Origin of the sequence: Frankia sp. CpI1-P (assembly GCF_001421075.1) — a bacterium.
Lineage (GTDB): Bacteria > Actinomycetota > Actinomycetes > Frankiales > Frankiaceae > Frankia > Frankia torreyi.
Genome location: NZ_LJJX01000017.1, coordinates 1 through 115,343 on the forward strand (window position 1 = coordinate 1; position 115,343 = coordinate 115,343).

A 115,343-nucleotide genomic window follows, 5' to 3' on the forward strand; every position below is an offset into this window, starting at 1 on the left:
GGGCAGCGCGCCCGGCCAGGCAAAGGCGAGCTCGCGGCCACCGTCGACCAGGGTCGCCACGTCACCGCCCGCCTTCCCCCCGGCCGACAGCACGATCCCCGCCTTCGCGACCTTCGGCGTGACCTTCCCGTCCGCCAGCACCAGCGTCGCGTCGACGTCCACCCAACCGTCACCGCGGCGGACCCGACGGACACCCGAATACGAGTCGACCGTGACCGTCCCATCCGGGTTCACGAACGTCGACGTCGACTCCGTACGCTGACCCGTCACCTCGATCCGCCGCTTCTCCGCACGCGCCGCAAGCTGCGCCGAGACGAGATCCGGCCGCTCGGCCGGACCGGACGATGCGGGCTGTCGGGCGCCGCCGGACGGGGTCGTGGCGGCCTGCGCCGCATTCCGTCCGGCCGGGGTGAACTCCACGATCGTCACGGCCAGAACGGCAACCAGCAGCAAGCCAAGGAAACGGGTGAACGACACGCGAGGTCGCCCGAGGAAAGCGCGCTTCACNCCAACTCCGATCATGCCGGAAACGAAAGTGTCCGGAGGCGGTGGTGAGTGCGGTCACCGAGGGGAACGGGAACCGCACTGAGCACCGAAAATGACAGGTGCGCAGATCTCGGTACAGGAGCGATTCGGGCCATTGGTCTTCCGTTGTGTTGCGCAGGGTAATCGCCGACTCGCGGAGACCGCGGTGATCGACTGCTCGGCGTGATGGAGGAGGGCGCCGACGANCCTTCTGCACGCCCTTACCGCAACCGTCAGTGAGTGGCGACCGCACGATCGGCGCCCCACCGATATACGTTCCGCGACCTGGGTAACTTGGGTCACACAGTGGTGTGTTACTTGCCGGAAACGCACCGCCGCCCTCTGCCATCTGGTTATCGATCGATGGCCAGCGACGAGCTGCCACCCCGCACCACGCGAGCAGATCGACGCCCTCGGTAAGCGGTGGCGTTCACGCCGGGCGGTGCCGACCTTCGGGCTGAAACGCCGAGGTCAGAGACCTGATGGAGAGCGACCGAAGCGGTCATCCACGATCGCGCCGAATACGGACAGCAACCAAAGTCGATCACTCGATGCGAGTCGCGCACCATTGATCGTTAGGAGCAGCAGGGAACTTCCCGCTCCGACTGGCTGACAGATTGCCGGTCATATGCCAAAGTCCTATTCCGGATCCGAGCCTGGAACGACCCGGGTTCGGCATCGTCGATCATTGTCGGGGCTTCGGGCTGCCAGCCACGGATCGCTGCCGTGGAAACCATGTGGCCCGGGAAGGAAAGCCGAACGGGGCGTCTGTACACGGGCATCTTCCGGTGCTCGATTACGGTCCGGGAACGCGGTCCGGAAAGGCGGCGCGGTGGCCGTGCCGACCGAATCCGCGGTGTCGCGCGGGTCGCCGTCCGTACGGCTCCATCCACCTGTCCCACCGAGGGAGGCCATCGGTATGAGCCGTGCGCCCGAGCACCCTGGACGCCACCGCGCCGGCGCCGGCGCCACCGCGGCCGGCCGGCACCGCCCGACGCCGCCACCTCCGCATTCCGTGCGGCCCGCGGACGGGCACGCCGAGCCACGTCCCGATCCGCGATCCGACCGACAGGCCGACCTCCGACCTGGGCTGCGCTCCCCCGCGACCCCCAGACGCCACGCCCGACGGGACGGACCCGCCGCACCGGGCCGGCACGGCGGGCGGGGCCGGCAGGGCGAGCAGGGCGGGCGGGGCCGGTGGAGCGGGCGGGGCCAGCAGGACGGACAGGACCGCGGCCGTAACGAGGGCCCGGCGGGCCGGCGGTCCCGCACCGCCGGCATGCTCGCCGCCGCGCCGATGATCGGCCTGCTCGTCGCGCTGTGCCTCGTCCCCGGAGCGGCCCCCCGCGCCGCCGACGCCGCCCGCGCCGCCGCCCCGCCACCGGCCGCGCACCCGCCCACTCGGGACTACGACCTCGATCTTCCTCCGCTCCAGCCGGCCGTCCCGGACACCGGCACCACGACAACCGCCGGCCCGCCAACGCCGCCGACAGGGCTGACGCCGGTGGGGCCGGACGGCCAGCCGCTCGCGAGCATCACCACCAGTCCACCGGCCGCGACGCCGCCCTCGGCTGCCCGGACGCTGACGCTGACCGCCGCCGACCGGCGGATCCCCGCCCGGATGTTGACCGCCTACCGGAAGGCCGCGGCTCGCACCGCCGCCGATCAGCCGGGCTGTCACCTGCGCTGGCAACTGCTCGCCGGCATCGGCCGCATCGAGTCCGGCCACGGCGTCGGCCGCGCGATCACCGCCGAGGGCACCATCACCAGCCGCATCCTCGGCCCGGCACTGGACGGGCATGACGGCCGCGCCCTGGTCCGGGACACCGACGGCGGGCGGCTCGACGGCGACCGCCGCTACGATCGGGCCGTCGGGCCGATGCAGTTCATCCCCACCACCTGGGCGTGGGCGGGCCGCGACGGGTCGGGCGACGGCCAGGCCGACCCGAACAACGTCGACGACGCGACCCTCTCCGCCGCCGGCTACCTCTGCCGCCACGACCGCGACCTCGCCGATCCCGCCGCGCTGCGAGCCGCCGTCTACAGCTACAACCCGTCGTCGAGCTACCTGCGCGCCGTCCTCGCCTGGACCGCCGGTTACACCACCACGCCGGTCCTGCCCGGCGCCGACGCCGCGCCGCCGGCGACGCCCGCGGCGCAGCCAACTGCCACGCCCCCTGCCGCCGCCCCAGCACAGGCCAGCCCGCCCAGGCCGACCGCAACACCGTCGCCGTCCGCCACCGCCACCGCGCCGGCGCCGGTCGGGGCGACCAGCGCCGCCCCGACCGCGCTCCCGTCCGCCGTTCCCTCGGCCCCGGCCCGCTCACGTACCACATCCAGCGTCGCGCCGAGGCTGACGACCACGCCGTCCCCATCACCGCCGTCGACGGACGGCTCCCCGGCGACGCCCTCCGCGACCGTGCCGGCCTCGGTCGATGCCCCGGCCGCCTCGCCAAGCAATTCCCTGCTCGTCGTCCCTCTCACCCCGGCGGGCGACGCCCGATCAGCGGCCTCGCCGACCTCCNCTTCCTGATGCCGAACCGCGCGGGGCCCGCGGCCCGCCGCGCACCGCCGCGCCGCTCCCCGGCGACCCGAGCCGCCCGCGGTGCAGCGGAAGATCAGCAGNCTTCTCGGGGCAGGTTCCACACCGCGGCGACGGCGGGAGGCACCGAGGAGGCGCAGAGCTGCCCGCCCGTGTCGCCGGCCAGCTTCCATGATCCGCCCTTGGGGCGGGTGAACAGCCACGGACCGTCCTGGAAGGCGATGAGGGGGTCCCCGGCCGCCCCGTTGAGTTTCCTGCCCTTCGCCAGGGCGCTCGCCGACGGCTCGAAGTCGGCGACGGCCCAGTAGGTCCCGGGGCCGGTCTCCTGCGCGTAGTAGACGGAGCCCGCCGCGGTCGACGCGACATCCGACCGGGAGAGGGAGGCGCTGTCCGGCCCCTGATGCCCGGCGACCCACGCGGCGACGAGCTGCTCGCGCAGCGCAGCGTCCACCGGGAGGTTGCGCGCCCCGGCAGTGGCACCGGACGACGCACCGGCGGGCAGGACCGTCGCACCGGCTCCGGTCGCGGCGGCTGCGGTTCGCGCCGCGACGCCGGTAGCGGTCCCGGCGGTCTTGGCGGTCGCGGCGGCGGAGGCGCTCGCGGCGGCGGGGGCCGTCCCGGTCGTGGCCAGCGAGCCGGCCGGGGACACCGCGGACGACCCGGTGGAACCGCTCGCACCGCACCCGAAGAAGAACACACCGCACAGGACGGCGCCGGCCAGCGACAAGCCCCGGGCGAACCAGTGGGCTGCCCGGGGGTCCGACGATGACAGTCGCACGACGACCTGGCCTCTCTCGAGCCATCAGCGCGACAGGCATCTGCCGCGGGCGGGCTTCGGGAGACTATCGACACCATGGTCGAGGGGTGNCCTGGACCGGACAAACGTGACCTGACGCGGTTCCGGTTGCGGTGCGCCGTGTACGGCTCGAGGAGCCGGACCGTACGGAACGCACCGCAACTGCGGGCCACCGGTGTCGGGCCGCGACCACCGGCCGGCGAGGCCAGGGGTCGGGCGTCAGACGACGGGTGTCAGGCGACCGGCGTCAGGCGACGGGGCGCAGGACGTTGCGGTCGGTGTGGGCGACCGGGCCGCTGGCCACCCGCGCGTGGTCGATCGTGGTGGTCTCGTCGTAGGCGAAGCTGCCGTCGGGGTTGACGGTGAAGGTCACCTCGTAGGAGGTCGTGTTCGCCGCGCGGGCCAGGTACGGGTTGGACAGGATGCCGTACGTGGTGGAGCCGAGGTCCGCGCGCAGGGTGAAGCTGGTCGCGTCGGGCGCGACCACGCCGCCGGCGATCAGGGTCTGCCCGCGGGGCACCAGGAAGCTGCGCATGACGTGGCCGAGCTCGGCGTCCCACAGCCAGTAGCCAAGCTCGGTGTGGAAGGGGTTCTCCTCCCCGAACCGCCACGCGGCCATCTTGTAGTCGAGGCCGTAGAGGTGCTGCGTGCCGTTGTCCACCGGACCGAACGGCTTCAGGGTGACCCGCTCACGGTACGGGGTGGTGATCATCGAACCCTCGACGTTGCCGAAGGCGACGTCGACACCCTGGTCGCCCTCCCACTCGCCGGCCAGGGCCGCCAGCGGCCCCCACTCCGGACCAACCTTCTCCGTCAACGCCGAACCCTCCTAAGACTGAAACACGAGAACTGAACATCCCGCGGAACCGGCACAAATCGACCGGAACATCCAGACATTACGTGGCGAGCCCCCGTAGCTCGCCGGCTCTGACCCACCCGGGCCCCCACCGCCGTCCGGCTGGGCAGCGGACGGCGGCGGGGGTCAGGCGGTCGGTCAGGTCTGGCGGTCGGTCAGGTCTGCGAGGCGTCGCCGGTGCGGGGCGCGGCGGCGGCCTCGTGCTCGTAGGTCTCCCAGCGGGTGCGGATGTCGCGCTGGGCGAGATCCTCGAGCTCGGCGACCGCGTCGGGGGCGACCGCGCCGAGCCGGGTGAACCGGGACTCGGTGGCGGCGAACTCGGCGAAGGTCATCGACGGCGTCCGCGAGTCCAGGGAGAACGGCTGCTCGGCGCGCGGGTCGACCCGGTACAGCGGCCAGTAGCCCGACTTCACCGCCGCCTTCTGGTGCGACAGGCCGTCGGTCATGTCGATGCCGTGGGCGATGCAGTGGCTGTAGGCGACGATGAGCGACGGGCCGGGCCAGCTCGCCGCCTCGTTGAACGCCCGCACTGTGTGCTGGTCGTTGGCACCGAGCGCGATCTGCGCCACGTACACGTCGCCGTAGGCGGCGGCGATGAGCCCGAGGTCCTTCTTGCGGGTCCGCTTGCCACCGCCGGCGAACTTCGCCACCGCCCCGCGCGGTGTCGACTTCGACGCCTGCCCGCCGGTGTTGGAGTACACCTCGGTGTCCAGGACGAGCACGTTGACGTTGCGGCCGGAGGCCAGCACGTGGTCGAGGCCGCCGAAGCCGATGTCGTACGCCCACCCGTCGCCGCCGACGATCCACACGCTCTTGTCGACGAGGTTGTCGACGAGCGGGTCGAGCCGGGCGTCGTGCTCGGTGCCGGCGAGGCGCCGGCGCAGCTCGGCGACCCGGGCGCGCTGGGCGAGGATGCCGGCCTCGGTGCTCTGGTCGGCGCCCAGCAGCTCGTCGACGAGCGAGTCGCCGACGATCGGTGCGGCGGCCGCGAGCAGGCGACGCGCCTCCCGCGCCCGGCTGTCGAGCGCCAGGCGCATGCCGAGGCCGAACTCGGCGTTGTCCTCGAACAGGGAGTTCGACCAGGCCGGGCCGCGGCCGTCGGCGCCCGTCGTCCACGGCGTCGTCGGCAGGTTGCCGCCGAAGATCGACGAGCAGCCGGTGGCGTTCGCGACGAGGATGCGGTCACCGAACAGCTGGGTGAGCAGCTTCAGGTACGGCGACTCGCCGCAGCCGGAGCAGGCGCCGGAGAACTCGAACAGCGGCTGGCGCAACTGCGAGCCGCGGACGTTCTCCGCCGACACCCGCGTCGGGTCGATCGCCGGCAGCGTCTCGTGGAACGCCCAGCCGGCGCGCTCCTCGGCCAGCCGCGGCGCGGCGTCGACCATCTCCAGGGCCTTGTGCTCCCTGTTCTCCTTGCTCGTCGCCGGGCAGACCTTGGCGCACAGGCTGCAGCCGGTGCAGTCGTCCGGCGCCACCTGGATGGTCACCCGCAGCCCGGCCAGATCCTTGTCCTTCGGCTGGCGCGACTTGAACGTCGCGGGCGCGTCGGCGAGCAGCGCCGGGTCGAAGGCGGTCATCCGGATCGCGGCGTGCGGGCAGACGATCGTGCACTTGCCGCAGTTGATGCAGAGATCGGCGTCCCAGACGGGCAGCTCGTGGGCGATGGCGCGCTTCTCGTAGCGGGCCGTGCCGACCGGGAAGGTGCCGTCGACCGGCAGCGCGCTGACGGGCAGCAGGTTCCCCTCCCCCGCCATGATCCGGGCCGTGACCTCCTTGACGAACACCGGCGCGTCGCCGTCGAGGCGCCGGGCCGTGCGCTCCCCCACCGTCCGGCCGGTCAGGTCGACCTGGGCGAGGGCACCGAGGGAGGCGTCGACGGCGGCGAAGTTGCGCTGCAGCACCGCCTCGCCGCGCTTGCCCTGGGCGATGCGGATGGCGTTCTTGACCGCCGCGAGCGCCGTGTCGGCGGCCAGCAGCCCGGACAGGGTCAGAAAGCAGGTCTGCAGCACGGGGCTGACGATCCCGGGCAGGCCGGCGTCGCGGGCCACCCGGTCGGCGTCGACGACGAACAGGCGCGCGTCACGGTCGAGCAGGTGGCGCTGCGCGTTGGCCGGCAGGTGCTCCCACACCTGGTCCGCCGGGTACGGGCTGTTGATCAGCACGGTGGCGCCGGTGGCGGCGACGGCGAGGACGTCGACCCGTTCGAGCAGCGAGAACTGGTGGCAGCCGACGTACTGGGCGTCGTCGATGAGCCAGGGGGCGTCGACCGGACGCGGCGACAGGCGCAGGTGCGACACCGTCATCGAGCCCGACTTCTTGGAGTCGAACACGAAGTACGCCTGCGCGTGCAGCGGGGTGTGGTCGGCGGCGATGCCGGCGGTGGCGCGGGTGGCGCCGACGGTGCCGTCGCTGCCGAGCCCGTAGAACACCGCGCGCCGCACGTCGTCGGCCTCCGGGTGGCCGTGGTCGTCGACGTCGAGGGAGAGGTTCGTGACGTCGTCGTGGATGCCGACGGTGACCTCGCGGCGCGGCTGGGAGCGGGCCAGCTCGTCGAACACGGCCGCCGCCATCGCCGGGGTGAACTCCTTCGACGCCAGCCCGTAGCGGGCGCCGATGACCCGCGGCATGCTCTCGGGCCGCTCGGCGAGCGCGGCGAGCACGTCCAGGCGCAGCGGCTCACCGAGCGCGCCCGGCTCCTTCGTGCGGTCGAGGACCGCGATCGAGCGGACCGTCGCCGGCAGGCTGGCGAGGAACGCCGCGCCGTCGAAGGGCCGGTAGAGCCGGACCTGGACGAACCCGACCCGCTCGCCGCGCCCGACCAGCCGGTCGACGGCGTCGCGCACCGCGGAGNGGCCCGAGCCCATGACGACGACGACCCGCTCGGCCTCCGGGTGACCGTGGTACTCGAAGATCCGGTACGCCCGCCCGGTGGCGGCGGACACCCGGTCCATCGCCCGCTGCACGATCCCGGGGACGGCGGTGTAGTAGGCGTTGGCCGCCTCCCGGGCCTGGAAGAAGGTGTCGGGGTCCTGGGTGGTGCCGCGGATCACCGGGCTGTCCGGGGACAGGGCGCGCAGCCGGTGCGCCTCGATCTGCTCGGCGGACAGCAGCCCGGCGAGCGTGGCATCGTCGATCTCGGTGACCTCGTTGAGCTCGTGTGAGGTGCGGAAACCGTCGAAGAAGTGCAGGAACGGAATGCGGGATTCCAACGTGGCCGCGTGCGCGACCGCGGCCAGGTCGTGGGCCTCCTGGGGGGAAGAGGAGGCGAGCATGGCGAAGCCGGTCGAGCGCGCGGCCATCACGTCACTGTGATCACCGAAGATGGACAGCGCGTGCGTGGCGATGGTGCGGGCGGCGACGTGGAGGACCATCGGCGTGAGCTCACCGGCGATCTTGAACATGTTGGGCAGCATCAGCAGCAGGCCCTGCGAGGCCGTGAACGTGGTCGACAGGGCGCCGGCCTGCAACGCCCCGTGCACGGCACCGGCGGCGCCGCCCTCGCTCTGCAACTGGACCACCTCGGGGATCGCGCCCCAGAGGTTCGCCCGGCCCTTCGTCGCCCAGGCGTCGGCGAGCTCTCCCATCGCCGACGCCGGGGTGATCGGGTAGATGGCGATCACCTCACTTGCCCGGTAGGCCACCGAGGTGGCGGCCTCGTTACCATCGATCGTCTTCTGACCCATACACCCAGAGTCGGCGCGGGATGACGCAGCGGCGAGGGACTTCCTTCCCTTCCCGGAAGACGGAAGTTACCGGTAGAAGTCCCTGTTTGAGCGTCTTCGACGTGCCCTGTCGTCCGGTAGGCCTCCGCAGAGGTCCTGCCCAGGAGGCTTCGCCGGCCGGGACAGCGGCGGNCGCCCGACGCTGGGAGCCGGGGCGCGGGACGGCCCGCGGGCCCGGTCCACGGTTGCGGACCCTTCCGAACCGGCTGCCGATGGCACCACCGGCGGTACGGGCGGATCGGAGGTGCTCACCCGTTGGCGGGAGGGCGACAATGCGGACGGGGTGCACCGACGACGACCAGGACGCGACGACCAGGACGCGACGACCAGGACGCGACGACCAGGACGCGACGACAGGATGCGAGGCGACGTGAGCGAGCCAGAGTTCGGCGAGGCGGCCCAGGCGGGCTTCGGCGGCCCGACCCGGCCCGGCGAGCCGCGGCGGGAGTTCGCCGCGATCCACAGCCACGGCCTGGCGCGGGTCGCGGCGGCCACGCCGCTGGTGGTGACCGCGGACCCGGCGCGCAACGCCGAGGCGACGGTCGCGTTGGCGCGCCAGGCGGACGCGGACGGCGTCGACGTCGTCGTCTTCCCCGAACTCGGGCTGTCGTCGTACGCGCTCGACGACCTGCACCTGCAGGACGCGCTGCTCGACGCCGTCGAGCAGGCGGTCGACACGGTGTGCCGGGCCAGCCGCGAGCTCGGGCCGCTGCTGCTGGTCGGGGCGCCGCTGCGCCGGCGCGGGCGGCTCTACAACACGGCGCTGGCGATCTCGCGCGGGCGGATCCTCGGCGTGGTGCCCAAGACGTTCCTGCCGAACTACCGCGAGTACTACGAGAAGCGCTGGTTCGCCTCGGGCGCCGGCGTCACCGGCGAGGAGATCACCGTCGCGGGGCGGACGGTCCCGTTCGGCACGGATCTGATCTTCGAGGCGGCGGACCTGCCGGACCTCGTCGTCGGCGTGGAGATCTGCGAGGACTACTGGGCACCGATCCCGCCGTCGTCGTACGCGGCGATGGCCGGCGCGACGCTGCTGGCGAACCTGTCGGCGTCGAACATCGTCGTCGGGAAGGCCGCCGACCGGGCGCACCTGTCCGCCGCCCAGTCGGCGCGCGCGCTCGCCGCCTACGTCTACTCGGCGGCCGGGACCGGCGAGAGCACCACCGACCTGGCCTGGGACGGGCAGGGCACGATCCACGAGCTCGGGGATCTGCTCGCCGAGTCCGCGCGGTTCGCCGACACCCCGCAGCTCCTCGTCGCCGACGTCGACCTCGCCCGGGTGCGCCAGGAGCGGATGCGCACGGGAACGTTCAACGACAGCGCCGCGGCGGCCGGCCGGCCCGAGCAGCGGTTCCGCACGGTCCGCTTCGACCACCGCCCGCACCGCCGCGACGTCGGGCTGCGCCGCCACCAGCGGCGCTTCCCGTTCGTCCCCGACACGGCCGAGCGGCTCGACCTCGACTGCTACGAGGCGTTCAACATCCAGGTCCACGGCCTGGCCCGGCGGTTCCAGGCGACCGGCGGGGGCCGGATGGTCATCGGCATCTCCGGCGGCCTCGACTCGACGCACGCGCTGATCGTCGCGGCGAAGGCGTGCGACCGGCTCGGGGTGCCGCGCACGACCATCCTCGGCTACACCCTGCCGGGCTTCGCGACCTCGGACGAGACGAAGGCGAACGCGTGGGCGCTGATGCGCGCGCTCGGCGTCGAGGCGGCGGAGATCGACATCCGCCCCGCCGCCCGCCTGCTGCTCGCCGACCTGGGTCATCCCGCCGCCGAGGGCGCCGCCGACTACGACGTCACGTACGAGAACGTGCAGGCCGGGCTGCGCACCGACTACCTGTTCCGGCTGGCCAACCACCACGGCGGGTTCGTCGTCGGCACCGGGGACCTCAGCGAGCTGGCGCTCGGCTGGTGCACATACGGCGTCGGCGACCAGATGAGCCATTACGCCGTCAACGCCGGCGTGCCCAAGACCCTGATCCAGTACCTCATCCGGTGGGCGGTGAGCCACGACCAGTTCGACGAGGACACGGGCAAACTGCTGACCGCGGTCCTCGACACCGAGATCTCCCCCGAGCTGGTCCCCGCCGATGCCGAGACCGGCACGATGCAGAGCACGCAGGACCNCATCGGCCCCTACGAGCTGCACGACTTCTTCCTGTACCACCTCCTGCGCCACGGCCTGGCGCCGTCGAAGATCGCCTTCCTGGCCTGGCACGCCTGGCGCGACGCGCTGACCGACGGCTGGCCNGCCGGCTTCCCCGACGGCGAGCGGCACGCCTACGACGTGGCGACGATCGTGCGCTGGCTGCGGGAGTTCCTGGGCCGCTTCATGGCCTCGCAGTTCAAGCGTTCGGCGCTGCCCAACGGACCGAAGGTCTCCTTCGGCGGCACGCTGTCCCCGCGCGGCGACTGGCGGGCGCCGTCCGACGCCAGGGCCACCGCCTGGCTCGCCGAACTCGACCGTAACGGCCCGCAGCCCTAGCGCCGCCGCGCCGGTTGACCGGCATCGACCAGATCCTGCTGTCGGTGGCCATGCCACCGGTGCGGCAGTGTCACAGGTCGCGAAAGCCGTCGTTGAGGCATGCGAGAGATCGGTCGAGTGCGGCGGGGATGTCGACGACGTCGCTTTCCGCGCTGGCCAGGTGAACGCTCATGGTGATCCCGACGATCGCCCCGGCCAGCGTGCGTAGTTCCAGGTCGTCGGCCACCGGCCCGGTCCGCCCGCTGCGGCTGGCTCCGCTGCGGCTGGCGAGGAGCGCGACGAGGTCTGCCGTGGACNCGACGAGATGATCCAGGTGTGCGGCGCGTAGTTCCGGGACGATCATCATCAGCTCGGTGCGCCGGTACTGGTCGGCGAGCTCGGTCGGCGACAGTTGCGCGAAGCTCTCTCTCAGTGCGGCGCGAAACGCGTCGACGAGACCGGTTCCGTCGGGCTGGCCACGCAGGCCCTCGACGACGCTCGAGTCGAAGTAGTCCCACAGCACCACTTCCGACTTGGTGGCGAAGTAACGGAAGTAGGTGCGCTCTGACACTCCGGCCGCCTCNGCGATGTCCGCCACGGTGGTGTGGTCGTAGCCTTGCTGCCGGAACAACCGGAGAGCCTCGGTCTGAATGCGGCGCTTCGTGGCGGCCTTCTTGGTCGCGCGCCGTCCCGGCGCAGGCATGGGGGCCGAGCCGGCGACAGGGGCCGGGCTAGCTGGCATGAGCGTCCGCTGCGGTGTCGATGTCTGGCCTCCTCACGGTCTCCTTGGTACCACCGGCCTCGGCCCCGGGAAACAACAGGGCCGCGATCAGGCCGCCGACGGCGGCGATGCCGGCCGAGACGAGCAGCGCGTCGCTCAGACCGTGCGCGAAGGCGCTGTGAACATTGTGCAGAAGTTCGTCCGACCGCACGCGGCGAGCGGCCTCGGTGCCGTCGAACACGCCGCCGCGTGCCTTCTCCGCCAGCTCGGGGGGAAGACCGGTGAGCTGGAGGTGGGCACGATAGGCGGCGAGGGACACGCTACCCAGGATGGCCGACCCGAGCGGCCCGCCCACCTCCTGGAGGGCCTGCATCAGGGCCGAGGCGACACCGGAACGCTCGGGTGGGAGCTGGGCCAGCGCCGCGGACGCGGCCGTGGACAGGGTCAGTCCCAGTCCCAGTCCGGTCACCGCCATCCAGCCGGCGATGAACGCCCCGCCCGTGTCGACCGAGGTGAACGATCCGAGCAGCAGTCCCGCCGCCAGCACGACGAACCCGGCGCTGAGCACGCGCCGGCCGCCCAGGGCCCGCGCGGCGGGTTCGGCCACCGGCGCTCCGAGGACCAGGCCACCGATCAGGGGCAGTAGCCGCAGCCCCGAGCCGATGGCGTCGGTCCCGACCACGGCCTGGAAGTACTGAGGCATCGCGAACAGCACGCCGATCATGGCGAGCGAGGACACCGCGGCGAGCGCGATCCCCCAGGTGAATGCGCGACTGCGAAACAGGGTGGCGTCGACCAGCGGCTCGCCGCCGGGCTGGGCGGCCCGGCGCTGCTCGTAGCGTACGAAGCCGACGAGCAGCACCACCCCCGCCGCCATGGGCCCCAGCGCCGAGATCGAGATCCAGCCGTTCGATCCCGCATCGACGAATCCGTACACCAGGGCGACCAGCCCCGAACTGAAACCGACGATGCCGACCCAGTCGATCCGTGGACGATGGGGGGCACGCGATTCCGGCACCAGGACGACCCCGACGACCAGGGACAGCACGACGACCNGCACGTTGATCCAGAAAACCCAGCCCCACCAGAAGCGGGTGAGCAGCCAGCCGCCCAGCAGCGGTCCGGCCGGCAGCGCGAGGAAGTTGACGCCGGCCCAGATTCCGACCGCCCGCGGCCGTTCCCGCTCGGTGAACAACACCGTCACCGCCGACAGCGCCATGACGATCACGCCGGCGCCGGCCACGCCGCCCAGGGCCCGCGCCGCGATGAACACTGCGGCCGAGGTCGACTCGGCCGAGCAGATCGAGGCCGCACCGAACACTGCCAGCGAGGCGAGCATGACGCGCCTGCGGCCGTACCGGTCGCCCAGGACGCCGATGGGCAGCATGGCCGCGGCCAAGGCCAGCAGATAGGCCGAGGAGAACCACACCAGATCGGTCGCCGAGGCATGCAGCGCGGGCGCCAACGTCGGCAGCGCCACCGCCAGGACGGTCCCGTCCAGACCGACCGCGAACACCGCCNGAGCGATCCCGCCCAGCNCCCACCACGTGCGATCCCTCACGGATCCTCCCAAGCACGAAGTGTCAGTGGCTGCCAGATTAGAGATAATGGCAGTCACTGACAAGTTCTCGGGAAGCCGCCCACGTCACGAGGCAGAGTGAGGCCGCCGCCCGCGCAGACATGGGCACCGGCGGGTGCAGCGCAGGGGCGTTCAGGTGGATATGCGACGCGCCGGCTCGCCGATGAGCGCCGCCCCGGCCCCGACGCGCGTGGCGCGGTTCCGCGGAACACCAGCGGTCCGCGGACAGGGCCGTCGAGGTCGAGGTCAGCCTGCCGCGGGTTCCGCCGCTCTCTGGTCCGGCCTGACCGCCGGGTCCGGGTCCGGGTCCGGCGGATCCGCGGAGCGGGCGGGCGGGCGGCGGGCGAAGAGGATGGCGAGGCCGGCGGCGGCGGACAGGCCGGCGGCGGCCAGGTAGGCGACGGTGAACGGGGCGGCGCGCAGCGCGTCGCCGACGATCGCCGACAGCAGGCTCATCCCGATCACGGCGCCGATCTGATTGGCGGTCTGCTGCAGCGAGGTGGCCAGGCCGAAGCTGTCCGCGGGGGCGGCATTGCCGGTGATCACCAGCAGCGGCGGCTGGGCGTGCCCGAACGCCAGCCCGCTGACGATCAGACCGGCGATGACCACGGGGAGCTGGTGGGCCTGCGTGCCGAGGGCGAGCACGGCCAGGGCGATCGTGTAGACCCCGCCGGCCACGCCCGCGAGCAACCGCGGCGGGATCCACGCCCCCAGCCGGCTCGCCGACGGCGCCGCCAGCGCGATCGACAGGGTGCGGGTCATCGTCACCAGGGAGGTGGCCGCGACCGACAGCCCGAACACGCCCTCCAGCAGCAGCGGCGTGACCAGGAAGTTACCCATGTGGGCGGCGCCGAGCAGGAACGAGCTCGCCCCCGCGGCCCGGATGTCCCGCTCGACGAGCAGCACGGTCGGGATGACCGGCATGGCCGTGCGCCGCTCGACNACGACCAGCAGCCACAGCAGCAGCGGGACGGCCACGAGCAGGCCGATCACGATCGGCTGCAGCCCCCAGCCGGCGGCCCGGTTGACCCCGAAGGTCAGCGNGAACGTCGCCGCGCCGAGCACCAGCGCGCCGGTCTTGTCCAGCGTCAGGCTGCGGTCGCCGGCGTCGACCGGCAGCACCTTCACCGCGGCGATCAGCGGGACCAGGGCGATCCCGGCCTGCATGAGGAACAGCGGCCGCCACCCGATCGAGTCGATGACCAGGCCACCGATCGCGAGCCCGCTGACCGACGCCCCGGACAGCACCCCCGACGCCCAGGCCGACGGCCGCACCCGCTCGTGCGGCGGGAAGGCGTGGAACAGCATCGCGAACGACGCGGGGATCGTCGCGGCGCCGGCCACCTGCGCCGCCGCGCGGAAGGCGATGAGTGACACCGGGTCCCAGGCCACCGCGGTCGCCACCGAGAACACCACGGCGAGCACGGAGCCGACGAGGAACGTGCGCCGGTGCCCGCGGATGTCGCCGACCCGGCCGAGGATCGGCATCGCCACCGCCTGCGCGAGCAGCGAGCCGGTCACCGCCCAGGAGATGACGTCGACGCTGCTGTGCAGGTCGCCGGCCACCGTGCGGATCGACACGGACAGCACGGTCGCCGTGAACGTCGTCGCGAACATCCCCGCCAGGCAGGTCAGCAGGATGAGCTGCCGGTCCCGGCGCCCCGCCGGCCCGGAACCGCCCGTCAGCCCGGAACCGCCCGCCAGCCCGGAGCCGCCGGCGGGGACTGCGGGGGCGACGGGGGCGGCGCGGCCGGCTAAGGGCGCGTCCTCGGCGAGGTCCGCGGCCGGTTCGGCCGGCACGAATGACGGGGGCGACGGTGCGGCCCGCCCCGGGCCCTGGTCCTGCGCAACCACGCTGCTCCCCTCCAGGCCCGCGGGCCAAACCTGCCGATCGTCAACCGCGGTTGTGCCCGGACGCAACCAGTTGCCCGACGCCGGCGCCGGGACGACCACCCCAGCGGACGGCGCCGGTTCAGAGCTGGGTGCAGTTGGCGGTCGCGGAAGTGGGGTGCCGCAGGCTTTCCGCAGGCGTGGCGGACGCGACGGTCGTCACCGTGGCGTCCGTCGGGTCGAACCGGCGGATGAGCACCGGTGCGCTGCTCGAGTCGCCGTACCGGTCGAAGCTGATGTAGCCGTTCGCGCCGGCGAGGGCGAGATCGCCGCAGGTGCCGTTCAGGACCGCCTTGATGTTCGCGCGGAGCTGGCCGGGCGGCGGGGTGTTGAGCTCGGCGGCGCCGATGGCCCGGGCCAGGACCGACATCGCGTCGAAGGCGACGATCGTGTGCCCGGAGATGAGCCGCTGCGGGGTGTCGCGCACCCGCGCCGCCCACTGCCCGGGCACCGCGCTGCCTGCGCCGGCCTGCTCCAGGTAGGACGGCGGGATGTCGCCGGGCTGGGCGAGGCCGAAGTCGGCGAAGTAGAAGGTGTGGCCGCCCATGGCGCCCGCCGCGATCTCCCCCGGGTCGGTCTCCAGCTCCATCGCGTCGTCCCCGGAGATGATCGGCAGACGCGGGTCCACCCGGCCGCAGGCGGACCCGGTCAGCGCCTCCAGCAGGGTGTTCACGCTGGTGGTCCGGCCGGTGTAGATGATCAGGTTCGGCGGCTGCGGGCCGGCGCAGCGCGCGCTGAGGGTGTGGCCGAGCACGCCCAGCACGGTGGGGCCGCCGTCCGCGGCGCTGGCCGCCGCCGCCTGCTCGGCGTCGGGGAAGGGCACGTGGACGGCCGGCGCGGCGCGGGGCAACCGGCCCAGCTCGGTGCTGACGTCCTGGGCGAGGTTGTCGCTGTAGTGGTCGGCGTTGGCGCCCTTCGGGCCGTTGGCCACCCCGGCGGAGACGATCAACGGCCGGACCGGCTCGTCGCCGCGCCCCTCCCGCTTCATGATCTCGGGGATCGCCCGCGCGATGACGCCCGCCTCCCGGCGGTTGGTCGGCCCGACCCGGAAGTACCAGTCGAACGCGCGGCGGGTCTGCCCGGGCGGCCCGACGGGCCGGGTGAAGCCGTCGTCGGAGGCGGTGGACGACACGATGGGGAGATGGGTGGTTCCGCTGAGTGACGCCACCGCCTGGCGGGCGGCGGAGGTGCTCTGGAACAGGCCCAGGACTCCGGCGAGCCCGGGATCGGCGCGGGCCACCGCGTCGATGCGCCCGGCGACGGTGAGCGCCCCGTCCGAATGCCAGCCGACGTTGGCGACCAGCAGCCGGATCCGGGACCGGGAGCGCGCGCCCGGGGCGTCCGCGGCGGCGTTGATCGCCGCCTGCGCGAGCTGGGCCCCGAGCAGCTCGTTGAGTCCCCCCTGCCCGACGGTCGTCGGCGAGTCGGCCTGCCCGCCGCCCGGGCGGGAGTGCAGCCCGGTCAGCGGCGCCGCGACCACCACCGTGTACACCCCGCCCTTGCCGGCGAGCGCGGCGTTCTGCCGACCGATCGTGGTCANCAGCGCGACGAGATCCGGCGAGGTCGCGTCGAAGGTGTACGCACCGTCGCTGAACCCGATGCACTGCCCGTCGTGGGATCCCACCCAGGTCGCCGCGGCCGGCAGCGCCGTCACGGGGTCGGGCGCCTGACAGGTGCGCGACGATCCCGATCGGCCCAGCCCCGCGCCGAGGACGGCCCCGGCGGCGACGGCGCAGGCGAGGACCACCGCGGCAAGCACGTACGGCAACCGGCCCCGCGGGCGGAACCGGCGCCCCGCGTCGTCGACGTCGCCGTCGCCGTTATCAGCCTTGTCGGCGTCGGCTTTGGCGGGGTCGGCTTTGGCGGGGTCGGCTTTGGCGGGGTCGGCTTTGGCGGGGTCGGCTTTGGCGGGGTCGGCGGGGTCGGCGGGGTCGGCGGGGTCGGCGGGGTCGGCGGGGTCGGCCTTATCGGCTTCAGCGGTCGGGCGGGCCGAGCCGGTGGCAGTCTCGATGGTTGCGCCGGTAGCGCGCGTCAGGTCGGTCAGGCCCGGGGGCTCCGGGGGCTGCGGAGCGGTCCCGGAGGCGACCGCCGGCTTCCGGCCGCTCCCCTCGGTGAGAAGCGCGGCGTCGACCTCACCGTGCCGGATCAGCTGGGTCAATGCGAGCGTGACCTGGGCTTCCAGGTTGTCGGCGGTGCGGAAGGTACCGACGGTCACACCGGCGGAACGCAGCCGTTCCCGGAATGCCTCGACCAGCTCGAGATCACGATCGGTGAGACTGCGCGGAATGGGGGTGTCCTCGTGCAGCAGGAACAGCAGCCGGGGAATCCCGGTCTCGACCGCCGTGAGGAACTCCAGTTCCGTATAGGAGACGGGCGTGGGATGCGGCAGGCCCGCCGGCGGGCCGGGGAACCCCGCCGGGTCGCCCGCCGGCCGGCCGGTTGCGGGCTCGCCGGCCGCCGCGGTGCCGTCGCCGTGCAGTCCGCCGGCCACCAGCGAGCCGTATCGGAAGCCGATGACCCCGATGTACACGTCACACCCACGGACCTGCTCCTGACAAAAGGACGCGGGCACCTTGCTGACCGCGGTGAAATCCTCCATCGAGATGGCGATGTGCCCGCTACGGCGCACGGCGTCCGACGCCGCCCGCACGAAGGCCCGATCAGCCGGATACCTGTTCATGTCCGACGTGTGACTGACAAACACCCGCAGGCCGACGCGCACCCCATTCCCCCGTACGTCGTGGGAAGTACCTGACCGGACAGTACCTAATGGGCGCCCGCAACCCGCCGCACACGGACCAGGCCCGGCGAAGCCGGGCGGGGGCCCGGCGTCACGGTCGCGGGATGAGCCGGAATGCCGCCCTCCGCCCGCGTCCTGCAACGGCTCGGCCCGCGCCGCGAGGCGTACTTCGGCCGCAACGAACGCCTGCGCGGCGCGTGGACCGACGAGATCGTCTACGCCCTGCTCGCCGACGAGTGGGCCGCCCGCGGCTCGGCTACCCGGCGGTGAAGGCCATGATGTAGGTGGCCGGATGGGTGGCGCCCGACTGGTCGAGGACCGGGCCGCCGTCCCAGCGCAGCGGGACCGAGGTGAACGTGTCCGGCGGGGTGACCAGGACGCGTACGGGGAGGAACNCGCCGCTGTCGCCGGGTTCGGTGACCAGATATGTCAGGTTCGCCGAGGCGTGGGCGCCGGGTGGNAGGTCGATCTGGCCGGGTCGGACGAGCGGCGATCGNACGACGTCGTAGGTCGATCCGTCGCGGGCGACGAACTGCACGCCGGGGTATCCGGTGACGGTGCAGCGCCGCGGCGACCGGTTCGTCACGACCACCGGGCGCTGATGCTGCCCGCCGTCCGCGCCGTCCGCCGCACCGAGCGTGACGGTCAGATCCCCCGCCTCGCACCGCGGGACCGACGACGCACCACCCACCGCGGCCACCGTCGGCGACGAAGAGGTCGCCGAGGACGGCCGCCCCGTCGACGAAGGGACCGCCGACGAAGAGGCCGCCGACGCGGACGCCGGGAGCGGGCTCGTGTCGGTGGCCGCCGTGGAGCCACCACAGCTGGCGGCGNACAGGAGGGCGGCCAGCGAGATCGCCACCAGGCCAGGACGCCCACGGGGTCCAGCACGCATGTCACACCTCCACACTCGCCGGCCCGAGCCGCGCCGGCCCAAGCCTCGTCGACGACGGCCAGGTGATCATCGTCATGGACGCCGGCCGGCTCGTGTCCTCCGCCACCCACCGACGCACGCCAGCAGCAGGCCCACGCATCCGGCCGACCGCCATCCGGGGCGTAGGCTCGACGTCCCGTCATGAAGTCCACCGGTGTCCGAATCCCGCCGGAAAGCGACTATATCGACAGGTTCCTCCGATGGATCCTTCGGGATCACCACGTCGGGTACCAGCGGGCGGTTCCAGTCTCCGGCGATCCGCCGGCCACCCCACGGTGAAGGTCCGACCAAGAGCCGGGACGATTTGCATCGAAAATCGATATGGTTCGCCTGTGGACCCCTCGCGCACGGCCGGCCGGCTGGATCTGGATCTGGATCTGGATCTGGATCTGGATCTGGACGAGCTGACCACGGCGATCGAGGACTTCAACTCGATCTTCATTCGGCTGCCGGCGGTCCGCCGGCTCGCCTTCTCGACCCTGTCGGTGCTGCACACGCTGGCCCGCCGCGGGCCGCTGCGCCTGACCGACCTGACGGCGACGGAGCCGCTGGGGCAGCCGGCGCTGACCAGCCTCGTCGGGAAGTTGGAGCGCGACGGGCTGGTGTCCCGCCGCCGGGATCCGAACGACGGGCGCGCGGTCCTGCTGTCCCTCACCGAGCGGGGCCGGCAGATCGTCGACGCCCGTCACGCCGACCGGGTCGCGAACCTGGCGCGCCTGGTTGACCGGCTGGACGACCAGGAACGCGCCACGCTCACCGCGGCGGTGGGCGTCCTGACCCGACTGACCGGGATCGCGGCGTCCGACGAGGCCGCCGGCCCCGCCCAGCGACGCCGGCCGGAGCCGCAAGGCCCATGACATGCAGCAGGACGCCACCCGTGTCGACCGGATCGTTCCCGCTCGCGCAGACCCCGATCCACGTGTCCGACGAGGTCCTCGACGACCTGNGCCGCCGGCTGCGACGTCGGTGCGCTNGTGAGCGTCCCCGGATCGGCCACTACACCTGGGCTGCAGCTCCACCAGTGGGCGGACGTCAGGGATCGGAGTCGGCCTGGCCGTGTAACCGGGCCCCATGTGGTCCCGTCGCATGCGTGACGGTGCCCTCCGTGCTCGCCTCGCTCGGTCGCATGAGGATTCGCCCAGCTATGGACATCCGGACGCGAGAACGGTCGCGAGGGCCTCCTTGACCAGCATCGGGCTTGCTTCCATGGTGTGGAAGTCGGCGACGACGACACGATCCGGCTCGATGCCCTCGGCGGCGAGCACGTCGACGGTCTTCGCGATGCGAGGGCTGGCCACCGCCTGGTCGAACGCCTCCAGCGGGTGTTTGACCACCAGGGCCGCCTGCCGTGGCCCGCTCGCGACGAGGCAGGACGGCGCCGGTGTGGCGACCTCTCGCATGGCCGGTTGGGCCTTCAGCCAGCCGGCNAGCGCGCGTTCCGCGCGGTCGGGCCCCGGGGTGAGCAGGCCGTGGCGGAGCACGCCGAGAAGGTCGCGGGCGATCCGCCAGTCGAGGAGCGGGTGGTAGGCCATGTTCGTGTAGTCGCGCAGGCACTGATAGCAGGACGACATGCAGTCGTCCGCGTGGCCGGCGCGCTCCAGGACAGCCAGGTACCGCTGCACGGTGTCGAGGAATCGGCCGAGCTCGTCCGCCTCGCCCAGGTGGGAGCTGAAGCCCGCCCCGTTCTCCAGGGTGTCCGCGAGGAAGGCGTAGAAGGTCTGTTCGCCGCNGCGGGCCGCGGAGTGAATGCCGGCGATGATCTCCTGCGGTTGGATGTCGAGGTGCTCCGCAGCGGCGCTGCGCAGCAGGAACGCCAGCGAGTACCAGGCTGTCCGCAGACCATGGGTGAGGTCCGCCGCGACCCGCGGCGCCACTCTGCGCAGGTTGAGCCGCAGTCCCCCCGCCGGCGGCGTGGGCGTGTACGAGCCGAGGAAGAACAGATCGGTGTGCAGGACGGCACCGAGCGCCGCCCGAGTGACCTCCCCCCTGGGCACCCGGATCCGCGGGTCGTCGAGGTGGTCGACCACCGTGGTTTCCAGATATCCACCCCAGTCATGGCCCGCGCGGGCGAAGGTGAACATCCGTCCCAGGTTGTCGTTGACGATGTAACGATCTCCCTGGCCGGACAGGGCGACGAGGTTCTGCTGTGTCGTCTCCTCCCGCAGCCGGTCGAGGTCGCTGGTGACCCGGGCGACGATCCGGCGCGGCGACCACGTGAACGCGCCGTCGAAGTCGCGGGCCGCCCCGGCACGGAATCCCAGCGGCTGGCGGACCTGCACCACCCGGTAGCCGCCCCGGCCGCACGCCGGACAGAGGGCCACAGCGTCGATGTCCACCAGCTCGTCGACATGGTTGCAGTCCATGCACAGGCCGAGATGACGCTGCTGGACGAGTGGCTCCGGCAGCGGCGAGACTCCACGGTATGACGGTTGGAAGCTGGTCACGCCGACCACCGTGTGCACCCATCCGTCCCGGACGATCTCGCTGCCAGGGGCGAACTGGGACAGTGCGATCGACAGGTCACGATCGACGACGTCGTCGGGCGGCCACGGGAACGACCTCGTCGGCCTGGACAGGTGCAGCAGCCGGACCTGCGTGGGGAACCCGAACATCGGCAGCCAGCCGGATTCGGCGAGCCGCTGGCTCAGCGCCTCGTGGCCGACCACGCGCGCGGCCACCTCGTCGATCGCGTCGGGCAGCCGCCGGACGCCGTCGATCGCCTCGTCGACCGTCGTCGGGACAGCCGCGTGGGCCGACAGGGCGTGGAAGGCCGCCGCGACCGCGTCGGTGTTCGCCGCCAACCAGCGCCGGATGTGCCCGCTGCGTGACGCCCATTCGTCGATCGTGCCGTACTCTCCATGGACGTTCGGCTGCCGACCGTCCACCCGCAGATCGTCGGGGAGGTCGCGGAACGCCTCGCGGAGGATGGTCGCGCTCAGCGAGCGCTCGAAGATCTCCCGTTGGCCCATCGCCAGGTACGGCGCAGGTGTCGGATCGTTGGTGATCGCCGTCGGGTTCTGGAAGTAGTGCTCGTCGTGGCTGCGGCCGCGGCAGACGGTCAACGCGACGGCGACCGGCGAGCCACGCCGCCCGGCCCGTCCGACGCGCTGCTGATAGTTGTAACGGGTGGGCGGCATGTTCGCCATCGCGACGCTGGCCAGCGCCCCGATGTCCACGCCGGCCTCCATCGTCGTCGTGACGGACAGCAGATCGAGCCCCTCGGCCAGCGGGATCTCGTCATCGAGGAACACGTCCTGGAAGATCGCCTGGCGGCGCTGGCGTTCGGTGCGGCCGGTCTGGCCGGTCAACTCCGCGCAGGCCAACCGGAACCGGCCGCGCCCGGTCGACGCCTTCCACCCGTAGTAATCCTCGCCGGAGTCCCTGGGCGGGCTGCTCGCCTCCTGCAGCCCGGTTCGGCACTGCGTGCAGACGAGGCTGCCCGGATGCAGATGCTGGCGGCGGCAGCCCGGACAGGTCCAGGCCGCCTCGGCCGGGCGTCGCACCACGNCCTCCTTCGGATCGACGAGGTAGCCGCGGACCGCCTTGTCCCAGCCGTGTTCCGCTCGTGCCTCGACCTCGCCGGCGTCGAGGCCGTGTGCCTGGCCGACCGCGCGCCAGAAGGCCCGCAGCCGTCCAGGCGGGCGCGAGCCCTCGTCCCGGTATCCGACAAAGCGACGCAGCTCCGCGAGGATGCGGATGCTGGCGCGGGCGATCGCTGTGGGGTCGGTGGGATCGAGGGTGAGTCGGCGGGCTCCCGGCCGCATGTCCAGCCAGCCGAGGCCGAGCGACTCGAAGTCACGGCCCGCGCCGGAGAGCAGGTTCTCGATCACGTTTTCCAACAGGTCGGCCTCGGCGCCTTCCAGACCAGAGCGCTGCGAGTCGGTGAGCGTCCCGCGGACGGCGGGAACCGCTCCCGACCACTCGTAGAACTCGTGCCATTCGTCGTCGCCGTACTTCTGCCGGGACGGCTGCGNCCCAGCGGGATTCACCCCCATGCGGACAAGCCGCTGCTGGATTTTCGGAACCAGCGACCGCAACGTCGGAGGCTCGACGAGCTGGGACTCCACCGCCGCCGTCACCGACTCGTCGCCGCTGATCCACGCGAAGACCAGCGTCTGGAAGGTGACGCCGAAACGCTGGCTCAAGCGGTCGTAGGCCGCCTTGTTCTCCGGTGTCTTTGCGCCCTGGGTCCACCGGCGAGCNGCCTCGATGTCGACTGCGGCACCGTCGTCCTCCCCGAGGATCTCGACGAGGAGCAGCCGGACCAGGTCCTGGTAGTGGCGCAGCCCGACGCCCGCGGCCATCTTGGCGGCGTCCTGCCGGCTGTCCGAGAACAGCAGAACCTTGCGTTCCCGTTGGTCGAGCTGGCCGGCCAGCTCGGTGACGAGCACCTGGTTGATCTTCTCGAAGCCGGTGCGCATCAGTCGCAGCGGCGACCGGTAGCGCAGCGGGTCGGTGGGCGCGAGCGGACGCGCTCGAGACGCACCCTTCCTGTACATGATCTCCCAGTCGGCGCCGCAGGCGGGGCAGCGGGTGGGAAACGGCGGGATCGTGCCGCGGTCGACGCCCGTCCCTCGCTTCGCCGAGACATGGAAGCTCCAGCCGGTGAAGCCGTGCTCCCCGTTACTCAACCGGCCGGTGGTCGGGTCAAGCTCACTACGCCGGAAGGTGAAGGTCAGCTCGCCGCGCTTCCAGGAGGCGTCGTCGTCGGCCTGCTGCGGCTGCGTGGAGGGCCAGTAGACGATGTAGTTCGCCGCCGTGCGGTCGACGGCAGCCTGCTCTGGCAGCCGCGTGAGCTCGGGAACGTCCGGGAACAGCTCGCCACGGAAGGTGGCTCGCTCGGTCTCGGCCGCGACGGTGAACCCGCCGAGCATGACGTCTCCGCAGCTCTGGCAGAAGACGAGTTCGAGCACGCGACCGCCGCAGTGACACCGGTCCCGCGGTTGGGCGTAGAGCCGGCCGACGGTGCGTGCCCGCCCGCCGTTCGCAACGGGGGCCGCGTCGACCAGGCCAGCCGGGTCGTCCGGGTCGTCGACGGCGGAGCAGGCTGGGTCGGTGCATGCCCAGATGCCGCTGACATTGCGGAAGAACAGGTGCGCGCGGATCTTCGGCAGGGCGTCGGCCCCATCGGCGGCGCCAGCCGTGCGCAGTGTTCCGAGCAGGCCCCGTAGCGCCGTCTGGCGCTCCGGTACGGCCACAGCGGGAAACAGACGGGCGGCGAGATCGGATGCTGTGCGGGTCACCGACCCACCGTGGTCCGGGTCCTGCAACGCGGCGCGCAACGCGTCTGGGGCGCCGGTGCGTCCGAGCAACTGGGACGCGTCCGGCGGGGTGAGATCGGCCGGACCGGCGGCGGCGCCGAGCTCGGCGGCGGCGCCGCTGAGGTCGATGGTTCTCCGTGATGGGTTGATTACCCTTCCGGCGACGAAGTCGAAGCTGTCCGCGTCGACGGCGAAGAACTCGGAAAGGAAGCGGCGATCCCGTTGCGGGTCCAGGGAGGCCGATGCGGCGAGGATCCGCAGTTTCTCCGGCCGGCCGGCGATCCCCAGCCGATGTCGGAGGTTGCGCAGCAGGTAGGCGACCTCGGTGCCGGCGGTGCCACGGTAGAGGTGCAGCTCGTCGACGACCAGGGTGAAGCAGTTTTCGGGTTTCCGGGCGAGCCAGTCCCGGGTCGTGTCGAAGAAGTTCTGGTCCCGTGCCCGGCCCAGCATGATGTTGAGCATCGAGTAGTTGGTGATGAGGATGTCCGGCGGCGCCGCCGCCATGTCCCAGCGGGAACGCATCTCGGCCCCGTCGAGCCGGGGGACGAAGTGGCGGGCGTCACCGCCGGTGCGCCAGGCCTGCCGGGCGCGTCGCTCGGTGGCGCGCAGATATCCCCGCAGCTCGGAGAGCTGCCGATTCTCGCCGGGCTCGCCGGTGACGGGGGTGGCGCCGGTGTAGCGGCCGAAGAAGAGCCGGTGGCCGCCGCGGTGGCGGTCCAGCCAGCCGCGGGCCTCGTCGCTGTCGAGCGCCCGCCGCAGCCGCACCAGCTGGTCGTCGACGAGGGCGTTCATCGGGTAGAGCACGAGGGTGCGCACCGCCGCCGGGCGGCCGGTCTCGCCCTGTCGCTGAGCCTCGAACGGCCCCGACGTCCGCCACCAGGGCACCAGCGGCATCGAGCCGCCGGTCCAGGCCCGCGACTCGGCCAGCAGGCTCGCGATCACCGGCAGCAGGAAGGACTCCGTCTTCCCGGACCCGGTACCAGCGGTGATGACCATGTTCCGGCCCGGTTCAAGCCCGGCCGCCAGCGCCTGTTCCTGGTGGATGTAGAGGCTGCGGCCCGGCGGCAGCAGGCCGCAGGCGGCGAATTCGGCGAGTTCCGGCGGCGCGCCGACCCGACGGCCCGACTCCGCCGGAGAGCAGCCGGTCGTCACATATTCGGGCCGCAGCTCGATGAGCGGCTCGGTGTAGATGCCGCCGGGCCGGTCGAGCAGGGCCCGCCGCTCGCTCGCCAGCCGGTCGTCGGCCAGACCGAACGGCGTGTCGTAGTACCGCAGGTAGGCGCTGCGCAGCGCGTCGAACGTGCCGTAGACATCGAGCCCGGACCGNCCGCCGTTCATGCACACACCTTCAGAGTCGAGGACAGTGATGTCGCGATGCGATCGGCGACGTTGCGCGGCACACCGTCGTACATCACCTGGCCAGGTGTCCGGTCGAGGACGGGCGGAAGCCCTGTGCACAACACGGCGATCCGCCGGTGCGCGAGCGGCAGCGGCATCCCGCTGTCGACGGACAGCACTCCGACCGCGCCGTCGCCCTTCCCTTCCTCGAACTCCCAGCGCAGTGGTTGGCTCGTTTCGCCGCCCACGAGATACCTGCCTTCGGCCGGGGTGGTCCAGAACCACCGGTCGCCGCGGCAGAGGAGGTATTCCTTGGCTGTGCCGTAGGTCTCCCGCTGGTAGAGGCCGTCGCCGAGGTGACGGCGGTCGGCAGCCTGGAAGGTCATCGTCCGGCGGTTCCAACGGGCCATCGGCGGTCCCTGGCGCCCCGGTGGCTCCGCCGGCCTCCCCGGTTCCACCGCACGCAGGGTCGCGCTGCGCCGGACCGCCGCGTCGGGCTCAAGGGGCAGGCCGCCACGGGCCGCCGCCGCAGACAGCCGCTGGTCGTCCTCATAGACCAGCCACCAGGTGGACGGCATGGGAAGCTGGCCCCGGCTGTCGTTGCGGTGGACGACAACCCGTACGCCCGCCCCCATAGCGGCCTCGAGCTGCGCCTCGCGGACCACTCCCGTAAACAGGGCGACGCTCTCGCGACCGGGGAGTGTGGCCAGCCCCGAAGGCTGTGCCTCCCATTGGCGTTGACGCCAGTCGACCGCGAGAACACCCAGTTCGTTCATGGTCAGAACCAGCCGGCGCGCGCGGGTGAGGTCCGTCGGGTCGACCCGGTCGCCCGCGTACCAGGCGATGGTCCGGTACAGGGAGGCAAGCGACCCGCCTTGGCGATCTGCCAACCAGGCGAGAAGAACATCCGGATCGAACGTCACCGTGTCTTCCAGCCAACCTCGTGAGTGATCATGCTTCGATGGTTGAGGACGGCCTGCTGGTAGCGCCGCCAGGCCTGCTCGTGCGGCTGGCCGGCCTGGCTCGAGAGCACGAAGTGCGCCCATGCCTGCGCGTCGGCGGCCGTGAGGCGGCCGATGTTCGGGGAGTCGTCACGTAGCTGGCGGACGATCGTGCTCGATCCGGCCGCCGCCAGCCACACCGCCTCCCGCGGCGGGATGACTCGGTAGCTGAAGGCCCGCAGGGTGGTGCCCCGCCGCGTCCACCACCGGGGCGCGGCCGGTTCTCCGACGGGGGTCACGTGCCCGTCAACGTGGAGGAAGTACACCTTCGCTCCGTGCGGAACCGTCAGCGACCGGCCCGAGCCGGCGGGCAACCCCTCGATGTCGCCGGCGGTGGTCGGACACTGCGGCGGGTGCAGCGTGAACCGCCGGGTGAACCCGCCCGCTTGCACGGTGTAAGTGCCCTCGGCGAGACCGAGCGACCGGAGCCGGATGACTCGGCCGGTCGGCGGGGGGCGTAGGCGTCGCCCGTTGAGCAGGACCGGGGCCGCGGTGTCGAACCCCGCGGGCAGCGCAACGTCGGGGGGACCCTCGAGGAGGTAGCGAGACCCTCGCGCGCCCTCGCCACTCTCCCGGCCGATCCGCAGCCCGCCGACCAGTCGCAGCCGCGGCGAGGCCCGCACCGCCACACCGATCCCAAGCCGATCGAACACGGCGGTCGCCGCCGCAGCGTCGGTAAACAGCACGTCCCNCAGCACATGCCAACCCGGGAACGGGCCCTGCTCAGGGTCGACGTCGCCCACCGCGGCGCGCACCGCGTCCACCACGGCGCCGAGCCGATCGTCGCGCACGACGAACAGCAGCGGCTCGTCGGTGTCGACCGCGTCGCCGGCGACCCATGCGCCGGCCGCGTCGTCCTCGGCTGCGACCAGCAGGTCGCGAGGGCGTTGGGCGATACGCAGCCGGGTGCCGGTCGCCGTCAGGCCCCGTACCAGCGCCGTCTCCACCGCAGGCAGATCGCCGGTGAGGGTGTAGGAGGTCAAACCGGGCTCGGCGCGCACGGTGAGACTCCAACCGGCGCCGGTCAGCGCGTCGCCGTCGACACCGTCGACGATCGGTGCATGCCAGCCGGCCTCCCAGTTCCCCCAGTCGGCGTCGACGAATTTCGGTTGCAGGACCAGCCCGAGCCGTCCCGCCTCCATGGCCTGGCCGGGTACCTGGACCGGGATCGTCGGCCGGTGCGACGAGCCCGCCACCGCCGCGAGGATCCCGCCCAGAATCTCGTCCCGGTCCGATCGGGCGGTGGCGAGCGCTTCCTGCAGCGGAGGGGAGAGTCGCCCCGTGTCGAGTCCCTCCCAGCGACGCAGGGCCGAAACGAGTTCCGCCAGCGCCGCCGCCACCGCGGACCGCCCGAGCGGTGAACGGAAGAAACGCTCCAGTTCCGGCAGGTCACGTTCCCGGACGATGGCCTGGGACAGCGCAAGCACGATCCACGACTGGCTGCCTTTGCGGCGCCCGACGTCGGGAAAGGTGACGATGCCCCGCGCGCCGTCCTGCTCGCGCATCCACCCGCCGAGGATCTCCCAGTGAGCGGGGATCTGCTCATAGCTCATCCGCAGCCGCCGCAGGCTCTCCTGCTCGGTGCTGCGCGGCATGGGCAGACATTCGACGAGCCGCTGGTAGTAGTTGCTGGACCATACCCGGCCCTCGCGACGCATCAGGGTGCCGGCGAGCACGCAGACGGCGAGGAGCGGCAGGCAGGGCGGCGGCTGCACGCGCGTTCCCCGTTTCCAGGCCGACACGGTACGGAAGATGCCGTCGAAGATGTCGTACCGGTGATACCAGTCGAGCCGCGCCTGGACGGCTTCGACGAGATCCGGACCGTCCGGTCCGCGCAGCGCCTTCGCCTTGTCGTTGTCGACATAGAGGACGACCGGCCGGCCGGCCGCGCTCGGTCCGAAGAATTCCTCCGCAAGCCGGTCCTGCCACCACTGATACGGGTCCATCTACGGCCTCTTCCTCCCCCGGGACATCAGCCACGCACCGGCACCCGAAGCCGGGCAGGTGACATGCACCGCCGCGCAACGGCCGACCCCAACCAGTCCGACCATCACCTCTCATCATATTCCTCGTACGTTCCATTGCCGTTCATGCCTCGTCGGACAGCCCTGACCGGGCTCCCCGGTCACAGGTCCACGTTTCCGGCCGGCCGGCCCGGAACCCGATGCCGCGTCCCGCCGTCGTGAGACGCCGNCGTCGACAACCCACCCCGGCCATGCCCACCCAGACGGATCGTCTCCGCGGGGGTGCCGGTGGATCGTCTCCGCGGCGGCACGGAGCCCCGCCGCACCGACTGGTCTCATGGCATGTCCTCCGCCCCGACGCCGACGGCACACCCCCAGACCCCAGGTGCCGTGGCGCCGCACAGGTGCGCAGGTTTCCGCCTACACCGTTTCCGTGCGTCCCTTGTCGACGACGGATTCATCGGCGGAGAGTATCCGGCGGGAAGGAGCTCTCGACGGGAACGTGACCACCCGTCCCGATACTTTTTCAATCACCCGCCCAAGCGATCCCGCGAACTGGTCACCCAGATTCCCGGTCTCGTTGATGAGCCATCCCTGCGGGAACTCGACGAGATTCCGTGGACGGTCCGGGTCATCACTTTCGCGACCGAGAAGTGCGGAGGCTATCTCGCGAGCGCCCCGCAAACGATGGCAGCGGAGCCGGCCGGCCTAGCGTTGCCGGAGCCGACCCGTCTCACGCTCTGGCGCCGCGAGGCGGGGCCTGCGGCGGGTGGCCGGGGTGCGCAGGGACTCGTCGAACAGGACGCGACAATTGCGTCCCCGCCGCTTCGCCGCGTACATGGCGATGTCGGCGGCGTGCAGGATCGCGCGGGGGTCGGTCAACCCCGGGGCGGACACCGCCACGCCGATGCTCGAGGTGACCGGGGGGCCGTCCGACGGCGCGCGCACGGCGGCGGTTTCGACGATGCGGTCGGCGATCCCCAGCACGGACTCAGCCGAGGTGATCCCCTCGCACAGCACGGCGAACTCGTCGCCGGCGAGCCGGGCGACGGTGTCGCCGGGGCGCACGGCCCGCCGCAACCGCGTCGCCACCTCACGCAGCACCAGGTCGCCAGCCTGATGGCCGGCCAAATCGTTAACGGCCTTGAAGCCGTCGAGGTCGACGAAGAGCAGCCCGACCCGGTCCTGCCATCCGCCTGCCTCGGCCCGGGCGAGGGCCCGGCCAAGCCGGTCGAGGAACGACACTCGGTTCGGCAGGCCGGTGAGCCCGTCGCGCAGCGCGCGGCGGCGGGCGCGCGCCGCCCGCGCCGCCTCGAAGCCGCGCGCCGACACGACGGCGGTCGAGATCTGGCCGGCGACCAGGGCGACGAAGTCACGGTAGTCGCCGTCGAGCGCGAGCCGGTCGCTCAGGCCGGCCAGGAGCAGGCCGATCGGGTGGCCGTCGCGGCCGTTGGCGAACGGCACCGCCAGCGCTGACCTCGACGGCGCCGACCTCGCCAGCGCCGACCTCGACGGCGGCGAGCCCGATGACGGCAAGCCCGATGACGGTGTCACGCGCCGTGACAGCACTGTCGGAACGCGGATGCGTTGCCACGCTCGCTCGCGTCCTCGTCCTCGTGGCCGTTCGACCACTCCCCTCGCCGGCCGGTCCCGGTCGCTCGGCGGCCCAGGGCCGACCCTGCGGGCAGGCCGCGACCGCGTCACCGTCGGGCGGCCCTGACCTGTCACCGGCGACGCTCCTGTCCCGATCGCCCGCGCTCTCCCCGAGATTGCCGTCGCCCGCGGCGGCAAACCCCACCCCGATCCGCGTCGCGCCCGATTCACGTGGGGAGAACGGAGGGCCGGTCGGCGTCAGTTGCTGCCACCCGCCAGCTCGCCAGCGGTCCCCGCGAGACGCCGGGACGGCTCGTCGCGAGCAGCCGCAAGCTGCGCTTCCTCGGCCGCACCGGCGGCGGCAGGTACCGGGTCGACGATCCGGAGTACGTCGCCGCGGTGCTGTCCGGCGCGCTCAGGAAACGCGCTCAGGACAAAGGTGCCCGCATCTGAGCTTGTCGGGGCGTCAGCGCATCATCAGGGTGCCGCCGTCGACCGGGAAGATCTGGCCGGTCATGAAGCGGGCGCCGTCGCTGGCGAGGAAGGCGAGGACGGGGACGAAGTCGCGCTGGACGTCGCCGAGCTTCCCGCCGATCGGGATGCTGCGCGCCAGGTCGGCGTCGTGCGCGGCGAGCTGCTCGGCGGTCATCGAGGCGCGGGTCCGCTCGTACATCGGCGTCACGATCGCGGGGGCGACCGCGTTCACGGTGATGCCCTGCTTGGCCCACTCGACCGCCACGGTGCGGGTCCACGCGACGACGGCACCCTTGCTGGCGGCGTAGGCGGCCTTGTTCGGGTAGCCGAGCACGCCGGCGGCGGAGGCGAAGTTGATGATCTGGCCGCCGTGCTCGTGCAGGTGGGCGAACGCAGCCTGGTTGGTGAGCAGGGTGCCGGTGGCGTTGACCGCGAGGATCTTGTTCCAGTGGTCGAGGGAGAGCTCGGCGGCCGGTGCGGCGGGGGCGATGCCGGCGGCGTGGATGAGGACGTCCAGGCCGCCGAGGTGGGCGACCGCCTTCGCGAAGGCGGTGTCGACCGATTCGGGGTCCGTGACGTCGCAGGGGACGAAGCGGGCGCCGGCCTGCGCGGCGATCTGCTCGCCGGGATCGACGGTGATGTCGAGGGAGACGACCTGCGCGCCGAGACCGGGCAGCGTCTGCACGAGCCCCGCGCCCATCCCGCTGGCCCCGCCCGTGATCACTATGCGCCGCGCGTCAAGCCTGACCGCTGCCATGAAGCCGCCTCCCGCGTCCGTCCACACCGGTCGTCCGGTCAACGCGGCCGCCTGGTCCGACGCACAGCCCGGCCAGCGACACATCCCGGACGTTTCCTCTGGACGCTACTCCGCGCCTACCCGCACGCGGCGGATCAGCGGCCCTCGCGCCCGCCCGCGGCCAGGTGGGCGAAGTAGTGGGCGAACATCTTGGTGCCGCCGGCGGCCTGGGTCCAGTCGTAGTGCTCGTTCGGCGCGTGATAGCCGTGGCTGGGCAGGCTGAGGCCGAGCAGGATCACGGGGGCCTTCAGGTAGCGGTCCATGGTGAGCACGGCACCGATCGAGCCGCCNTCGCGGACGAACGCGGGGGTGACGCCGAAGGCGTACTCGACGGCCGCGCGGGCGGCGTCGGCGTGCGGGCCGGTGCGGGGGCCGAGGTAGGCGGGCAGGGCGGCCTCGAGCTCGACCTGGGCGTCCGGATGGCGGCGCTGGATGAAGTCGCGGACCAGCTCGAACACGGCATGGGGGTCCTGATGGGGAACGATGCGGGAGCTGAGCTTGACGCCGGCGCGCGGCGGGATCACGGTCTTCACTCCCGGGCCGGTGTAGCCGCCGGTGAAGCCGTGTACCTCGAACGTCGGCTCGCCCATGATCCGCGCCAGGACGGAGCGGACGTCGGTGGTGCGCAGCGAGGNCAGCCCGTGCATCGCCATGAAGGTGGCGACGTCGAAGCCGGACGCGACGAAGCTGTCGATCTCCTCGTCGGTCACCGGCGCGGCGGCGTCGGTGAAGCCGGGGATGAGCACGCGCCCGGTCACCGGGTCGAGGCACTCCGCCACGATCTGGGCGAGTTCGGCCAGCGGGTTGCGGGCCGGCCCGCCGGTGAGGCCGGAGTGGGTGTCGTTGGTGCCGGTCTCGATGGTCACCTCGAAGGTGACCAGGCCGCGCAGGCCGTAGTCGATGGCGGGCCGGCCGGCGGCGATCCAGACCGTGTCGGAGACGAGGACGGAGTCGGTGGCCAGCCGCGGCAGTTCCTGGCGGACGAAGGCCTCGAAATGGGGGCTGCCGATCTCCTCCTCCAGCTCCCAGACGAAGGCGATGTTGACCGGCAGCTCCTGGGCGATGGCGAACTGGGCGGCCTGCAGCGCGGTGAGCGCGGGGCCCTTGTCGTCGGTGCTGCCGCGACCGGCGTAGCGGTCCCCGGAGATGGTCAGGCGGAACGGCTCGGTGTCCCACTGCGCCGGGTCGGCGGGCTGGACGTCGAGATGGTTGTAGATCGTGACGGTGGGGCAGTCGGAACCGGCGATGTACTCGCCGTGGACGACGGGATTGCCGGACGTGGGCACGATCCGGGCGGCGAGGCCGGCGTCCGTCAGCAGCGTCGCGGCAAGGTCGGCCGTGCGCCCGATGTCGGGCTGGTGGGCGGGATCGGCGCTGACGCCGGCAATCCCGNCGAGGCGGGTGAGCCGATCCTCGAACTCGGGACGGCGGGCGGTGAGGTAGTCATCGAGCTGAGCGAGAGCGTCGGCCACGACGCGATCGTACGGACAGGTTCTGGCACGGGTTGATGGCCGCGGGCGGGGCACGGGAACAGGATGCGCATCGCCATCGTCGGAGCGTCCGGCAACATCGGTTTTCACCTGGTCCGCGAGCTGGCGGCCGACCGGCGGGTCGAGGAGGTCGTCGCGATCGCCCGCCGCCCGCCGCCCGGTTCCCCGTCCCGCGGTCGCCCGTCCCGCGGTCGCCCGTCCTCCGGTGTCCCGTCCTCCGGTGTCCAGCGGGGCAAGGTCCGCTGGCTGGCGCTCGACGTGGCGCGCCCCGGGGCCTTCGGCGAGCTGGAGAAGGCGTTCCGCGGCTGCGCGTCGGTCGTGCACCTGGCCTGGCTGATCCAACCTGAGCGGGCGACGGTCCGCACCGAGGCCACGAACGTCGCGGGGAGCGAACGGGTGTTCGCGGCGGCGCTGGCCACCGGGGTGCCGGCGCTGGTGTACGCCTCGTCGGTCGGCGCCTACCACCCCCGGGAGTCCCACCGGCCGGTCGACGAGAACTGGCCGATTACGGGGATCGAGACCTCCCCGTACAGCGTCCAGAAGGTCGCCGTGGAACACCTGTTGGACAGCCTCGAAGCCGATCATCCGGGGATCCGGGTGTCCCGCCTGCGCCCGGCGATCGTGCTGTCCGCCGCCGCGGCGCAGTCGCAGGCCCGGTACTTCCTCGGCCCGCTGGCGCCGCTCGGCCTGCTGCGCCTCCTCGGCGCCGGCGAGGGTCGGCTGCCGGTCGTCCCGGCCGTGCGCGGGCTGACGTTCCAGGTGGTGCACTCCCGCGACGCCGCCGCCGCCTTCGCGGCCGCCGCCACCAGCCCGGCGGCCCGCGGCGCCTACAACATCGCCGCGGACCCGCCGATCACGCCGGAGACGCTGCCCGACATGCTCGGCGGGCGCGGGATCCCCCTGCCGCCGGCGCTGCTGCGCGCCGCGGTCGGCGCCGCCTACCGGGCCCGGCTGGCGCCCGTGAGCCCCGGCTGGATCGACCTCGCCCGCGGCGTCCCGCTCATGGACACGGGGCGGGCCCGCCGGGAGCTCGGCTGGGTTCCCGCCGTGGCCACGAGCACGGTCCTGCGCGAATGGCTCGTCGGCGTCAGCACGGGCCGGGGCGACGAGACCCCGGTCCTGCGCGGCGCCGCCGGCTGGCTCGATCACGCCCGCGGCGCGCGGCGCGCCCTGTCCGGCCGCGGCGGAGGGCGGATCTGAGACCCGCCGACCACCGGTGCGGCTACTACCTGTTACTACCTGTGGCGCAGGGCGTCTACCTGTGGCGCAGGGCGTCGCGGGCCCGGTCGACCAGCGACGCGAACGGGCCGACCGCCCACTGGGCGAGGGGGGAGCCCACCGTGCTCGGGTGGGGGTGGGTCGGCGCCAGGCTCTCGACCGCGCGCAGTTGCCGGCCGAGCTTGCGCCGCTCGTCCTGGCTGGTGGCCGCCCGCACCGCCGGGAACTCCTCGAGCTCCTCGCGCTCGGCGTGATCCGACACCGCCTGCTCGAGCGCCGCGAGCTGGCGGTCGAAGTCCGGGCCGGTGACGTCGAGCTTCTCGAGGGCGGCCAGCACCTTCGCCGCCTGCTTCTCCTCGTGGTTGCGGGCCCGCACGACGTCGGGGCCGGCCGACCGGCGCGACACCGGCCGCAGCACCATCTCCTCGCCCGTCTCGTGCACGGCGAGCAGCGCCCGCAGCTCGCCGAACGCCCTCCTGCGGGGCTCGCCACGCTGCATACCGACCGCCGCGAACAGGTCGCGGATCCGCGCGTGCTGCGCGAGCAGAACTCCCACGATGTCGTCCTCGGGCAGCGTCGCCGCCTGTGCGCGCTCCCGCTCCGCCAGCTTGATCGCCATGCCAGGTCTCCGTCTCGCTTCGGGATGAGCCGACCGTTGTCGTCCGATGGGGACGCCTCCGGGATGAACCGGGACATCCGGCTGGTCGCCGGCCGGCGACCACCGCGGCCGGCCCGGCCGGGGCCGACGGGTCAGCGCTACCCGCTCCCGCGGGCACAACACGCCTGCGCCGACCGGCCCGTGGGCAGCGCGCCGCCGTCGCCGCCGGTCCTCGCCGGCCTCCCACCTCGGTCGTGTTGCGACGCGGTCGTCAGATTCGCTCGCTCTGACGTTGTCGNCCGCCCCTTGCGCTGCTCCTGAAAATGTGACGTACTTGTCAGAAGATCGGGACTTCTCCACGGAGCGGATCGGCCGTTGTCCCCTAGGAGGATCACATGCTGCCCGCCAACGCCCAGATCGTCTCGGTAGACGATCACGTGATCGAGCACCCACGCGTCTGGCTCGATCGCATGCCCGCGAAGTACCAGGACGTCTGCCCGCGCATCGAGCGCGCCGAGGACGGCAACGACTGGTGGATCTACGAGGGCCGCCGCGCCGGCAACTTCGCCCTCAACGCGGTCGCCGGCAAGAGCCCGAAGGACTACGGTCTGGACCCCCGCAGCTACGACGACATGTTACCGGGCTGCTACCGCATCGCCGATCGGCTGCGGGACATGGACGAGGAAGGTATCCACGCGCAGCTCTGCTTCCCGAACTTCGCCGGCTTCGCCGGCAGCGTGCTCGCCGCCTCGCAGGACCTGGCGCTCNCCACCGAGACCGTGCGCGCGTACAACGACTTCATCCTCGACGAGTGGTGCGCCGCCGCGCCCGACCGGCAGATCCCGCTGATGATGGTGCCCTACTGGGACGTCGAGGCCGCCGCCGCCGAGATCCGGCGGACCGCCGCCAAGGGCGCGCGCAGCATCACCTTCCCCGAGCTGCCCGACCGCCTCGGCCTGCCGTCCTGGCACACCACCCACTGGGACCCGGTGCTCACCGCCGCCAGTGAGACCGGCCTGCCGATCTGCCTGCACTTCGGCTCCGGCGGGTCGCCGCAGTNCTCCCCCGAGGCGGCCACGACCAACTTCACCGTCGCGATCTCGCTGTTCGGCCTGAACTCCATGTCGGCGACCTCCGAGCTGCTGCTCTCCCCCGTCTTCCACCGCTTCCCGCAGATCAAGATCGCGCTGTCCGAGGGTGGCATCGGCTGGATGCCGTACATGCTCGAGCGCATCGACTACGTGTGGGAGCNTCACCGCTGGTACAACGACGTCAACACCGAGGTGCGGCCCAGCGAGCTGTTCCGCGACCACATCTACGGGTGCTTCATCGTCGACGAGGCCGGCATCGAGGCGCGCCACCGCATCGGCGTCGACAACATCATGTTCGAGAGCGACTACCCGCACTCCGACAGCAACTGGCCGAACACCCGCAAGCTGCTCACCGAGGCGCTGATCAACGTCCCCGACGACGAGGCCCTGCGCATGGTCGAGACCAACGCGCGGACGCTCTACAACTTCCCCCGCACCACCTGAGATCCCCCCGCACCACCTGAGATCCCCCCGCACCTCCTGACGGTTCGCACATACCACTCCGAGGCGTGGGACCGGCCACTCCCCAGCCGGTTCGCCGGCCGGTCCCACGCAAAGGCCCTGGCCACGGTTCTGACGTCGGCGGCGTGAAGGACGTCCCACCGCGGCGGGCCGAGGGCCGGACGTATCCCGGATGTCTGTCCGCGCGGCGAGCGCCATCGGCTTGCGACTCCTCCCGTCGGCGACGGCAACGCGCGCGCCGCGCCCGGTGAACGCGCGCTGCCGGCCCGGCGGCCGATCCCTCCCGCGCGGTTCGCGGCACCAGGAGAAAAGGCGAACCGATGAGCCAGAAAATGTTCACCACGCAGGAGATCAGCGACTTCGTCGACGAGTTCCGGGCCAATGGCGGCCGACCCGCCGGAAAGTACACGGGGGCCACGCTGCTGCTGCTGATCAGTGGCGCGGAGGCCGACGGGACGCCGCATGTGAGCCCGCTGAACTTCTACGCCGACGCCGACCGGTACTTCGTCTACGCCGTGAACCCGGGCGTCGACGAGGACCCGCGCTGGCTGCACGACCTGCGCGCGAACCCGCAGGCGACCATCGAGGTCGAGGGCCGGACGCTGCAGGTCACGGCCACGGAGGTGCACGGCGCGAAGCGCGACGAGATGTACGCCCGCCAGGCCGCCCGCTACCCGCAGTTCACCGAACTGCAGGCGGCCGTGACCCGCCTCATCCCCGTCGTCGAGCTCCTGCCCACCGGCTCCTGATCATCTCGTCACGTCTCGAACACCGCGCGCCGGGGGCGTTCCCCCGGCCGCGGCCTCGCCGAACGTTGTGTTCCGCCGAACGTTGTGTTCCGCCGAACGTTGTGTTCCGCGCAACCGCACCACGCGTCCGGGCGGATCCCCGGCCTGCGTCGATCTCCACCAGACCCGACCTGCGCCGACCTGCGCCGTCACCACTGCCGGGGACACCCTGGCCGCGACAGCCGCCGGGACACAGAAGTTGAAAAATTCTGCAACTAGCGAGATGCTCATCTCGGGCGAGCCGGAGATGAGCCCCGCCCACCGAGACGGACGTGCGAGAGGGGCGGCGGGTGACGGGGCGGGTGCCGTTGTACCAGGCGAAGGCGGAGTTCTTTCGCATGCTGGGTCATCCGGTGCGCATCAGGGTTCTGGAGCTGTTGCAGGACGGGCCGATGCCCGTGCGGGACCTGCTGGCGGCGATCGAGGTGGAGTCGTCGAACCTGTCCCAGCAGCTCGCGGTGCTGCGCAGGTCGGGAATCGTCACGGCGACGCGGGAAGGTCCGACGGTGGTGTATGCGCTCGCCGGTGGGGACGTGGCCGAGCTGATGCGGGCGGCGCGCCGGATCCTGACGGAGATGGCGGCCGGACAGGCGGGGCTGCTGGCCGAGTTGCGGGAAGCCGAGGCGAGCGCGTCGTGAGAACGGGATGCGCCGGGGCACGGCGGCATGCGCCGATGTTCGCGGGCCGGGCGTGACGGTGTCGGGAGCCGCGGGGGCGGCGGGGGTGAACGCCGCGTTCAGCGTGATGATCTGGGTGCCGTCCGGGGCGCGGCCCGTCATCGACACGGTGATCGCCGCGGCGCCGGGGCCGGTGCTCTGCCATGCGGACGAGCCGGATCCGGGGGGCGGCCGCCGGGTCACGTTGGACGCGGACAGCGGGTCGACCCTGAGCTGGCTGATGCGGACGCTGCGGGAGCGACTCGGGGCGGATCTCCTGCGCGTGGAGGACCCGGTCTTCGTCGTCGCGTCGACGGGCAAGCTCACCCAGTCCCTGTNCNCNNCNNTGACCACNGGGCACGATCTCGCGCTCCTCGACGCGGACGCGGACCGGCGGGTGATCCGCCACCTGGCCACCCACCCGACCCACACCGACCTGTTCACCGGGCGACCCCGCCGGGTGGCGCTGCTCTCCGACGCCAGCGCCGTGCTGGACTTCGAGCCGCTCGCTGCCGAGGCGGCCCTGCCAGCGGTCGAATCCCAGGCGGCCCACCTGCACCGGGCGACCGGTCTCGACGTCATCCCGATGCCCATCGCCGCCCGGGACGCCGCGGACCTGGGCCTCGCGATCGGCATGCTCGCACCCGGATTCGCCGCCACGGTGCTGGTCCACACCCACGTCAGCCACATCGACGCCGTCCGCGCCGCGCTGCGCTCCGCCGCGGTGGTGCAGCCGACCCCCCATCTGCTGCTCGACACGGTGAACGACGGTCTCGCGGTGGCGGCCGCGGCGGCGGTCCTGACGCATCTGCGCGGGCGGGGCATCGCGCCGGAGCGGGCGCGGATCGCCCTGGTGGATCCGCGCCGGGGCGGGGATCTGGCCGGGCTGCTCGTCGGCACCGGCATCCACGACCTCACCCTGTACGACCCCGTCGCCTACGGCATCCAACCGCTACATGACCTGGCCGGCCGGCTCGATCTGATCGTGGATCTCCTCGGCCTGGCGTCGCCGCCCGAGCAGGCTCCGGTGCTGCGCACCCGGCCGGAGGCGCCCCCGCCGCTGGCCCGCGCCACGTCGGGTCCCCGGCCGCTGCACGCGCTTCCCGGGTTGCTGCGCGCGGCGCTGACGGCCCGTCGCCCGATCACGTTCTCGGCCCGGGTCGCCGCCGTGCACGCGCTGGTCGGTCAGACGCCGCCCGGCCGGCTGCTACCGCCGCTGGAGCACCCGCGGCTCACTCCCGCCGTCGCCGCGGCCGCCCTGCACGCCCTGTCCGTCTCCGAGTAGAAGGTCCTCCTCTTCACGGCTTCCCGGCGTCGGCTTCCCGGCGTCGAATTCTCTGCGTCGGAGTTCCGCGGCTTCCACGACTTTCGCGGCTTCATGTTATGAAGAATCTTTCAATTTCTCATCTCATCGACGAGGGAGGTGTCGATCCACGCCATGAGATCGACCGGATGGTCCGAACGCTCGATCACCCACGTGGCCCGCGGCCGCGCGGTCGGTCTGGCTCGGGGGGCGTCGCTGCGGCGGCTGTTGCCCGGGCGAGCCGAGGTGGCGCGCATGCGGCGCCGGCCCGGCCGGGACCTGCTCGCGGGGCTCACCGTCGCCGTCGTCGCGTTGCCCCTGGCACTGGGCTTCGGCGTCGCCTCCGGCCTGGGGGCGTCCGCCGGCCTGGCGACCGCCATCGTCGCGGGCGCCGTCGCCGCGATCTTCGGCGGGTCGAACCTCCAGGTGTCCGGTCCCACCGGGGCGATGACCGTCGTGCTGGTCCCGATCGCGCACCGGCACGGCCCTGCCGGGGTGCTGACCGTCGGGCTGCTGGCCGGGATCCTCCTGCTCGGGCTCGCGTTCCTGCGCGCCGGACGGGCCGTGCGCTACGTCCCGGTCCCGGTCGTGGAAGGTTTCACCGCCGGCATCGCCGCGGTGATCTTTCTTCAGCAGGTGCCGGCCGCCCTGGGGGTCCACGCGCGCGACGGGGACAAGGTGGCCCTGGTGGCCTGGGAGGCCGTGGTGGACTTCGCCCACCACCCGGACTGGACCGCGCTCGCGATCGCGGCCGGGGTCGCGGTGAGCATGCTCGCCGGCTCCCGGCGGTGGCCTACGATTCCGTTCTCGCTGCTCGCCGTGGCCGTCGCCACGATCGTGGTCGCGGTCGGCGGCGGGGAGGTCGCAACGCTCGGCGCGCTGCCCGCCACCCTGCCCCGTCCCTCCCTTGGGTTCCTCGATCTCACCGCGGTGCCGTCCCTGGCCTCCGCCGCCGTGGCGGTGGCCGCGCTGGCGGCGTTGGAGAGCCTGCTCTCGGCCAGCGTCGCCGACGCGATGACCGTCGGAGAGCGGCACGACCCGGACCGTGAACTGTTCGGCCAGGGCCTGGCCAACCTCGCCGTTGCGCTGTTCGGCGGGGTGCCCGCCACCGGAGCGATCGCCCGCACCGCCGTCAATGTCCGCTCGGGCGCGTCCTCCCGGCTCGCCGCCCTCACCCACGCCGTGACCCTTGCCGCGATCATGCTCGTCGCCGCGCCGGTCGTCGCGCGCATCCCCCTCGCCGCGCTCGCCGGGGTGCTCCTCGCGACCGCCCTGCGGATGGTCGAGATCTCCGCGGTGCGTGCCCTCGCCCGCGCCTCCCGCTCCGACGCCGCCGTGCTGGTCCTCACGGCCGGTGCGACCCTGGCCTTCGACCTCGTCGTCGCCGTCCTGCTCGGACTCGCCGCCGCCGGCGCCCTGGCCCTGCGGCAGATCGCCCGCAGCGCCCGCCTCGAGGAGGTGCCCCTCGACCCCGACGACCATCACGAGGCCGAGTACACGCTGCTCGCCGAGCACATCGTCGTCTACCGCATCGACGGGCCGATGGTCTTCACCGCCGCCCACCGTTTCCTGTCCGAACTCTCCGAGGTCGCCCCCATCAGGGTCCTCGTCCTGCGGCTCTCCCGCGTCAGCACGATCGACAGCACCGGCGCGACCGTTCTGCGCAACGTCATCGACCGGCTCGAACACCGCGGTATCACCGTCTACCTCTGCGGTCTTCGCCCGGAGCACACCGGCCCGCTGGCCGCCATCGGACTGCTCGACCGCCTGCACGGGCGGGGCCAGATGTTCGACTCCGCGCCCGCCGCGATCCGGGCCGCCCGCGACCACCTCCACGTCCTCGAGCTCGTGCCCACCAGCGAATCCTGATCATCTCGGGAGTCGTTGCGGACTCCGGCCGGGTGGCTAGAGGCTCGTGGCGAGCAGGACACAGCCGGCGAGGAACACGGCCGACGACAGCGCGTAGCGGGCGACGAACTGCCAGCTTCGGGCGGTGTGCCCCGACGCCGCGACGATCGAGCGCAGCTCGACGTACGGGCCAGGTGCGCGCAGGAACCAGCCGGTGACCAGCACCTCCTCGTCCACGAAGGCGTCCGCCCCGGTCAGCCCGAAGAAGGTCCGCGCGCCGGGGAACGGCTGGAGGTAGACGATCGGCACGAGGCCGCTGTCGTCGGCGAGGACGAAGTCCGGGGAGGCCACGTAGCCGCCCCGCCCGACGATCCGGCCCCGCAGACTGACGGGCACGGCGCCGACCGGTCCGGCGTCGAGGCGTTCGAGCAGGCTCGCGGCCTCGTCCACGGGCTCGGGCGCGCCCAGCGGGCTGCGCAGCGCCGCGCGGACGACCAGCAGCAGCCCGCCGGCGGCGACCAGCGCCGCGACCGTCCGCGGGCCGCCGACGTCCGGGTTGTGCTGGGAGAGGGTGAAGGCGGCGAACAGGCACGCCCAGCCGACCAGGTAGATGGGGAGTTCCACCAGGAACCGGCCGCGGGCCACGGCCCGCTCCCCCGGCCGCGCCGCCGCGGCCACGCGCACCGCCCCCCAGCGCGTCGGGGCGCCCGGCAGGCCGCTGCGCTCGAGGGCGGCGATGCGGTGCACGACGAGCGGATGGGTGGCGAACAGTTCCTGCCAGCGGGCCCACGGGCTGGTGTTCTCCCAGCGCATTGCCGCGGCGATGCGCTCGGGCGGCAGTCCCGGGCCGAGCAGCCCGGCGGCGGGCAGGCCGCCCGGACCGGCGATCCCCAGCGCGCCGGTCGACCGGAGCCGGGCCCCCCGACGGGCGAGGCGGCGGGCCTGGCGCTTCTCGTCGTCGGCGCGCAGCGCGGCGATCCGCGCGGCCCGCTCGCGGCCCACCTCGTCGATGCCGTAGGCGATGCGCACCAGCGCGGAGCACAGCGCGTCGCCATCGCCGGTGGCGCGGCAGGAGGCGTGGTCGGCGCCGAGCTCGCGCGCCCGGGCGAAACCGAGCAGCGCGAGCTGCGCGACGAGGTAGGCGGCGAAGGCCAGCAGCCGGTTGACGTCGTTGCCGCCCGACCCGTTCGCCGCGCGCCCGCCGGCCGTCGCGAAGTAAAGGACCATCGGGATGAGGCTGGCCACGGTCATCACGGCCACGTCCCGGTGCGCGACGTGGCCGAGTTCGTGCGCCACGACCGCCTCGACCTCGCGGTCGTCGAGACGGTCCAGCAGCCCGCGGGAGATCCACACCCGGCTGTCGCGGCGGGTGCGGCCGAAGGTGAAGGCGTTCGGATCGCCGTCGTCGACGATGCCGAGCCGGACCAGGGGCAGGCCCGCCGCCTGGCACTGCCGCGCGACGATCGCGGCCACCGGCTCGTCGCTGCGGTAACCGTCGGCCGTGCGGGCGAGCTCCGTTGCCGGAACGAGCCAGGCGATGACCCACGGCGCGACCAGATACTGGACGGCGACGACGCTCACCCCGCCCGCCACCGCCCAGCCGAAGGGCACCGGCGAAAGGGCCGCCACCAGCCAGCAGGCGAGGACCAGGACGCCGCCCAGAACGCAGAGCACGGCAAGCAGTCGGCGCCGAACATGACCTCGCACGAGAATGTCCCCGCCAATCCCCGAGAACGGCCGGACGGCCGAAACGGATCCCAATGCTAGAAGGCGGGAAGAACCGGGGCACCCCGTTTTGCCCATACCGAGCCGGCGGCGCGACGCGCGTCGCGCCGGTGGGTCGCGCCGGTGGGTCGCACCGGTGGGTCGCGCCCCTGCGCGACGACGAGGGGGTTGCTCTCACACGCTCCTCACACGCGCTGCGTGATGTTCTGCAGGCGGTACCCTCGTCGGCTCCGCCGCGGCAGACCAGCCCCTGTCCCCCACCCGGAAAGAGCACTCGATGCGGTCGAAGTCCCACCGCCGGATCCGTGGCCGTGAGCCCCTCGCGCCCAAGGTCCCCGAGATCACGGCCCTGTTCTGGGTCATCAAGATCCTCACCACCGGGATGGGTGAGGCCACCGCGGACTTCCTCGCCGGGGTGAACCTGGTGCTGGCGGCGGCGATCGGCCTGCTCGGTTTCGTCGCCGCGCTCTGGCTGCAGTTCCGGTCGCGGCGCTACCAGGCGCCGATCTACTGGTTCGCCGTGGTGATGCTGGCCGTCTTCGGCACCATGGCCGCCGACGGCCCGCCGCTCGGCCACGTCGGCACGACGATCTTCTATGCCATCGTCCTGGCCGCGGTGTTCTACCGGTGGCAGCGCAGCGAGGGGACGCTGTCCATCCACAGCATCGTCACCCGCCGCCGGGAGACCTACTACTGGTGCACCGTGCTCGCGACCTTCGCGCTCGGCACCGCCCTCGGGGACCTGACGGCGAGCACGCTGCACCTCGGTTTCCTGCCCTCCGGCATCATGTTCGCGGTGATCATCGCCCTGCCGGCGATCGCCTGGTGGCGGTTCGGGCTGTCCGAGGTCGCCGCGTTCTGGCTGGCCTACATCGTCACCCGCCCGCTCGGCGCCTCGTTCGCCGACTGGCTCGGCAAGCCGCACGACCGCACCGGGGTCGGCCTCGGCGACGGGGTCGTCAGCGCCATCGCCACCGTCCTGATCGTGGCTCTCGTCGCCTACGTCGCCGTCACCCGCCGCGACATCCAGCGCCATGAGGTCCCACCCGCGGTCATCCCGGAGCCCACCCGACCGGAGGTCCCGCAGGACCGCGCGCTGCAGCCACGGACCGACTGGTAGCACGGACCGACTCATAGCACGGACCGGCCGGTCGCGACGCCGGCCGGTCCGGGTGGCGCCGTCCGGATGCTCGGCCGAAGCGGGCACTTTCCGGCGTCTGTGACGGTCCGGCTTCATGCTCTTCACATCCGCGGCCCCTACCTTGGGTGCATGAACAGTCACTCGGAGCACGTTCTCGGATCCCGGCGCGGCGGAGAGTGCCGCGATGGGTCCTGAGGATCCGGCGCCGGCGGCGCCCGCTCCGGCGGACGGCNCCCCGCCCGCCGGGGTCCCGGGGCAGCGGCGCCGGCCGGGCGCCGCCGCCCGAGCCCTGCCCGCGGCCAGCAAGATCCCCCAGGTCACCCTGCTGTTCTGGATCACGAAGATCATCGCGACGACCCTGGGCGAGACCGGCGGCGATCTGCTGGCCCAGACCATGAAGGTCGGCTACGCCGCCAGTTCGATCATCTTCATCGCGTTGTTCCTCGCCAGCCTGACGGCCNAGGTCCGCGCCGACCGTCTGCATCCCGGGCTCTACTGGACGGTCATCCTGGCGACCAGCATGGCCGGGACCACCATGTCGGACTTCGCCAACCGCACCCTCGGCCTGGGCTATCCCCGCGGCGCGGCGATGCTGCTCGCNCTGCTCCTGCTGCTGTTCGCGGCCTGGTGGCGCTCCGGACACACCTTCGACATCACCCGGCNCGTTACCTTCCGGGGCGAACTGCTCTACTGGACCGCCATTCTGCTGTCGAACACGCTGGGAACCTCGCTGGGCGATTTCCTGTCCGACAGCTCGGGCCTCGGTTATGCCGGCGGAGCGGCGCTGATCTGGTCCCTGCTCGCGGTCATCGCGGTCGCCTGGTACAGCCGCCGCCTCCCGACCACGCTGCTGTTCTGGTCGGCCTTCGTGCTGACCCGCCCGATGGGCGCGACCCTGGGCGATCTGCTCACCAAGCCGACGGCCAAGGGCGGCCTCGCCTACGGCACCGCCGGCGCCTCGGCGATCCTGTTCGGCGCGCTCGTCCTGCTGGTCGTCCACGGATACCGCCGGCAGGCCCGCACCNCCGCGCGGTGAAACGGACCGCCCGCATTCCCGGCCGCCCGCCTGCCCAGCCGGGAATCGACGCTCACACGGCCTTCACATCGTCGTCCCGGCAGGGTGGGGGGCGGCGGGTCGGTGATCGGTCTCTCCCGCTGCCGTCGTGTCGCCGCCCGGGTGAGAGGGATCTGTCGTGTCCAGCGATATCGCGCTGAATATTCTCGATCCGTCATCGATCGTGTCCTCCGTCGGACTTCTCGGCCTGATGGTCGTCATCTTCGCGGAGACCGGTCTGTTCGTGGGATTCTTCCTGCCGGGTGATTCGCTGCTATTTCTCGCCGGGGCCTTCTGCGCCGGCGACGCGGCCGCGTCCGGGCCCCACCTGCACCTGCCCACGGTGCTGCTCGGCACCTGTGTCGCGGCGGTCGCGGGNGCGCAGACCGGCTATCTCGTCGGCCGGCGGGCCGGGCCGCGGCTGTTCGACCGGCCGAACTCCCGGTTCTTCCGGCAGGAATACGTCGAGCAGGCCCGCGGGGTGCTCGACAAGTACGGATTCGGCAAGGCCGTCCTGCTCGCCCGGTTCGTGCCGGTCGTCCGGACGTTCCTCAATCCGCTGGCCGGCGTCGTGCGGATGCCGGTGCGGGTGTTCACGACGTTCAACCTGATCGGCGGGCTGCTGTGGGCCGCCGGAGTGACGCTGCTCGGCTACGCGCTGGGCCAGACCATCCCCATCGAGCGCTACATGATTCCGGTGTCCCTGGTGATCGTGGTGCTGTCGGCCATACCGGTGCTGCGCGAGTACCGCGCCCACCGCCGGGCGCGCACCGGGCAGGCACCCGGGGGGGTCACATCATCCTCACACGACCAGTGATCTACCATGCTGCCGGTCAGGCTCCGCCCGCCCGCGGCAGCGAGCCCGGGCCAGTGCCGCATCCCAGACCTGTGCCGCCGTTCGAACCGGCGCCGCCTCCCGGACCCGCGCCGCATCCCGGGCCGAGCACCGCATCCCGGGCCGAGCACCGCACCGAGACCAACTAGGACAGCCATCACGTGAGCGCGATCAGCGTCGGACAGTCCATCATCCTCGGCGTCGTCGAGGGACTGACCGAGTTCCTCCCGATCTCCTCCACCGGCCACCTGAAGATCGCCGAGGGGCTGATGGACATCCAGGTGGACGACAAGGCGGTCGTCGGCTTCACCGCCGTCATCCAGGTCGGCGCGATCGCGGCCGTCCTCGTCTACTTCTTCGCCGACATCCGCCGCTTCGTCACCGCCTGGGGCCGTGGCCTGGCCAACCCGGCGGCGCGGGCGAACCACGACTACACGTTCACCTGGTGGGTCATCTACGCGACGATCCCCGTCGTCCTCGTCGGGCTGGCCGCCAAGCCCCTCATCGACGGACCGCTCGCCTCACTGTGGGTCGTCGCCGCCTCACTTCTCGCTGGCAGCGCGCTGATGTGGTTCGCCGACCAGTACGGCCGGCACAAGCGCGGCGAGGACGACATCTCGCTGCCCGACGCCATGATCGTCGGAACCTCGCAGATCCTCGCCCTGCTCTTCCCGGGCTTCTCCCGATCCGGTGCGACGATCTCCACCGGTCTCATCCGCGACCTCGACCGGGTCGCCGCCACCCGGCTGTCGTTCTTCCTGTCCATCCCGGCGCTGACCGGCGCCGGTCTGTACGAACTGAAGGACGCCGTCGGCGGCGGCGTCTCGGCCGCGCCGCTCGCGGTGGGCACGCTGGTCTCCTTCGTCGTCGCGTACGCCTCCATCGCGTGGCTGCTCAAGTACGTCGCCCGGCACAACTTCAACGCCTTCATCCTCTATCGCATCGCCGTCGCCGTCCTGCTCGCCGGCCTGCTCGCCGGGGGCGCGATCAACGCCTGACCATTTGCCGTCCCGGCTTCCTTCTGTCCCGGCTTCCTGCTTGTCCCGGCTTCCGGCCGGGCCGCCGAGGTGTGGCCGCGGGTACGATCGGGCACGTATTCCCGCGGTACACACATTGCTCCTGCTGCCGAGACGGGTGAGGCCACGTGGCCGAATCGGGCTCCAACACCGAGCGCATGCGTTCCTTCGTCGAGCTGGTGCAGNGTCAGGGCAGGNCGGACCTCGTCGAGGAATTCGTGCACACCGACTTCCGCAATCACACGGCGAGCCCGGGGCAGAGTCCCGACCGGGACGGTGTGCGCGTGGCCACCGAGGCCCTGCACGCGGCATTCTCGGACTTCCAGGTCGAACTCCTGCACTGCATCGGTGCGGGCGATGTCGTCTCCACCCACAAGGTGTTCCGTGGTCGGCACACCGGCGAGTGGTTTGGCGTTCCCGCCTCCGGCCGGCCGGTCGAGTTCGCCGTCATGGACCTCACCCGTTACCGGGACGGGCTCATGTTCGAGCACTGGGCCATCGCCGACGCGCTGACGCTGCTGCAACAGACCGGGGCTCTCGGCTAGCCACCTCCCTCGCCGGCACCTGCCGTCGTCGCCTTCTCCGCCGATCCGCCTTCTCCGCCCTATCCGCGCGCCCTCTCGACCGCGGCGGGGAGCCGGCGGATCGAAACCTCACCCCCGTTGACAGCTGGGCATGCCGCAACTTCGAGGGCTCGGCCGAGGGACGCCGTAATGGCCGTTCCGCCACCATTCCACCGGTCTCGACCGCGCCCACAGCCTCCTTTCTACACGACGTAGAAGGTGGGCCGCGCAACAAGTCACGCCGCACAGTCAACCCAAGGTGATTATCGCCACGATCCAAGTGTCGACCGGCGGTGGAAAATCGATCGCAGAGGCCGGCCACAGCGCGGATGCGGACTCCAGGAATGCACCGGAGTCCACCCAGAGCGAAGTAGGTGAGCGGAGACGGATCGTGACCACCGACGGCACCCGAACCGGGCCTGCCGGCGAGCCGGACCCTCTCGGGCCGGACCGCACGCTGCCACGGCGTCCTCCGTCTGACCCTGCCCGGTGTCCACCCGGACGCCGCCTGGCAGCAATCGCGGCGCAGGCCGTGACGCACCCCCGAGCCATGGCACGCCCCTGAGCCGTGGCGCCACCCCAAGCCGTGTCGCAGCCCCGGGACAGGACGCGGCACAGGAGCAGGACACGCCGGCGCGTCGCCAGGCCGCGTACTGCAGCGAGGCCGCCGCGAGGCCGACAGCGCGAGGCCCGGTAGCGCGACGCGGGAAGCCCGCGACGGCCCCCGCCGGGGCAGCGCCGGCCTGGGCAGCGCCGGCCTGGGCAGCGCCGGCCTGAGGCAGCGCCGGCCTGGGCAGGCAGCCATCCCCCTTCCACCACCGAGTCCCGAAGGTGGCCCATGACCGTCCTCGACGACAGCACCGCACCCGGCCTCGTCGGGCCCCCGCACTCCCACGGCCCGCGCCGTGACCCCGCGCCGTTACTGCCCGATCCCGAGCCGGTGCGCATCCTCGGCACACCGGCGGCCAAGACGTTCGACGCCGAGCTGCAGCGCGATCTGTACCGCCGGCTGGTCCTCGGCCGCCGCTTCAACCAGCAGGCCACCACGCTGACCCGGCAGGGTCGGCTCGCCGTGTACCCCGCGTCCACCGGCCAGGAGGCCTNCCAGATCACCGCGGCGATGGTGCTGCGGGAGGTGGACTGGCTGTTCCCGAGCTACCGCGACACCCTCGCGGTGGTGGCCCGGGGCGTGCGGCCGCTGGACGCGCTGACGCTGATGCGTGGGCACGCCCACAGCGGCTACGACCCGTACGAGCACCGGATCGCGCCGCTGTCGACGCCGCTGGCCACCCAGGCGCCCCACGCGGTGGGCCTGGCCCACGCCGCCCGCCTGCGCGCGGCGACGGATCCCGCCGCGGCCGAGGACCTGGTCGCGCTCGCCCTGGTCGGCGACGGCGGCACCAGCGAGGGCGACTTCCACGAGGCGCTGAACTTCGCCGGGGTGCTGGGCGCACCCGTGGTGTTCCTCGTCCAGAACAACGGCTACGCGATCTCCGTGCCGCTGGCCAGCCAGTCCGCGGCGCCGTCGCTCGCCCACAAGGCGGTGGGCTACGGCATCGCCGGCCGCCTGGTCGACGGCAACGACGCGCTGGCGATGCACAGCGTGCTGTCCGCGGCGGTCGAGCACGCCCGCTCGGGCCGCGGACCCGTGCTCGTCGAGGCGGTCACCTACCGGCTGGACGCGCACACCAACGCCGACGACGCGACCCGCTACCGCAGCGCGGCCGAGGTCGACGCCTGGCGGGCCCGCGACCCGTTGACGCTGCTGGAGGGGCATCTGCGCGCCGCGGGGCTGCTCGACGATGCGGGCGTGGCCGCCGCCGCGAAGGCAGCCGAGGTCCTCGCCGGCGAGATCCGCGCCCAGTTCGACAACCCGCCGGATCCCGACCCTGACTCCCTGTTCACCCACGTCTACGCGCGGCCGACGAGCCAGTTGCGCGAGCAGGCCGCCGAGCTCGCGGCACGCCTCGACGCGGACGCCGACGCCGCCCTCGCCGCCGCCACGGACGCCGAGGACGAGGCCCGATGAGCACGACGATGGTGGCGGCCCTCAACGCGGCGCTGCGTGACTCGCTGCGCGAGGACGCCAGCGTCCACGTCCTCGGCGAGGACGTCGGCACGCTCGGCGGTGTGTTCCGGGTCACCGACGGGCTGGCCGCCGAGTTCGGGGCGCAGCGCTGCCTGGACACCCCGCTGGCCGAGGCGGGCATCCTCGGTACCGCCGTCGGCATGGCGATGTACGGGCTGCGGCCGGTCGTGGAGATGCAGTTCGACGCCTTCGCCTACCCGGCGTTCGAGCAGGTCGTCTCGCACGTGGCGAAGATGCGCAACCGCACGGGCGGACGGATGGGCCTGCCGATCACGATCCGGGTGCCGTACGGCGGGGGCGTCGGCGGCGTGGAGCACCACAGCGACTCCAGCGAGGCGTACTACGCGCACACCCCCGGCCTGCACGTCGTCACCCCCGCCACCGTCGCCGACAGCTACGGGCTGCTGCGTTCGGCGATCGCCTCGGACGACCCCGTGGTCTTCCTGGAACCGAAGCGGCTCTACTGGTCGGCGGCGGACTTCTCGCCGGCCGAGGTCTCGACGGCCCAGGTGCCGCCGATCGGCCGGGCGATGGTGCGCCGGCCGGGTACCTCGGCGACCCTGCTGACCTACGGCCCGTCGCTGCCCGTCTGCCTGGAGGCGGCGCAGGCCGCCCGGGCGGAGGGCTGGGACCTCGCGGTCGTCGACCTGCGCTCGCTGGTGCCGTTCGACGACGAGACGGTCTGCGCGGCGGTGCGCGCGACCGGCCGCGCCGTCGTCGTCCACGAGGCGGCGGGCTTCGCCGGCGTCGGCGCGGAGATCGCCGCCCGGGTCACCGAGCGGTGTTTCCACCACCTCGCCGCCCCCGTGCTGCGGGTCACCGGCTACGACATCCCCTATCCCCCGCCCATGCTCGAAAAGCACCACCTGCCCAGCGTCGACCGCATCCTCGACGCCGTCGCCCGACTCCAGTGGGAGCAGTGAGCCCGTGGCCGCGGTACGCGCCTTCGCCCTTCCCGACCTCGGTGAGGGGCTGACCTCCGCCGAGGTGGTCCGTTGGTTCGTCGACGTCGGGGACGTCATCACCGTCGACCAGCCCGTCGCCGAGGTGGAGACCGCCAAGGCCGTCGTCGAGGTGCCCTGCCCCTACGCCGGCGTCGTCACCTCGCTGGCCGGCCCCGCCGGCACCGGCGTCCCCGTCGGCGCCGCGCTGATCACCGTGGCCGTCGACGAGCCGGCGACGGCCCCCGCGGCCCCAGGTTCCGCCGCCAGCTCCGGATCGGGGACCGGGTCCGGTTCGGGGTCGGGGACCGGGTCCGGTTCGGGGTCGGGGTCGGGGTCGGGGAACATCCTCGTCGGCTACGGCGTCAGCACCGAGCCGTCTCGGCCCCGCCGCCGACGGGTCGGCACCATCCCGACCCCGCGGCCGGCGATGCCCTCCGGGCCGTCCCGATCGTCCGGGCGGTCCGGGTCAGCCGGGTCTGCGGGATCGGCCGGGTCTGCGGGATCGGCCGGGTCTGCGGGATCGGCCGGGTCTGCGGGATCGGCCGGGTCTGCGGGATCGGCCGGGTCGGCGAGACTGGTCGGCTCGTCGGAGCCGTCGGGGTCGGCCGCGCGGACCGCGGTCGCGGTCGTGTCGCCGCTCGTGCGCCGCCTCGCCCGCGACCACGGCGTCGACCTGCAGGGGCTGGCCGGCACCGGCCCGGGCGGGTTGATCATGCGCCGCGACGTCGAGGCCGCCGTCGGGGACAGGCAGGCCCCCGCGCCGCACCCCGCCGAGTCCGATGCCACCGTCGTCCCCCTCGACGCGATCGGGCGGCGGGCCGCGGAGACGTTCACCCGCAGCCGGCGCGAGGTGCCCGACGCCACCTGCTGGGTCGACGCCGATGCCACCGGCCTGCTCGCCGCCCGCGACGCCCTCAACGCCGGCGGTGCCGAACCGAGGATCGGGCTGCTGGCGATCCTCGCCCGCGTCTGCGTCGCCGCGCTGCTGCGCGCGCCCGAGCTGAACTCCTCCGTCGTCACCGACACCGGCGGCCGCGCCACCGGCGTGCGCCGCCACGGCGGCGTCCACCTGGGGTTCGCCGCGCAGACCCCGCGCGGGCTGGCCGTGCCGGTGGTGCATCACGCCGAGGACATGTCCACGGCCCGGCTGGCCGCCGAGCTCACCCGGCTGACCGCGGCCGCCCGCGGGGGCCGGCTCACCCCGGGCGAGCTGACGGGTGGCACGTTCACGCTGAACAACTACGGCGTCTTCGGCGTCGACGGGTCCACGCCGATCATCGCTCACCCGCAGGTGGCGATGCTCGGGGTCGGCCGGATCGTCCCCCGGCCGTGGGCGGTGGACGGCGCGCTGGCCGTGCGCAGCGTCGTGCAGCTGTCGTTCACCTTCGACCACCGGGTGTGCGACGGCGCCACCGCCGGGGCGTTCCTGCGCTTCGTCGCCGACGCCGTCGAGGACCCCACCGCGCTGCTGCGCCACCTCTGAACCCCGTCCGCGCCACCCATCCTCGCAACCCCATCAGCACACGACCAGCCATGCAGCACACGACTCGCCACGCAGCACACGACCTTCCACGCAGCGCCCGACGACGGGCGCTGCCCGATCCGGTCCCAGGAGGTCTGACTTGCCTGCCCAGGCCCGCTACACCTACCTCGGCCCCGAGGGGACCTTCAGCGAGGCCGCGCTACAGACGCTGCCGGAGGCGGCGACCGGCGAGCTGGTTCCCTCCGCCTCCGTGACGGCGGCGCTGGACGCGGTACGCAGCGGCGACGCGGCCGGCGCGCTGGTGCCGATCGAGAACTCCGTCGAGGGCGCCGTGACCACCACGCTCGACGAGCTCGCCACCGGCAGCCCCCTGATGATCTATCGGGAGGTGCTGCTGCCGATCAGCTTCGCCCTGCTCGTGCGGCCGGGCACCACCCTGGAGGACGTCAAGACGGTCACCGGCCATCCGGTCGCCCAGGCCCAGGTGCGCCGCTGGCTCGCCGCGAACCTGCCGCACGCCGAGTGGGAGTCGGCCGCGTCCAACGCCGAGGGGGCGCGCCTGGTCCGCGACGGGCGCTTCGACTGCGCCTTCGCCGGGGAGTTCGCCGGCCGCCTCTACGGCCTGGAGGCGCTGGTGACGGACATCAACGACGCCGCCGACGCCACGACCCGCTTCGTCCTGGTCGGCCGCCCCGGCCGCATCGCCGCGCCGACCAGGGCGGACAAGACGTCCGCGGTGGCGTGGCTGACTGAGAACCACCCCGGCGCGCTGCTGGAGCTGCTCCAGGAGTGGGCCGTGCGCGGGGTCAACCTGATGCGGATCGAGTCCCGGCCCACCGGCGAGGGCCTCGGCCAGTACTGCTTCTCCCTCGACGCCGAGGGGCATGCCAGCGATCGCCGGGTCGGTGAGGCCCTGATGGGGCTGTACCGGATCTGCCCGAAGGTGCGCTTCCTCGGGTCGTATCCACGGGCCGACGGGGTGGCCGCGTCCGTACGCGCGCAGGTGTCGGACCGCGAGTTCGCCGCGGCAGCCGATTGGCTCTCCCGCTGCCTGGACGGCCGCGGCGACGAACGGGAGCCGTGACCGGCCGCGCAGGGGCGCCCGATACGGCCACCGCACCGGCCGGAAGGGGCCTGTCCGCACCGGTCCCACACCGCCGGGGCGGGCCGGCGCGCAGGACGCCCGGCGCCGTCGCGCAGGGCTCGCGCGCGGCTCGGCGCCGCCGGATCGGGCCGTGGGCCCATCGCCCGATCCGGCCACCCCGCGAGCCGGGTGGACCGGCGCGGCGGGCCGTCGCGGCGGTGTTCTTCCCGGGGTTCTTCCCGGACCACGGGACCGAATCCGCGGCGGCCGTAGTCTGCTTGTGAGCCGGACACGGAGCAGTTGCCGGTCCGGCCAGGCACGAGGAGACGTCACCGCGCGGTCGGGCGGGGCGCACGACCGGGAGCGAGGATGCGGTGAAGGTCGTGGCGATCGCCAGCTACAAGGGCGGGGTGGGCAAGACGACGCTCACCGCGAACATCGGCGCCGCCATCGCCCGGCTGGGCCGGCGGGTCCTGCTGATCGACCTGGACCCGCAGGCGAACCTCACCTTCTCCTTCTACCAGCCGGAGGTCTGGCGCACCGAGCTCGCCGAGCACCGCAGGACCGTCAAGGCGTGGTTCGAGTCGTGGCGGCCGGAGACCCTGCCGCCGCCGCTGGCCAGCTACGTGACGACCCCGCCGGTCGTCGCCGCCGCCGTCGCCGAGCGCGGCGGCACGCTGGACCTGCTTGCCTCGCACCTGTCCCTCGGCGACATCGAGATGAACCTCGCCGCCCACCTGGGCGGGGCGCAGGCGCACCGGTCCACCCGCCACTACTTCGACGTCTACCAGCGCCTCGCCACCGGGCTCGCCTCCCCCGGGATGGGCGGCTACGACCTGGTCCTCATCGACTGCCCGCCGCACTTCGGGGTGATGACCCGCGCCGCGATCGCCGCCTGCGACCACGTGCTCATCCCCGCCCGCCCGGACAACTTCTCCGCGCTCGGCATCGAGCACCTGCTGGGCAAGCTGCGCCGCTACGTCTGGGAGTACAACCGGGTCGCGGACCTGCAGTCCGGCGTGCATCCCGCGGCGAAACGCCTCGAGCCGCGCGTGCTCGGCGTCGTGCTCATGATGGTCCAGTACTACCGCGGGCAGCCGACCAGCTTCCTGCGGCCCCACATCCACCAGGCCGCCAGCCTCGGGGTCCCGGTGTTCGAGTCGATGGTCCGGTTGAGCACCCGCAGCTTCGCCGGNGCGGCCGAGACCGAGCTGCCCGCCGTGCTCAACCCGGACGCGCCCGGCGAGGTGGTCGGGGAGCTCGTCGACGTGGTCGAGGAGTTCCTGCGCCGCCTGGCCGCCGACGTCCGCTCGACCGCCTGAGCCCGGCCCCGGCGGCTCTGGCGGGTCAGGCGAGGGCGAGGGTGGTGAGGATGTCCGGGGAGAACGCCGCGGCGGACGGCGCCCAGGGGCCCGCGTGGACGGCACCGAGCGCGGCGCCGAGGTCCGGGCGCTCGCGCAGCAGCCTCGTCATCCGCCGGCGCTTCGCCGCCCGTTCGGGCAGGCCGAACGCGGACAGCAGATCGGTCAGCGCGGTGGCGAAGCGCAGCCGCGCCATCCGCTCGCCGCGTTCCTCGGCGTAGCCGCGCAGCGTCTGCGGGGTCCAGGTGGGGGTGTCGAGCAGGGCCTCGGCGAGCACCCGGGTGTCGCGCAGGGTGATGCTCAGCCCCTGGGCGGTGACCGGGTTGCTCCAGCCGGCGGCGTCGCCGAGCAGCGCGATCCCGGGCCGCAGCGGGTTGTCGGTCCAGGCGTCGGTCATGGGGAAGGTCGCGCACGGCCCGGCCGGGGTGGCCTCGGCGAGCGCGTCGGGGCACGGCAGCGCCGGCGAGCGGTACGCCGCCAGGAAACGCGCCACCCGCTCGGGCCCGTTGAACCGCTCGGGGTCGGTCGCGTGCCGGGCGATGTAGAGCCGGATCAGGTCGGCTCCGCGGGGCACGACGACGTACTGGTTGCGTCCGTCGACGCCGAGCGTCGTCTCGGCGCGGTCCCACGCGCCGCCGTCGTCGACGAGCAGCCCGGTGAGCATCACCCGCGGGGTGGTCACCGTGATCGGAATGCCGAGCGCCGTGCGGGTCGCGGAGTTCTTGCCGTCGGCGACGACGACCAGCCGGGCGCGCAGGGTGTGGTGCGCCCCGTCCAGCTCGTAGGTGACCGAGGGCGCCGGGCCCGGATCCACCGTGGAACGCCCGACCCCGCGCACGACGGTCGCGCCGGCCTTGACCGCGGCGGTGGCCAGCGCCTCACGCAGCTCCGGATGGCCCACGCCGATGATCCCCGGGGCTCCGGGCACGGCCGTGGACAGGTCCATCGCGGCGGCGCGNGCCCGTTCGACGGTCAGCATCTCGTCGTAGGGCACCATCCGGCTGATCACCGACGCACCCTCGGTGCCGAGCACCGTGTCGCCGAGGCCCAGTTCGACGGCCTCGCGGAACCCCCACGGTGCGATCGCCTCGCCGCGGATCTGGTCGCGGTAGACGCGCTCGCGCTCCAGCACCGTGACGCCCAGACCCGCCGTGGCGAGGCGGACGGCGAGCGCGCAGCCGCCCACCCCGCCCCCGATGACGACGACGTCGTTGTCCATGTCGGCCTCCCTCAAGGTCATGTCCGGGACGATTTACTATGGCATAATGACGGCGGGGACGGTCCAGGGATCTAGAGATCTAGAGACCCAGGGACCCAGGGACGGGAGGCGGCCGGTGGCACGCAGGCGCGGCGGGACGCAGCCGGCGCCGCTGACCCAGCGCGACGTGCTCGACGCCGCGCTGCGCGTGGTCGAGCGCGGCGGCCTCGACCGGCTGACCGTGCGCGCCGTCGCCGACGAGCTCGGCGTCACCCCGCCCGCGGTGCACTACCACCTGCGCGGCGGCGAGGACCTGGCCGACCGGGTCGTCGAGGCGGTCGCCGCCGACATCCGCATCGAGCTTGATCCGGCCGCGCCCTGGGTCGACCAGTACGTCGGGCTCGTCACCGCGATGGACGAGGCGTTCCGGCGCTACCCCGGCACGGGGATGCGAGCGCTGACGGCGTCGCGGCCCTCCGCCGCGGCGGGCCGGCTCACCGGCACGGCGCTGGCGATCCTGCGCGCCGCGGGCCTGGCGGAACCCGCGGCGGTCGAGCTGTTCACCGCCACCTACCTGCTGTTCACCGGTTGGCTCGCGGCCCGGGGTCTGATGGCGGCGGGCGGCACGCATCCGAGCCTGGCCGCCGCGGGCATGACCGGACCGGGCCTGGACGACCTCTCGACACTCGAACGCGCCCTGCGCCGGGTGCTGGCGACGGTGCCGGCGGCAGCGCCGCCCGTCGCCGACCGGATCGATCCGGCGGGCCCGGCGCGGCCCGCCCTCACGGAGGAGACACGACCATGAGCGACACCACCGTCATCGACGACTACTTCGCCGGCTGGAACAAGCAGGACACCGACGCGATCCTGGCCACCCTGACCCCGGACGTCGTGCTGGAGGACGTCCCGACCGGCCACGGCGCCACGGGGACCGACGAGGCCCGCGCGTTCATCGACAACGCGCTGAGCCAGACGGCGGGCACCACCTACGACGTCGTGACCACCCTGTCCGACGGGGCCACCTACGCCATCGAGTGGGTCATGCAGCCGGCGGGCATCCGCGGGTCCTCCTTCGGCTCGCTGCGCGAGGGCCGGATCGCCGTCAACCGCGACTACTGGAGCCTGCCCCGCAAGTCCGCCTGAGGGGCCCGGTCAGCCGAGCCGTGTCCGCCGAGCCGTGTCCGCCGAGCCGTGTCCGCCGAGCCGTGTCAGCCGACCACGGCGGGAGCCAGCGCCGCCGTGGTCAGGCGCCGCGGGCTGCCGCCGCCGTCGGCGGGCACGGTCCACAGGTCGCTGCCGTAGTCGCCGGGCAGGGCGTAGGCGAGGGTGCGGCCGTCGAGCCAGAGCGCCTGGTCGTCGACGTTGCGCCGCTCGGCCAGGGCGGTCTCGCGCATCGTTCGCAGGTCGAGGACGGTCAGCCGCCACGGCGCGTCGGCCGGCAGGCCCGCCACCCGCTTCTTGAACGCCAACCGGGTGCCGTCCGGGGACAGCGACGGGCATTCGACGTTCGACCGCAGGGTGGTGACCGTGCGCGCGGTGACATCGCCGCGCACCAGGTAGGTCTGCCCGCCGGTGGCGAGCGTGGCGTAGAAGTGCGTGTCGTCGGCGAACGTCACCCCCCAGAAGTTCGTGTCCGGGCTGCGGTAGGTCCGGCCGTCCCGGACGATCCGGTAGTCCTCCAGGCTNCCGTCCAGCCGCCAGGTGCGGGTGTCGAGGATGGAGGTCCGGGTGGAGAACGACGAGCTGTCCGCATAGGAGTCGCCGCCGACGAACACGGTCCAGGCCACCATGCGCCCGCTCGGGGAGACCCGGGACCGGGTGGGGATGCCGCCCAGCGGGAAGTCACGCCGATCGTGCAGGGCGGCGTCGAGGACCACCGCCCGGTAGCTCTCCCCCACCACGCCCGGCGCCCGACGCAGGCAGATGCCGGTGCCGCCGGCGGCGTGGAAGCGCAGGCAGCGCACGCCGGAGGCGGTGCGGGGCCCCGCCGGGTCCGCGGCCGGCACGGACACCAGCTCGTCGCGGTGCGGTCCCCAGCCCATCGTGCGGAACACCAGCCGCTCGCCGGCGGCCGCGCCGCCGCCCGCCGTGGCGGTGAGCGATATCTGGCCGGCCCGGACCGCGGGCCCGCCGGCCTGGTCGTCGGCCCGGCTCGCCGCCCGACCGGAGGCGTGCACCACCGCCGCGGTGGCGACGCCGGCCAGCACCACCACGACCGCGAGCAGTACGCCGAGGCGGACGCGGACACTCACGGGCATGGCTGCCTCCCCTGGTCGGGCGCGGACCGGGCGGGGCGCAGCGCGGCGGCGGCCACCGTGCAGGCCGCCAACGCCGCCGCGGCGACCGCCAGGGCGGTGTGGTCGCCCCAGGCCGTCCACGCGGCACCGAACATCAGCGAGCAGGCGAAGCGGGCGCCGGCCTGCCCCGTCTGGACCAGGGCCAGCCCGCTGGAACGCAGCCGCGCCGGGACCGACCCGGCCGCGGCGGCCATGAGCACCCCGTCGGTCGCCGCGTAGAAGGCGCCGTGCAGGACGAGCACGCCGATGGGCAGCGCCGCGCCCCGCACCGGGGCGAGCACCAGCCCGTACGCGATCAGCAGGCCGCCGTGCCCGGCGAGGAACACGGCCCAGCGGCCGAACCGGTCGGCGGCGCGCCCCAGCGGGATGGCCAGCAGCAGGAACGACGCCGACGTTCCCAGCGGCAGTAACGGGAACCACTCGACGGACAGATCCAGGTCGCGTTGCAGCATCAGGTAGAGGAACGAGTCGCTCACGGTCGCGAGCCCCAGCACGAGCGCGCACAGGGTGAGGCGACGCAGCTCGCGGCCGCCCAGCAGACCCATGGCGGCGCGCAGGGACACCGGCCCCGGCTCGGCTGGCCCCGGCTCGGCTGGCATGGAGTCGGCTGGCATGGGGTCGCCCGGCACGGCATCCTCCGGGGACAGCACCGCGGCCGGTGNGGGCCCGCGGCCGGGCACGAACAGCAACAGCACGACGACCCCGGTGGCCGCGATGCAGAAGCTGACCGTGAACACCGCGTCGAACCCGTCGGCGGCCGCGCGCATGACCACGAACGCGACGACCGGCCCGAGCAGGGCACCCGCGGTGTCCATCGCCCGGTGCACGCCGAAGGAGCGGCCCTGGGCCTCGGGCGGGGCGGCCAGCGAGATCATCGCGTCTCGCGGGGCGGTGCGCAGCCCCTTGCCGGTGCGGTCCACCGCGAGGACGGCGCTGATCCCCGCCACGCTGTGCGCGATCAGCAGAGCCGGCTTGCACAGCGCGGACAGCCCGTAGCCGAGGACCGCCATCGACTTGTAGCGCCGGCCGCGGTCGGCGAGGTGGCCGCCGACGAGCCGGACCAGCGCGCTGGCGCCGTTGTAGATGCCGTCGAGCAGGCCGAAGCCGAGCGGGGACAGCCCCAGCCCGGTCACCAGGTACAGCGGCAGCACGGCGGTGACCATCTCGGCGGAGACGTCGGTGATGAGGCTGACCGCGCCGAGGATCAGCACGGTGGCGGGCACGGCCCGCCGCGCGAGGTCCGACGGTGTCCGGGATGCCGGCGCCCGGGTCGCCGGCGGCGGGGCCGGCAGGCCCGGGGTGGTCCCCGGGCCTGCCGGTCTGGTGCGGGTGTCCGCGACGTACACGGGTCGCTAGCTCCAGATGCCGGTGATGTCCGATGCGCTCGACGCGTTGCCCGCGTGCGTCGTCAACCCGCTGAGGTCCTCCAGGGTGCGCAGCAGGTTGTAGTGGTTGTAGGTCGTCGACGTGCTGCTGCCCGCGGTGACGTGCTGCCCGTAGAACACCGTCGGGATCCGGTTGCCGCTGCTGTGGTCGTCCTCGTCGAAGGTGACCACGAGCAGGCTGTTGTGGGTGCTGGCCCACGTCGCGTACGCACTGAGTTTGTTCTGCAGCCAGGTGTCGCCCGTGGCGACCGAGCAGTCGTGCATGTCGTTGCACAGGTTCGGAACGACGAACGAGACCTTCGGCAGCGTCGTGTAGTCGGTCGGGAACTGCGTGAAGGTTTTCGCGGTGCTCGTCGGCACATTGCTGAAGGCGAACCACGGGTTGTGCTTACGCGCGTACTTCGTGGAGCTGTTCGTGCAGACCGTGGACCCCTGCGACGGCAGGCCCTCGTTATAGCTGCCGAAGGTCTTGCCGGCGGCGATCAGCTCGGAGCCGAGGTTGGCGGCGCTGCTGAATCCGGGGGTGTAGCAACTGTCGTCGGTCACGCCCTGCGTACCACCGGAGAACAGCGCCAGGTAGTTGGGCTGGCTGGGGTGGGTCAGGCCGTAGGACTGGGTGAGGTTCGCGCCGCCGCTCTTCAACGAGTTGATGTACGGCGCGCTCGAGGAGCCGATGACCTGCGAGTAGGCGTGGTTCTCGAACACCACCACGACGACGTGGTCGGGCGCCGGCAGGCCCGCGGCCTGCGCGGGCGCGGCGGCCCACAGGCCGAACAGGGCGGCCGCCAGACTGGCCGCGCCGAGGGAGCCCAGCGCCAGACGCGCACGCCGGACACGGGTGAGAACGGACAAGGTGAGACCTCCGGCAGTTACGAAGGAATCAGCGCGGGCCCTCGCTGAAGATCCACGTCAGGTTAGAGGTCCGACCGACCATGGTCAGTACTACGCAGAGGAAGACGAGCTAAACAGACGAGTGCGTTGCGACGCAGTCCCGTCACCCGCCCATAACCTGACCTCCGAGTCGGGTAGGCCGAGGTAGGCCGATCGATCCGAGAAAATATCTACGATTGATCTACAATCACAACGGATCATCGGCGCCGACTCGCACCACCGCCCGACCGTCCCGCCTACTTGGTCAGCATCGACGACCGGGCGGGCCGGGAGCGGTGGACCAGGATGTTGCCGCGGCCGGAGAGGGCGCGGATCTCGACGGTCTCGTCGGACGGCGCCGGGCGGTCGACGGCGGCGATCTCGCTGCGCACGGTGCNGTCGCCCGAACGGAGGTCGAGCAGGGCGGCCGTGCCCTCCCGCACGCCGATGTCGAGCCGGCCGGATCCGGTCACGACAGCGACCGTGCCCCGCACGACCTCGCCGAGGCGGATGTCGGCCGAGCCGGTCCTGGCGTCGACGCTCGCCAGCGCCCGGTCGATGCTGACGACTCCGGCGGCGGTGGCGACCCGCACGTCGTCCGCCGCCTCGCCGAGGGTGATCGCGCCGCTCGCCGCCTGGACCGCCACCGGGCCGTCGAGCTGCTGGATCCGGATCGCGCCGTTGGCGGTCATGACATCGGCGCACCCCCGGCACCGGCCCACGAAGACGTCCCCGTTGGCGGTGCGCAGCCGCAGGTCGCCGGTCTCGTCGAGGTCGACGCCGCCGCGAGCGACCTCGACCGTGCAGTCACCCAGGCGGCCCGTGGCCTGGACACCCGTCGCCGCGCGCGCGTCGACCCGCGAGCCCGTGGGCAGGTCGACCGTCACCTCGACCGCGTCGCCGGACCCGAACAGCGAACGCAGGCGCCTCTTCGGTGCCCGGATCGTCAGCCGGNCGGCGGCGTACTCGACGGTGGTCTCCCGGGCCGCCTGCACGTCGGCGTCGCTGGACGGCTCGACCGGGCGCACCTCCACGACCGTGTCGGCGCGATCGCTCGCCCGGATCAGCAGGCCGCCGACGCCCAGCTCGATGACGGCGAGGATCGGTTCGGGGGTGTCGAAACTCGGCATGATGCAGCTCCTTCGTCAGTGATCGACCCGGCCCCACGGCCGGCTAGCGGACCCACCCGCGGTACCGGCGCCCGTGCTGATCGGCTCCCCCCACGCTGGGACGTCCGGGCCCGGCGCCGGGGTCGAGCGCGGCGCCGACGGCGCGCACGAGCCAGGCGTTGACGGACAACCCCTCGCGGTCGGCCGCCTCGTCGATGCGCGGCTTGAGCTGCTCGGGGACGCGCAGCGTGATCCGCGACGTCCGCCCCTCGTCGCCCTCCGCCGAGCCCGGCCCAGCCCCGACCGGCCCAGCCCCGACCGGCCCAGCCCCGACCGGCCCAGTCCCGACCGGCCCAGTCCCGGCGGGCAGCATCCCGGTGGCCCGAGTGACGCCATCTATGACGTCATTCGCGGCCGGCAGGGGCGTCGGCGGCGGCGTCACGACGAAGTCGGCGTCGCGGCCACGCAGCCGCACATCGACCGACCCCGGCGCCAACTCGCGGCTGATCTCGTCCGCGGCCGCCGACAACGCCTCCAGCAGGGCGAGCCTGGTGGCCGCCTCCAACGGCCCCACGAGCCGCTCGGCCAGCGCAAGCGCGTCCGAGCCCCCCGCCTGCGCGGCGACCGCGAGCTCCCGACGCAGGTTCTCGACATACGGCGCAAGGTCCATGACGCCATTATGGCGTCATGTAGACGCCAAAGGCAAGCCTGACTGCCGCCACAAGGTGTGCGGCAGGGCCGCGACCCCGCCAGCGAGCCGCCCGGCCCCGCTCGAGCGTTGGCGGAGCGAACCTGGCCGGGAGTCGACTGGTCAGTCCCGCCCGGTTCCGGTTCCGCGGAACACCATGATCATCGGCGGGAGGCGGGATGCGGTTCCTTGGGGAGCACCTCGATCATCAGTCGGAGGCAGGTCGGGGGCGGGATCACGCGCCGGCCGGCAGCCGTTCGCGGGCCGGTCTGGCACCATCCTGATCCGCCCGGAGGGTACGTCGCCGTCACCGGACCGACTGCGGAGCCATCATCATGATCCATCCACCGGCACCGCACGTTAAAGATCAGTAGCGGAGTGGGGGCAGTTCAGCGGGNGTGGAGGCGGACCTGCAGGGCCTCGACGCCGCGGACGGCGAGGTGGGGGCGGTAGGTCGGCTCGGCGGTGATCTCCAGCCGGGCGACGCGGTCGAGCAGGGCGGTCAGCATGGTCTCGGCCTCCAGGCGGGCCAGCGGCGCGCCGAGGCAGTAGTGCAGGCCGTGGCCGAAGCCGAGGTGGCGGGCCGCGGGAGCGGACGGCGAGGCGTAGCGGGTGAGGTCGAACCGGTCGGGCTGCGGGAAGGCCGCGGGGTCGCGGTGGGCGGCNCCGGCGACGAGGATGATGCCGTCTCCGGCGCGGAACGTCTGCCCGGCGAGCTCCGTGTCGGCAAGCGCCGTGCGTCCCGTCCACTGGACGGGCGGGTCGTAGCGCAGCGTCTCCTCGATCGCCGCCGGCACGAGCGTCCGGTTCGCCCCCAGCGCCGCGTACTGGCCCGGGTCCCGGGCAAGTGCCAGCACGGCGTTCGCGACCAGGTTCACGGTCGTGTCGTAGCCGGCGACGAGCAGCAGGACACAGATCTCGAGCAGCTCGTCCGCGCCGAGCCGGTCGCCCTGTTCCTGCACGGCGATCAGGTCGCTGAGCAGGTCGTCCGCGGGTTCGTCGCGGCGGCGGGCGATGAGCTCGGTGAAGTAGTCGGCGAATGCCCGGGTGGCCTCGGTACGCTGGGCCCGCTCCACCGGGTCGAGGACCTGGTCGGGGTCGAGGCCCCGGGTCAGCGCCGACGCCCAGCCGCTGAAGACCTTCTCGTCGCGCGCCGGGACGCCGAGCAACGAGCAGATGACCCGCAGCGGCAGCGGCCGGGTGAACGCCTCGACGAGGTCGACCTCGCCGCGGTCGACGGCCGCGTCGAGCAGCTCACCCGACAGCGCCTCGGCCATAGGGCGGAACCGGGCGATCCTCGCCGGGGTGAACGCCCTGCTGACCAGGCGGCGCAGCCGGGTGTGCGTCGGCGGGTTCGCCCGCAGCATCGACCGCAGGCCCTCATCCTGATCCGTCACCGGACGAAACGCGCTGCTCTCCATCGGGACGTGGCCCCAGGCGGGATCCTGCAGGACGCCGACGCAGTCGGCGTGCCGGGTGAGTACGCCGAGCCGGGCCGGGGACAGCCAGTGGCAGCGGGCCGACTCCCGCAGCGTCCGGTAGAGCGGATAGGGATCGCTGCGCCACCGCGGATCGAAGATCTCGCGCGCGCCACCGACCCCCGCCACGCCACCGGTCTCCGCCATGCCACCGGTCTCCGCCATGCCACCGGTCTCCGCCATGCCACTGACCTCGGCCACGTCACCGACGCTAGGCCGCGGGGACAGGACTGCCGCACTCGATATCCGCTTCTTATCGACCGATGCGGAATTCCCGGCCTCAGCTGGCCCATGCACGGCCACAGCGGGTGGCGTCGGTGCGGTCGACGCTGGCCGTGACACCATTGCCGGGGCCGGATCGTGGGATCCGGGGGTGGTCGGCGCCGGATCGTCGGGGCCGGATCGGGGGATAGTGCAATGCCGGCATCTCGCCGCGCTCTGGTCACCGGCGTCGCCGGAATGACGCTCGGCGTCCTCGCCGGCTGTGGAACCGACCGTTCCGCGGCTGCCACGGGCGGACCCGACCCGGCCGGTACGGGCGGGCCCCACCCGGCCGGTCGGCGGATTCCCATGGAGGCGGGTCTCGCGGCGACGCCGGCCGGGGTGGGCCGCGCCGAGGTCGTCGCCCGTTACGGTGGGCTGCGGCCGCACGCCTGGGCCCCTGGACCTGCCCGGGACGATCACGCGGCTGCCCGTCGCCGACAGGGCGCTGGCACTCACCTTCGACGCGTGCGGCGGCCCCGGTGGCAGCGGTTACGACCAGGGCCTGATCACCACGCTGCGCCGGTACGGCGTCCCGGCGACCCTCTTCCTCAACTCCCGGTGGATCGACGCGAACCGGCCCGCCTTCGCCGACCTCGCCGCCGACCCGCTGTTCGAGATCGCCAACCACGGCACCCTGCATCGGCCGCTGTCGGTGTCGGGCCGGTCGGCCTACGGCATCCCCGGTACCCGCGACGCCGGCCAGGTCTACGACGAGGTGGCCGGCAATCATGCCAACCTCACCGGCCTGCTCGGCCGACCGCCCCGGCTCTTCCGGCCGGGTACGGCGTACAGCGACGACGTCGCCGCCCGCATCGTCGGTGACCTCGGCGAGACGATCGTCTCGTTCGCGGTGAACGGTGACGGTGGCGCCACGTACACCGCGGCCCAGGTCCGCGCCAGCCTGCTGGCAGCCCCGCCCGGCTCGATCGTGATCGGGCACATGAACCATCCCCGCCGCGGCACCGGACCCGGCGTGGCGGCGGCCCTGCCCCGCCTGCTCGGCGCCGGCTTCCGCTTCGTCCATCTTCCGGCCGACCTGAAAAGCGTGCGCGCCTGATACCCGCTCCTTATCGACCGATGAGAATTGCCCGGCCCGCGGCAAAGAGCCCTTGACCGGCACCAACCCCGGACCCACGATGACGCCGCCACCTGCATTTCTCCGCGCGCATACCCGTGTTCCCAGTACCGCAGTCCCAGGGCCGGGTGGCGCATACGAAGGAGCGGGATTCATGACCACAGCGGAGATCGACGGCGACCGGGTCGACGCCCACGACGTGTTCGACACCGCCCACCGGATCGATCCCTACTCTCGGTACCGCCGGCTGCGCGAGGCTGCCGTCCCGACACCCGTCCGCCTGGGCGATGCCGAGGTGACGCTGATGTCCAGGTTCTCGGACTGCGCCGCGGTGCTGCAGAGCCAGGCATGGGGGCACGGCAACGTCGACCGGCTCAGCCCCTTCTGGGACCAGCAGGCGAGCCTGCCCGGGTCGTTCATCCGGATGGACCCGCCGGACCACCGGCGGCTGCGCACGCTGGTCAACAAGGCGTTCAGCGCCCGGATGGTCGCCGACCTCGCACCGATGATCACCAGCCTGGTCGACACGCTGGTGGACCGGGCGCTCGCCGCCGGCGGGCTCGACGTGATCCGGGACCTGTCCGCGCCGCTCGCCCAGGCGATGGTGGGCCAGCGGCTGCTCGGGGTGCCCGCGTCCGACGCCGAGCTGCTGCGCTCCTGGGAACTGGCGATCGCCCGCGGCACCGACCCGGACGGTCTGCTGTCCGCCGAGGACATCGCCCGCCGCAACGACGCCGGGGCGAACGTCGTCGCCTACCTGCAGGACCTCGTCGCCCGGCGCAAGGCCGACCCGCAGGACGACCTGCTCAGCCGGCTCGTCGCGGTGGAGGAGTCCGGCGAGGTCCTCACCGCGGCCGAGGTCCTCGGCATCTGCGTGCTGCTGCTCGTCGCCGGGATGGAGACGTCGATCAACCTGGTCGGCAACGGCATCCTCGCCCTGCTCGCCCACCCCGACCAGCTCGCGCTGCTGCGCGCCCGGCCCGAGCTGGCCCCGTCGGCGGTGGAGGAGATCCTGCGCTACGACACGCCGACCCAGTTCACGATGCGGGTCGCGCTCACCGACACCACCGTCGGCGAGCGCCGGTTCCGCCGCGGGGACGGGGCGATCGTGCTGATGGGCTCGGCGGGCCGGGACACCGACGTGTTCGACGGCGGTGAGCGCCTCGACATCACCCGCTACGCCGAACCCGGNCGCTCGCCGCGGCACCTCGGCTTCAGCCTCGGCCTGCACTACTGCCTGGGTGCGCCGCTGGCCCGGCTGGAGGCGACGACCGCGATCCGCACGCTGGTCGAGCGGGCACCGGCGCTGTCGCTGGCCACCGACGAGCTGTCCTACCAGCCGAGCCTCATCCACCGCGGGCTGAGCTCGCTGCCCGTCGACCTCTCCCCCGCCGCCGCCTGAACCGGCGAAGGGCCGGCGCCGCCCTCGGTCTCACCGAGGCGATGGCGCCGGCCCATGCGGCCGACCGGTGAGCCCGCGGCGTGGAACCTGGGTGCCGTGGAACTCAGGCGGCGTGGAAGCGCGTGGGGAGTTCGGCCAGGCCGCGGATGAGCATGTTCGGCTTGTACGGCGGCGTGTCGGTGAGCAGCTCCATGTCGGCGACCCGGTCCAGCACCCCGGCGAGCAGCAGCTCCATCTCGAGCAGCGCCAGCGGCGCGCCGAGGCAGTAGTGGTGGCCGAGGCTGAACGACAGGTGCCGGGCGATCGGCCTGGTGGTGTGGAAACGGGTGACGTCGAGCCGCTCCGGGTCGTCGTACACCAGCGGGTCGCGGTTCGCGCAGGCGATGAGCGCGACGATCCCCTCGCCGGGGGCGAAGACCTCGTCGGCCACCACCAGCTCGCGCTTGGCGGCGCGGGTGTTCATGTGGATGGGCGAGTCGTAGNGCAGCAGCTCGTCGACGGCCGGCCCGATCAGCTCGGGGCGCTCGCGCAGCAGCGCGACCTGGTCGGGGTGGCGGATCAGGGCCATCATCCCGTTGCCGACGAGGTTCACCGTCGTCTCGTGGCCGGCGATGAGCAGCNTCACGCAGGTGCCGAGCAGCTCCTCCTCGGTGAGCCGGTCGCCCGCCTNCTCGACGGCGGCGAGCTGGGTGATCAGGTCGTCGCCCGTCGCCTCCCGGCGCCGGCGGGAGACCAGTGCGCGGAAGTACGACAGGAAGTCGGGGATGGCGGCGTTGCGCTCGGCGAGCGCCTCCGGCGTCATCAGCACGTCGGGGTCGAAGGCCCGGGCCAGCGCCTGCGACCAGACCTGCACCAGCGGGTGGTCCTCGGCGGGCACGCCGAGGATCTCGCAGACCACCGTCAGCGGCAGCGGGTAGGCGATGGTGGCGATGAGGTCGAACTCGCCGGCCCGCAGCGCGTTGTCGAGCAGCTCGTCGACGAGCGCGGCGATGCGGGGCCGCAGCGCCGCCACGGTTCGCGCGGTNAAGGCCTTGGTCACCAGGCCGCGCAGCCGGGTGTGGTCCGGCGGCTCCATCCACAGGAACGACGCCGGGAAGGCCTCGGCGGGGATGGTCGGGTGCAGCTGGTGGGGCTCGCGGTCGTGGCCCCACTCCTGGCTGCCCAGCACCGCCGCGCAGTCCGCGTAGCGGTTGGCGAGCTTCAGGCCGAACGGCCCGGTGTGCAGCGGTCCGGCGGCGCGCAGTTCGGTGTAGATGGAGTAGGGGTCGTGTCGGTTCGCGGGGTCGAACAGCTTCGCGAGCAGCCGGGCCCCCGTCTGCTCGGGGGACGACTCGTCCGGTCGGTCGAGGGCCTCGGACGACGCGGGGTGGACGGTGACCATGCTGTGCTCCTTCTATGACTGCTCGTGGTGGGGGACGGCCAGGCGGTCACGGATGGTGAGCGAGGCGGGCGCGATCGCCCGCGGGGCGCCCGGGGCGAGCACCCGGGCGGCCAGCGCCGGGCGCAGCAGCGCGGTGGGCGGTTCGGCGAGGTGGACGACGCGCATGAGGGTGCGGGCGACGGCGGGGTCGCGGTGCGCGCGGCGCTGTGCCCGGGCCGCGTAGCTCCCGGTGACCCGGCCCCGCAGGGTGCGTCGGCCCACCACCGCGGGGTAGCGCAGGTCCGACGAGGTCGCCATGTCCCAGGCGACGTCGAGGACGGGCCCGACCGCCCGGTAGAAGCGGCCCGGCAGCCCGCCGAGGCCCTCGCCCTCCCGCAGGCAGTCACGCAGGACGAGCGCCTGCTGGGCGGCGACCGTCATGCCCTGCGCGTAGAGCGGGTTGAAGCTGCACAGCGCGTCGCCGAGCACCACGATCCCGTCGGGGGGGCGGCGCACGGCCTCGAAGTGCCGCCGGACCGATTCCCGGAACCGGTACGGCACGGCGTCGGTCAGCGGGGTCGCCGCGCGGATGAGGTCGCTGATGTCGCCGACCGGCAACCGCCGGGCGAACGCGGCGAACCCGTCGTCGTCGGTCGGGGGATGCTCGCCGAGCAGGCCNGCGAGGGTGACGATCCAGCGGTCGCCCTCGATGGCGGCCGCGCCCCCACCACGCAGGCCCGGGGTGGTGGAGATGATGACGCTGAGGTCGCCGCCGAGGTGCTCGGGGCGACGCTCGTAGACCCGCGAGGCGTAGCCGAGATCCACCGTGACGCGCGACGTCGACGGTGCCGGGTGCCCGACGGCGGCGAGCCAGTCCAGACAGCGGGAGTTGCGCCCACTGGCGTCGATCACCAGGTCCGCGGCGAGCACCGTCGACGCGCCGTCGCCGCCGCCGGCACGGATCCGCACGCCGGTGACGGCCCCACCCGCCCCGACGCCGTCACCGACCAGGCCGATCACCGCGGTCCTCGGCAGCAGGCGGACGCCGGGCAGGGCCGCCGTGCGCCGGCGCAGCTCGCGTTCGAGCAGCGGCCGACTCGCGAGCACCGACGTCAGCCCGGTGGAGACCGGACCGACCCGGCGCCCCTGCAGGTACCAGCGCCCACCGACCAGCGCCTCGCTGGTCGGCGCCCCGGCGGCGACGAGCTGCGCGACCAGGCCGGGATGCAGCTCCTCGAGGATCTCGCGCCCGCGGTCCATCAGCGCGTGCAGGTGCCCGGCCTGCGGCACCCCACGGCGGGCGCCCAGAGCGGCGCTCTCCCCGTCGGCGGAGCCGGGCAGGTCGTCGCGGTCGAGGACGCTGACCCGGCCGAAGGACTCGCTCAGCACCCGCGCGGCGAGCAGGCCGGCGACCCCCGCTCCGAGCACGACGGCGTGCCCGGAGCGGGGCGTCGAGGCCGGTCGGTCAGATGTCAAGGGTCAGCCGCTCCGAGCGCGCCCGGGACACGCAGATCATCATGGTGGTGCCGGTGGCCTGCTCCTCCGCCGACAGCACGGAGTCCCTGTGGTCGACCTCGCCGTCGAGCACGGTCGTCTCGCAGCTCGCGCAGGTGCCCTCGCGGCACGAGGAGGGGACGTCGAGCCCGGCGCGGTCGAGCGCGTCGAGCACCGACTGGTCGGCGCGCACCCGCACCAGCCGCCCGGAGCCGGCCAGCAGCACGTCGAAGGCCCGCTGGTCGGCCTCGTCCGCGCCGTCCGTCGGGCGGGGACGGAACCGTTCGACGTGCAGGCTGCCGATACCGCGGGCGGCGAACGCCCGCTCGGTGGCCGCCAGCAGCGGCTCCGGCCCGCAGCAGTACAGCCGCGAGTCTGCGGCGAGCTCGGCGACGATGTCGTCGACGGGCAGCAGGCCTTCGGTGTCCTCGGGCAGCACGCGCACCCGGTCGGGGTGGCGGGCGAGCTCGGGCAGGAACGCCATCCGCCGCCGTGCCCGACCGCCGTAGTACAGCCGCCAGTCGGCGCCGCGGCGCTCCAGCTCGTGCAGCATCGGCAGCAGAGGCGTGATCCCGATGCCGCCGGCGACCAGCCGATAGGACCCGCCGGCCACCAGCGGGAAATTGTTTCGCGGGGCGCCCACCTCGATTTCCGTACCCTTCACGACCTGTTCATGGAAGTAGCGCGACCCGCCCCGACTTTTCTCCTCCAGGAGCACCGCGATTCGCCAGGACCGGGTATCGGACGGATCACCGCACAACGAGTACTGGCGGATCTCCCCACCNGGTACCCGAATATCCACGTGGGCGCCCGGAGCCCAGGTGTCGAGAGCCTCTCCTTGCGGGNCCACCAGCACGACGACCAGCACGTTCTCCGCTGCCAGAGTCGCCTCGTCCACCCGCAGGACCGTCCAGCGAGATACCGAACTCACCGGCAAACCGTCTCATGCCAGGCATCACGCGAACAGCGATCAATACAACGGCAATCACNCCATCGAAAACGTCGATGGCCGACGACCGAACGCGCAGGGCACGGCAACAATGGCCCCGCGCGAATGACCCCGCGCGAATGACCCCGCATGCAGCACGTTTTTACCGGTGGGAGCANCCGTGAGCGAGACAATCGTCAGGCCCTCCGAGGCATCGAGTCCGCCGGATCCCGTGCTGCTGGCGGAACGCACCGCGCGGTTCATCCGGGACGTCGTCGTCCCCGTCGAGCGCGAGATCGTCGTCGACGGCCGCCGGATGGACGACGCGCTGCGCCTGGAGCTGGTGGCGGCCGCCCGGGACGCCGGGGTGTTCGGCCCGCTGTCGCCCGTCGAGTACGGCGGCTTCGGCCTGGACTTCCGCGGGCAGGCGCACGTGCTCATCGCGGCGGGCGCGAGCCTCGTCGGGCCGCTGGCCCTGCACTGCTGGGCCCCGGACGACGGCAACATCCACCTGCTCGCCGACGCCACCACTCCGGCCCAGCGCGAGCGCTACCTGGCGCCGCTCGCCGCCGGCGAGGTGCGCTCGGCGATCGCGATGACCGAACCCGCCCCCGGCACCGGATCCGACCCGAGCATGCTGCGCACCGTCGCCACCCGGGTGCCCGGCGGCTGGTCGATCACGGGTGCCAAGCACCTCATCACCGGCGCGGACGGCGCCGCGTTCACGATCTGCGTCGCGCGCACCGACGCCGGCCCCACGATGTTCCTCGTCGACGCGGACAACCCAGGGATGCGGGTGGTGCGCCGGATGCCGACGCTGGACTTCACCAGCGCCCCGGGCGGCCACTGCGAGGTCGCCTTCGACGACTGCCGCGTCGACGACGCCGCCGTGCTCGGCGAGGTGGGGCTGGGTCTGGAGTACGCCCAGGCCCGGCTGGCCCNGTCCCGCCTGACGTTCTGCATGAACTGGCTGGGCCTGGCGGTCCGCGCGCACGTCCTGGCCGCCGAGCACGTGCTGGGACGCCATTCCTTCGGCGCCCCGATCGCCGAGCACGGCATGGCGCAGGCCCTCGTCGCCGACAACGAGATCGACATCGCCGCGGCCCGCGCGCTCGTCCACGCCACCGCCGCGACCCTGGACACTCAGGGGGCGACCAGCTCGGCGGCCCGCCACGACGCCGCCATCGCGAAGACCTTCGTGTCCGAGGCGGTGTGGCGGGTGCTGGACCGGGCGGTGCAGCTCTTCGGCGGCCTCGGCGTCTGCGAGGACCACCTCGTCGCCCGTTTCCTCGTCGAGGCGCGCGCCTTCCGTATCTACGAGGGTCCCTCCGAGGTGCTGCGGGCCTCGGTGGCACGGCGGGTGTTCCGCCGCCTCGGCTAGCCCCGCCGATCGTGGTGTTCCGCGGAACCGCGCGTCGCGTCTGGAGTCCTGGCCGCGGCCCGACTCTCATGATCGTGGTGTTCCGCGGAACCGCGCCAGGCGATCCATCTCCATCAGCGGCACATCCATCAGCGGCACGTCCATCAGCGGTAGGAGACCCAGGTGAGCAACCCGTCAGTTCTGAGCCCGGCAGCACCCGGTTTCGCGGTCTTCGCCCAGCCGGGCGCGGGCGTGGACTTCGAGCACATCCGGCGGATGGCGAACACGGTGGTGCCGTTCGGCGCGTTCGTCGGCGTCGAGGTGACGGAGGTCGACGCCGACCACGCGGTCGTGGAGATCCCCGACCGTCCCGAGCTGACCAACCAGTTCGGCACCGTGCACGCCGGCGCGCAGTTCCTCGCGGCGGACATCGCCGGGGCGTGCGCGTTCGTCGGGGCGACGGCCGGCCGGATCGCCGACGTGGAATGGCTCGTCGTGCGCGACAGCTGGTCGTCGTTCCGCCGACCCGCCCGGGGCCTGGTGCGCGCGGTGGGAACCGTCGACGAGCGCGCGGTGCGCCAGGTGCTCGCCGCCGGCCCCGGCGAGCGCGTCGACCTCGACGGCAAGGCGGTGCTGCACGACGCCGCCGGCACCCTGGTCGCCACCTTCCGCTTCGCCTACGTCGCCGANCTCGCCGCCCCGGCCGCCCCGGCCGCCCCGTGACCGGCCCGACGCCCGGGACGGCGCCCGGCTCCGCACCCGGCTCGGCACCGCCGCGCCGGTCGGAGTTCTCGGCGCTGGAGGCGCTGCGGGTCGACAGCGTCGGAGGCGTGTCGTTCGTGCTGCGGGTGCTCCCCCAGGCCGATCCGGGCGCGCCGGTCGTGCTGATCCTGCCCGCGATGGCGCTCAAGGCGAAGTTCTACCTGCCGATCGCGCGGGCGCTGCACGCGGCGGGGGTGTCGGTGGTGACGACGGACCTGCGCGCCCAGGGCGAGTCGACGCCCGGCCTGCACGACCAGCCGACCTTCGGCTACCGCGAGCTGATCGAGGTCGACCTGCCGCGGGTGCTGGCCGCCGTGCGGACCCGGTTCCCCGGGGCGCGGCCATACCTGTTCGGGCACAGCCTCGGCGGCCAGATCGCCCTGCTGCACGCCGCCGCCGAGCAACCCGCGGGGGGCGGGATCGCCGGCGTCTGCGTCATCGGCACGGGGACCGTGTACTGGAAGGCGTTCGGCTTCCGACGCTGGGCGGAGGCGCTGTACTCGATCCAGACGATCGGCCTGGTCGCGCGGGTGCGCGGCTACTGGCCGGGCGGCATGCTCATCGGCGGCGCCATGCCCGGCCGGGTGATGACGGACTGGGCGCGGCACTCCCGCACCAGCCGCTACCGGCCGCACGGGACGACCCGCGACTACGACCGCCTGCTCGCCGAGCTCGACCTGCCGGTGCTGGCCATCTCCCTCGACGACGACCGGCTGGGACCGAAGTCGAACGTCGACTTCCTCTGCCGCCGCATGCCCCGAGCCCGCATCGACCGGTGGCACATCACCGCCGCCGCCGGCGTCGCCCACCGCGACCACTTCGCCTGGACGAAGGACGCCGCCGTCATCGGCCCCGCGGTCGCGGCCTGGATCCGCGAGCGCCGCAGGCCCGCGTAGCCGGATTCCTCTCGGGCGATTGGAACCTCCAATCGGGGGCGGTCACCGACATATTCGTCGCGATCCGTTCACCAACGATTCACCGAGACCTGCTGAACTGNAGCTGCCCGTCGACACGGAATTAATCGACACGTACACGGACCGGGTGCCGGGAATTCATCGGCCAGGGGACAAACCGGTTCGGCACTGGTCCGGCCCCGGCGCGCGCAGGACATAACACAGCTGTTTGGCAGATGCCGCCGGATCGGAGGGGGGAACCAGTGAGCCGTATTACCGTCGAAAACGTCACGCGCCGCTATGGTGACGTGCGGGCGGTCGACGGGGTGAGCCTCGACGTCGCCCACGGCGACTTCCTGGTCCTGCTCGGCCCCAGCGGCTGCGGGAAGTCGACGCTGCTGCGCATGATCGCAGGTCTGGTTTCCCCCAGCGACGGCCGGGTGCTCGTGGACGGCAACGACGTCACCGAAGCCCCGGCCCGCGACCGCGACCTCGCGATGGTGTTCCAGAGCTACGCGCTTTACCCGCACCTGACCGTCGAACGCAACATCGGATTCCCGCTGCGCGCTCGTAAGCAGCGCAAGGCCGACATCCGCCGCCGCGTCGCCGAGGTCGCCGACATCCTCGACCTCGGCGCGCTGCTCGACCGCCGGCCGCGTGCGCTCTCCGGCGGCCAGCGCCAGCGGGTGGCGCTCGGCCGCGCCCTGGTCCGCGACCCCGGCGCCTTCCTGATGGACGAGCCGCTGTCGAACCTGGACGCCCAGTTGCGCACCGCGACCCGCACGGAGATCACCGAGCTGCACCGCCGGCTCGGGCGGACGTTCGTCTACGTCACCCACGACCAGGTCGAGGCGATGACGATGGCGACGTCGGTCGCCGTGCTCAACCGCGGCCGCCTGGAGCAGCTCGGGACGCCGACCGAGGTGTACGACACCCCGGCGTCGGCGTTCGTCGCCGGATTCCTGGGCTCCCCGCCGATGAACCTGCTCGACGCCGAGATCGTCAGCCGCGACGGCCGGCTGCACGCGGTCGCCGAGGGCGTGGACGTCCCCCTGGGCCTCGACCATCCCTCTCACGAGGGCGAGCAGGTGCGGCGACCCGCCATCCTCGGCGTCCGCCCCGAGCACCTGAGCCTGCGGCCGGCCGCAGACGCGGGCCCGGCGCCCGAGGCCGGCGGTGTCCCCAACGGCAGTGCCCCCAACGGCAGTGCCCCCAACGGCGGTGCCCCCAACGGCGGTGCCCCCGCGGCGACGCTGCGCGGCAGCGTGCGCAGCATCGAGAACCTCGGCAGCGAGGAGATCGCCCACTGCCGCGTCGGTGCGGCCGAGGTGGCCGTGCGGGCCCGCCGGCCGGCCGGCTTCACCGTCGGCGAGGCCGTCGTCCTCACCGTCCGCCCCGAGCACACCCACCTGTTCGACCGGGAGTCGGGACGCCGGCTCGTCTGGCAGCCGGACCGGGACCCTCAGGTCCCCGCCGCCCGCGTCCCCGTCGCCACCTGACACCCGCCACAGCTCACCCGCTCGCACTGTCACCTCGCCGAGGAGCAGCACGTGAAAAGACCGTTCGCCCGGAGATCGTTCTCCCTGGTGGCCCTGTCGGCCGCCACCGCACTGTCCGTCCTGNCCGCCTGCGGCTCGCCCGGGGGCGGTGGCGACGACGTGGCGCCGAAGGCCACCAGCAAGATCCCCGAGCTCGGCAAGGACCAGAAGGTCTCCATCGTCTTCGAGAGCTACAACTTCGGGCAGGCCGGGGCCTGGACCGACACCTTCAACGAGCTGATCGGCAAGTTCGAGAAGGCCCACCCGAACATCCACGTCACGGCGCAGAAGCCGCAGGGTTCCAGCCCGAACCCGGCCACCGACACGGTGTCGAGCCTGCAGAGCCAGATCGCCGCCGGCTCGCCGCCGGACGTCGTCCAGCTCGGCTTCAGCGACCTCGACTTCGCCATCCACTCGCTGAAGGTGAAGTCGCTGGACGACCTGGTCGGCAAGGACGCCGTCCAGGCGAACTTCGACGGCGCCAAGTTCCCGTACGCCAAGACCGCGCGGACCCTCGGTGACTGGGACGGCAAGACCTACGGCGTGCCGTTCGTCTTCTCCACTCCGGTGCTGTACTACAACGCCTCCATCTTCGCCGAGGCCGGTCTCGACCCGGCGAAGCCGCCGACGACGTGGGACGAGGCTCGTCAGGACGCCAAGACGATCGTCGACAAGACCAACCACGACGGCGTGTACCTCGACTGCCTCACGAAGATCGCCAAGGACTGGTGCTTCCAGAGCCTGGTCCGCTCCAACGGCGGACGGGTGATCTCCGAGAACCGCACCACCCTGACCTACTCGCAGCCCCCCGCCGTCCAGGCGGTCCAGATGGCCCAGAGCCTGGTCAAGGACGGCCTGACCCCCGTGCTCGGCCAGAAGGAGGCCTACACGAGCTTCGCCGCCGGCAACATCGGCATGTTCCTGGAGACCAGCTCCATCCAGGGCACGTTCGTGAAGGGCTCGAAGGGCAAGTGGGACCTGCGCGCCGCGGAGATGCCGAGCTTCGGGAAGAAGCCGACCATCCCGACGAACTCCGGCGCGTCGCTGTTCGTGCTGTCGAACGACCCGGCCAAGCAGCGCGCCGGCTGGGAGCTGATCAAGTTCCTGACCAGCGAGGACGCCTACAAGACGATCTCCACCAAGATCGGCTACCTGCCGCTGCGGACCGGCCTCGTCGACGACCCGAACGGGCTCGCCGCCTGGGCCAAGGCCAACCNGCTGGTCGTGCCGAACATCGCTCAGCTCGACCGGATGGAGCCGTGGATCTCGATTCCCGGCGTCAACTACATCCAGGTCCGTGACGGGATGATGGAGGCGGTCGAAAAGATCGTCTACCAGGGCGCGGACGCGCAGTCGACCCTGACCGCTGCCCAGAAGCAGGGCGCGGCACTGCTCCCGAAGGCGTAATCCGATGACCACGACCGGACCGGCCGAGNTGACCCTGATCCAGGTGAGCGACACGCACCTGCTGCCAGCCGGCGAGCTGATGCACGACCGCGTGGACACCTTCGCCCTGCTGGAGACGGTCGCCGCGACGGTGGCGTCCTCGACCGGTCCGGTCGCTGGGATCCTGCTCACCGGCGACCTCGCCGACGACGGCTCCCCCGCCTCCTACCGGCGGCTGCGGCAGATCGTCGACCCGCTGGCGGCCACGTTCGACGCGCCCGTCGTCTACGCGATGGGCAACCACGANGAGCGGCTGGCCTTCCGCGCCGAGCTGCTGAACGGCGCCGGCGTGCCCGTCGGCCTCGACGGACAGGCCGGCCAGTGGTCGGCCGACCATCCCTGCGACAGCGTCCACCTGGTCGACGGCCTGCGCCTGGTCGCCCTCGACTCCACCACGCCGGGCCGCCACGACGGCTGGCTCACCGACGCCCAGCTCGCCTGGCTGGCCGACGTGCTGGCCACCCCGGCGCCCCGCGGCACCCTGCTGATCGTGCACCACCCGCCGCTGCCGTCGCCGGTGCCGACCGTGCACCTGTTGCGGCTCGCCGCCGCCGAGCGGCTCGCCGACGTCGTCGCCGGCACCGACGTCCGGATGATCCTCAGCGGGCACGCCCATCACGCCGGCGCCGGCGCGCTCGCCGGCATCCCCGTCTGGGTCAGCCCCGCCCTCGCCTACGACACCGACCCGCTGCCGCCCGACGGCCGGCTGCGGGGCCTGCTCGGCGGCGGCTTCAGCCGGATCGACCTGATCGACGGCCAGTTCGTCGCCACCGCGATCCCGCTGTCTCCCGCCGGCCAGGTCTACGACAACGACCGGGCCGAGAGGCTGGAGTTCATCCGCAACCTCACCCCGCAGACCACCCCGGGATGAGCGGGATGTTCGTCGAGGTCGCTCCCCCCACGCTGCCGGCGCCGATCGTGGCGCCGGCAGCCGCCGGGGGTCGGGGCCGGACCGCCCGGCGCCTGGCCCGCCGCCTCGGCCGCGGCGTCGTGCCCTACCTGTACCTCGTCCCGGCGTTGGGCATGCTCATCGTCTGGATCTACCGTCCGCTGGTGGAGACGGCGAACTACTCGTTCTACTCGTGGAACCTGTCGCCGACGCAGNCCGCGACCCCGGTCGGCTGGCACAACTACCACCGGCTGTTCACCCTGCCCGAGCTGGGCGGGTCGGTCTGGCGGACCCTGCTGATGATCATCGGTCTGCTGCCGTTCACCATCGTCATCCCCGTCGTGGTGGGGCTGCTCTCCCGCGAGGTGCGTGGCCGGGCGCGCAGCATCTACCAGGCGCTGATCTTCCTGCCGTTCCTGGTCGCGCCGGTGGCGAGCGCCGCGGTCTGGCAGTGGCTGCTCAGCCCCCGCACCGGAGCGGTGAACCGGGCGACGGGCTCGTCGGTGAACTGGTTCCACGAGCGATGGCCCGCCCTGATCGCCATCACCGGCATCACCGGCTGGCACGTCCTCGGGTTCGCCGTGGTCGTGGTCGCCGCTGGCCTGGCCTCGATCAACGGGGACTACGCGGAAGCCGCCTCCGTCGACGGGGCGTCGCGCTGGCAGATCACCCGCTGGCTGACGCTGCCGCTGCTGTCGCCGACGCTGGTGTTCCTGGTGTTGGCCACAGCGCTGCTGTTCGCGCCGCAGTGGACGTTCCCGCTGATCGACACGCTCACCCAGGGCGGTCCGGTCGACGCCACCACCAACGTCTACTACCTGCTCTGGGAGTACGGCATCCAGAGCTTCGACGCCGGCCTCGCCTCGGCGGCCGGAGTGGTGTTCTTCCTCGGGTTCGGGCTGGTGGCGGCGGTGCTGCTGTGGATTTCCGAGCGCGTCACCATCCACGACGACTGAGAGGGCGCCCCGATGACCAACTTCGACGCCCCGGAGACGCCGGGGGGTCGGTCGAGGACGCGCGTCGTCGTCGGCCACCTCACGCTGGCCCTGCTGGGCCTGGCCTGCGTGTTCCCGATCTACTGGCTGTATGCGACGTCGCTGCGGCGACCGAACGACGTCTACGAGGTCAGCCCGCTGCNGTGGCCGCTGTCCGTCGACAGCTACCGCACGGCGATCGACGAGGTCGACGTCCTGCGGCTGCTGCTCAACACCACCGTCGTCGCGGTGCTCACGGCGCTCGGGCAGCTCCTGACCAGCCTGCTCGCCGCGTATGCCTTCGCCGCCTGGAACTTTCCGCTCAAGCGGGTGCTCTACCTGGCCTTCGTCGGTAGCTGGCTGGTGCCGTTCCAGGTCGCCATGCTGCCGAACTACGTGCTGCTGCACCAGCTCGGGCTGCTGAACACCCTGTCCGGGGTGATCGTCCCGAACATCGTCTCCGGGCTCGGCGTGCTGCTNCTGCGCCAGCACCTCGACAGCTTCCCCAAGGAGCTGCTGGAGGCGGCGCGGATGGACGGCCGGTCGTCCTGGTCGACGCNGTGGATGGTGGTCGTGCCGAACCTGCGCGCGGCCCTGGCGGCGCTGGGCATCCTGCTGCTCGTCAACGCCTGGAACGAGTACTTCTGGCCGGCGCTGGTCCTGCAGCGGCACAACGATGTGCTGCAGCTCGGCATCCGCAGCTTCATGAGCGCCACCGAGGGCGACGACTGGGGCCCGCTGACCGCGACCGCCGGCCTGGCCTGCCTGCCGATCTTCATTATCTACCTGCTGCTCCAACGCCACGTCGTGAGCGGCTTCGTCCGCTCCGGCCTGCGCTGAAGACCCGTGCCGCGCGCGGGCGGGAACCCGACTCCCACCCGCGCGCGGCACGTCCCCTCGCCTACGCCGGCGAGGCATGATCGCGCCTGTGGTTGATCTGCTTCTGGTCCGTCACGCCGACTCGGTCGCCCCGACTCCCGATGGCCCCGACGAGTATCGGCGGCCTCTCACTGAGAAGGGGTGCGAACAGGCCCTCGACCTTGTTTCAGCCCTCGGTCACCATGGCCGCGCATCGCGCCTCCTGTCCAGTCCGTGCCTTCGCGCGATCCAGACCCTGGAACCGACTGCCCGGGTCGTGGGACTGCCCATCTGCCGCCGTGACGAGCTTCGCGAGTGGCGGTCAGGCCTGGCTCCGACGCGCGACTGGCAGGCCCACTACGAGCGGAGTTGGGCGCAACCCGGCACGGTCATCGGGACAGGCGAATCACTCGCCGAGCTCACCACCCGTGCGGGGAACACGGTTCGTGCGCTCGTGGGGTCGGCCGCGCCCGCGACGACAATCCTGGCTGCCACGCACGGCACGTGGATCTCTCGGGCGCTGCTCGCTCTCGGCCTTCCGATCGACTGCGCCTTCTGGCTTTCGATGCCGATGCCCGCGATCTACACGCTCAGCTTCGACGGGCCAGACCTGCGGCGCGCGTTCGGCCCGGGTCTCGAGAGCGGACAGTAGCGCCGACCACGTCCGAGACCGGCAGTGCCGACCGCAGACTTCGCGCCGATCCCGGAGCCGGTTCCGCGGAACACCACGATCGTTTGCAGGGACTCTGNGTCCAGGGTCCGGTCCCTACGGGCGATGGTGTGATGCCAGCCCGCCCGATCGCCGTCCTGGCAGGATGGCGGCATGGAACGTGTGCTTGGCATCGGTGGCTACTTCCTGCGGGCCGTGGACCCGGCGGCCCTGAGTGCGTGGTACCGCGACTGCCTGGGTCTGGACGTCGATGAGAACGGCCTGTGGCATCAGGGAGCCGGGCCGACCGTGTTCACGACGTTCGAGTCCGAGACCGACTACTTCGGGTCCCGCGCCCAGCAGACCATGCTCAACTTCCGGGTCCGCGACCTGGATGCGATGCTTGCGCAGTTGCGCGCCAAGGGAGCGGACGTGGCCGAAGAGACGCAGGACATGGAGGGTGTCGGTCGCTTCGGCTGGGTCACCGACCCGGCGGGCAACCGGGTCGAGCTGTGGCAGCCCGCCTGAGCGCGGCCGCACACTCCGCCACACAAGCACCCGCCACACAAGCACCCGCCACACAAGCACCCCCTGCCCGGCCCAGCACCGAACCCGCGCCCGCCTCCCCACAGACTGCCGGCCGCGTCCGACCCACATCACCCTGGTCATGGAAGTCGAGCTCGCGTCCGGCAGCGCGGCACGGCGCGGTTCCGCGGAACACCGACCTCAGGGAACACCCGGATCACCGGAAGTCAGGCCCGCATCTCTGAGCATTCCCGCGATCAACCGATCATCCGCAGACATGAAGATCGGTCCGCAGCGGTCGCGGCCCTGGGGAGGTCGTGGCCCTGGGGAGGTCATGACAGGCCCTGGTCACGGGTGTGCCGACCCGCCACAGTTGATCTTGATCGGTTTTTGTCGGTGGTGGGTGGGACGATGCTCGGGTCCGATGATCGACGACACCCCTGGCNCGGTGATCATGATGATGGCAGCAGCGGCAGCTCCTTCTCCGACGTCCTCACCATTCCCATCCGTTCTGGAGGTGGATGTGGAGACGGCCGCGTTGGGGGTGGTGGAGGAGGTGATCTGCCGCTGGGCGGGGCGGATCGCGGCGGCGACCTGCGGTTGGCTGACGGCGTTGGCGGCGTTCGACCGGCGGGAGGGCTGGTCCGGGGTCGGTATGGGGTCGTGCGCGCACTGGCTGGCCTGGCGGTGCGGGATCGGTCTGCGGACCGCACGGGAGCATCTGGCCACCGCGCACGCATTGGAGCGTCTTCCCGCGATCCGTGCCGCTTTCGCCGCCGGCACCCTGTCCTATTCCAAGGTGCGGGCGGTGACCCGGGTCGCGGAGCCGGCGACCGAGCAGGTCTGGTTGTCCCATGCCCGTTTCTGCAGCGCGGGCCAGATCGAGCGGCTGGTGCGGTCCTACCGGCAGGTCCGGGGGGATGAGCGGGTACGCCGCGCCGCCCGGCGGTTGTCCTGGCGGATCGATGACGAGGGGATGCTCTGCCTGCACGCGGTGCTGGCTCCCGAGGAGGGCGCCCGGCTGATCGCGGCACTGGACGCGGCCCGGGCAAGCCTCGAGGACACCACCCCTCCCCCTGCGGGCACCAGGACGAACGACAACGACGACGCCGCGGCAGGCGGCGATGGTGCGGCAGGCGATGGTGCGGCGGACGGGGCCGGGGTGGCGGGTCTGCCCGCGGACGGAGAGCGGGTGACCACGTCGCGGGACCGGCAGCGGGACGCCGATGCGCTGGTCGCCCTGGCCGAGGGCTTCCTCGACCGGCCCGCTCCCGGGCTGACGACCCCCGGCCACACCCTCACGGTGCACCTCACCACCCGCCCCGACACCCCCACCCGCCCCGACACCCCCGCCGGCCGTGACACCCAGCCCGGCGCGGAGAGCGGTGCCAGTGCCCCGGACGTGAACGACAGTGCTGCGGACGGCGTCGCCGGGCTGCCGGCGACACCACTGATCGGGATCGGAGCGTGGGCCGACGTCGACGGCGGGATCGGGCTGTCCCCACAGGTCCTGCAACGGCTCGGCTGCGACGGGCTGATCCGCGCGTTGCTCGCCGACCCCGACGGCAATCCCCTGCACCTCGGCCGCCGCCAGCGCCACCCCAGCCCACGACTCCGCGACGCCGTCTACGCCCGCGACCAGGGTCGCTGCCAGTACCCCGGCTGCGGACACACCCGCTGGCTCCAGATCCACCATCTGACCGACTGGGTCGAGGGAGGCGATACCGACATCGACCGGCTACTCCTGCTCTGCACGGCCCACCACCACGCCATCCACGACGAGCACATCCACCTTGACCGCGCCCCGGACGGCACCGTCACCGCCCGGATCCCCGACGGCCGCGCTCTCACCGAGGCCCCACCCATCCNCCCCGGCCCCGAACCCGCCGCCATGCTCGCGCGCGCCACCCGCCACGTCACCTCCACCGCCATCCACACCGAGGACGGCGGCCGGCTCAGCCTCCTCGACTCCATCCACGCCCTCCTCAACCCCTGAGCCAACCCCTGAGTGACAGACCGAGGCGGGGCCGGTTCCGCGGAACCGCGGAACCGAAGGGCCTCTGCACCGGTTCCGGTTAGGCCACTCGGGGCTCGGCCGGGGCAAGGAGGGTCTCGGCAAGGGAGGTGTCGTGCTCGGCGGCGCGGAAGCGCGGGTGGTCGAGCGCGTCGGCGAGGAAGCCGGCCGTCGTCGCCACACCGGCGCCCACGACGCGGGTCTCGGCGAGCGCGCGGCGCATCCGGGCGATCGCGCCGTCGCGGTCCGGTGCCCAGACGACGACCTTGGCCAGCAGCGAGTCGTACAGCGGCGGGATCCGGTAGCCGGCGGTCAGGTGGGTGTCGACGCGGACGAACGGACCGCCGGGCAGGTCCAGTTCGGTGACGAGACCCGGGGTGGGGCGAAAGTCCCGGGTGGGATCCTCGGCGTTCACCCGGCACTCGATGGCCACACCGCGGGCGGTGACGTCGGACTGCGGGTAGCCGAGCTCCTCGCCCGCCGCGACCCGGAGCTGCTCGGCGACCAGGTCGAGGCCGGTGACCATCTCGGTGACCGGATGCTCGACCTGCAGCCGGCAGTTGACCTCCATGAAGTAGTAGGCCCCGCGCGCCGGATCGTAGAGGAACTCCACGGTGCNGGCACCGACGTAGCCGGCCGCGAGCACGGCGCGCACCGCCGCCTCCCCCAGCTCGGCGACGCCGTCGGGGTCCACCCCGGGCGCCGGGGACTCCTCGACGAGCTTCTGGTGGCGCCGCTGCAGCGAGCAGTCGCGGGCGCCCAGGTGGACGCCGTTGCCGTGGCCGTCGCACAGCACCTGGATCTCGACGTGGCGCGCGGATTCGAGGTAGCGCTCCAGGTACAGCCGGCCGTCGCCGAACACGGCCAGGGCCGCCGCCCGGGTCTCGGCGTAGGCGGCGGGGAGGTCCGCGCGGTCGTGGACGACGCGCATGCCACGACCGCCGCCGCCGGCGACGGCCTTGAGAATCAATGGGTAGCCGATGTCGCCGGCGAGCGCGAGGGCGGCGTCCGGGCCGTCGAGGGCGTCGCGGCTTCCCGGCAGCAGCGGCAGGCCAGCGTCACGCATGATCCCACGGGCAACGGCCTTGTCCCCCAGCCGGGCCATGACGTCGGCCGGCGGCCCGATGAAGACGATCCCCTCGTCCTCGCAGACCTCGGCGAACTCCGGGTTCTCCGACAGGAAGCCGTAGCCCGGATGGATCGCCTCGGCGCCGCGGGTCCGGGCGGCCTCCACCACCGCCGGGATGTTCAGGTAGCTGCGCTTCGCCGGACCCGGGCCGACCTGCACCGACTCGTCGGCCAGCCGGACGGCCGCGGAATCCCGGTCGGCGGCCGAGTGCGCGACGATCGTGCGGATGCCGAGCTCGCGGCAGGTGCGCACCACCCGCAGCGCGATCTCGCCTCGGTTGGCCACCAGGACGCTGCTGAACATCAACGGCTCCCGTTCGGGGCCTGGTCCAGCGGCGCGAGCAGGAACAGCGGCTGCCCGTGCTCGATGGCGGTGGCGTCCTCGACGAGAATCCGCACGACCCGCCCGGCACGCTCCGCCTCGATCGGGATCATCAGCTTCATCGCCTCGACGATCGCGACCTGCTGGCCGGCCCGNACCGTGTCGCCCTCGGCGACGAACGGCGGCTTGCCCGGTTCCGGCGCGCGGTAGAACATGCCGACCGACGGAGAACCGAGCGGGAACGTCCCGGCTTCCTCGGGCGCCGCCGGCTCACTCGGCTGCGCAGCCGCAGCCGCGGCCGGGGCGGAGGCCACCGCCGCGGGTGCGGACACCGCCGCGGGTGCTGCCGGGGCCATGGGGGCGGAGGGCGCGGCCCAGCGGGTCCGCGCGGGCGCGATCGGTGCTTCCGCGTACCCCGGGCCGGTGCTCGTCCAGCCCATCTCGACGCTGACATCGCCGGCCGACACGCGGACGTGGCTCGGCGCGACCCGTGCCCGCACGGACAGCTCCAGCACGTGCGCGCCGAGCACCGCGACCACGGCGTCCACGGCCGGTGCGGGCACCCGGCTGTCGCCGCCGTCCGGGTCGACGTCCCCGGTCGTTCCCGGCACCTGGTCGATTGCCGTCGAGTCGGTCGTCATCTGGTCGCCTCCACGCTCCGGTCGGTCTGGGACTCGTGCGCGTCGCCGCTCGGCGCCGGCGCCGGCACCGGTGCAGATGCAGGTGTCGCGACGCCGAACTGCCGGAACCTGGCCCGCCGGCGCGTCACCAGGTTCATCTGGTCCAGTGGCAGCAGGTCGGCGAGCGCGCCCCGCAACGCCTCACGCAGGCGGGCGGCGGTTCCCGCCGGATCGGCGTCGGCGCCGCCGTCCGGTTCGGGGATGACGCCGTCGACGACACCGAGCCGCAACAGCTCGCGGGCGTCGACCCGCAGGGCCGCGGCAGCAGTCGGCGCGGCCGCCGGGTTCTTCCACAGGATCGCCGCGCAGCCCTCCGCGCTGATCACCGAGTAGACGGCGTTCGCGCACATCAGGACGCGGTCGGCGAACGCCAGCGCTAGCGCGCCGCCGCTGCCGCCCTCGCCGGTGACCACGGCGACGACCGGCACGGGCAGCCCGGCCATCAGCCGCAGGTTCTCGGCGATCGCGACGGCCTGGGCCTGCTCCTCCGCCTCGATGCCGGGATAGGCGCCGGCGGTGTCGATGAGGGTGATCACCGGCAGCCCGAGCTTGGCGGCCAGCCGCATCACCCGGGCGGACTTGCGGTAGCCGGCCGGGGTCGGCATCCCGAAGTTGCGGTAGCGCAGCTCGTCGGCGGTGTGACCCTTCTGGGTGCCGAGGACGGCGACGGGTATCCCGTCGAGCCGGCCCAGACCCGCGACCAGCGCCGGGCAGTCGGCCGACATCCGGTCGCCGCGCAGCTCGGTGAAGTCCTCGAGGATCATGGCGGCGTAGTCGAGCGTCGTCGGTCGGCCCAGGCGGCGGGCGGCGCGCACGCTCTCCCAGGCGTCGCGCCGCGCAAGCTGCTCCGGGTCGGTGACGACCGCGCGGTCCGGCCGCCCCGCCTGGCGGGGAATGCCGTCGGCGCGCCGGCTCGACACCGACAGCAGCCGGGCCAGGTTCGCCCGCAGCTCGTGCCGGGGGCTGATGAGGTCGACGACGCCGTGGGCCAGCAGGAACTCGGCGGTCTGGAAGTCCTCGGGCAGGGACTGGCGGATGGTCTGCTCGATCACCCGGCGCCCGGCGAACCCGAGCCGCGCACCCGGCTCGGCGATGATCACGTCGGCGAGCGTCGCGAAGGAGGCCGCCACGCCGCCGAAGGTCGGATCGGTGATCAGCGAGACGGTCAGGATCCCGGCCTCGTCGAGCTGGCCGAGGGCCTGGCTGGTCTTGGCCATCTGCATCAGGGCGATCGCGCCCTCCTGCATCCGCGCCCCGCCGGAGGCGGTGACGGTCAGCAGGGGGGTGCGTTCGCGCAGGGCGAGCTCGGCCGCCCGGGTGAACACCTCGCCGACGGTCGCGCCGAGGCTGCCGCCGAGGAAGCGGAAGTCCATCACGACGACGACGACGGGGTTGCCGTCGACGGTTCCGCGCACGCAGGCCGCCGCCTCGTCGAGGCCGGTGCTCGCGCGGGCGTCGCGCAGCCGGTCGCGGTAGGGGCGGGTGTCGGTGAACTCCAGCGGGTCGCCGTCGATCGCCGGCACGTCCACCGGCCGCGCCGAGTCGGCGTCGAGGAGCAGGTCGAGACGCTGGTGGATGGTCATCGGGGCGTGCCAGGAGCAGTCGGGGCAGACCCGCCCGTCGCGGGCGAACCGCCGCTCGTAGAGCATCGTGCCGCAGCCCCCGCAGAGCAGCCAGGTCGATCCCGGGCCACGCCGGGGGATGGGCTCGACCGTGGTGGGCTCGACCGTGGCGGGCCCGATCGTGATGGCCTCGATCGTCATGGTTGGCTGCCTCTCCTGACGGCTGTCTCGTTCGGCGGCGGGGCGGGCAGGTATGCCGCGGCGGCGGCGGGCAGGCGCAGCCCGGCCGCGCGCAGCGCCGCGACGCGGTCGGCGTATGCCGCCCCCCGCATCAGGTGGGTGGCCAGGTCGACGACCCGGCGGTTNCCCACCTGTGCCAGGTAGGTGCCGGCGACCCAGCCGTTGAAGGCCCCCATCGCCGGCCCGCACCACACCTGGTAGTCGGGGGCACGCTCGGCGTCCCCGGCGATGCTCCATCCCGAGGAGCGCCCCAGGTACCAGCGGAACACCAGCGCCATGCGGCGGCGCGGGTCGTCCGCGGCGCGGGTGATCTGGTCCGGGTCGCGCTCGGAGAAGTACCGCACGCAGTCCTGCCAGACGTCGTCGAGCGAGCGGCGGAACACCCGCGTCTCCAGCGTGGCCCGGATGTCGGCGGGCAGCGCGTCGACGCCGTCGTAGGTGCGGTAGAGCTCGTAGAGCTGGCGCGCCCGGCCGGGGAACAGGGTTCCGCGGCGCAGCACCTGGACCTCCACGCCGAGCTCGAACATGTCCGCGGACGGCGCCATCACCGTGTCCGCGACGCCGGTCGCGGCCAGCAGCCGCTTGGTCGTGTCGGACTGGTCGGCCTCGACCGAACTCTGGTTGATCGAGCCGGTGACGACGTAGGCGGCGCCGAGGGCGAACGCCGCCGCCGCGGCGGCCGGTGTGCCGATGCCCCCGGCCGCGCCGACCCGCACGGGCGCGGCGTAGCCCTGTTCGCGCCGGATCCGCTCGGCGAGCGCGAGCAGCTCCGGCAGCAGCACCAGCAGCGGCCGGCGGTCGGTGTGGCCGCCGGAATCCGCCTCGGCGGTGAGGTCGTCGGCGAGCGGCACCGCGCGGGCGAGCTCGGCCTGCTCGGCCGTGACGTCGCCGGTCTCGACGAGCCGGCGGACCAGCTCGGGCGGCGCCGGGCGCAGGAACCGCTCGGCGACCTCGGCGCGCGACACCTTGCCGATCACCCGATGGGCGGCCTCGACCCGGCCGGACCGGTCGCGGCGCAGGCCCGCGAGCCGGTAGCGGACGAGCTGCGCGGTGGGTTCGACGAACGCCGACGCCTCGACGCACCCGACCCCGTGGCGCAGGCAGGCGTCGATGGTGGCCGCCTCCAGCGCCGGTTCGCTCGGGCTGTGGATGAGGTTGCAGGCGAAGGGGCTGCCGGGCGCGTCCCGCCCGATCGCGGCGAGCGCCTCGTCGACCCGGGCCGGCAGGACGCCGGCGGCGCCGAACGAGGCGAGGTAGCCCTCGCGGGCCAGCGCGGCGACCATCCGGGCCGAGGCGATGCCGTTGGCCATCGCCCCGGCCATGTAGGCGTACCGGACGCCGTGAGCGCGGCGGAACTCCGGGTCGCCGAGCGCGTGGGCCGGCCGCGGCCCGACGGCGGCGAGCACCTGGCCGCCGCCGGTCACGACCCGGCCCACCTGCGTCGCGTCGGTGCTCGTGCGGACCTGCTGACCGTCGCGCAGGACACCATCGCGCAGGACATAGCAGGGCAGGTCGAGGGCGAGCAGGTCGCGCTGCACCTGCGCCAGGTCGCCACCCGCCTGGGCCGGCGGGGCCGGCGGGGCCGCGGGCCGGCTCGCTGTTGTGGCCGTGGGCGTCACCATGGGGCGGCTCCGTCCGTGCGCAGTTCGACGGCGACATCGATGAGTTCGTAGATGCGCAGCCCCGGCTTCCAGACGCTCGCGTCGGCGGTGACGCGGACCCGGCCGGGGGCGCGGCGCACCTCCTTGAGGTGCACCTCCAGACGGGTCTCCCCGTCCGTCGGCAGGAACTGTCCCCGGTACTTCCACGTGAACGGCGCGTCCACCGGCAGCACGAAGGCCGGGTCGACCAGGCCCTCGGCGTGGGGCGAGTCGAGCAGCCACTCCTGCATCGCCTGGATCACCGTCTCCACCCCGAGGGAACCGGGAATGACCGGGTCGAGGTGGAAGTGGCGGGCGAAGAACCAGTCGTCCGGGTCGATCGGGCGTACGGCGTGCAGGTAGCCCTGGCCGTAGCGGCCGCCGCCGTCGACGACGTCGAGGGTGTCCAGCAGGGCGAGGTGGTCCCGGGCGACCAGGGGCGCGCCCGGGTCGTCGCGGCGCGCCGCGACGTCGAGGGTGCGGACCGCCGGTCGCGGCGAGATGGCGTCGAGCCAGGTCGGCACCGACCGGCCGGCGTCCAGGCCGGTCTGGTTGGCCAGCGCGGCGTCGCTGAAGTAGCCGAACATCGTCTCGCCCTCGTAGAACGGCTCGCCGTCGACGGACAGGGTGTAGCCGAAGCTCTGCAGCGACGAACCGGGCATGTCGGTGGTGGACAGCAGCGTCGAGTGCTGGCGGATCGTCGCGTCGCGCAGGTCCACCTCGCGCAGCACCCGTGCGGTCCCGCCGAGGTTGCGCAGGCTGACCATCGCCGCCGGGTCGGCCAGCGTAGCCCCCAGGTAGTAGCCGACCATGAGCGCCGCCTGCAGCGACGTCTCCATGTAGACGCAGTTCGGCATCGAGGCGTTCGCCGTGTCGGCGAAGTACCAGGAGTCCGCGGGCGCGTCGTACTCGGTGACGTGCCAGGCGCCGCCGGCCAGCGACGCCGGATCGCCGCGGGTGCCGTGGACCTCCAGCACCCGGTCGACGAGCAGCAGCCCGCCCGACGGCAGCCGGGTGGCCTTGCGGCCGGTGTAGCCGGCAAACTCCGGGCCGAGGGCGATTGCCTGGTCGCCGCGGCAGAAGTGGGCCATGTGGAACTCGTTGAGCATCGCCGGGTCACCGAAACGGTTCTTCCGGCCGAGCCAGACCGGCGTCGTCCCGCCGGGCCCGGGCCCGACCGGCCGGCCGGCGCCCTCGCGCAGGCCGACGGCGACGTCGGTGACGCGCCCGAGCACCTGGTCGCTGCCGACCGGGCGGATCTCGGCGTCGGCGCGCAGCGCGGGCCGCGGCACCAGGTCGATGTCGGTCACCTCGAGGACCAGCTCGAGCTCGCCCGAACCGGTGACAGCCGGGTCGACCTGAGTGCCGGGAGCGGCGCCGTCGACGAAGTGGGCGTCGAGCAGGCACAGGTGTAGGCCGAGGTACACCGCGAACAGGCGGGCGGCCTGGGCCGCGGCCTCGACCAGGCCCTCGCCGTGCGGTGCGGGGCCGACGAGCCGGGCACGGACCAGGCCCCGCCCGGGGCGCCCGCCGCGCAGCTCGATCGCGTCGACGGCGGCGAGCAGCAGCCCGCCGTCGGCGGCGAGGCGCACCGAGCGGTCGTGGCCGTCCTGGTCGTAGGCCGGGCCGAGGACGTCGGCGATGGCGCCCCGGGCCAACCGGTCGAGGTCGACGACGCCCAGCACCCCCACGGCGCTGCGGGCCAACGGTTTGAACGACGCCTCGGTCGTGACCCGGGGCCGCGCCGGGGCGGGCGGCAGTCCGGTGGGCACCGCTGGACCTGACGGGAGGGCTGGACCTGACGGGAGGGCAGGAGCTGACGGGAGGGCAGGAGCTGACGGGAGGAGGGCCGGCCCGACCGGACGCGCCGGCCCGCCGTCGAGCCCGCTTAGTACGCGCAGTTGCAGCGCGGCCTGGGCTCGCAGGGCGCTCGCATGCGCCGCGGCGGTCGTCGCGCGCAGTTGCCGAATCAGCTCGGTGGGGCGCGCGTCGGTGGAATGGGTCTCGGCAGGATGGGTCTCGGCAGGATGGGTCTCGGCAGGGGAGGACGGAGCAGTCGAGGAGGGCGGGGAAGGCGGCGCGGCGGGACCCGAGGCAGGTGCGAAGGCCAGCGGGTCGAACGGTTCGCCGACGAAGTCGAGGCGCTCGGCCTGGTCGACCACGGTCATGACGGGAGTTCCTCGTTGTCGGTCGGGGTGGGATCCGCGGTGGGGATCTGCCGCCAGGCCTGGACGGCCTCGGCGAACTTCGCGGCCATGCCTGGCGTCGCGGCCACCGTGACATCGGTGAACCGCACCAGGACGGCGCCGTCCGGGGTGCAGGCGGTGGCGGTCACGGTCGCCGTGCCGCCGCCGGCGTCCACCCGCGCCCCGTCCAGCACGAGGACGAAGGGCGCGGCGTCGGGCAGGGGATGGAAGTACTCGGCGCGGCCGATGCCCAGTGGCAGGCAGGCCTGGCCGAGCAGGGCCTTGCCGAGCACCGGCGGCCCCTGCAGGAGCACGTCGGCGAGGACGGGGCTGTGCAGCGCGCCCCCGAACGCCGCGCGCAGCTCCTGGTCGTCGTCGAGCTGGCATTCGAGGACCAGGCGGTCGCCGCCGCGAGCCAGCACCCGGCGCATGCCCTGCAGGCGTGGCGCGTGGAACTGGGTGCCCTCGGTGTAGATGGCCAGGGCGTCGGGCGGCCCCTCCCCCAGCCGGTAGCCGGGCCAGCCGGCCACCGCGGGGCCGAGGCGCGCCGGACCCGCTTCGGCGGCGGCAAGCACGAACGTCGCCGCGTAGTGCGACACGGGCAGCCGGCCCGAGCCGTCTGCGCGGACCGCGACGCGGACGAGCAGCCGCCCCGTCTCGCCCGGAACCGCGGGCTCGGCCTCGACCCGTGCGCCGTCGGGCGACGCGCCGTCGAAGACGATGCCCTTGTGCACCGCGAAGTCGCGGACCTCGACGACGCGGCGACCCGGGTGGGACCGTTCGACGACGTTGATCATCCAGCCGAGGCCGAACGTCGCCGGGAGCACCCGGTGGGCACCGATCCGGTGGGCGGCGATGACGGGATGGTCGACGATCGGGGTGAGCGGCCGGCGGGCACGCACGGCCGGCCCGCCGGCCGCAGTCGGTTCCGCCAGGGATCGGCCCGGCCCGACGAGCACGCACACCTCGCCGGCGCGGTCGGGGCGGAACGCATCGGCGAAGGCGCGGGCACCCGCGTCGGGGGCCAGCAGCTCGACGCCGCGCGCCTGGAACAGCTCCCGCAGGGCGGGGGTCACCATGCCGCCGTCCCAGGCGCCCCAGTCGATCGCGGTGACATGCCAGTCGGGACGGTCGTGTCTCATCGCCGCGGCCACCCGGCACAGGGCCTCGTTGGCGGCGGCGTAGTCGGCCTGGCCGGGGTTGCCGTACAGCCCGGCGACCGAGGTGAACAGCACCAGGTGACGCAGCGGGGCACCGTCGAGGGCATCGAGCAGCGCCCGCAGCCCGGTCAGCTTCGGCGCGAACACCCGGGCCACGTCCGCGGCGGTCTTGGCGGGCAGCAGCGCGTCGGCGAGCACCCCCGCGCCGTGCACGACCCCGGTGACCTGCCCGCGCACCTCGCCGAGGGCGGCGCCCAGGGCGTCGGCGTCGGTCACGTCAACCGCCACGTACTGCGCGCGCCCGCCGGCGGCCGCGATCGCCGCGACTGTCGCGCGGATCTCGCGCTGGGCCAGCAGCCCCTGGTAGATGCGTTCCACCTCGCGAGGGGTGGGGCGGGTGCCCTCGGCCCGCAGTTGGGCGATCACGGCGGCCTTGAGACCGTCGTCGGGGACGCCAGCAGCCCAGTCGGGCTCGTCGGCCAGGGCCGACCGGCCGAGGAGCACGAAGCGGGCGCCGGCACGCTCGGCGAGGGCGCGCACGCACAGCGCCGTGACGCCGCGGGCGCCCCCGGAGACGACGAGGACGTCGTCCGCGCCGACGGTGACCGCCTCCGCACCGCCGTCGGTCACAGCGTCGCCGTCGGTCACAGCGTCGCCGTCGGTCACAGCGTCGCCGTCGGTCACAGCGTCGCCGGGGGTCACAGCGTCGCCGAGGGTCACGGGGGCCGGGACGGCCTGGTCGGCCGCCGCGAGGGGGTCGAACAGGCCGGGGACGACGGTCCAGCGCACCGAGCCGGCGTCGATGCCGACCTCGCCGGTGTCGCGGGCGGCGTCATGAAGCTCGGCGTCGAGCAGCTCGGCGACGGTGTCCCCGGCGAGGCCCGGCGCGACGTCGACGGCCCGGCAGAACAGCTCCGGGGTCTCTGCGGCGAGCGTCTTGACGATCCCGCCGACCCCGCCGAGCAGGGACGCCGCGGCGCCGGCCGTGCCATGGTGCCCCAGCCCGCCGTCAAGGCGGGTGAGGGTGACGAACGCGGCGCGGGAGCCGGCCGCGGCGGTCGCCGACAGCGACAGGTGAGCGTGCCGGGCGACCAGGACGTTCTCTGCGAGCACCGCGACGGAACGGTCCCAGTCAGCGCGGTTCCGGTCGGCGCGGTCCCGGTCAGCGCTCGGGGTCAGGACCGTGAGGGCGAGGTCCACCCGCCCCTCGAAGGCGGCGGCCAGGGCCCGTTCGACGTCGTCGGGGGTCGGCACGGCCGGGCCGCCGGGCGTGGCGGCGTCGAGGTCGGCCTCCCGCACGGTCCACCCCCGTGTCCGCAGGCCGTCCAGGATCGGACCCACGCCCGGGTCGCCGCGATGGACGACGACGGCCACCGGGGACTCGGCGTAGGGGCGGTCGAGCCGGTCGACTCCGGGCAGGGTCACCAGCCGGACGGGCCGGCGCGGCGCCCCGGCCGGCTCACCGGCTTTTGGGTCGACACCACCTGCCTCCGGGCCGACGGACGCGGCAGGTGATCCGGGTGATCCGGGCGGCGCGGCGGCGACGAAGTCGGCGATCTGGTCCAACGTCCGCAGCTCCGCAAGCTGCTCGGGACCCACCGTCGGCGACTGCGGGAACCGCTCCCGCAACGCCCCCAACACCTGCACCCGCTTGATCGAATCAACCCCGAGATCCGCCTCCAGATCCATCCCGGTATCGATCATGTCCGCGGCATAGCCGGTCTTCTCCGCCACCACCTCGATCAACGCACCCCGCACCGCCNCACGATCGACGGCACCACCGACGCCAGGGGCATCCGGCGTGACCGGCTGGGCCGGTATCGGGAGCTGGGCCGGTATCGGGAGCTGGGCCGGAGCAGGGGTCGAACCAGGAGCAGGGGTCGAACCAGGAGCAGGGACCGGAGCGGGGACCGGGGGCGTCACGGTGATCGGGGGCGCGGTGATCGGGGGCGCGGCCAGCGCTGCCTGGGTCGGCGGGAACTCGCGGGGAGCGGCCGGTGCCGGCGCGAACGAGGTCGGCCCGAACGAGGTCGGCAGGGCGGGTCGGTGTCCACCGCCCAGCGCCGGGGCACCGGAGTCTGCCGTCGCCAGTTCGAGCGCGGCGAGCTGGGCCAGCACCTCGTTGGCCCGGGTGTGCGTCTGGCCGATGGCCACGCTCTGGCCTGCCACGGTGGCGACCGCCTCGGTGAACCGCTCGTCGGCCTGGCCGCGGCGCTGGTACTCCTGCAGCGCGCCGACGAGGCGGTTGGCCACGTCGAGCTGGCTCTCCAGGTAGACCGCGTGCAGGTTGACCTGCTGGGCGAGGATGTCGGCCCCGGCGGACAGGCCGGCTCCCCCGTCGGCTGGGACGGGCTGCGGGTGATGGGCGGCCACCGGCTCGGGGAGGTACCCGCCGCCGTTGCGGCCCGCGCCGTTCACGGGAGCGCTGTCGAGCAGGCCGGCGCCGTTCAGGTCGTGGTGCGCGCCGGCACCGTTCACACCGGCACCGTTCGCGCCAGCACCGTTCGCGCCAGCACCGTTCGCGCTGGCACCGTTCGCGCCGGCACCGTTCGCGCTGGCGGGGACGTAGTCCACCGTGGTCACCTCGGACGTGAGCTCGGCCCGGGGGGTGGGCAGGGCGGCCGCGGCGGGGGCGCCCGCGGCGGTGATGCGGTAGCCGTCGCCGAGGGCGGCGGCGTGGGCCGCCCGGCGCGCCGGCGGGGTGTACTCGGGCGCGGACAGGGTCACCGTCGGGCCCTTGGCGGGGACCGCCTCGAACGGGTCGGCCTGGTGGCGGTTGAGACCGGACAGGTCGACGCCGAGCACGGCGAGCTGGACGGCGGCCTGCTTCAGGGCGACGTCGGAACTGCCGAGGGGGCCCGCGTCGGTGGGGATCGCGACGACGTCGGCGTCGGGGAGGATCTGGCGGACGAGCCGGGTCAGCACCTGCTTCGGGCCGAACTCGACGAAGATGTCGCAGCCGGCGGCGTGGGCGGCGCGGACCGCGTCGACGAACTCCACCGGCTCGAGAAGCTGGCGGGCCAGCACGGCGGCGTTGGCGGCGCTGTCGGAGCCGTAACCCGCGCCGCGGGTGTTGGAGTAGACCGGCGCGGCCGGCTCGCCGATCCCGACCGTGCTCAGCGCCTCGGCGAAGCGGTCGACCGCGTGGGCGACGTAGCGGGTGTGGAAGGCGGCGGACACCGGCAGTGGGCGGGCGTCGAGTCCCTCGTCCGCACAGCGGCGGACGAAGGCGGCGACCGCCTCCGTCGGCCCACCGACGACGACCTGTTCCGGGGCGTTGTGGTTGCAGATCACCAGGTCGGGGTGCTCGGTCAGCATCGCGGCGACCCGGTCGCGCGACGCGGGCACCGCGGCCATGGTGCCGCGGTCGCCGGTGTCGTCGGCGGGGGGCGCCATGGCCAGGCCACGCTCGCGGGCGAGACGGAAGTAGCCGGCGGCGTCCAGGGCACCGGCGGCGTGCAGCGCGGTGAGCTCACCGAAGCTGTGGCCCAGGTAGCCGGCGGGACGCAGGCCGAGTTCGCGCAGGTAGCGGAACTGGCCGACGGACAGTGCGCCGATCGCCGGCTGAGCGTGTTCGGTGGCGCGCAGGGCCACCTCCTGCTCCTGGCGCAGCGCCGCGGAGAACACCGGTGGCGGGAAGACGATCGGCGCGAGCCGCCGCTCGGCGCCGTCGAACGCGGCGTTGGCCTCGTCGAAGGCGGCCCCGACCGGCGGGACGCCGATCGCGGCGTCGAGGCCCATGTCGAGGTACTGGCTGCCCTGCCCGGCGAACAGGCCGGCGACGGTGACGCCTCGCCGGGCCGCACGGCGGAAGTGCACGCCGCGGGGATGCGACCATTCGACCGCGTCCGGGGCCCGCTCGAGCTGGGCGAGCGCGAGTGCGCGCAGCTCGTCGACGCCCTCGTCGTCGACGGCGACGAAGCCGACCCGGGCGGCGTCGGCCGGGATGGGCCCGTCGCCGCCGGGGGCGCCCGAACGCAGCAGTTCCAGCAGCGCGGGAACGTCCGGGGCGTGCCACAGGTGCGCGCGGGCCGTGCGGTGCAGCACCTGCACGGCCGACCGGTCGCCCGAGTGCTCCTCGAGGACCACGTGGAAGTTCGTCCCGCCGAAGCCCATCGCGGACGCGGCGGCCCGGCGCGCCGGCCGGTGCGGGTCACGGATCCACGGCCGGTTCGCGACGTTGACGTAGAAGGGGGCGTCGGTGAAGTCGACGGCGCTGTTCGGCCGCTCGACGTTGATCGTCGGCGGCAGCACCTTGTGGTAGAGACCGAGGGCGAGCTTCATCAGGCTGGCCGTGCCGGCGGCGCCCTTGGTGTGGCCGATCTGGGACTTCACGCTGCCCAGCGCCGCGTAGTTGCGCTCGTCGCCGGCATCGCGCAGCAGGCCGCCGAGCGCGGTGAGCTCCGTGCGGTCGCCGACCGCGGTGCCGGTGGCGTGGGCCTCGAACAGCTCCACCGACGCTGGCGAGCAGTCGGCGTCGTGGTAGGCGCGGTCCAGCGCCACCCGCTGCCCCTCGGCGCGGGGGGCGTAGATGCTCTTGGACCGGCCGTCGCTGGACGAGCCGATGCCGCGGATCACGGCGTAGATCCGGTTGCCGTCGCGCTGGGCGTCGGCGAGGCGGCGCAGCGCCAGCATGCCGATGCCCTCGCCGAGCAGGGTGCCGTCGGCGTCGTCGGAGAAGGGGCTGATCGTGCCGCTCTTGGACAGCGCCTGGACCTTCGAGAAACACAGGTAGATGAAGATCGTGTTCTCGGTGTCGACGCCGCCGGTGATCATCGTGTCGGCGCGGCCGTCGACCAGCTCCGCCACGGCGAGGCGGACCGCGGACAGCGACGCCGCGCAGGCCGCGTCGACCGTCGTGTTCATCCCGCCGAGGCCGAGCCGGTTGGCGACCCGGCCCGCGACCACGTTGGCGAGCAGGCCGGGAAAGGAGTTCTCCTCCCAGGGCGCGAACGCCTCGACGTACTTGCGGCTGATCGCGTCGGCGTCGGCCTCGCTCAGCCCGCAGCTACGCACCGCCTCGCGTAGCACCGGCGTGGACAGCCGGGCCGCAAGCGGGTGCATGAGGGGGACCGGGCCGGTCGTGCCGAGCACGACGCCGGTGCGCCCGGAGTCGTACCAGTCCGCGTCCGCTCCCGCGGCGTCGCGGGCGCCCGCGTCGCGCAGCAGGTCGCGGGCGACGCCGAGGCTGAGGGTCTGCATCGTGCTGGTGACCTCGAGCTGGTTCGGCGGCAGGCCGAACTCCAGCGGGCTGAACTCGACGTCCGGGATGAAGGCGCCGCGCCGCGAGTAGGTCTTGTCCGGCGCGGCGGGATCGCTGTCGTAGTAGTCGTCGAGGTCCCACCGCGACGGTGGCACCTCGGTCGTGCAGTCCACCCCGTCGACGACGTTCTGCCAGTACTCGCGGTGGTTGCGGGCCATCGGGAACAGGCCGGACATGCCCACAATCGCGATCGGGGTCCGGGCGAGCCGGCGGTCGTCGAAACCGTCGGGCTCGGACGGGCTCAGGGGGAGCGCTGGCTGGGTCACGATTTTCCCTTTTCCCTTCTCTGCCGGGCGACGCCGGCGGACTGGGCGGCTCAGGCGGCCGTCAGCCAGGACGTGCGCTCGACGAGGTCCGCCATCTGCTCGGCGAACAGGCGATGTCCCTCGGCGTTGGGATGCAGGCCGTCGGGGCTCCACAGCCGCCGCCCGGCCCAGTCGGAGTGGGCGGCGATGTCCAGGTGCAGCGTCCCGGTCGCCTCGCACACCTCGCGCAGGACGCTGTTCGCGAACACGAACCGCTCGCGCAACAGGCCGCGGAACTCCTCCGGCAGCGGCAGGTTCGCGGGGATGTCGGGGTAGCTGGCGGTGAACACGGTGGTGTCCAGGCCCGCCAGCGACCGGAAGATCGTGTCGAGGTTGCGGGCGAACCGGTCGGGATCGAAGTCCTGGACGAGATCGTTGACGCCGACCACCACGCCGATCAGCGGCGACTTGCGGGCCAGGGCCGGGCGCAGCTGCCGGTCGACGACCTGCTGCGTGGTCGTCTGGTAGGCGCCGAGGTTGCGGACCTCGCGGGCGGCCACGCCCATCCGCCGGGCGAACCGGCTGGCCCAGCCGATGTAGGTGCCGTCGGCGGCGACGTCACCACGGCCCTCGACGAAGCTGTCGCCGAGGGCCGTGAACCTGACTGCGGGCATGTTCGGGGCCTTTCGTGGCGGTCGGCGGCGCAGATGGCGCCCGGCCGAGCAGTGGCGGTCGGCGGCGCGGTCGCGCTCAGGAACGGGTGAGAATCCTCCGGTCGGCCGGCATGTTGACGTCCTCGTAGAGCCGCTCGAGGTTCGCCGGGGCGAAGAACTCCTCGCCGGGAATTCCGCCGGCGATGAGACCGAAGAACTTCGTCGTGTATTCCGGGCTCATGCTGGTGGCCCGGAACACGGAGTCGTAGTAGGGAGTGAGGCTGAGTTCCGCGAGGCTGCAGGTGAGTTCGAAGGTGCCGTTGCTCTCGGCATCACGGATCTTCGTGTACTCCTCGNCCGCCTCATCGATCGGACGCGAACCGGAAAGACCCTCGTGCAGCTTCTCCGCGAGCACCTCNGTGTACTTCAGTGCGTCGGTGATACCCCAGCCGGTGAACGGGTCCTTGTGGTATCCGGCATCACCGACGAGCGCCCAGCCGGGGCCGGCGGAACGGCGGTAGAAGTTGTCCGGGTAGGCCATGGCGCGGAAGTTCTCCGCCCGCTTTCCGTTCGTGCGCAGGTCCTCGCCGAGTTCGGGCACGACCTGGTCGATGATCTCGTGGAAGCTGCCCTCGACGTTGGCCCGGAACTCGCGCATCCGCTCCTTGCGACGCATCACGGCGACGAGGTGCTGGTCGTTGTGCGTCGGCCACGCGCCGAGCTGCTGCTCACCGAAGCCGGTGCGGTGCTGGAACGTCCAGTCCAGCCCGTCATAGTACGAGTAGTAGACGAAGCAGGCCGCGGGGACGGACCGGTAGATCTCGGCCCCGACCAGGCCCGCCACGGTCGAGTTGCGGCCGTCGGCACCGACCACGAACCGGGCGGTGAACTCGCGTTCCGGGCCGTCGCCGATGCGTCCGCGCACGCCGGCGGCGCGCCCCTCGGCGAAGATCACGTCGGTGACGGTGAACCCCTCGACGACCTCGGCGCCGGCCCTGCGCGCCTCGTCGACGAGGATCTCGTCGAGGATCGTCCGGCGCGGGGAGTACACCTCGGTGATTCCGTCGATCGGGTCCGCAAAACCCTCGAGAAAGATGTCCGTGTAGGAGAACGTCAGATGCCGCATCGCCGGCGGCTCGGTGGCGACGAGACGGTCCAGAATGCCCCAGTCCTGAAGTCGGGACAGGCCGGCCTGATGAATGTAGTGCGTGGAGACGGTGTCGCTCGGAAAGGTGGCACGGTCCACCACGAGCACCTTGTGCCCGCGCCGCGCGAGCAGCATCGCCAGGGGCGATCCGGCGCAGCGCGCGCCCACCACGATGACGTCGTACATGGCATTGTCCTCCCGTTGTAGACCGCCGGCGGCCGTCCGGCGGCCGCCGGCAGCGCAGCGTTCGGGCCGGCTACCTTGTCATGGTGCTGATCGGTCAGATCGTCGGTCAATGGACAGGCCGACATCTCATCGGCCGATAAGCCCACTCAATCGAGTGGCNCAGATCACTGGTAAAGAAATGCGATCGCTTCGGTGAATTCCCGCTCGATGATCGCGCGGCGCAGCTTCATGGAAGGCGTGAGATGGCCGCGCTCGACGGTGAAGTCGCCGTCGAGCACGCGGAACTTCCGGATCGACTCGGCCCGGGAGACGAGGCTGTTGGCGTCGTCGACGGCGAGCTGGAGCTCGGCGAGCAGCCGCGGGTGCTCCCGCCAGTCCTGCGCGCCGTCCAGCGGCACGCCGTTCGCCGCGGCCCAGGCGGCCAGCGGCGCCGGGTCCACGGTGATCAGCGCCGAGACGAACGGGCGGGCCTCCCCGACGACCATGCAGTTGCTGACCAGCCGGTGCAGGCGCACCCGGTCCTCCAGCGGCGTCGGCGCGACGTTCTTGCCGCTGTTGGTCACCAGGATCTCCTTGCGGCGCCCGGTGATGACCAGGTAGCCGTCTGGGTCGAGGCGGCCGACGTCGCCGGTGTGCAGCCAGCGGTCCTCCTCCGGCCCGGTGGCGTCGCGGCCGACGGCGCGCTCACCGGCCGACCAGTAGCCGGGCGAGACGTTGGCGCCCTGGACGAGCACCTCCCCGTCGTCGGCGATCGCGACCGTCGTTCCCGGGATCGGCCGTCCGACGGTCCCGGGCCGGTTGGTGGCCGGGGCGTTCACCGTGACCGCCGTGGCGGCCTCGGTCAGGCCGTAGCAGTTCAGCACGTTGACGCCCGCGCTGGCGAAGAACGCCGCGGTGGTGTCGTCGAGCGAGGCGCCGCCGCAGATCACCTGGGTCAGCCGGCCGCCGAACGCCGCGGAGACGTCGTCGGAGGGCAGGTCCCGCACCCGCTTGCGGATCTTCTCCAGCGCGTACGGCACAAGGGCGAGGAACGTCGGGCGGATCTGCGCCATCGCGGGCAGCAGCTCGGGTATGCCGGGGAGCAGGACGGTGCGCGTCCCNGCGTACAGGCAGGCGAACAGGATCGTCTGGCCGAACACGTGCGACAGCGGCAGGCACAGCGCCGTGGTGGCCTGCACCGTGGCCTGCGCCGTGGTGGCCTGCACAGTGGCCTGCGGGCCCTGCTCGGCGGTGCGGAACAGCTCGCCGGTCTGCTCCACCGTGCCCGCCGAGGAGGCGAACATGTTGCGGTGGGTGAGCATGCAGCCCTTCGGCAGGCCCGTGGTGCCGCTGGTGTAGATGATCATCGCCAGGTCGTCGGCGCGGACCTTGCCGGCCCGCTGGGCGAACTCCTCGTCGAGCGCGGCCCGCCGTGCCCCGGCGTCGGTAGCGGCAGCGGTATCGGCAGCGATAGCGGCAGCAACAGGGGTAGCGGCAGCAACAGCGGTCGAGCCCGCCGCCGCGGCCACCCAGTCGTCGACCTGTTCCAGGGGCCACGCCGGGCGGCGCAGCCCGGCGGCGCCGGCCTCGCTGACCTGCCGCACCTGCTCGTCGGTCTCGGCGAACGCCCACGCGGCGCCGGAGTCGGTCAGGACGTGGCGGACCTGCACCGCCGACGCCGTCGGGTACACGGGGACGATCACCGCGCCGACACCGAGGGCGGCGACGCTCAGCAGCGCCCAGGGATAGTCGGTGCGCCCCATGATGGCGACCCGGTCGCCGTGCGCGACTCCGAGGGCCAGCAGCTCGGCCGCCACCGTCCGGGCCTGGTCGGCGAACTCGCCGCTGCTGATCTCGTGGATCGCCTCGCCGGGAAGGTCGGTGCGGCCCAGCAGGGGCCGCTCGGGATGCGCCTGGGCGCCCCCGTCGACCACGGACCAGAGTCCCTGGTCGTCCGGCAGGACGGGGCCGCCGGCCGAGGTGGATTTCTGCACGTGTCATCACCTTTCCGCGTGGCGCGGACGCAGCCATCCGCACGGTGAAGTGCGTTCCAGCATTTCACGCCCGAGTCTCGGATTATTCCGAGAACGCGGCAAGGCGCTTTCCCTGAATGAACGGTCGGCCTTTCCTATCGCCTCACTCTTGATTCGGCGTGACCGTATGCTGGAACCTGGAAAGGCCGGGCCGCCTCGATACAGTCGACGAAGATGTCCACCAACGGCGCCGAATTCGCCGCCCGCCAGACCACGTAGAGATCCAGGGTGGGTACCGGGTCGTAGAGCTGGACCGCGGCCGGCCGCGGGCCCCCGACCGCGGAGCCGATGTTCAGCCCGCGCGACGCCGAGGCGAACCCGACCAGCGGTTTCACCGACACGATGATGGTGGTCGCGCTCGGGTCGTCCACCTCGTGGGCGACCGACAGGGTGATGCCGCTGGCCTCGGCGGCCGCCTGGATCGCGTCGTACATCGCCGGGCTCTTCTCCCGGGCGAACAGGACGCACTGCTGGCGGGCAAGCTCCCCGAAGGGAATGCCACCGCGCCCCGCCCACGTGTGCCCATGGCCGACGACCGCGACGAGCGGCACCCGGAAAAGTCGCCGGGAGCGGAACTCGGGCGAGGTCGGACGACCGTAGACGATGGCGATGTCGAGATCGCCGGCGGCAAGCGCGGAAAGCTGTGGACCGGTGCGCTGCTCCACCAGCGTGACGCTGACGTCGGGATATTCGGCCGACATCTTCGTGAGCGCGGCCGGGACGACGTGCTGACCGCCGGGGAAGTTGTACCCGACGCTCACCACCCCGGTCCGGCCGGCCGCGACCTCGCGGGCGGTGTGGGTGGCCTTGCGCATCTGCGAGATGATGGCCCGCGCCTCGGCCTCGAAGGCCTTTCCGGCGGCGGTGAGCCGGACATCATGGGACGTCCGGGCCACCAGCTCGACACCGAGACTTCGTTCCAGTCGTTGTAGTTGTTGACTCAGGGATGGCTGCGAAAGATGTAGTCGAGCGGCAGCGCGGCCGAAATGCAGCTCGTCCGCGATAGCAAGGAAGGACACCAGGTGCCGCAACTCCATTGCCACCTCCACAGGGGCGTCGAGCGCAAGCCTAACGGTGCCAGATAACCTCTGGTGAACCGCACCTTCCCGCCGCAAGTCACCGGAGTGTCGGACGCCTGCCGAGCGGCGTGAGCCCCGCCACACCCGGCTGGCCGGCGCTGGAGGACTCAGCTGTCGATCCGCACCGGCAGCTCCGCGATGCCACGCACGACGAGGTTGGGACGGTAGGGCGGCGGGTCGACCAGCGGCGTCAGCCGGGGTGCGCGCAGCGCCAACGTCCGCAGCAGCAGTTCCATCTCCAGACGCACCATCGGTGCGCCGATGCAGTAATGGTGCCCGCGGCCGAAGGCGAGATGGCGGGGCACCGCGCCGCCGCCCGCGTACCGGGCGAGGTCGAGCCGCTCGGGGTCGGCGTAGAGCTCGGCGTCGCGGTTCGCCGACGCGAGCAGGATGATCACCCCGTCGCCCGCGGTGAACCGCTCGCCGAGCACCTCGACGTCGCGGGTGGCGACCCGGGTCGTGAGGTGCGAGGGGGTGCAGTAGCGCATCAGCTCGTCCACGGCCGGNGCGGCCAGGTCCGGGTCCGCCCGCAGCGCCGCGTACTGGTCGGGGTTGCGCATCAGCATCAGGAACGTGCTGGAGATCAGGCTCACCGTGGTCTCGTGGCCGGCGACGAGCAGCACCACCAGGGTCGCGAGCATCTCGTCGCTGGTCAGCCGATCGCCCTCGGCCTCCGCCAGGGCCAGCGCGCTGACGAGGTCGTCGGCCGGGTCGGCACGCCGGCGGGCGACGAGATCGGTGAAGTACTCCCGGAACGCCGCGGCCGAGTCGCGCCGCAGGTCGATCTCGGCCTGGGACAGCAGGATGTCGGGGTCCAGTCCGCGGGCGAGCCCGAAGGACATCGATCGCACCGCCGCGTGGTCGGCCGCCGGCACGCCCATCAGCTCGGCGATCATCGTCAGCGGCAGCGGGTAGGCGATCGCCTCGACCAGGTCGGCCTCGCCCGCGGCGATCGCGGCGTCGACGAGCCCGCCCGCGACCTCGGTGACCCGCGCGCGCAGCCCCTCGATCCGCCGCGCGCTGAACGCCTTGCCGACCAGCCGGCGGATCCGGGTATGGTCCGGCGGTTCCATCCACAGGAACGACGTCGGCAGGTCCGATCCGTCGCTGTCGGGATGCATGATCTCGCCTTCCTCGGCGTGGCTCCACGCCGAGTCCTGCAGGATCGCCTCGACCTCCCGGTAGCGGGTCACCAGCCGCAGGCCCAGCGGGCCGGGCGCGAACGGACCGGCCTCGCGCAGGACCTGGTAGTTGGGGAAGGTGTCGTGATGCCAGGCGGGGTCGAAGATGTTCAGCGCCGCCTGGTCCACGGTGAGATCCGCCGGCGGGGTCAGGGCCGTCGCGGTACCGGCGGCCAGGACGGGAGACGTGTCGGTGCCGATGTCCACGGCGGGCTCCTGGGGTGGGGACGGCGGGCGGAGGCGGTCAGCGCGGCGCGGGGGTCGGATCCGTCGCGCGGCAGGCCCGCACGNACCTGGCCAGTTCGTCGACGCGGTCGGACGGCGCGTCCACCGCGCGGCGCACGACCCGGACGAGGTGGTCGTAGGCCTCGGTGTGGTCGTAGTGGGCGGTGTCGGCGATCCGCAGCGCCCAGCGCNAGTAGCCGCGCAGCGTGTCCGCCAGCGGCATCCGGAACTGCGCCACCGCCTCGCGGATCGGTTCGACGACGGCGTCGCCGTAGCGGCGCAGGTAGAGGTCGACCATGTCGGCCATGAACGTGAAGTGGCGGGCCTCGTCGCGGCTGAGCCGGCCCAGGACCTCGGCGAGCACCGGGTCACCGACGACGGCCCNCAGGTTCTGGTAGTAGATCTGGGTGGCCTTCTCCTGCACGAGCGTGTAGGCGAACAGCGCGGCCGGGTGCTCGTGGGGCAGCGCGAACTGCTTGCGCCCCTCCTCGGCGAGTTCGCGGCGCAGGGCCGCCGGCTGCGCGATGCCCGACTCCACCTGGTAGCGGAACAGGGCGCGGGCGTGGCTGTCCTCCTCCTGCGCCCAGCGCACCGTAAAGTGGTAGATCTCGCGGTTGAGCAGGAACGTCTCGACGTCGACGTCGCCGTCGAGCGGGAACCGGCTGCCGTAGAGGGCGAAGTAGCCNGGCAGGTGATCCTCGATGAACGTGATGAACCGGACGGCGGAACGCTGGCCCTCGGTGAGCCGGTCGGCGTCGGCCGCCGCCCAGTCGAAGGCGGTCTCGACGTCCCACCGGCGGGTCACCGGGGAGGCGGCCATGAAGGCGGTGACCGCCCGGTCGAGGTCCTCGGCGGGCAGTCCGACCGACCGGGCGGGGATCGCCGGGATCGTCGGGTGGGGGTCGCTCGTGGTCGTCATCGTTCCTCCGGTCAGCGGGCGTTGCGGCAGACCAGGGCGTAGTGCTTGGTCGTGAAGCCCCACCCGGCGTTCGCTACCTCCAGGTAGCGGGTCAGCTCCGCCGACGTGCCCGGGCGCAGCTCGTCGATCGCGGCCGCGCCGGCGGCGACGCGCTCCAGCCAGTCGTCGATCGTGCGGCGGTAGTCGTCGGTGAGGTCGTCGACGCTCGTCACCGAGAAGCCGGCGTCCTCGACCGCGCGCACCAGCTCCGACAGCGGCCGCATGTCACCCCAGCCGAAGATCGAGTTACGCACGAACTCGGTGCCGGCGCGGCGGTCGAACTCCTCACGGGCCGCGGCGTTGCGAAAGCAGCTCTCCGAGACGTAGAAGTGGCCGCCGCGGCGCAGCATGGACCGGGCGCGGCGCACCGCGGCGTCGACGTCGGGCATGTGGACGATCGAGCCGAGCATGGTGACCGCGTCGAACGAGCGCGCCGGGAGCTCCACGTCGGCGAACTTCCCGACGCGGGTGGAGACGAGATCGGTCAGGCCCAGCTGCGCGGCGCGGGCGGCGATGAACTCGTGCTGGCGCCCGGCCGGGCTGACCCCGGTCACCTCGGCGCGGTACTCCCGCGCCATGAACAGGATCAGCGATCCCCAGCCGCAGCCGACGTCGAGCAGCCGCTGCCCGGGGGCCAGTCGGAGCCGGTCCGCGACGAAGTGCAGCTTGGCGACCTGCGCCTCGGCGAGGGTGAGCCCGGGACGCCGGTAGAGCCCGGAGGAGTACTTGCGCAGCGGGTCGAGGAACAGCCCGAAGATCTCCGGGTCGAGGTCGTAGTGCTGGTTGGTCTCGCCCGCGGGCGCGGACGGGGCGGCGGCGAGCTCGGCGGAGGTGGTCACGCGGCCTTCACCTGCAGCGCCTCGCGGACGACGCCGGCCAGCTCCGCGACGGAGGAGACGGTGAAGACGTCCTCGTCGTCGAGCTCGATGTCCCAGGTCTGCTCGACCTTGGCGACGACCCGCAGCAGCCGGACGGAGTCGGCGCCCTCGATGGCGCGCAGGTCGGTGTCGGCGGCGAGGGACTCGGCGGGCACGGCGAGTTCCCGGGCGACGATTTCGGTGATCTGCCGGAGGATGCCGTCAGCGTCGGTGGTCACAGGGTCTCCTCAACGGGGACGGGGCCGTCCGGGGTGCTGGACGGCGCCGGGGCGGTGGACAGCGCCGGAGTGGGGAGCGGCGCCGGAGTGGGGGACAGCGCCTGGTGGAGTCGGTCGGCCTCGGGGTTGGTCAGGGCGATGCGCTCCCGGGCGGTACCGAAGGGGACGTTGCGGTAGGTCGCGGACGCGCTCACGACTCCGACGCCGTCGGCGTCGATGATCTCCGCGGTCGCGCTGATCAGGGGCGAGCCGGCGGCCCCACCGGCCCCACCGGCCCCACCGGCGCTGCCGGCGCCGAGGCGGGCCACGCAGGTGTAGCTGCGCCCGGTGGCGACCGGGGCGAGGTAGCGCGTCCGCATGCTGACGGTGAAGGCCACCAGCCCGGTGCGCACGACGATGAGGTTGCCCATCGTCTCGTCGCAGACGACGCCGAGCAGTCCNCCGTGGACGACCCCCGGGTACGACTCGTAGCTGCGGCCAAGGTCGAAGGTGGTCTGCAGGCCCTCGGGGTGCTCGGCGAACTCAAGCGCGAGGCCGTGGGGGTTGTGCGGCGAACAGCCGAAGCAGCGGTAGTCCGCCAGGACCGCCCAGGGCAGCTCCGGGGCGGTCACGCCAGCGCCTCGGCGAGACGCCGGCGGACGCGGCCGTTGGTGCTCAGGTCCAGTCCGGTCAGCGCGGCGAAGGCCCGGCGGATGTTGTCCTGGAGTCGGTCGAGCTCGCCCTCGGTGGCGATGCCCGCGAGGAACATGTCGAACGCGGTGTCGATGGTCTCGTGGTTCGCGACCTCGGCCAGCCCGCTCTTGAACACCCCGACCGGATGCTTGATCCGCGCCTCGGAGGTGTAGACGTACAGCGTCTCCAGCACCGAGGGCAGCTCGTCGGGGTACGCCGCCAGGCGCCGGCGCGCGTAGTGCAGGAACTCGCGGGCGTGGCCGGCCTCGTCCCGGCTGGCGCGCAGCATCAGCGAGCGCAGGACCGGCTCGTCGACCCAGGCGGCCACGGACCGGTAGACGTGGTTCACCGTCAGCTCGGAGATGATGTTCGTGGCGAGCGTCGCGCTCGGCGTGGTGCCGGGCGCGTAGGGCGCGCGCATCGCCTGGACGGGGGCGGCGGGCATCGCCACGCCGACCGCGTCCAGCCAGGTCCGGAACGCGAAGTGGTGCTGCAGCTCCTCGTAGCCCCAGACGGCGACGAAGGTCGAGAAGTCGTAGTCGTCGAACTCGTTGAGGAAACCGTGCTGGGCGGCGATCGAGTTGGCCTCCCCCATCACGGAGCTCTTGACCATCGTGACGTACTCGGGTCGCACGCGGTCGCGGTCGATGTCGTCGAACGGCAGTTCGGCGAGGGTCCAGCGCTTCTGCTCGTAGTGGCGGAAGACGTCGTAGCCGTGCATGTCGGTCCTACCTCCGTCGGGATCACTGGCGGGCGAGGTCACGGGCCTCGGCGCGGCGGAACTTCCCGCTCGAGGTCCGCGGGAGGGCGTCGGGGGCCACCAGGCGCACCGACACCTCGGCCAGTCCGAGCGCGGACCCGACGGCGACCCGCAGGTCGGCGGCCAGCCGAATCCGGTCGGCGGCGTCGTCGAGGGTGGTCTCGGCGATCACGGTCAGCGACTCGGCACCGGCCCCGGAGTCGTCGGTGTCGGCGACGGCGACGCACCGGCGGCGGTACACCCCCGGGGCGTCGCGGACGAGGGCCTCGGCGTCCTCGGGGTAGTAGTTCACCCCGCGAACGATGATCATCTCCTTGCGCCGGCCGCTGACGTGCAGCTCGCCGGCGGCGAGGAAGCCGAGGTCGCCGGTCGGCAGCCACCGCTCGCCCGCCGGGTCGGCTTCGAGCGCCGTCGGCGGGCCGCCGGCGGTGAGGTAGCCGGCGGTGACCGCGTCGCCGGCAATCTCGATCTCCCCGACGGTCCCGTCGGGGACGGCGCGACGGCGGCCGTCGACGATCCGCAGGCGCATCCCCCGCACCGGCCGCCCGACGCCGACCAGCCCGCGGGCCCCGGCGTCGCCGGCGGGCGCCGGCACCGCGACGCCGTCACGGGCCAGCCGGTCGCGGTCGACCCAGGTCGTCACCGGCGGCCGGCCCAGGGGCGGGAAGGTCACGGCGAGGGTCGCCTCGGCCATCCCGTAGACGGGGAACATCGCCTCGGGGGCGAACCCGGCCGGGGCGAAGTGCGCGCCGAAACGTTGCACGGTGACCGGGCTCACCGGCTCCGCGCCGTTGAGCGCCACCCGCCAGCGGCGCAGGTCCAGGCCCGCGACCTCGGCCGGGTCGACCGCCGCCAGCAGGGCGTCGTAGCCGAAGTTCGGCGACGGGGCGACGGTGGCGCCGATCTCGGCGAACGAGCGCAGCCAGGACGCCGGATCCTTGATGAACGTCGACGGCGACCAGATCGTCATCGGCACCGCGGTGAGGATCGCGCTCAGCGCGCCGAACAGGCCCATGTCGTGGTAGAGCGGCAGCCAGGTGGCGCCGTGGTCGCCGACCCCCAGCCCGATGCCGTCGGCGATGGCCGCGGTGCCGTGCACGACGTTGCGGTGGGTCAGCACGACGCCCTTGGGCACGGCGGTGCTGCCCGAGGTGAACTGGACGATCGCCAGGTCGGACGGCGACACGTCCGGCAGCGCCACGCCGTCGCGGGCCGATCGGACGAGCCCGGCGATGCCGTCGAACCGCAGCGCGGGCAGCACCGGCGCGAGCCGGCGGGTCAGGCCGTCGGCCCCCGCCCCGACCAGCACACGCCCGACGCCGGCCGCGCTCGTCACGGCGGCGATTCGGGCGGCGTAGCCGGCGAGGTCGCCCGCCGAGGTCGGCAGCGGCAGCGGGCAGGCGGCGGCGCCGGCCCGGCCGACCGCGATGACCGCGGTCATGAAGTCGGCGTTGTTCCGGCTGAACACCCCGATCCGCTCCCCGGGCGCCACGCCCTCGGCGACCAGGGCGCGGGCGAGCGCGGTCGTACGCGCGGCGAGCGCGGTCAGGGTGAGCCGCTCGGCCGAGGAGGGGAAGCTCACGGCGATGTCGGGCCCGGTCGCGGCCGCCTCGTCGAGGGCGCCGGGCAGCGTCGTGCCTCGCATCAGATGCTCTCCCGTTCTGGGCAGGTGTCCGGTGCGGTGCAGGTGTCAGGTGCGGTGCAGGTGTCAGGTGCGGTGGNCGGACGTGGTCGCACGAAGGCGGGAAACAACAGGCGGCCGGGGAAACTCCCGGTCCGGCCGGACGGCGGCGGAGCCTTTCGACCGGTCTTCCGGACCGCTCGATGTCGCCTCCGCAAGCCTGACAATCCGACGCCGGCGGGTCAACGAAAGAGCCATCTCTCCAATCGATCCATCGCCGGGGACAATAAGCAGGACGAATCGGCCGAAGGTTACCGCGAGAGAAATACGAGGAGGCAGGTTATCGCGGTTCACCGGATATTCCGAACATCAACCCCGCGGAGTCGACGCGAGTTCGGCCGTTGTTTNCCACGTGGCCCGCACGCCGCGGCCGCGACTCGGCGACACGGGTCCATCGATGCGGATAACGTGTCCGGATATTCGACCCCGTCCGGAACAGAACCCCGTCCGAAACAGAGAGGTGCAGCGGTGGAGCACAACGGCATCAGCGCGCAGGCCGAGGTCGCCAAGCGCATCGACGATCTTCGCGTACTGCTGGAACACGGCCTCGCGGAGGGGGTCGGCGTGGGCCACTCACTGGGCGTTCGGGTGCGGACCCTCGAGGTGGGGCGGACGGTCTGGACGCTGCAACCGTCGCCGGCTGCGGCCAACGCGATGTTCACGGTGCACGGNGGCGTCATCGCGACGCTGATGGACACGGCGATGGGCAGCGCCGTGTACACGAGCCTGCCGGCCGACCTGTTTTACACGACGTTGGAGCTGAAGGTGAATTTCGTGCGGTCGGTGAATCTCGACGCGGCGGCGCTGGAATGCGTCGGCCGGACGGTTCACGTGGGGCGCCGGACGGCGACGGCCGAGGCCCAGGTCACGAATTCCGCCGGCAAGCTCGTCGCGCATGGAAGCTGCACCTGCCTGCTGACCGCCGCGGCCTGAGGTCGGCGGGCTGAAGTGGTGGTGGCGCCGCCGGTCGCCAGAGCCGGCGACGCCACCGGAACAGCGACGCGGATCGCGCTGTTCGCGCTGTTCGCGCCGACGGGTCAGGCCGCCGCGGGTCCGACCGCCGTGCGGATCATTCCCTTGGTGCGCATGAGAACCTCGCCGAGATACCCGTCGTGTGGAATTCCCGGGCGCAGCCAGGTGGTGGGATTGTCGCCGAGATAGAGATTGATGATCGACGGTTCGTCGAGCAGTGCGTCGATCAGCTCGGCGCGGGTGGTCATCGCGGTGAGGACGAGCGAGTCGCGCAGCGGGGCGATCCCGTCCGCCGACTGCCACGGCCCGACCCAGACGCAGGGAAAGGGAAGTTCGACGCCGAGCTGCGCCGCGCCGCTCGAGTCGACCAGGTGCACGGCCGGCCGCAGCACCGCACCGCCGGAGGGCAGCTCGTCGACGATGGTGTCGCCGCCGAGCAGCGGCCGGGCGTCCCCGGCGACCTTGTGCAGGTACTGGTCGACCTCGACCACCGACGCGGTCGGCGCCACGGTGAGAGTGGCGTCGGGATGGTCGGCCGGCAGGCTCGGGATCCGCCCCAGCCGCTCGGCGAGCGCGCGGGCCAGCGGTTCCGGGTCACCCTCGACGAGCACCGCGCTCGCGCAGGTGCAGGCCGTCCCGCCGAGGTGGCTGACCGAGTCGGCGATGATGTCGATCTTCTCCCGCCAGTCGACGTCCGCCGTGACGAGGATCTTCGAGCGCCCCGGGCCCTGGGTGAGCACGGTGGGGATGGCGCTGTACTTGTCGACGACGTCCTGGCCGCCGTAGACGATCGCGTAGTCGGCCTCGGCGATGATCACGTCGGCGACGTCGTGGTCGGTGGGCAGCAGGGTCAGGGTCGCGGGCGGGAAGCCGGCCTGGCGCAGGGCCTCCACCAGCCGCAACGCCGTGTACGGCTCGCGGGTGGACGGGCGCACCACCACCTTGTAGCCCAGGGCGAGCGCCTCCGGCCACAGCCCGTGCACCGCCGGGGTGTTGCCGGCCGCGTGCACCGCGAACACCTCGCCGCGCCGTGCCCACACCGCCGAGCCCGCCCTGGTCCGCTCGTCGCGCCAGTCGCCGACGGCGCCCCGCGGCATCGCCAGCTCGACCGTGGTGCGCTGCGAGCGCAGCACGTCGACGATCCAGTCGACCGACTGGCGCACCACCGCGCGCGGCACCCCCGACGCGGTCGAGACCAGCCGCACGTACTCGTCCGGCCCGAGGCCGCCGAGGGGCGCGGTCGCGAACAGCTCGGCAGCGGCGTCCAGGGCGTCGAGACGCTGCGCGCCCGCCAGCACCGGGGCGGCGCGCATCGCCGCGATGGTGCGGCGCACGTAGAGCGACGGCACCTGGCTGATCTCGCCGATCGGGGTGCCGGCCAGCGAGGTCAGCGGCCGGCGGTTGCGGCTGCGGTAGGGCCCGGTGGGCCCGAGCGCGTCGATGTGGAGGAACTCGGCCATCAGTAGACCCCCTCGATGACGGCGTGATCGTCGAACGTGGCGACCGGGCCGACGTCGGCCACCGAGCAGNCCAACCAGCCGGGGGGCGGTTCGACCGCGAGGGCNTGGTCGCGTTCGAGGTTGTTCGGGATCAGGGCGTACTTCGTCAGGTGGTTCATCACCACCTGGCCGCGTTCACCGAGGTTCACGTCGTCGCCGGTGGCGGGATCGACGACCCGGAACGCGATGTACGGGCTCGGCGAGTCGAACAGCGCGAGGCCGTCGAGCCCCTCCCCCGGGCGTTCCCGGGACATCCCGAGGATGGTGGTGCTGCCGTACAGGCCCTTGAGCGGGATGCCGGGGAAGACCTCCGTCTGGAAGATCTCCCGGGAGTCGGNGTCCATGTGGGCGCCGCTCCAGCAGATGAACCGGACGTTCTTGCGGATCAGCGCGACGAGGTCGTCGCGGCGCGCCATCCGTTCGAGCAGCGGGGGCGTGGTGATGAGGATGCCCACCGCCTGGGTGGTCAGGATGTGCGCCGCCTGGTCGATGATGTGCTCGGCGTAGAGGTCCGCCGCGCCGGGCCCGTCACGCTCGATGAGCCGCTTGATCCACCGCGGGTCGAGATCGACGGTGAACCGCACGCCGTCGTGGCGCCGCGCGCGGCGCGCGGCGAACGCACCGAACATGTGCGGGCCGCTGGGGGCGACGGCCAGCACGTTCGCCGGCCCGAGAGCGGCGTAGTGGAACTCGTCCCAGCCGAGCGCGAACTCCATCCAGCGGTCGAACATGACGAACCGCTTCGGCGACCCGGTGGTCCCGCCGCTCTCGTAGACGCCGGCGATCACCCGGTCCTCGCCGGTGAGCCCGNGCGGGATCAGGTCCTCGACGGGCACGTCTCGGAACTCGTCGACGACGTTCGGGAACAGCCGCAGGTCGGCGAAGGTGCGCACGTCCGCGATCGGGTCGAACTCGAGGCTGCGCGCCCGGCGCAGCCAGAACGGGCTGCCCGTCGACGCGGTGAAGTGCCAGCGCATCAGGGCGGCGATGTACTCGTCGGGGTCCACGGCGGGGTACGAGGCGGGGTTCCCGGCGGGGTCTGCGGCCCGGGGAAGATCGAGGACGGGGGAACTCATGCGCTGCCTCCGCGGGCACGTCGGTTACCTCGGCGAGGCCAGCGACCTCGGCGGGCCCATCGTCACCCGCCCCCCGGCCGCCGCAGGCCCGGCCGGCCCCCTCCCGATCGGGCAATAGGAAGTTCCGCGCGCCCGCGCACCGTCCCGGGGTCCGCGAACCGGACCGCCATGGCCGCTGACCTCGGCGCCGGCCACGNCGTCGAGGGTCGCCTCGGCCGGGCGGCGATCGCTTACCGACCGAAACCCTCGGCATTGTGTTTCTTCCCATCGAGCTCCCGGTCACCCTCGCCTGACGATCGCGCGATTGTCGCACCATAACCTGGACCGGAACACCAGTGGGTCACCGGACGGTCACCTCCCGTGNGCCGCATGAGTGAACCACGCCGGACCCGATACTCCTTTCCTTCGCTTGCGTCCGGACTATGCATACCGGTATAGCTGACGACGTCATCAATCGACGGGAACGGATGCCATGATCAGGAGAACCTGTTTCTCGGTACCGGGATTAGCCGCCCTGTGCGTGCTTCTGCTGGTGGCCGGCAGGATTCCGGACCGCGTGGTGCCGGGACCGCCGATGCAGCCACGAGCCGACGCCGCAATCGCNGCCCCCCAGGTCAGCGAGGACGACAGTTCGCTGCAGATCGACCTGGACATGGACGGAGACTACGACACGAGTCTCCTTCAGCAATGGGTGAACCAGATCGACGGGCAGAGCGCACGCCTGAGCGACGCCATCAGGACGGACTTCGACGCGTATCGCCTCGGGGTACCGCTCAACGAGATACCCGACCCGTGGGTGGACTTCGACGGCAGCGTGACCGTCACCGACACCGGTCTCCGTCTGACCATACCGAAGAACGAGGTCAGCACTCAGATCACCTGGTGGCTACGGATGATCGCGCAGGCCGTCGGCATCCTCAGCGCCCTCGCGGTCCGCATTTCCTGCTACGCCTTCTTCAGCGTGGGCGCGGCGCTGGCCGGCCCGGTCTGCGCGGCCCTGGGCGGCTTCACCGGCACGATGATCTATCAGGCATTCGTCATCTTCGTCGACGGCAAGCAGACGGACCCGGGTGAGTGGGCGAAGGCGCTGNCCGCCGCCACGGCGGTGGCGCTCGGCGCGACCGCGTGGGAGAAGGGGCTCAACAAATTCGCCAAGGAACAGATGCGCCCGCTGTACGAGAAGTTCTCCACCTGGGTGGGGAACATGGCAACCACGATGAAGAGCTGGGCCGGCCAGACCGCGCTCAACGCCCTGGATTCGATCAAAAACAACCTCCAGAGATTCGCCGATCTCGTCGGCGCCGCCTTCGAGGACGCCTTCAACGCCATCACCAGACCCACCGACTGGCCGGCGGACTCCGTGAAGGTCATGGTGGTGGGCGACTCGCTGTCCCAGGGTGCCGAGGGCGACTACACCTGGCGTTACCGGTTGTGGCAGTGGTTCGCGGCCAACGACGTCACGGTCGACTTCGTCGGTCCCTACTCCGGCACCAAGCCACCGCAGGCGCCTTCACCGCCCACCCCACCTCCGCTGCTGGGATCCGACTCGGCGGGCACCGCCCAGAATCCACCGCCCCCGGATTCCCCGGAAGGTTCCTCCGGCGGGGATGCCTCGGGGGCATCCGGCCAGTACGCTGCAGGGGTCGGGACATTCGACAGCGACCATTTCGCCGCCTGGGGCCGCCAGATCGCCCAGGACAAGACTCTCATCCGCCAGGAAGTGGCGACCTATCAGCCCGATCTGGTACTGGTCGCGCTCGGTTTCAACGACATGGGCTGGTTCGCCAGCGACGCCGACGGCACCCTCGACAGCATGAAGACGCTGGTCGACGAGGCCCGCGCCGCCAAGCCGGGTATCGACTTCGCACTTGCCGACGTCCCCCAGCGCAGCGACATCGGCCGCCCGGACCTGGTCACCAACACCACCAGGTACGACGGCCTGCTCGCAGACGCGGTCCCCACCTGGTCCACCGCCGCCTCGCGGGTCGAGCTGGTCGACTGGAGCACCACCTACCAGTGCGGCACGGACAGCTGCCCGGCCGGCTACGACGGGCTGCACCCCAACGCCCTCGGCGAATACCAGCTCGCCCACGCCTTCGAGGAAACCCTGCACGACAGCTACGGCCTCGGCGCCAGCGTGCCCGCCGTCCCCGCCCAGGTGCCGACCCGCCCCACCCCCGTCCCCTCGAACGTCACGGCCGAGTCGAGTCCCCTCGGTGTCACCGCCACCTGGGATCCCGTGTTCGGCGCCCTCGGGTACACCATCCGGGTACGCGCCGGCGGCGCCGCGGACTGGAACGAGGTGCAACTCGCGGCGAACCGGTACGACACCACCTGGACGACCGACGGCCAGCAGTGGGAGTACCAGGTCCGCACCTGGAACGGCGATGCCCGCACCTCCGACTGGTCGGCGACCGTCTCCGCGACCGCCCACCCACAGACCGCGCCACCACCGAGCGACATCGCCACCCACGGCACCCCGACCGGCGTCGATGTCACGTGGACCGCTCCGACGGGTCCCTACACCGACACGATCGATCGCTACGGCCTGCTCGTGTTCGACGACGACACCGCCGGCGCGTACGTCATGACCTTCGGCGTGCGAGGCACCTCGGCCCACGTCGACGACCTGACGCCCGGCCACCATTACGAAATCGCCATGAACACCTGGAACGCCGCCGGCGGCGGCATACCGTCCGGCGGCCCGTCGGTTCTCGTCGGCTGATCACACCCTCGGACGCGGAGGGGGCCGGCCCTGGCAGTGGCGCGCCGGCCTCAGGGCTTGCGAGCCAGACCGCCGTAGCCGCTGACCTCGGCGTCGGCCACTCCTCCGAGGGTCGGGTCATCCGGGCGCCAGCGCTGGGCGGCCACCACGCCCGGCTCGACGAGCTCCAGCCCGGCGAAGAACCGCTCCACCGCCGGCCGGGCGCGCATGGTCATCGACACGCCGCGCGCCCGGTAGGTCGCGGCCAGCTCCTCGGCGCCGGGGTCGAAGTCGGCGGTGGCGTGCGACAGGGCGAGGTAGCTGCCGGCGGGCAGCGCGTCGAGCAGCCGGGCGGCGATCCCGTACGGGTCGGCCTCGTCGGGGATGAAGTGGAAGACCGCGATCAGCGACAGCCCCACCGGGCGGGTCAGGTCGAGGGTGTCCCGCAGCTCGGTGGAGGCGAGAATCGCCTCCGGCTCCCGCAGGTCCGCGTCGATGTAGGCGGTCCGGCCCTGCGGCGTGNTGGCGAGCAGGGCGCGGGCGTGCGCGAGCACGATCGGATCGTTGTCGGCATACACGATCCGCGCGTCGGCGGCGATGCCCTGGGCGATCTCGTGCAGGTTCGGGGACGTGGGGATGCCGGTGCCGATGTCGAGGAACTGCGTGATCCCTCGCTGCGCCGCGAGGAAGCGGGTCACCCGCCGCAGGAAGGCCCGGTTCTCCCGGGCACCGGTCCGGGCCGTCGGGAAACCGATCAGCGCCTGCTCGGCGGCGGCGCGGTCCGCCGGGAAGTTGTCCTTCCCGCCCAGGAAGTAGTCGTAGATGCGGGCCGAGTGCGGCTGATCGGTCTTCAGATCGATCGGCGCCCGGTCGATCTCGACCACGCTGTTCCACCACTGCCCGGAATCGTCACGATCCTGCACCTCACCCACGCCAGCCCCGTGCCTCTCGTCCGCCGTATCCCTGAACAAACAGTCGCTCTGCGCATTATCCCGACGAAATGGTCAGGCGGTGACGGCGAGGTCCTTGAGGGCGACGGCGAGGTCGGTGAACCGCGCGGCGTCCACGACCGCGTCGGCGGCGATCAGCCGGCGGGCGGCGACGGCGTCCATCGGGCGGTTGACGGTCGCGATCGCGGACAGGCGGCCGTCGGGGGCGAACCAGCCGACGGACCAGCCGGGCGCCCGCTTGGCCTCCGGCGCCGCGACGGCGCCGGGATCCCCCCGCCACACCAGCGTGTCCCCCGCCCCCGCCAGCCCGACGACCTGCACCATCCGGCCGAACTGCTCCGACCAGAAGTAGGGCACCGGGTCGTAGACCGCCTCGCCCCCGAGCAGCGTGGTGGCGGCGACCGCGGGGCTGCCCTGCGCGCAGTCCCAGTGCTCCACCCGCAGCCGCCGGTCGTAGCGCCGCGACCACCACGCCGCGCAGTCCCCGACCACTACCACGGGCGGACCATCCGACCCCGCGTCCCAGGAGGCGGCGAGATGCTCGTCGGCGACGACCCCACGGTCGAGGACGAGACCGGACTCGGCGAGCCACGCGGTGTCCGGACGCACGCCCACCCCGACGACGACCTCGTCGGCCGGCAGCACCGCACCGTCGCCGAGCA

At 72.9% G+C, this 115,343-nt stretch carries 62 protein-coding genes and 78 pseudogenes (1 of these 140 running past the window's edge); 60 read left to right on the forward strand and 80 right to left on the reverse strand.

Annotated elements, in window-relative coordinates; translation table 11 throughout:
* Window positions 1-477 (reverse strand): annotated as a pseudogene (locus tag FF86_RS13440) (hypothetical protein); the annotation flags it as partial.
* 967 nt (window positions 478-1,444) lie between these two features.
* Here FF86_RS13440 and FF86_RS13445 point away from each other — a divergent pair.
* A partial coding sequence (locus tag FF86_RS13445) for a lytic transglycosylase domain-containing protein (RefSeq protein WP_242418712.1) occupies window positions 1,445-3,049 on the forward strand: 1,605 nt, incomplete at its 3' end.
* Between the two features lie 1,061 nt (window positions 3,050-4,110).
* Here the strand turns inward: FF86_RS13445 and FF86_RS13455 are convergent.
* The 3 genes and pseudogenes from FF86_RS13455 to FF86_RS47745 form a co-directional block, all read right to left on the reverse strand.
* A complete protein-coding gene (locus tag FF86_RS13455) occupies window positions 4,111-4,680 on the reverse strand; it encodes a heme-binding beta-barrel domain-containing protein (protein WP_044886343.1) in 570 nt (189 codons plus the stop codon).
* 194 nt (window positions 4,681-4,874) lie between these two features.
* The coding region (gene nifJ, locus FF86_RS13460; RefSeq protein ID WP_242418713.1) for a pyruvate:ferredoxin (flavodoxin) oxidoreductase at window positions 4,875-7,569 on the reverse strand (2,695 nt) is incomplete at its 5' end.
* Between the two features lies 1 nt (window position 7,570).
* Window positions 7,571-8,402 (reverse strand): annotated as a pseudogene (locus tag FF86_RS47745) (pyruvate:ferredoxin (flavodoxin) oxidoreductase); the annotation flags it as partial.
* Between the two features lie 397 nt (window positions 8,403-8,799).
* Here FF86_RS47745 and FF86_RS13465 point away from each other — a divergent pair.
* The 3 genes and pseudogenes from FF86_RS13465 to nadE all read left to right on the forward strand — a co-directional run.
* The coding region (locus FF86_RS13465) for an NAD(+) synthase (RefSeq protein ID WP_242418714.1) at window positions 8,800-10,570 on the forward strand (1,771 nt) is incomplete at its 3' end.
* A 1-nt stretch (window position 10,571) separates the two neighbouring features.
* A pseudogene (locus FF86_RS47750) lies at window positions 10,572-10,694 on the forward strand (hypothetical protein); the annotation flags it as partial.
* 1 nt (window position 10,695) lies between these two features.
* A pseudogene (nadE, locus tag FF86_RS47755) lies at window positions 10,696-10,929 on the forward strand (NAD(+) synthase); the annotation flags it as partial.
* 70 nt (window positions 10,930-10,999) lie between these two features.
* Here nadE and FF86_RS66115 read toward each other — a convergent pair.
* From FF86_RS66115 to FF86_RS62355, 8 genes and pseudogenes are all read right to left on the reverse strand, one after another.
* Window positions 11,000-11,225 (reverse strand): annotated as a pseudogene (locus tag FF86_RS66115) (hypothetical protein); the annotation flags it as partial.
* 1 nt (window position 11,226) lies between these two features.
* Window positions 11,227-11,491 (reverse strand): annotated as a pseudogene (locus FF86_RS66120) (TetR family transcriptional regulator); the annotation flags it as partial.
* A 1-nt stretch (window position 11,492) separates the two neighbouring features.
* Window positions 11,493-11,650 (reverse strand): annotated as a pseudogene (locus FF86_RS66125) (TetR family transcriptional regulator); the annotation flags it as partial.
* Window positions 11,640-12,684, reverse strand: a 1,045-nt coding sequence (locus tag FF86_RS13475) for an MFS transporter (RefSeq protein ID WP_242418715.1), incomplete at its 5' end; no start/stop codon positions are given. The gene FF86_RS13475 and the pseudogene FF86_RS66125, both read right to left, overlap by 11 nt.
* A gap of 1 nt (window position 12,685) precedes the next feature.
* Window positions 12,686-13,145, reverse strand: a pseudogene (locus tag FF86_RS47760) (MFS transporter); the annotation flags it as partial.
* 309 nt (window positions 13,146-13,454) lie between these two features.
* Window positions 13,455-14,150: MFS transporter (locus tag FF86_RS47765; RefSeq protein ID WP_242418716.1), on the reverse strand; the 696-nt coding region annotated here is incomplete at its 5' end.
* A 102-nt stretch (window positions 14,151-14,252) separates the two neighbouring features.
* Window positions 14,253-14,825, reverse strand: a pseudogene (locus FF86_RS47775) (MFS transporter); the annotation flags it as partial.
* A 1,813-nt stretch (window positions 14,826-16,638) separates the two neighbouring features.
* Window positions 16,639-17,820 (reverse strand): annotated as a pseudogene (locus tag FF86_RS62355) (DUF4062 domain-containing protein); the annotation flags it as partial.
* 132 nt (window positions 17,821-17,952) lie between these two features.
* Here FF86_RS62355 and FF86_RS31895 point away from each other — a divergent pair.
* Window positions 17,953-18,108: a GNAT family N-acetyltransferase gene (locus FF86_RS31895; RefSeq protein ID WP_199865431.1), complete on the forward strand. Its 156-nt coding sequence runs from the start codon at window positions 17,953-17,955 to the stop codon at window positions 18,106-18,108.
* On the opposite strand, the pseudogene FF86_RS66130 reads toward FF86_RS31895, so the two are convergent.
* From FF86_RS66130 to FF86_RS66140, 3 pseudogenes are all read right to left on the reverse strand, one after another.
* Window positions 18,095-18,233 (reverse strand): annotated as a pseudogene (locus tag FF86_RS66130) (DUF4232 domain-containing protein); the annotation flags it as partial. The gene FF86_RS31895 and the pseudogene FF86_RS66130 sit on opposite strands and share 14 nt — an antisense overlap.
* A 1-nt stretch (window position 18,234) precedes the next feature.
* Window positions 18,235-18,298 (reverse strand): annotated as a pseudogene (locus FF86_RS66135) (hypothetical protein); the annotation flags it as partial.
* Window positions 18,299-18,335: 37 nt separating this feature from the next.
* Window positions 18,336-18,538 (reverse strand): annotated as a pseudogene (locus tag FF86_RS66140) (DUF4232 domain-containing protein); the annotation flags it as partial.
* On the opposite strand from FF86_RS66140, the pseudogene FF86_RS35725 reads away from it, so the two are divergent.
* Window positions 18,477-18,671 (forward strand): annotated as a pseudogene (locus FF86_RS35725) (hypothetical protein); the annotation flags it as partial. The pseudogenes FF86_RS66140 and FF86_RS35725 overlap by 62 nt on opposite strands.
* Window positions 18,672-19,104: 433 nt before the next feature.
* The gene (locus tag FF86_RS13495; protein WP_242418717.1) at window positions 19,105-19,629 is read left to right on the forward strand and encodes a MarR family winged helix-turn-helix transcriptional regulator; all 525 of its coding nucleotides are present in this window, start codon (window positions 19,105-19,107) and stop codon (window positions 19,627-19,629) included.
* A 285-nt stretch (window positions 19,630-19,914) separates the two neighbouring features.
* On the opposite strand, the gene FF86_RS35730 is transcribed toward FF86_RS13495, so the two are convergent.
* From FF86_RS35730 to FF86_RS47785, 5 genes and pseudogenes are all read right to left on the reverse strand, one after another.
* On the reverse strand, window positions 19,915-20,199 hold a 285-nt coding region (locus tag FF86_RS35730), incomplete at its 5' end, for a hypothetical protein (protein ID WP_206778936.1).
* 303 nt (window positions 20,200-20,502) lie between these two features.
* A pseudogene (locus FF86_RS66145) lies at window positions 20,503-22,278 on the reverse strand (helicase-related protein); the annotation flags it as partial.
* A 697-nt stretch (window positions 22,279-22,975) separates the two neighbouring features.
* Window positions 22,976-25,185 (reverse strand): annotated as a pseudogene (locus FF86_RS66150) (DEAD/DEAH box helicase); the annotation flags it as partial.
* A gap of 182 nt (window positions 25,186-25,367) precedes the next feature.
* On the reverse strand, window positions 25,368-26,294 hold the full coding sequence (locus FF86_RS13505; protein WP_044886348.1) for a hypothetical protein: 927 nt from the start codon (window positions 26,292-26,294) through the stop codon (window positions 25,368-25,370).
* Window positions 26,295-29,044: 2,750 nt separating this feature from the next.
* The gene (locus FF86_RS47785; RefSeq protein ID WP_277912948.1) at window positions 29,045-29,800 is read right to left on the reverse strand and encodes a GGDEF domain-containing protein; all 756 of its coding nucleotides are present in this window, start codon (window positions 29,798-29,800) and stop codon (window positions 29,045-29,047) included.
* A 360-nt stretch (window positions 29,801-30,160) separates the two neighbouring features.
* Between FF86_RS47785 and FF86_RS13520 the strand changes: the two genes are divergently transcribed.
* Window positions 30,161-30,382: a hypothetical protein gene (locus FF86_RS13520; RefSeq protein ID WP_044886351.1), complete on the forward strand. Its 222-nt coding sequence runs from the start codon at window positions 30,161-30,163 to the stop codon at window positions 30,380-30,382.
* 13 nt (window positions 30,383-30,395) lie between these two features.
* Here FF86_RS13520 and FF86_RS13525 read toward each other — a convergent pair whose 3' ends face one another.
* From FF86_RS13525 to FF86_RS47800, 4 genes and pseudogenes are all read right to left on the reverse strand, one after another.
* Window positions 30,396-31,160, reverse strand: a complete 765-nt coding sequence (locus FF86_RS13525; protein WP_044886398.1) for an SDR family NAD(P)-dependent oxidoreductase — start codon at window positions 31,158-31,160, stop codon at window positions 30,396-30,398.
* Window positions 31,161-31,294: 134 nt separating this feature from the next.
* Window positions 31,295-31,489 (reverse strand): annotated as a pseudogene (locus tag FF86_RS47790) (peptidase); the annotation flags it as partial.
* Between the two features lies 1 nt (window position 31,490).
* Window positions 31,491-31,789, reverse strand: a pseudogene (locus tag FF86_RS47795) (peptidase dimerization domain-containing protein); the annotation flags it as partial.
* A 45-nt stretch (window positions 31,790-31,834) separates the two neighbouring features.
* Window positions 31,835-32,485 (reverse strand): annotated as a pseudogene (locus tag FF86_RS47800) (M20/M25/M40 family metallo-hydrolase); the annotation flags it as partial.
* 249 nt (window positions 32,486-32,734) lie between these two features.
* Here FF86_RS47800 and FF86_RS13535 point away from each other — a divergent pair.
* Window positions 32,735-33,889: an NAD-dependent epimerase/dehydratase family protein gene (locus tag FF86_RS13535; RefSeq protein ID WP_044886353.1), complete on the forward strand. Its 1,155-nt coding sequence runs from the start codon at window positions 32,735-32,737 to the stop codon at window positions 33,887-33,889.
* Window positions 33,890-33,944: 55 nt separating this feature from the next.
* Here the strand turns inward: FF86_RS13535 and FF86_RS13540 are convergent, their stop codons facing one another.
* Window positions 33,945-34,526: a hemerythrin domain-containing protein gene (locus tag FF86_RS13540; protein WP_044886354.1), complete on the reverse strand. Its 582-nt coding sequence runs from the start codon at window positions 34,524-34,526 to the stop codon at window positions 33,945-33,947.
* 374 nt (window positions 34,527-34,900) lie between these two features.
* Here FF86_RS13540 and FF86_RS47805 point away from each other — a divergent pair.
* From FF86_RS47805 to FF86_RS13565, 9 genes and pseudogenes are all read left to right on the forward strand, one after another.
* Window positions 34,901-35,272: pseudogene (locus FF86_RS47805) on the forward strand (amidohydrolase); the annotation flags it as partial.
* Window position 35,273: 1 nt separating this feature from the next.
* Window positions 35,274-35,564, forward strand: a pseudogene (locus FF86_RS47810) (amidohydrolase family protein); the annotation flags it as partial.
* 1 nt (window position 35,565) lies between these two features.
* Window positions 35,566-35,756, forward strand: a pseudogene (locus tag FF86_RS47815) (amidohydrolase); the annotation flags it as partial.
* A gap of 1 nt (window position 35,757) precedes the next feature.
* Window positions 35,758-36,040: pseudogene (locus FF86_RS47820) on the forward strand (amidohydrolase family protein); the annotation flags it as partial.
* 338 nt (window positions 36,041-36,378) lie between these two features.
* Entirely contained in the window at window positions 36,379-36,807 is a 429-nt protein-coding gene (locus FF86_RS13550; protein WP_044886356.1) for a nitroreductase/quinone reductase family protein, read from the forward strand.
* Window positions 36,808-37,118: 311 nt separating this feature from the next.
* Window positions 37,119-37,484, forward strand: a complete 366-nt coding sequence (locus FF86_RS13555) for a helix-turn-helix transcriptional regulator (RefSeq protein WP_255355783.1) — start codon at window positions 37,119-37,121, stop codon at window positions 37,482-37,484.
* 52 nt (window positions 37,485-37,536) lie between these two features.
* Window positions 37,537-37,842 (forward strand): annotated as a pseudogene (locus FF86_RS47825) (malic enzyme-like protein); the annotation flags it as partial.
* A 15-nt stretch (window positions 37,843-37,857) separates the two neighbouring features.
* Window positions 37,858-38,787 (forward strand): malic enzyme-like protein (locus FF86_RS13560; protein ID WP_242418718.1); only part of this gene is annotated, 930 nt, incomplete at its 5' end.
* Window positions 38,788-39,060: 273 nt separating this feature from the next.
* A complete protein-coding gene (locus FF86_RS13565) occupies window positions 39,061-40,674 on the forward strand; it encodes a SulP family inorganic anion transporter (RefSeq protein WP_370657261.1) in 1,614 nt (537 codons plus the stop codon).
* A gap of 36 nt (window positions 40,675-40,710) precedes the next feature.
* On the opposite strand, the gene FF86_RS13570 is transcribed toward FF86_RS13565, so the two are convergent.
* Entirely contained in the window at window positions 40,711-42,360 is a 1,650-nt protein-coding gene (locus FF86_RS13570; RefSeq protein ID WP_044886358.1) for a zinc metalloprotease HtpX, read from the reverse strand.
* Window positions 42,361-42,655: 295 nt separating this feature from the next.
* Between FF86_RS13570 and FF86_RS13575 the strand changes: the two genes are divergently transcribed.
* The 16 genes and pseudogenes from FF86_RS13575 to FF86_RS47860 form a co-directional block, all read left to right on the forward strand.
* Window positions 42,656-43,498 (forward strand): membrane protein, encoded by an 843-nt coding sequence (locus FF86_RS13575; RefSeq protein ID WP_044886359.1) that lies wholly within the window; start codon window positions 42,656-42,658, stop codon window positions 43,496-43,498.
* A 310-nt stretch (window positions 43,499-43,808) separates the two neighbouring features.
* A pseudogene (locus FF86_RS62360) lies at window positions 43,809-43,979 on the forward strand (hypothetical protein); the annotation flags it as partial.
* A 1-nt stretch (window position 43,980) separates the two neighbouring features.
* Window positions 43,981-44,119, forward strand: a pseudogene (locus tag FF86_RS62365) (hypothetical protein); the annotation flags it as partial.
* 1 nt (window position 44,120) lies between these two features.
* Window positions 44,121-44,181 (forward strand): hypothetical protein (locus tag FF86_RS62370; RefSeq protein ID WP_255355787.1); only part of this gene is annotated, 61 nt, incomplete at its 3' end.
* 1 nt (window position 44,182) lies between these two features.
* Window positions 44,183-44,543: pseudogene (locus FF86_RS47840) on the forward strand (hypothetical protein); the annotation flags it as partial.
* A gap of 241 nt (window positions 44,544-44,784) precedes the next feature.
* Window positions 44,785-44,951 (forward strand): annotated as a pseudogene (locus FF86_RS47845) (DedA family protein); the annotation flags it as partial.
* 1 nt (window position 44,952) lies between these two features.
* Window positions 44,953-45,390: pseudogene (locus FF86_RS47850) on the forward strand (DedA family protein); the annotation flags it as partial.
* A 179-nt stretch (window positions 45,391-45,569) separates the two neighbouring features.
* Entirely contained in the window at window positions 45,570-46,406 is an 837-nt protein-coding gene (locus FF86_RS13590; protein WP_044886361.1) for an undecaprenyl-diphosphate phosphatase, read from the forward strand.
* Between the two features lie 216 nt (window positions 46,407-46,622).
* A pseudogene (locus tag FF86_RS13595) lies at window positions 46,623-46,969 on the forward strand (ester cyclase); the annotation flags it as partial.
* Window positions 46,970-47,825: 856 nt separating this feature from the next.
* A pseudogene (locus FF86_RS47855) lies at window positions 47,826-48,090 on the forward strand (pyruvate dehydrogenase (acetyl-transferring) E1 component subunit alpha); the annotation flags it as partial.
* A gap of 1 nt (window position 48,091) precedes the next feature.
* Window positions 48,092-49,016, forward strand: a pseudogene (locus FF86_RS13600) (thiamine pyrophosphate-dependent enzyme); the annotation flags it as partial.
* Entirely contained in the window at window positions 49,013-49,999 is a 987-nt protein-coding gene (locus FF86_RS13605) for an alpha-ketoacid dehydrogenase subunit beta (protein WP_044886363.1), read from the forward strand. The pseudogene FF86_RS13600 and the gene FF86_RS13605, both read left to right, overlap by 4 nt.
* Window positions 50,000-50,003: 4 nt before the next feature.
* The gene (locus FF86_RS13610; protein ID WP_055866543.1) at window positions 50,004-51,503 is read left to right on the forward strand and encodes a dihydrolipoamide acetyltransferase family protein; all 1,500 of its coding nucleotides are present in this window, start codon (window positions 50,004-50,006) and stop codon (window positions 51,501-51,503) included.
* A gap of 139 nt (window positions 51,504-51,642) precedes the next feature.
* Window positions 51,643-52,587 (forward strand): prephenate dehydratase, encoded by a 945-nt coding sequence (pheA, locus tag FF86_RS13615; protein WP_044886365.1) that lies wholly within the window; start codon window positions 51,643-51,645, stop codon window positions 52,585-52,587.
* A 374-nt stretch (window positions 52,588-52,961) separates the two neighbouring features.
* The coding region (locus FF86_RS13620; RefSeq protein WP_242418719.1) for a ParA family protein at window positions 52,962-53,782 on the forward strand (821 nt) is incomplete at its 3' end.
* 1 nt (window position 53,783) lies between these two features.
* A pseudogene (locus FF86_RS47860) lies at window positions 53,784-53,909 on the forward strand (ParA family protein); the annotation flags it as partial.
* A gap of 25 nt (window positions 53,910-53,934) precedes the next feature.
* On the opposite strand, the gene FF86_RS13625 reads toward FF86_RS47860, so the two are convergent.
* The coding region (locus tag FF86_RS13625) for an NAD(P)/FAD-dependent oxidoreductase (protein ID WP_242418720.1) at window positions 53,935-54,906 on the reverse strand (972 nt) is incomplete at its 5' end.
* A 1-nt stretch (window position 54,907) separates the two neighbouring features.
* Window positions 54,908-55,188: pseudogene (locus tag FF86_RS47865) on the reverse strand (FAD-dependent oxidoreductase); the annotation flags it as partial.
* A 94-nt stretch (window positions 55,189-55,282) separates the two neighbouring features.
* Between FF86_RS47865 and FF86_RS13630 the strand changes: the two are divergent.
* Complete coding sequence (locus FF86_RS13630) at window positions 55,283-55,951, forward strand: TetR/AcrR family transcriptional regulator (protein WP_044886368.1); 669 nt, start codon at window positions 55,283-55,285, stop codon at window positions 55,949-55,951.
* Window positions 55,948-56,289, forward strand: a complete 342-nt coding sequence (locus FF86_RS13635) for a nuclear transport factor 2 family protein (protein ID WP_044886369.1) — start codon at window positions 55,948-55,950, stop codon at window positions 56,287-56,289. The genes FF86_RS13630 and FF86_RS13635 overlap by 4 nt, the downstream gene beginning before the upstream one ends.
* A 65-nt stretch (window positions 56,290-56,354) precedes the next feature.
* On the opposite strand, the gene FF86_RS47870 is transcribed toward FF86_RS13635, so the two are convergent.
* The 10 genes and pseudogenes from FF86_RS47870 to FF86_RS64085 all read right to left on the reverse strand — a co-directional run.
* Window positions 56,355-56,831 (reverse strand): TolB family protein (locus tag FF86_RS47870; protein WP_396229865.1); only part of this gene is annotated, 477 nt, incomplete at its 5' end.
* 1 nt (window position 56,832) lies between these two features.
* A pseudogene (locus FF86_RS66155) lies at window positions 56,833-57,398 on the reverse strand (TolB-like translocation protein); the annotation flags it as partial.
* Window positions 57,395-58,104: MFS transporter (locus tag FF86_RS47875; protein ID WP_396229866.1), on the reverse strand; the 710-nt coding region annotated here is incomplete at its 5' end. The pseudogene FF86_RS66155 and the gene FF86_RS47875, both read right to left, overlap by 4 nt.
* Before the next feature lies 1 nt (window position 58,105).
* Window positions 58,106-58,789: pseudogene (locus FF86_RS47880) on the reverse strand (MFS transporter); the annotation flags it as partial.
* A 6-nt stretch (window positions 58,790-58,795) separates the two neighbouring features.
* Window positions 58,796-59,680, reverse strand: coding sequence for an alkaline phosphatase family protein (locus FF86_RS13650; RefSeq protein WP_044886370.1), 885 nt, complete (start codon window positions 59,678-59,680; stop codon window positions 58,796-58,798).
* A 416-nt stretch (window positions 59,681-60,096) separates the two neighbouring features.
* Window positions 60,097-60,652, reverse strand: a pseudogene (locus FF86_RS66160) (DUF4097 family beta strand repeat-containing protein); the annotation flags it as partial.
* A gap of 1 nt (window position 60,653) precedes the next feature.
* Window positions 60,654-60,828 (reverse strand): annotated as a pseudogene (locus tag FF86_RS66165) (hypothetical protein); the annotation flags it as partial.
* A 43-nt stretch (window positions 60,829-60,871) separates the two neighbouring features.
* Window positions 60,872-61,477, reverse strand: a complete 606-nt coding sequence (locus tag FF86_RS13660; RefSeq protein WP_044886372.1) for a toxin-antitoxin system HicB family antitoxin — start codon at window positions 61,475-61,477, stop codon at window positions 60,872-60,874.
* Window positions 61,478-61,893: 416 nt separating this feature from the next.
* Window positions 61,894-62,160: pseudogene (locus tag FF86_RS47885) on the reverse strand (cytochrome P450); the annotation flags it as partial.
* Window position 62,161: 1 nt separating this feature from the next.
* Window positions 62,162-63,318, reverse strand: a pseudogene (locus FF86_RS64085) (cytochrome P450); the annotation flags it as partial.
* 72 nt (window positions 63,319-63,390) lie between these two features.
* On the opposite strand from FF86_RS64085, the pseudogene FF86_RS13670 reads away from it, so the two are divergent.
* The 3 genes and pseudogenes from FF86_RS13670 to FF86_RS47895 form a co-directional block, all read left to right on the forward strand.
* Window positions 63,391-64,294, forward strand: a pseudogene (locus tag FF86_RS13670) (polysaccharide deacetylase family protein).
* Window positions 64,295-64,913: 619 nt separating this feature from the next.
* Window positions 64,914-65,503: cytochrome P450 (locus FF86_RS64090; protein WP_313954331.1), on the forward strand; the 590-nt coding region annotated here is incomplete at its 3' end.
* Between the two features lies 1 nt (window position 65,504).
* Window positions 65,505-65,714: pseudogene (locus tag FF86_RS47895) on the forward strand (cytochrome P450); the annotation flags it as partial.
* A 103-nt stretch (window positions 65,715-65,817) separates the two neighbouring features.
* Here the strand turns inward: FF86_RS47895 and FF86_RS47900 are convergent.
* From FF86_RS47900 to FF86_RS13690, 7 genes and pseudogenes are all read right to left on the reverse strand, one after another.
* On the reverse strand, window positions 65,818-66,196 hold a 379-nt coding region (locus tag FF86_RS47900), incomplete at its 5' end, for a cytochrome P450 (protein ID WP_242418723.1).
* Window position 66,197: 1 nt separating this feature from the next.
* A pseudogene (locus tag FF86_RS47905) lies at window positions 66,198-66,334 on the reverse strand (cytochrome P450); the annotation flags it as partial.
* A 1-nt stretch (window position 66,335) separates the two neighbouring features.
* Window positions 66,336-66,383, reverse strand: a pseudogene (locus tag FF86_RS47910) (hypothetical protein); the annotation flags it as partial.
* Window position 66,384: 1 nt separating this feature from the next.
* Window positions 66,385-66,738 (reverse strand): annotated as a pseudogene (locus FF86_RS47915) (cytochrome P450); the annotation flags it as partial.
* A 1-nt stretch (window position 66,739) separates the two neighbouring features.
* Window positions 66,740-67,095: pseudogene (locus FF86_RS47920) on the reverse strand (cytochrome P450); the annotation flags it as partial.
* A gap of 12 nt (window positions 67,096-67,107) precedes the next feature.
* A pseudogene (locus FF86_RS47925) lies at window positions 67,108-67,752 on the reverse strand (FAD-dependent oxidoreductase); the annotation flags it as partial.
* Between the two features lie 787 nt (window positions 67,753-68,539).
* The coding region (locus FF86_RS13690) for a PDR/VanB family oxidoreductase (RefSeq protein WP_242418724.1) at window positions 68,540-69,352 on the reverse strand (813 nt) is incomplete at its 5' end.
* Between the two features lie 382 nt (window positions 69,353-69,734).
* Here FF86_RS13690 and FF86_RS47930 point away from each other — a divergent pair.
* The 18 genes and pseudogenes from FF86_RS47930 to FF86_RS13745 form a co-directional block, all read left to right on the forward strand.
* Window positions 69,735-70,437: acyl-CoA dehydrogenase family protein (locus tag FF86_RS47930; protein ID WP_396229868.1), on the forward strand; the 703-nt coding region annotated here is incomplete at its 3' end.
* Between the two features lies 1 nt (window position 70,438).
* Window positions 70,439-70,877, forward strand: a pseudogene (locus tag FF86_RS47935) (acyl-CoA dehydrogenase family protein); the annotation flags it as partial.
* A 255-nt stretch (window positions 70,878-71,132) separates the two neighbouring features.
* A partial coding sequence (locus tag FF86_RS13700) for a PaaI family thioesterase (protein ID WP_242418734.1) occupies window positions 71,133-71,545 on the forward strand: 413 nt, incomplete at its 3' end.
* 108 nt (window positions 71,546-71,653) lie between these two features.
* Window positions 71,654-72,514, forward strand: coding sequence for an alpha/beta fold hydrolase (locus FF86_RS13705; protein ID WP_044886406.1), 861 nt, complete (start codon window positions 71,654-71,656; stop codon window positions 72,512-72,514).
* A 260-nt stretch (window positions 72,515-72,774) separates the two neighbouring features.
* Window positions 72,775-74,010, forward strand: a complete 1,236-nt coding sequence (locus FF86_RS13710) for an ABC transporter ATP-binding protein (protein WP_044886379.1) — start codon at window positions 72,775-72,777, stop codon at window positions 74,008-74,010.
* A gap of 124 nt (window positions 74,011-74,134) precedes the next feature.
* Window positions 74,135-75,265 (forward strand): annotated as a pseudogene (locus FF86_RS13715) (ABC transporter substrate-binding protein); the annotation flags it as partial.
* 1 nt (window position 75,266) lies between these two features.
* A pseudogene (locus tag FF86_RS66170) lies at window positions 75,267-75,456 on the forward strand (ABC transporter substrate-binding protein); the annotation flags it as partial.
* Between the two features lie 43 nt (window positions 75,457-75,499).
* Window positions 75,500-75,741, forward strand: a 242-nt coding sequence (locus FF86_RS47945) for a metallophosphoesterase (RefSeq protein WP_255355784.1), incomplete at its 3' end; no start/stop codon positions are given.
* A gap of 1 nt (window position 75,742) precedes the next feature.
* A pseudogene (locus tag FF86_RS13720) lies at window positions 75,743-76,366 on the forward strand (metallophosphoesterase family protein); the annotation flags it as partial.
* Window positions 76,363-76,599 (forward strand): annotated as a pseudogene (locus FF86_RS47950) (sugar ABC transporter permease); the annotation flags it as partial. The pseudogenes FF86_RS13720 and FF86_RS47950, both read left to right, overlap by 4 nt.
* A 1-nt stretch (window position 76,600) precedes the next feature.
* A pseudogene (locus FF86_RS13725) lies at window positions 76,601-77,340 on the forward strand (carbohydrate ABC transporter permease); the annotation flags it as partial.
* 12 nt (window positions 77,341-77,352) lie between these two features.
* Window positions 77,353-77,521, forward strand: a pseudogene (locus tag FF86_RS66175) (carbohydrate ABC transporter permease); the annotation flags it as partial.
* A 1-nt stretch (window position 77,522) separates the two neighbouring features.
* Window positions 77,523-77,837: pseudogene (locus tag FF86_RS47960) on the forward strand (carbohydrate ABC transporter permease); the annotation flags it as partial.
* Between the two features lies 1 nt (window position 77,838).
* Window positions 77,839-77,917, forward strand: a pseudogene (locus FF86_RS47965) (carbohydrate ABC transporter permease); the annotation flags it as partial.
* A gap of 1 nt (window position 77,918) precedes the next feature.
* Window positions 77,919-78,198, forward strand: a pseudogene (locus tag FF86_RS47970) (carbohydrate ABC transporter permease); the annotation flags it as partial.
* A gap of 88 nt (window positions 78,199-78,286) precedes the next feature.
* Entirely contained in the window at window positions 78,287-78,868 is a 582-nt protein-coding gene (locus FF86_RS13735) for a histidine phosphatase family protein (protein ID WP_082122030.1), read from the forward strand.
* A 171-nt stretch (window positions 78,869-79,039) separates the two neighbouring features.
* Window positions 79,040-79,393, forward strand: coding sequence for a VOC family protein (locus FF86_RS13740; protein WP_044886385.1), 354 nt, complete (start codon window positions 79,040-79,042; stop codon window positions 79,391-79,393).
* Between the two features lie 457 nt (window positions 79,394-79,850).
* On the forward strand, window positions 79,851-81,258 hold a 1,408-nt coding region (locus FF86_RS13745), incomplete at its 3' end, for a DUF222 domain-containing protein (RefSeq protein ID WP_396229867.1).
* A gap of 207 nt (window positions 81,259-81,465) precedes the next feature.
* On the opposite strand, the pseudogene FF86_RS47980 reads toward FF86_RS13745, so the two are convergent.
* From FF86_RS47980 to FF86_RS13830, 28 genes and pseudogenes are all read right to left on the reverse strand, one after another.
* Window positions 81,466-82,022: pseudogene (locus FF86_RS47980) on the reverse strand (acetyl-CoA carboxylase biotin carboxylase subunit); the annotation flags it as partial.
* Between the two features lies 1 nt (window position 82,023).
* A pseudogene (locus tag FF86_RS47985) lies at window positions 82,024-82,836 on the reverse strand (biotin carboxylase N-terminal domain-containing protein); the annotation flags it as partial.
* A partial coding sequence (locus FF86_RS47990) for a biotin/lipoyl-containing protein (RefSeq protein ID WP_304438142.1) occupies window positions 82,836-83,009 on the reverse strand: 174 nt, incomplete at its 5' end. The gene FF86_RS47990 and the pseudogene FF86_RS47985, both read right to left, overlap by 1 nt.
* Window position 83,010: 1 nt before the next feature.
* A pseudogene (locus FF86_RS64095) lies at window positions 83,011-83,495 on the reverse strand (acetyl-CoA carboxylase biotin carboxyl carrier protein subunit); the annotation flags it as partial.
* Window positions 83,492-85,297, reverse strand: a complete 1,806-nt coding sequence (locus tag FF86_RS13760) for an acetyl-CoA carboxylase carboxyl transferase subunit (RefSeq protein ID WP_044886389.1) — start codon at window positions 85,295-85,297, stop codon at window positions 83,492-83,494. The gene FF86_RS13760 and the pseudogene FF86_RS64095, both read right to left, overlap by 4 nt.
* Window positions 85,294-85,461 (reverse strand): annotated as a pseudogene (locus tag FF86_RS62380) (polyunsaturated fatty acid synthase PfaD); the annotation flags it as partial. The pseudogene FF86_RS62380 and the gene FF86_RS13760, both read right to left, overlap by 4 nt.
* 1 nt (window position 85,462) lies before the next feature.
* Window positions 85,463-86,958 (reverse strand): annotated as a pseudogene (locus FF86_RS13765) (PfaD family polyunsaturated fatty acid/polyketide biosynthesis protein); the annotation flags it as partial.
* Window positions 86,952-89,144 carry a beta-ketoacyl synthase gene (locus FF86_RS13770; RefSeq protein ID WP_044886391.1) on the reverse strand — a complete coding sequence of 731 codons (2,193 nt, stop codon included), beginning with the start codon at window positions 89,142-89,144 and terminating at the stop codon, window positions 86,952-86,954. The pseudogene FF86_RS13765 and the gene FF86_RS13770, both read right to left, overlap by 7 nt.
* On the reverse strand, window positions 89,141-92,080 hold the full coding sequence (locus FF86_RS48000; protein ID WP_313954336.1) for an SDR family NAD(P)-dependent oxidoreductase: 2,940 nt from the start codon (window positions 92,078-92,080) through the stop codon (window positions 89,141-89,143). The genes FF86_RS13770 and FF86_RS48000 overlap by 4 nt, the downstream gene beginning before the upstream one ends.
* A gap of 5 nt (window positions 92,081-92,085) precedes the next feature.
* Window positions 92,086-95,851: pseudogene (locus FF86_RS48005) on the reverse strand (beta-ketoacyl synthase N-terminal-like domain-containing protein); the annotation flags it as partial.
* 50 nt (window positions 95,852-95,901) lie between these two features.
* Entirely contained in the window at window positions 95,902-96,504 is a 603-nt protein-coding gene (locus tag FF86_RS13780; RefSeq protein ID WP_044887897.1) for an SGNH/GDSL hydrolase family protein, read from the reverse strand.
* A 76-nt stretch (window positions 96,505-96,580) separates the two neighbouring features.
* A pseudogene (locus tag FF86_RS48010) lies at window positions 96,581-96,839 on the reverse strand (FAD-binding monooxygenase); the annotation flags it as partial.
* Window position 96,840: 1 nt separating this feature from the next.
* Window positions 96,841-96,901 (reverse strand): annotated as a pseudogene (locus FF86_RS48015) (hypothetical protein); the annotation flags it as partial.
* Between the two features lies 1 nt (window position 96,902).
* Window positions 96,903-97,816, reverse strand: a pseudogene (locus FF86_RS13785) (NAD(P)/FAD-dependent oxidoreductase); the annotation flags it as partial.
* Window positions 97,817-97,980: 164 nt separating this feature from the next.
* Window positions 97,981-98,916, reverse strand: a 936-nt coding sequence (locus FF86_RS48020) for an AMP-binding protein (protein WP_242418727.1), incomplete at its 5' end; no start/stop codon positions are given.
* 1 nt (window position 98,917) lies between these two features.
* Window positions 98,918-99,789: pseudogene (locus tag FF86_RS48025) on the reverse strand (AMP-binding protein); the annotation flags it as partial.
* Window positions 99,790-99,923: 134 nt separating this feature from the next.
* On the reverse strand, window positions 99,924-100,865 hold the full coding sequence (locus tag FF86_RS13795; protein ID WP_044887894.1) for a LysR family transcriptional regulator: 942 nt from the start codon (window positions 100,863-100,865) through the stop codon (window positions 99,924-99,926).
* Between the two features lie 149 nt (window positions 100,866-101,014).
* On the reverse strand, window positions 101,015-101,413 hold a 399-nt coding region (locus FF86_RS48030; protein ID WP_242418728.1), incomplete at its 5' end, for a cytochrome P450.
* A 1-nt stretch (window position 101,414) separates the two neighbouring features.
* A pseudogene (locus FF86_RS64100) lies at window positions 101,415-102,028 on the reverse strand (cytochrome P450); the annotation flags it as partial.
* 351 nt (window positions 102,029-102,379) lie between these two features.
* A pseudogene (locus FF86_RS48040) lies at window positions 102,380-102,504 on the reverse strand (acyl-ACP desaturase); the annotation flags it as partial.
* Between the two features lies 1 nt (window position 102,505).
* Window positions 102,506-102,697: pseudogene (locus FF86_RS48045) on the reverse strand (acyl-ACP desaturase); the annotation flags it as partial.
* Between the two features lies 1 nt (window position 102,698).
* A pseudogene (locus tag FF86_RS48050) lies at window positions 102,699-102,998 on the reverse strand (acyl-ACP desaturase); the annotation flags it as partial.
* A gap of 1 nt (window position 102,999) precedes the next feature.
* A pseudogene (locus FF86_RS48055) lies at window positions 103,000-103,232 on the reverse strand (acyl-ACP desaturase); the annotation flags it as partial.
* Window positions 103,233-103,243: 11 nt separating this feature from the next.
* Window positions 103,244-104,110 carry a cyclopropane-fatty-acyl-phospholipid synthase family protein gene (locus FF86_RS13810; RefSeq protein WP_044887892.1) on the reverse strand — a complete coding sequence of 289 codons (867 nt, stop codon included), beginning with the start codon at window positions 104,108-104,110 and terminating at the stop codon, window positions 103,244-103,246.
* Entirely contained in the window at window positions 104,107-104,367 is a 261-nt protein-coding gene (locus tag FF86_RS13815) for an acyl carrier protein (RefSeq protein WP_044887891.1), read from the reverse strand. Before FF86_RS13815 ends, FF86_RS13810 begins: the two co-directional genes overlap by 4 nt.
* On the reverse strand, window positions 104,364-104,807 hold a 444-nt coding region (locus FF86_RS13820), incomplete at its 5' end, for a PaaI family thioesterase (RefSeq protein WP_242418729.1). The genes FF86_RS13815 and FF86_RS13820, both read right to left, overlap by 4 nt.
* A 167-nt stretch (window positions 104,808-104,974) precedes the next feature.
* Window positions 104,975-105,760 carry a ferritin-like domain-containing protein gene (locus FF86_RS13825; protein ID WP_044887889.1) on the reverse strand — a complete coding sequence of 262 codons (786 nt, stop codon included), beginning with the start codon at window positions 105,758-105,760 and terminating at the stop codon, window positions 104,975-104,977.
* Between the two features lie 22 nt (window positions 105,761-105,782).
* The gene (locus FF86_RS13830; protein WP_044887888.1) at window positions 105,783-107,444 is read right to left on the reverse strand and encodes an AMP-binding protein; all 1,662 of its coding nucleotides are present in this window, start codon (window positions 107,442-107,444) and stop codon (window positions 105,783-105,785) included.
* A 600-nt stretch (window positions 107,445-108,044) separates the two neighbouring features.
* Between FF86_RS13830 and FF86_RS64105 the strand changes: the two are divergent.
* Window positions 108,045-108,151 (forward strand): annotated as a pseudogene (locus FF86_RS64105) (phenylacetic acid degradation protein); the annotation flags it as partial.
* 1 nt (window position 108,152) lies between these two features.
* Window positions 108,153-108,413: pseudogene (locus tag FF86_RS48065) on the forward strand (PaaI family thioesterase); the annotation flags it as partial.
* 104 nt (window positions 108,414-108,517) lie between these two features.
* Here the strand turns inward: FF86_RS48065 and FF86_RS13840 are convergent.
* From FF86_RS13840 to FF86_RS66190, 4 genes and pseudogenes are all read right to left on the reverse strand, one after another.
* A complete protein-coding gene (locus FF86_RS13840) occupies window positions 108,518-109,912 on the reverse strand; it encodes an aldehyde dehydrogenase family protein (RefSeq protein ID WP_044887886.1) in 1,395 nt (464 codons plus the stop codon).
* Window positions 109,913-110,017: 105 nt separating this feature from the next.
* Window positions 110,018-110,288, reverse strand: a pseudogene (locus FF86_RS66180) (phenazine antibiotic biosynthesis protein); the annotation flags it as partial.
* A gap of 1 nt (window position 110,289) precedes the next feature.
* A pseudogene (locus FF86_RS66185) lies at window positions 110,290-110,761 on the reverse strand (phenazine antibiotic biosynthesis protein); the annotation flags it as partial.
* A gap of 1 nt (window position 110,762) precedes the next feature.
* A pseudogene (locus FF86_RS66190) lies at window positions 110,763-111,027 on the reverse strand (phenazine antibiotic biosynthesis protein); the annotation flags it as partial.
* Between the two features lie 1,369 nt (window positions 111,028-112,396).
* Between FF86_RS66190 and FF86_RS66195 the strand changes: the two are divergent.
* Window positions 112,397-113,752 (forward strand): GDSL-type esterase/lipase family protein, encoded by a 1,356-nt coding sequence (locus FF86_RS66195; RefSeq protein ID WP_396229870.1) that lies wholly within the window; start codon window positions 112,397-112,399, stop codon window positions 113,750-113,752.
* A 50-nt stretch (window positions 113,753-113,802) separates the two neighbouring features.
* Here the strand turns inward: FF86_RS66195 and FF86_RS48085 are convergent.
* The 3 genes and pseudogenes from FF86_RS48085 to FF86_RS13860 form a co-directional block, all read right to left on the reverse strand.
* Window positions 113,803-114,253 (reverse strand): SAM-dependent methyltransferase (locus tag FF86_RS48085; RefSeq protein WP_242418730.1); only part of this gene is annotated, 451 nt, incomplete at its 5' end.
* Between the two features lies 1 nt (window position 114,254).
* A pseudogene (locus FF86_RS48090) lies at window positions 114,255-114,663 on the reverse strand (SAM-dependent methyltransferase); the annotation flags it as partial.
* Between the two features lie 72 nt (window positions 114,664-114,735).
* Window positions 114,736-115,343: the 3' end of an NAD(P)/FAD-dependent oxidoreductase gene (locus FF86_RS13860; protein WP_055410276.1), read on the reverse strand. The gene runs 610 nt beyond the window's last position; only the last 608 of its 1,218 coding nucleotides appear in the window; the start codon falls outside the window, past its right edge — the gene reads right to left on this strand; the stop codon is at window positions 114,736-114,738.

Bases quoted from the DNA above. Each gene is read 5' to 3' on its own strand.
- FF86_RS31895 (WP_199865431.1), top strand. From the start codon at position 17,953: ATGCCGCCCTCCGCCCGCGTCCTGCAACGGCTCGGCCCGCGCCGCGAG.
- FF86_RS13525 (WP_044886398.1), bottom strand. From the start codon at position 31,160: ATGGCAGCGGTCAGGCTTGACGCGCGGCGCATAGTGATCACGGGCGGG.
- FF86_RS13535 (WP_044886353.1), top strand. From the start codon at position 32,735: ATGCGCATCGCCATCGTCGGAGCGTCCGGCAACATCGGTTTTCACCTG.
- FF86_RS13540 (WP_044886354.1), bottom strand. From the start codon at position 34,526: ATGGCGATCAAGCTGGCGGAGCGGGAGCGCGCACAGGCGGCGACGCTG.
- FF86_RS13550 (WP_044886356.1), top strand. From the start codon at position 36,379: ATGAGCCAGAAAATGTTCACCACGCAGGAGATCAGCGACTTCGTCGAC.
- FF86_RS13565 (WP_370657261.1), top strand. From the start codon at position 39,061: ATGCGGCGCCGGCCCGGCCGGGACCTGCTCGCGGGGCTCACCGTCGCC.
- FF86_RS13575 (WP_044886359.1), top strand. From the start codon at position 42,656: ATGCGGTCGAAGTCCCACCGCCGGATCCGTGGCCGTGAGCCCCTCGCG.
- FF86_RS13605 (WP_044886363.1), top strand. From the start codon at position 49,013: ATGAGCACGACGATGGTGGCGGCCCTCAACGCGGCGCTGCGTGACTCG.
- FF86_RS13635 (WP_044886369.1), top strand. From the start codon at position 55,948: ATGAGCGACACCACCGTCATCGACGACTACTTCGCCGGCTGGAACAAG.
- FF86_RS13660 (WP_044886372.1), bottom strand. From the start codon at position 61,477: ATGGACCTTGCGCCGTATGTCGAGAACCTGCGTCGGGAGCTCGCGGTC.
- FF86_RS13740 (WP_044886385.1), top strand. From the start codon at position 79,040: ATGGAACGTGTGCTTGGCATCGGTGGCTACTTCCTGCGGGCCGTGGAC.
- FF86_RS13760 (WP_044886389.1), bottom strand. From the start codon at position 85,297: ATGACGATCGAGGCCATCACGATCGGGCCCGCCACGGTCGAGCCCACC.
- FF86_RS13770 (WP_044886391.1), bottom strand. From the start codon at position 89,144: ATGACCGTGGTCGACCAGGCCGAGCGCCTCGACTTCGTCGGCGAACCG.
- FF86_RS13780 (WP_044887897.1), bottom strand. From the start codon at position 96,504: ATGCCCGCAGTCAGGTTCACGGCCCTCGGCGACAGCTTCGTCGAGGGC.
- FF86_RS13795 (WP_044887894.1), bottom strand. From the start codon at position 100,865: ATGGAGTTGCGGCACCTGGTGTCCTTCCTTGCTATCGCGGACGAGCTG.
- FF86_RS13825 (WP_044887889.1), bottom strand. From the start codon at position 105,760: ATGCACGGCTACGACGTCTTCCGCCACTACGAGCAGAAGCGCTGGACC.
- FF86_RS13830 (WP_044887888.1), bottom strand. From the start codon at position 107,444: ATGCGAGGCACGACGCTGCCCGGCGCCCTCGACGAGGCGGCCGCGACC.
- FF86_RS13840 (WP_044887886.1), bottom strand. From the start codon at position 109,912: ATGGCCGAGTTCCTCCACATCGACGCGCTCGGGCCCACCGGGCCCTAC.
- FF86_RS66195 (WP_396229870.1), top strand. From the start codon at position 112,397: ATGGTGGTGGGCGACTCGCTGTCCCAGGGTGCCGAGGGCGACTACACC.